This window comes from Paraburkholderia sp. BR10141, assembly GCF_056155635.1.
Window position 1 is genome coordinate 1 of record NZ_JBMIQH010000005.1, and the last position, 111,263, is coordinate 111,263.

The following is a 111,263-nucleotide window of genomic DNA, read 5'->3' on the forward strand; positions in this document are numbered from 1 at the left end:
GCAACCCGGGAGGCTCGGTGCTAAAAACCCCCTCCAGATAGATATAAAGGACTGCGAAACAACCACACCCAGAACCAACCTCAACCCCGACATCTGTATTTAGCCTTCTGGCTCATTAGTGATGTCCGATTCCTGCCCTGGTTGAGGCGCACGCTCGCGTGAGGCGTCGACCAGGGGCAAACCATGAACGGACGTGAGCTGATCACGGCAAGCATGCACGAACTCGAGCGGGTCAAGGTCATCGAGGCGGTCGTTGAAGGCCGCCTGCGGTGTTTTCAGGCGGCTGAGCGGCTGCAGCTCGGTGAACGGCAGATCAGCCGGCTGTGCCGGCGCTATGAGGCTTGTGGCCCGGCGGGCCTGGTGTCGGCCAGACGTGGGCGGCCCGGCAACCGGGAGCTGCCTGTTGACCTGCGTGCCCGGGCCGTGGCGCTGGTACGTGAGTATTACGCCGATTTCGGGCCGACGCTGGCGTGCGAGAAGCTGCGCGAGTGTCACGGCATCCGGCTGGCGAAGGAGACGGTACGTCGATGGATGCGCGACGCGGGGCTATGGATACCGCGCGCGCAGCGTCCGCCGAAGGTCTACCAGCCGCGCGCACGGCGGGCGTGCCTGGGTGAGCTCATCCAGATCGACGGCAGCGACCACCGCTGGTTCGAGGAACGCGCCGCGGCCTGCACGCTGCTGGTGTACGTGGACGATGCGACCAGCCGCCTGATGCACCTGCACTTTACGGCCACGGAGTCGACCTTCAGCTACTTCGAGGCGACGCGGACGTATCTGGAGCGTCATGGCAAGCCGGTGGCGCTGTACAGCGACAAGGCCAGCGTGTTCCGCAGCCTGGGCGCGGGCAAGACCGGGCGCAGCGTGACGCACTTTGGACGGGCGATGTACGAGCTGAACATCGACACGTTCTGCGCCAACAGCAGCCCGGCCAGGGGGCGCGTGGAGCGCGCGCACCTGACCCTGCAGGATCGCCTGGTGAAGGAGTTGCGGCTGCGCGGCATCAGTACCGTCGCGGGCGCCAACGCGTATGCGCCGGCCTTCATGGCGGCCTACAACGCACGCTTCGCGAAGCCGCCGGGGAGCCCGTACGACGCACACCGGCCACTGCGCGCCGACGAGGATCTGGACGCCCTGCTCACCTGGCGCGAAGCGCGACGCGTGACGAAGTCGCTGACGGTGCAGTACGACCGCGTGATGTACCTGCTGGACGACACGCCGCAGAACCGCAAGCTGGTGCACCGCTACATCGAGGTGTGGGAGTACCCGGACGGGCGTATCGAGCTGCGGGCCGACGCTCGTGTGCTGCCATACCGCGAGTATGACCGGCTCAGCGAGGTGGATCAGGGCGCGGTCATTGAGCACAAGCGGCTGACCCACGCGCTGCAGGTGGCGCAGGCGCTGCAGGCGCAGCGCGATGGCCGGCGGGCCTCGGGCTCGCCCTCACGCACGAACCGCGGCATCGAGGTACGCAGGGCCGAACGTGTTCCGGGCACGAAGAAGTCGCGCGAGTTCACGCAAGCGGACATGAACGCAGCAATCGTGGCCGTGACGCAACGTAAAACGCCAACCATCCAGTCCGGTAAACCAGGCAAGCGGTCTGCAACAGTTCGCTGAACGAACTTAAGTGCCCTGCTGCTTCACACCTGCCCCTTCAACACGCTGGAGGCTTGACACCAGAAAGACAGAAAACCCTTTAAAAACCGGACATTTCTTATATGGTCGCCTCCCGCCTTAACGGGCCGTCCGGCGCGCGCACGCCGACTCACTGCCCCTGTTGTTGAGCCGCCTGTTCGATCAACGCGGCCACTTCCTTCGGATGCGACTCATAAACCGAATGGCTGGCGCCATCGATTTCCACCGTCTGTGCATGAGCGCGCTTCGCGTACATGCGTTCGAGGTCCGGGTTGATGATCCTGTCCGCCTTCGCAACCAGGTAGAACGTAGGCTTGATCTTCCATGCCGGATCCGGGATTTCCGACGCGAATACACCTGCCGCGGTCGGCATTTGCTCATGCGCCTCGAATTCAGCCTGCGCAATCGGAAGATCGGCTGCGAAATCGCGCGGATAGTCGGCGGGATTCAGGTACAGATAGTCGTCGGCTGTCTTCACGATGTCCTCATGGGGCGTCGCATTCGGATAACGCTTGCCATTCGAGACTTCAGTCTCGCCGACATCGAGCGCATGCGCGGCAATGTAGACGAGCGACTTCACATGTTCGTCGTTGCCCGCCTCCGTGATGATCGCGCCGCCGTAGCTATGGCCGACGAGCACGCACGGTCCATCCAGGCTATCGATGACGCGCTTCGTCGCCGTCATGTCGTCCTTGAATGACGTCAGCGGCTCTTGCACGAGCGTCACGTTGTAGCCGTCCTTCGTGAGAATGTCGTACACCGGACGCCATCCGGCGCCACCCACAAACGCGCCATGCACGAGGACGACGTTCTTGATGGGCGCGGCCTGCGCTGTCGTCGCGGCACCGGCAACCAGGCAAAGCGCCGCTGCAGCATGAGCAACGGCAGAACGGAAGGAAGGGAAAGACATGGCAGCTCCTTGGAATGACGCGGTGTGAACGAATCGATTGACAACACGGCCAGTCTAAAAAGCTGCCTCGAACGAGAGGGTTACCCGGTCATTACGAAATAATGACGTGCCCGCGCCGGGCCATCCAATCAAAGGGACGGATGATTCGTTATTTTCTTGTAATCACCGGGTAACCTTGGCGACCGAAGCGCCTACCTACACTGCAACCACGCAGTAACGCCTTGCCCCGCTTAGCCATGTTTCAAGTCGCTCGGTCCTAAGCCTGTCTTCGCGTCTATGCACAGTCGATGCTGCGGCTTTCCTTCCCGACTCATCCGCTCTGCGGATATATAGGAGTATTGATCATGTCCAGGCTTCTTCTCAGCATTCTCGTCGCGGCTTCTGCGGTCGCCGTCCCGGCATATAGCTTCGCGCAGTCCACTCAACCGCTGACCCGCGCTGAAGTGCGTGCGGATCTCGTACGTGTCGAGCAGGCCGGATACAGCCCGGGCCGCGGCGACGACATCGACTATCCGGCCGACATTCAGGCAGCCGAGGCCAAGATCGCAGCGGCACAATACGCGCAAGCTTCGGTGCAACGCGATATGGGTGGGGTATCGATGGCGGGCAGCTCGGCCGCGGGTTCTCGTTCGCATACGCCCGCACCGACCACCTGTGTGGGCCCGGCCAGCTTCTGCATGACGTATTTCGGCAGCTGAACCCCGGCGCAGCGTATTTAGTGGCCCTACCTACTGAGACGGCTCTCCTACCATGGACGGCGAGCCGATCTCGCCCGTTGCCAGCGCAAGCGTCGCAGCGGCAGAAAGCGCGGCGCTGTAGCTGTCGGCATACGCGTTCTGCGCGGCGAGCAGCTGATTCTGCGTGAGGAGCGCGTCGGTGATGGTGCCGACGCCGTGCCGGTACGCGGTGAACGCCGCGTCGTAAGTCGTCTGCGCGGCCTCGACCAGTGCCTTCGCGGCGTCGTTCGACGCGAGGCTCGTCGAAAGCCCGTTCTGCGCGGCAACGATCTGCCGGACGGCTTCTTGCCTCGTATGGGTCAACTGCGCGGACGCACTGTCTGCATCGTTGCGCGCCTGCATCAGCACGGCGGAGCGCAAGCCGCCGTCGTATAGCGGAATCGTCACGCCGAGGAATATGCTGCCGCTGCGGCGGCTGCCGTTCAGGTTCACCGTCGCCGCCTGATCGCCGACCGGGGGAATCGCCGTGATCGACGTCGTGCCGGTGCCATACGCGGCCGCGGCGGAGAGAAATATCCTCGGCATGAAGGCGGATTCGGCCGCGCGGATCTTCGCCTGGTTGGCCTGTTCCAGCGCATAGGCGCCCTGCACGTCCGGCCGCCGCGCAATCGCATCGGTCACGATTTCATCGACGCTCTGGTGCAGCGCCGGCGTGAGCATACGCGCCGGCAATGGGGCGATCAGCGGTTTCGACAACGGCGAGATGCCGAGCGCCGAGACGAGGCTCAGATAGCTGTCACTCAACGCGCCGTCCGCCTGCACCTTAAGGAGATTGGCCTGGGCGCGGTTCTGCGTGGCCTGTGCAACCTCGACGACTGTGCCCACGCCCTGCTTTCGCCGTGCGCGCGCGGCGCTGAGAATGCCGTCCGCGTTGTCGAGCGCCTGCTGCGCGGTATGCTCCCGCGCGCTCGCGGCTGCGTACGCGTAGTACGCGATGCTCACGTCGTGGATCACGTGCTGGTGAACGGACGTGAAGGCGACGTTCGCCGCCACGGAAAGCTGTTTGGCCGCATCGACGCGCGCACGACGGCCGCCGAAGTCGAATAGTAGCCATTGCAGCGAGAGTACCGAAACCGTGCCGTGAATATTCGAGTTGGTCGATGTGGTGCCGAGCAGCGGCGTCGATGCGGCGCCGCTCGCCGCCTGGTATCCGCCCATGGCGGTCGCGGTGAGCTGCGGCAAGTAGGTGGTCTTCGCGATGCCCGCCGCGAGCGCCGCATTGCGCGCGTCGTTCCAGGCGATGCGCGTGAGCGGGTTCGTCGACTCCGCTAGATCGATCAGCTCGGGCAGCGTGTACGCGTGGTTCGCATCGAGCGCCGCCGCGGGTTCGATCGAAGCGAGCGCGGCGCTGCGCGGCAACGTGTAGCCCGCCTGCGTCGCCTCGCTGGCGCTGCGCGGCGGCCCGGGCACGATGTTGCCGCCGGCGTCCGTCTGCGGCTGCCAGGGGCGGTCCGGCGCCGCAGGTGCGAGATCGATCGACGACGTCGCACAACCCTCGAGTCCCGATATAGCCAATGCGGCAGCCAGCGTGGCGGCCAATACCATGAGCCGGGGCGTCGGTTCAGGGGCGCGCATCGGTCGTCGTCTCCGTGGCCGAAGCTGGGCGCGTGATCTCGGCGATCTGTCCGAACCGCCTGGCGATGACGCTTTGGAGCGCATCGAGTGCGGGGTCGGCCGTGCGGTCCTCCGTGGCCCCGATGTCTCGCGTCTGCATGTCGGCGGCAGGCTGTGCGGCTTGCCCGTGCGTGTCGTCGCCGGCAGCGAGGCGCTCGGCGATCTCACCCAGCCGCGACGCGCCCGCGCGCCCTGCCGCCAGGACCAGCGGCGCCTCCAGCGCCTCGATTTCCGCAAGCGCACGCCGCCGGCTCGCCACCCACTCCGGCTCGGGACGCACCCACGAAGGCTCGTAATGGATCAGCCCGATATCCTGGCGCAGTCCGCCGTACTGGGCGAGCGCGCCTGCCGCGAGCGCGCTGCGCGTGCGGGCGTCCGCCGCACGCGCGATGCGGCTCCATTGCGCCACGAGCGCCTTGAACGTCGCGTCGATCCGGCTGGCGATGCTCACCGGCCAGACGCGCGTGAAGACCAGATAGATCACGACGTTGCCGATCAGGATGCCGATCACGCGGTCGCGCGCGAGCGTCAGGTCGAACGCGGGCGCCGCGCCCTGGATCACGCACAGGAAGAAGGCGAACGCGATCTGCATGCCCGCGTAGGCGATCCGGGCGGAACCCATCGCCACCCACGCGGCCAGCCAGGCGCCCGCGAACACCAGCGCCATCAGTTCGCCCACCGAGGTCAAACGCGGCGTGACGAACACGATCGCCGCCGTGCCGAGCAACGCGCCGACGAGACAGCCCGCAATGCGCAAGGTCAGCTTCTCCACGGTTTCGGCCGTGGTGCTGAGCGACACCATATAGCAGGTGATGAAGCACGTATGAATGCCCTGCCAGTCGAGTTGCTGGTACAGCACGTAGCAGAACATCGCCGCCGCGGTAGTCTTCAGCGCGTAACGGACGTGATCGGGGTTCGAGAAGGCATCGGCGTCGAAAAAGCCGCTGCGTGCAGGAGGGTCGGCGGTTTTTTCGGAAGCCGGAACAGGCGCGGCGGCGCCTTCCGCAGGCGGCACCGCGAAGCCCTCCAGCGCAGCGCGCAGGTCGGCAAGCACGAGCGCCGGTAGCGCGGCTCCCTCGGGCAGGTGAGGCATATCGAGCTTGACATCCACGGGATAGCCGCCCGCCTCCAGCATCGCGGCCATCTGCGTCATCGTTGCGGCAAGCTGTGCCGCACACGCGTCGGGCAGGCGCGCGCCGGACTCGCTCGCCGCAAAATCCGTCGCGACCAGGATCGCCGTGGTGGACGCCGCCGCCTGGCGCAGCGCCGCGCCGTCGGCCGGCGTCAACGTGCCTTCGAGCATCGAGAGCTTCAGCCACGTGAGGATCTGGTGATCGCCCTCGCGCATGCACGCTTCGAACGCGGCGCGCTCCTCGTCGCTCGCCGTGCCCGTGAGGCGGTGCGCAGCGAGCCTCAGGCGCCGCGCAAGCTGCGCGGTAGCAAGCCGGCGCGGCGACGGTGCGATCACGAGATTCACGACGATCGCCACGCCGATCGGAATCGCAACCATCAGCCATGCGTACATCAGGCCGCGCGTTGCCGCTTCGCCAAGCGGCGCGAGGCCGAGTTCGTCGAGCCCGAAGCCGACGATCATCGCCAAGATCGCGCCGATCGGACGAAGCTTGCTTGCCGACGTGGCGAATAGCAGTCCGAACGACAAGAGCGCCATGCTCGCCACGCGCAGCGGCGGCTGGTCGATCGTGAAGATCGCGAAGATCATTACGATCCCGATGATCACGGTCACGAGCAGCATCAAGGCGAACGACATGACCACGCTCGTCATGCGGTCGGGCCGGTTCAGGAAGAACACGATATAGACGGCAGTCGCGGCACCGGGCGTGCCGTAGCCGACCGTCACGAGCGCCGTGAGCGCGCAGATCATCGCGATGCGTGTGACGATCGCGGCGCGGCCCGGAAACGGCGCGAGCAGCCTGGCGATTTCCCGCGGACCGGGCCGCCTGATGTCACCGGCAAGACTGGCCATGCCGGACCTCGACGATCGCACTGGCGCCGATGCGCACCAGTCTGTTGACCGGCGCGTCGATGCGCACGCGAACCGGGAAGCGTTGCGCCACGCGCACCCAGTTCACCGACTGCTGCACGTAAGGCAGGCTGCGCGGCAGGTTCACGCGGTCCGTGTCCATGATGCCCGCGCCGATGCCGATCACCTTGCCGCTCATTGGCTGTCTGCGGTCGATCATCGAGTACACGGTGGCGCAATCGCCCACCTCGATGGCGCCGAGCGCCGTCTCGCGGAAGTTCGCCACGGCAAACCATTCGCCCGAGTGAACCAGCGTGAAGATGGACTGGTTCGGCGCGACGGTCTCGCCCGCGAGGATCGTCAGTCCCGTCACGTAGCCGTCGAACGGCGCGCGTACGACCGTATCGTCGAGGCCGCGCTGCGCGATCGCCAGCGCGGCCTCGCGCGCATGCAGCGCCGCGATCGCGTCGGTGTCGTCGCCTATCGTCTGCGCAGAGGAACGCTGCTGCACCTTCGCCTGCGCGAGCGAGACGCTCGCGTCGCGCTGCGCCACGACCGCCTGGTCGAGTTGCTGCGCGGACACATAACCTTGCGCCTCGAGCGGCCGCAGGCGCTCGACGCTGCGCGTCGCGAGGTCGTAGTTGTGCGTCGCACGACGAGTCTGGTCGGCCGCGATCGTCGCGTTCGACGTCTCGCCGATCAACGTGCGGCGGCGCGTGGCGAGCGAGGCGCGCGCCAGCTCGACTTCGGCCTGCGCCTGCGCGACCGCGAGCCGGTACGGCACCGGATCGATTTCGAACAGCACGTCGCCTTTGGCGACATGCTGGTTCTCCTCCACGGGAACACGTATGATGCGGCCGCCCACCGGGGACGCGACGTGGACGACGTCAGCGTCGATGGACGCGTCGTCGGTGGACGGATAGCGCGACGAGCGGTCGTATGCGTACCAAAGCGCCGCGGCGCCGAGCAGCACGATCACGACGGCGATCGCGCGGCCCTTCCATGCATGTCGAGGATTCTGGCCGGCCATTTTCATGTCAGAGCTGCCCCGTTCCCCACAGCCAGACGAGCACCCCGGCGACGATGCCGATCGCGGTGCAGACGGAAAGCTGGTACGGCACCACGCGAATCCAGCCAGTCGAGATGAACACGCGATGCGCGACGAGCGCGCCCACGATGCCGATCATGGCGCTCACGAGCCAGTACGGAAAGTACGCACCGAAGAGCGACCAGGACGGCGCACCGCGGGCCACGCAACCCGCAAGCGGCATGAAAGCCACGAATGAACAAACGAGAGCGAGTCTGGGCCATGTACGTTGTTTCATCGTTTCTTTTACGCTTCATGACTGGGCTTCATGACTGGAACAGATGCTGAATTCCACTCGTACCAGCAACCCACGCGCGCATCGATGGGTTGCGTCCCGCATTCCCCAATTCACGGCAGCCCATCATAGCGCGGTTTGTCGCACCGCCGCCCCTGGGGCGCCTACTGGCTGCGCCGCTCGCGCTGCCGCGGGAACACGAGCGTAAAGCGCGTCACGCCGTTGCTGCTGGATGCTTGCCACGTGCCGCCGTGCAGCAACATGATGCTGCGCACGATCGAAAGCCCTAGCCCGCTGGACTCCGACGAGCGGTGCCGTGACGGATCGGCCCGATAGAAGCGGTCGAAGATCCGTTCGAGATGATGCGGCTCGATCGTCGGTCCGCGGTTTTCGACATGGAGCGTCGTGGTTTCCGGGCCTTGCTGCGCCACGGTCGAGATGGCCGTACCCGGCTCCGCATACCGCAAGGCATTCGCAAGCAGATTGCCCAGCGCACGGCGCAGCAGATCCGGATCCGCGCATACGTGGCCTTCGCCGCGCCATTCGAGGCTCACGTTGCGGTCCTCCGCGAGACCTTCGAAGTACTCCTGCATGCGCTCGAATTCCACCGCGAGCGGCACGTCCTTGCGCTCGATGGCGTTATCGGCCTGCTCGGTGCGCGCGAGGAACAGCATGTTGTCGATCATCTTCGACAGGCGTTGCAGCTCCTCGTAATTCGAACCGAGTAGCCGTTGGTAATACGCGATGTCGCGCGTCTGGCTCAAGCCGACTTCGGTCTGCCCGAGCAGATTGCCGATGGGCGTGCGCAGGTCGTGCGCCATGTCGGCCGATACCTGTTTCAACTGGGTGAACCCGCGCTCGAGCCGGTCGAGCATGCCGTTGAATGCGGCGATCAGTGCGTCGAGTTCGGGCGGCGTGGCGCGCTGCTCGATGCGCGTCGAAAGCGTGCTGACGCCGATCGCCCCGGTTTGCGCCGCGAGAACACGCAACGGCTGCATGTTGCGGCGCGCGAGGACGAACGCGAGCAACGCGACGATAGTTGCGCCAGCGGAGGCGAATAGCAGTATCTGGTTCCGATATGCCCGCAGCAATTGCGTACGCTCGGTCAGCAAGCGGCCGGAGATGATCTGCAGGTCCTGTTTCCCGGCTACGTCGTGCGCCGCAGCGGCGACGTAGATGAACGGCGTCCCATCGGCCGCAACCGTATGCTGCACGGCGCCGAGTGTGAGCGGCATGTCGACCGGCACCGGCTTCATGTCCGGCACCGCCCTGTGACCGGGATTCACCGTAATGAGCGGCGCTTCACCCGGAAAGCCCACGATCAGCAGCGATTCCGTATTGCCGAGCATGTTCGCGAAAAGATGGGGCTTGTCGCGTATCAGCTCGCGCACGTCGACATCGTTCATCAGCGTGCGAAGCTGGTCCACACGCGTCACCAGCGCCGCGTCGTCGCGCACGATCAACTGCCGCTCCAGCCCGCGATACAGCAAGGTGCCGAGCAACGCCATCGCGGTAAAAACGATGAGCGCGTATAACACCGCAAGGCGCGTGGTGAGCGAAAGCCGCTTCATGCTTCGTACTCGAAACGGTATCCCACGCCGTGAATCGTATGAATCAGACGAACCGGGAACGGGTCGTCGATCTTCTGCCGCAGCCGGCGCACCGCAACATCGACCACGTTGCTGTCGCTGTCGAAGTTCATGTCCCAGACGCGCGAAGCGATCAGGGCGCGCGACAGTACCTGACCTTGATGCTCCAGAAAGAACGCCAGCAGGTTGAATTCCTTGTTGGTGAGCGTGAGGCGCGCGCCGCCCCGGTCGACTCGCCGCTTCGGCACATCGACCCGCAGATCCCCGACTTCGAAGACCTGCTCCTCCTGCTTTTGTGGCTGGCCGCGCCGCAGTATGATGCGGATACGCGCCAGCAACTCGGCAAACGAGAAAGGCTTGACGAGATAGTCGTCGGCGCCGAGATCGAGGCCCTTGAGCCGGTCTTCCAGCGTGCCCCGTGCGCTCAGGAACAACACTGGAGTCTTGATGCGGGCACCGAGCTTCTTCATGACGGTCCAGCCGTCCATCTCCGGCATCATCACGTCGAGCAGGATCAGGTCGTAAGCCATCTCCTGTGCGAGGTGCAGCCCGTCGATGCCGTTCGTGGCCACGTCCACCACGTAGCCGGCTTCCGTCAAGCCGTTCTGGATGTACTCGCTGGTCTTGGCTTCGTCTTCGATGACGAGGATTTTCATGGCGTCGATCCCTGCACTCTCATGCGCGTGTCACTGATTCTGTGCTCGTTTTGCGCCCCTATGCCAGCCAAGCGTGATAGCAGTCTAGGCAGTGCGTTCCAACAGGGCCGTTACTCAATCATTACAGAGAAATGACGAAGTGCAGCGTGTTCTCTCCCTGATATTTTTTTGTAATGACCCGGTCACGCTGCTGTTTTTGCCCAGCGCCTAGACTGCGAATCCGTTGTACCGCAGACCGACTTGCGCGGCACCGTTTCCGCGGAGTGCGATGGATCACCGGTACCGCACATTCCTCCAATGACCCACTAAGGAGTCCTCCATGGAAGCCACGCAGAACACGGCAAAACTCACCCAACGCATGACGATTGGCGACTTCCTGTTGCGCCGCCTCGAGGAAGCCGGCATTCTTCATTTGTTTGGTGTCCCGGGCGACTACAACCTCACGCTGTTGCAGCAGCTCCACGATAGCGGTGCGCTGGAATGGGTCGGCACCACGGGCGAGTTGACCTCCTCTTATGCCGCGGACGGTTATGCGCGGCTCAACGGCCTGGGCGCGCTGCTCGTCACGAACGGGGTCGGCGCGTTGAGCGCACTGAACGGCGTGGCCGGCGCCTACGCCGAGCACGTCCCCGTCATCTGCATCAGCGGTTCGATCCCGCTGCGCTCCATCGATCGAGGCCTCGGCATGCATCACACCATGGCCGACGGCAACTTCGACCACTTCCTGCGCGCCTATGCGCCGGTGACGGTCGCCCAGGCGAGGATCACGCCGCGCAACGCCGTCGTCGAGATCGACCGGCTGATCCTCACCGCCTGGCGGGAAAAGCTCCCGGTCTATATGGAGCTGCCTTCCGACATCGCCTACCTCGAGATCGAGGTGCCGGCCGCGCCGCTCGTTCTTGCCCACGTTCCGAGCGATCCGGAACGGTTGCAAACGTGCATCGCCGCGCTCGCCCAACAGTTTTCCGCAGCAACGGCACCGGCGATCCTCGTGGATACGGACGCCGACCGGTTCGGCGTCGCCCCCGAGCTCGTGGCGCTCGCGGAAAAGCTGCAGGCCCCGGTCGCGGTGATCAACGCCGCCAAGGGCGTGATCGACGAATCGCACCCGCAGTATGTCGGCATCTACGCCGGCAACGGCAGCGAGCCTGGGGTACAAGAGACGATCGAGAGCAGCGACTGCCTGCTCGCCGTGGGCTACCGGCCGATCGAAGTGACGACGGGCGATTTCTCGGCAACGCTTCCGGCCCGCACGATCCACGCGCGTGCGCACGCCGTTGACATCGGCGAAGACAACTATCAGGCGGTGACGCTCAAGGAGGTGCTACGGGGCGTAATCGATGCCATCCCGCAGGTTGCGACGCGCGTGCAAGGCCCGGTCGACGCGCCGGCCGCCCGCATGCACGTCGAGGCTGCCGCGAAGCTGACGCAAGCCGCCTACTGGCAGGCTGTCCAAGATTATCTGCGACCCGGAGACGTCCTGTATGTCGACAACGGCACGTCGTTTTCCCTGCTCGGCCTGAAGTTGCCGCCGGGTTGCACATTCATCGGATCGATCAACTGGGGATCGATTGGCTATTCGGTCGGCGCCCTGCTCGGCGCGCTGACTGCGGCGCCCGAACGCCGCCACGTGTTGCTCATCGGCGATGGTTCGTTCCAGGTCACGGCCCAGGAGTTGTCGACCATTCTGCACCACGACCACAAGCCGGCAATCCTGCTGATCAACAATGGCGGCTATACCATCGAACGCGGCTACCTCGGCAAGACCGAGCCCTACAACGACATCGCGAACTGGGCCTACGCGGAGCTGCCGAAAGTGCTCCATCCGGGCGCCGCCGTGCAGTCGTTCGTGGCCAGGACTTGCGGGGATCTGCAAAACGCCCTCGCCGCGCCGAACGACAAACCGGTTTTCGTCGAATCGATCATGGACGCCTGCGATGCACCCGCGCCGATCACGCGAAGCAGCAATCTGGGCGCCGAACTCGACTACGGTCCGCGCGGCCCGCAGCACCGCGAAGGTCTCCAGCTGCGGTAAAACGAGAACGCCGCCTCGCAAAGACTCAGGTCTGCGATGGCGGCGCGTGTTGTTTCTCGCGCAAGAAGCCGGGCACGCAATCAATGCTGCGCAAGCTTCCCGCCGAGTTCATCGTCGACGAACGCGCGCACGATATCCTTGAACGACGCGTCGCCTTGCAGGCCAAGCTGGGTCGCGCGTGCAATGTCCCACTGCGCGGGCCAGCTGCCGACGATCTTCGCCACACGCTCATCCGCCTTCCATTCGATCCGTGCCGCGACGGCATCGCCCGCCACGTCGCGCAGCGCGACGATCATCTCGTCGACCGTCACCGAGACGCCCGGCAGATTCACCGTGCGCCGGTTGCCGAGCGCGGCGCCGTCGACCTCGCATCCGGCAACGAGGCATTCGATGGCCTTGCGTGGCGAGAGCAGCCACAGCCGCGTCGAACCGCTCACCGGGCACACCGTCGGCTCACCGTTGAGTGGCTCGCGAATGATGCCGCTGGCAAACGAGGACGCCGCCGCGTTCGGCTTGCCTGGCCGCACGCTGATAGTCGGCAGCCGCAGCACGCGGCCATCGACGAAACCGCGCCGCGAGAAGTCATTGAGCAGCAACTCGGCGACGGCCTTTTGCGCGCCGTACGACGACTGCGGATTCAAGGCGGTGTCGTCGTGGACGACCTCGGGCAGATCGCCGCCATAGACGGCAACCGAACTCGTGAACACGACGCGCGGCCGATGCCCGCGCTCGCGGCACACGTCGAGCAGCAGCCTCGAGGCGTCGAGATTGATCCGCATGCCGAGATCGAAGTCCGCTTCCGCCTGGCCGCTGACGATCGCCGCGAGATGAAAAATCGCCGCCGTCTTCTCGTCGATGATGCGTTCAAGCACGCTGCGCTCGGCAATGTCGCCGACTTCCACACGCACGCGTTCGTCAGCCGGTCCCGGCGCCGCGACGACGTCGAGCAGCACCAGTTCGGTGATCGGCTCGCGCTGCCCGTCCGCGCCCTTCAGTTCGCCGCGTGCGAGCAGCTCGCGCGCGAGACGCTGGCCCAGAAATCCCGCACCGCCCGTGATCAGTACTTTCATGTCGCTGTGGTTCCTCCAGTGTGTCCGTCGAATGCGCTCAGGTCTGTGCGCTCAGCTGCGCGCCTTCAGGTACGGCCTGATCCATCCAAGCCCTTCCGATGTGCCGGCGCGCGGCCGATATTCGCAACCGACCCAGCCGTCGTAGCCAAGTGCGTCGATCAGCGAGAACAGATACGGGTAGTTCACTTCGCCAAGATCCGGCTCGTGCCGCTCGGGCACGCCCGCAATCTGGATATGCCCGATGCCCTTGATGTCACGCTTGAGCTTGACGGCGAGATCGCCTTCGACAATCTGGCAGTGGTAGAGATCGAACTGCACTTTCAGGTTCGGCGCACCGACTTCCGCGCAGATCGCCTGCGCGTCGTCTTGCCGGTTCAGAAAGAAGCCGGGAATATCGCGTGTGTTGATCGGCTCGATGACGACGGTAATGCCGTCCGCCTGGGCGGCCTGCGCCGCATAGGCAAGGTTCTTCAGATACACCTCGCGATGCGCGGCGCGCGATTGCTCCGGTTTGATCAACCCGGCCATCACGTGCAACTTGTCGTTGCCGAGTACACGCGCGTATTCGAGTGCGGTCTCGATACTGCGACGAAACTCGTCCTCGCGGCCCGGCAGCGACGCGGTCCCGCGCTCGCCCGCCGCCCAGTCACCCGGCGGCGCATTGAACAGCGCTTGCGCGAGGCCATTGTCGTCTAGACGCTGCTTGATGTCGGCGGCCGGAAACTCATAAGGGAACAGAAACTCCACGGCCTCGAAACCGTCGCGCGCGGCAGCAGCGAAGCGGTCGAGAAACGCGTGTTCGTTGTACATCATCGAAAGATTGGCGGCGAAGCGTGGCATCGAAGCGACTCCTTGAATACGGTAAGCGTTACCAGCGCGCGCCGAACACCGTGCGCAACTCCTCGAGCGCGGTGTCGTCGAGCGGCGCGGGGCGCGGGTTCGTCATCAGCCACAAACGCGCCGTCTCTTCCAGTTCTTCGATCACGTACGAAGCCTGCGAAACGGAACGCTCCCACACGACCGGCCCGAGCCGCTCGAGCAGCACGCCGCGCACGCCATCGGCGAGCGAGGCGATCTGTTGCGCGACTTGCGGATCGCCAGGACGCCGGTAGCGGATCAGCGGAACGTGCCCGACCTTCATGACGTAGTACGGCGTGATGGGCGGCAACACGTCGGCGTCGCTCCAGACGCCCGCGAGCGTCAGCGCGACAAGGTGTGTCGAATGCGTGTGCACGATGCCGCGCGCTTCACGGTTGCGCTCGTAGACGCCGCGATGCAGCGCCAGCGTTTTCGACGGCTTGCCGCCCGAAACCGCGTTGCCGTCGAGGTCGACCTTCGCGATCTCCGCGGGATCGAGTCGGCCGAGGCACGCATCCGTCGGCGTGATGAGCCAGCCGTCGTCGAGCCGCGCGCTGATGTTGCCCGCGCTGCCGACGGTGTAGCCGCGCTCGTAGAGGCTCGCACCCGTCACGCAGATTTCTTCGCGGACTTTCGCTTCGCTGCTCGTGTGAATGGCCGCCGTCATTTCGCACCTCCGTCGAGCATATGCAGCGCCTTCGCGAAGAAGTCGACTGCGCCGAAGTTGCCGGACTTGAGCGCGAGCGCAAGCGGTTCGGCCGCGATCGTGGCGGTCGCGGGCACGCCCGGATCGATCTGCTTGCCGATGCGCAGCATGTCGACGCCCAGCGCCTGCACCACCGCGCCCGAGGTCTCGCCGCCCGCGACAACGAACTTGCGTACGCCGAAATCGCGCAGCCCGCGCGCAATCGACGCGAGCGTGCGCTCGACCAGTTCGCCGGCTTGCGCCACACCGAGTTCGCGCTGTGTCGCCTTCACCTCGTCGGGCGATGCCGTCGCGTAGATCAGCACGGGTTGCTGTGCCGCGCGCATGTGCTCGCGCGCGAAGGCCAACGCTTGCTCGACGACGGGCTCGCCGCGCGCCGCCGCAAGCGGGTCGATGCGGAACGCGGGACGCGTTTCGCGCCATGCGGCCACCTGGGCATTCGTCGCCTTCGACGCACTGCCCGCCAGCACCGCCGACGCGCCGTCGATACGCGGCAACTCGCCTGCATCGGCGGCATCGGCGAGCAAACCGGCGCGGCGGAAATTCGCGGGCAACCCGAGCGCGACGCCCGAGCCGCCCGTGATCAGCGGCAGGGCCGCGCACGCCTCGCCGAGCGTGTAGAGATCGGCATCCGAGACGGCATCGGCGATTGCCATGCGCACGCCGTCGGCCCGCAGCGCGCCGATCGAGGCGCGCACGGCTTGCGCGCCTCGCGCCACGGCGTCGTATCTCACGAGACCGACTTTCGAGCGCGTCTGACGTTGCAGCACGCGCACGAGGTTCGCGTCCGTCATCGGCGTGAGCGGATGATGCTCCATGCCCGACTCGTTCAGCAGCACGTCACCAACGAACAGATGCCCGCGATATATCGTGCGGCCGTTTTCCGGAAACGCGGGACAGGCGATGGTGAACGGCACGTCGCCTTCGATGGTCGACAGCGCGTCGAGCAGCGCGTCGGCCACGGGCCCGATGTTGCCTTGATCGGTCGAATCGAAGGTCGAGCAGTACTTGAAGAAGAACTGGCGGCAACCTTGCGCGCGCAGCCATTCGAGTGCGGCAAGCGACTGCGCCACGGCGTCGGCAGCAGCGATCGTGCGCGACTTCAGCGCGACCACGAGCGCGTCGGCTTCGATGCGCGTGTCGGCGGCGGGCACGCCGATCGTCTGCACGGTGCGCATCCCGCCGCGCACCAGCATGTTCGCGAGATCGGTCGCGCCCGTGAAATCGTCGGCGATGCAGCCGAGCAGCGGCTTTGCGGCAGAGGCGTTCGTGTTTGTCATGTTGTTGCACCCTTCCCCGCTCAGCGCTTCGCGGGCACATCGATGCCCGGGAAAATCTTGATCACGGCCGAATCGTCTTCGCCGCCGTGACCTGCCGTCGAGGCCATCATGAACATCTGATGCGCAGCCGCCGACAACGGCAGCGGAAACTTCGAGCGTCGCGCGGTATCGAGCACGAGGCCGAGATCCTTGACGAAGATGTCGACGGCCGACAGCGGCGTGTAGTCGCCGTTGAGAATGTGCGGCACGCGGTTTTCGAACATCCACGAGTTGCCGGCGCTGTGCGTAATCACGTCGTAGAGCGCATCGGGATCGACGCCTTCGCGAAGACCGAGCGCCATCGCCTCGGCGGCGGCGGCGATGTGCACACCCGCGAGCAACTGGTTGATGATCTTCACCTTCGAGCCCGCGCCATGCTGCTCGCCCAGCCGGTACACCTTGCCCGCCATCGCGGCGAGCACGTCCTCGCACGCGGCATATGCGGCGGCGGGCCCGGACGTCATCATCGTCATTTCGCCGATGCCGCGCGCGCCGCGCCGCCCGATACGGGTGCATCGAGCAGTTGCAGGCCGGCCGCTTCCACACGGCGGCCGAGGTCGATCGCGAAGTCGGGCGCAACCGTCGCGCACGCAATCACGACGCCGCCCGGCTTCATCGAATGCACCGCACCCTGCTCGCCGAACAGCACCGTTTCCGTTTGCGCGGCATTGACGACGAGCGTGACGACCACGTCGCACCGCGCGCCAAGCTCGGCGGGACTCGCGCAGGCCGTGCCGCCGGCGGCCACGAACTGGTCGAGCGCTTCGCGGCGCACGTCGCATGCATGGACGTTGAAACCGCCGCGCAGCAGCGAACGCGCGACACCCATGCCCATCGCGCCCAGACCGATCACTCCGACATTTCTCGACATACCTTTTCCTCTACGAACAGGGCCGCAGACAGTGCGCCGCGGATTGCGCGAGCGAATGCATCTGCGAACTCAGCCGATACCGGCTTCGGCCAGACGGCGCGCCGCGTTGTACATGTGGGTTTGCGCGGCATTGCGCGCGGCCATCGGGTCGCCTGCGCGGATCGCGGCGGCGATCGCGGCGTGTTCGTCGCGCACCTGGCGCGAGAAGTCCTCGCGCAGCGCCTCGTTGCGGCGCGTGATGACCGTTCCCGCTTCGAGGTATTGATTGAGAAACGTCAGCGTCTTCAGAAAGTACGGATTGCCCGTCACGCTGGCGATCGCGCGGTGAAACGCGACGTCTTCGGCAACGCCGTCGCGGCCTTCGGCGACGGCCTCATCGATCTTCTTGAGTGCGGCGTCGATCGCCATCATGTCGGCGTCGGTGCGGCGCATGGCGGCTTCCGCCGCGACTTCGGCTTCGATCGCGCGGCGCACCGCGAGGATCTGCAGCACCGAGCCGCCTTCCATCGCTTCCGCGTAGTCGATGCGCAGCGGCCGGATCGCGCCATGCGCGGCCACGTACACGCCGCTGCCCTGACGCGGCTCGACCACGCCTTCGTTCTTCAGACGCGAAATGGCCTCGCGGATCACCGTGCGGCTGACGCCGAACTCCAGGGCGAGCACGGCTTCCGTCGGCAGCTTGCCGCCGCGCGCGAACGTGCCCTTGTCGATCTGGGCGAGCAGCTGTTGGGCGACCGTGTCGCTCAGCGCCCGGTTGGGAATCTTCTCGAACATATCAGCAGATTTGCCATGTCATAGGGTCATCATACAAATTTTAGAACATGGGTCTGCATTGGGGAGAACCCTTAAAGCTAACCCTGGGTGTCACACGGCGCCTTTCGGAAAGCGCGCCGTCATGCGGTCATTCAGGAAGGTCGTCAATTTCGAGATCGAGGAGCGCCATGCTCATCGACTTGCCGTGCGCATCCAGCGCCAGCGAACGCGTCACGCCCCCACCCAGCGCGTTGCCGAGCACGAAATTGAACGCACCGAGAAGCGGCAGTTCGTAGCGCACGACCTCGCCTTTGACGACGTCGGCGAGATGCGCCTTGACGCGCTCCGGCGTCAAGACGTTGCGCAGATGGGCGTAGTGCTTCGCGTCGTAGCAAATCACCGAGATGTTCAGCGTATTGCCTTTGTCGCCAGTGCGGCCATGGGCCAGTTCACGCAGTTTCATCGCTTGCCTCGACAACCTGGAATGCCGGATTTACCTGTTCGCGTGGCAGCAAGACAGACTGCACGGCGAGCACCTCACGAGTCGATTTCGTGACGCCCCCGCCGCCCGCAGGCCCGTTGGTGTAGAGCGTTTCGACCTCGTTGCCGATGCGCGCCGCTTCCTTTGCGTTCGCCGCGCGCCCTGCCACGCGAACGCGCACTTCGTACGGCGCGTCGTGACGTGCCGCGAGGGCGTCGCCATAGAGCGCATTCACGCCGATCAGGTCAAAACGCAGTTCGCTCGTGTCGACGCCCGTGGTCGCGAGGCGCTCCCGCACGATGTCGAGCGCAAGTCGCGCACGTTCAACCGCGCCCGGTCCGCCGTAGGAAATCTGCCCCTCTCCGATATAGCCATCGACATACGCGACCGATACCTTCAGTGTTTCCGTACGTGTACTGCCGCGCCCGCCGGTCACGCGCACGCGGTCTTGCGCCTCTTCCTCGACGCGCACCCCGCTGAAGTCAGCGACGACATCGGGCTGAAAGTAGCGTTGCGGATCGTGAATCTCGTAGAGCAATTGTTCCTTGCATGTCGCCTCGGTCACGCGGCCGCCCGCATGCGACACCTTCGTCACGACGACGCTGCCATCGGCGCCGACTTCGCCGATCGGAAACCCTAGCCGCGCGAGATCCGCTACGTCCTTGTAACCGGGATCGGCGAAATAGCCGCCTGTCACCTGTCCCGCGCACTCGAGCAAATGGCCGACGACGGTCGCCTGCCCGAGCGTGTTCCAGTCGTCCATGCGCCAGCCGAACTCGTGAATGAGCGGCGCGGCGAACAACGACGGGTCCGCGACGCGACCCGTGAGCACGATATCCGCGCCCGCCGCGAGCGCCTCCACAATCGGCGCTGCGCCGAGATACGCATTTGCCGAAACGATGCGGTCCGTGTAGGCGCCGACATCGTCGCCGGACTCTTCGAAGCGCAGTTGGGAACGCAGGACGACATCGAGCACATCGTCACCGGTAACTGCGGCAATCTTCAGTCCGCTGAGTCCAAGTTCCTGCGCAATCCGCGCCGTCTTGATCGCCGCCGCGCGTGCATTGGCCGCGCCCATGTTCGAAATGATCCGTACGCGGTTGCGCACGGCGACCGGCAGTACGGCGCGCATGCGGGCTTCGAGCAGCGGATCGTAGCCGAGAGCGGCATCGTGACGGCGCGTTTGTTGGGCGATCGCGACCGTGCGTTCCGCGAGGCATTCGAACACGAGGTAGTCCAGCGCGCCATGCTCGGCGAGTTCGACAGCGGGTTCGATGCGGTCGCCCGAGTAGCCTGCACCCGCGCCTATCCGTACGCGCCTTGGTGATTCGGTCCGGTTCATGACTTCTGCCACTCCTCTTTACAGCGGAAACACGCCCAGCACGACGCACGCGATCGTCATGACGATCGACGCGCCGAACAGCAGCGGAAACGTGAACTTCTGATGATCCGCGAGATCGATTCCACACAGGCCGACGACGAGAAACGTCGCGGGCGTGAGCGGGCTCACGGGAAAACCGGTGGTCATCTGGCCGAGCAGCGCGGCCTGCCCGATGTGCACCGCCGGCACGCCAAGCTGCGACGCCACTTCGGCAATCACCGGCAGCACGCCGAAATAAAACGAATCGGGGTCGAAGAGCATCGAGAGCGGCATCGACAGCACGCCGAGCACGACCGGAATGTGCCCGGCAAACGCAGGCGGCACGAAACCGACCGCGGCCTGCGCCATCGCCTTGAGCATGCCGCTGCCCTGCATGATGCCGGTGAACACGCCCGCTGCGAGCAGAATGCCCGCCATCATCAGCGCGGCGCGCGCGTGGGCGTCGATGCGCTTGCGCTGCATGTCGACGTTCGGGTAATTCACCATCAGCGCGACGCACAAGCCCACCATGAACATGATCGCGGGCGGAATTTTCTCGCCCATCACGACCATCGTGCCGAGCACGACGATCGTCAGCACGATGTTGAACCAGAAGTGCTTCGGGCGGCGCAGCGCCTGTTCCTCGGGTGTGAGCTCGCGTTTGGGTAGCGGAACTGTGCCGCTGGCGGAAGAATAGCCGAGGCGCTTTTCCTCGCGCCGGCCGAGCCACCAGGCCATGCTGAACACGAACACGAGGCCGATCGCCTGGACCGGAATCAACGGATTGAAAAGCGCCGAAATCGGCAGATGCAGCGACGCCGATGCGCGGATCATCGGCCCCGTCCACGGCAGGAAGTTGATGCCGGCCGCCATCGAAACGGCCGCCGCGAGCACGCGCTTGTCCATGTTCAGGCGCTCGTATAGCGGCAGCATGGCGGGGATGGTGACGAGAAAGCAGACCGCGCCCGAGCCGTCGAGGTGAATGAGCAGCGCGAGCAGCGTCGTGCCCATCACGATGCGCGTCGGCTTGGTGCCGACCGTGCGCAGGATGCGGTCGATGATCGGATCGAGCGTGCCCGCATCCGTGATCGTGCCGAAATAGAGAATCGCGAACACGAACATGCCGACGACCGGCGCGAGGCCTTTCAATCCGTCGATGACGAACTTGCTCGTCTGAAAGCCGAATCCGCCGATCAGCGACGCGACGATCGGCACGATGATGAGCGCGACGAGCGGCGACATACGTTTTGAAAGAATCGCGGCCAGCAGCACCACGATCGTCACGAGCCCCAGCAAAGGCAGCATGTTGTGTCTCCAGTCTTGTCTTTTAGTGCGGACCAGCGTAAGTTCGGCGCTTCAATAACGCAATTGAAATGAATTGATCGTAGCAATCACAGTTCGTTATGGATCTCAATCTACGCGACATTCGTGCTTTCGTGACCGTGGCGCACGCGGGCAACTTCACGCGCGCGGCGGCGCGGCTGCATTTGTCGCAGCCCGCGCTGACCGTGCAGATTCGACGCCTCGAGGAAACGGTGGGTGCGCGTTTGTTCGATCGCAACAGCCGCAGCGTTGCGCTGACCCAGACGGGCCGCGAATTGCTGCCTATCCTGACGCGATCGCTAAGCGATATGGAGCAGGCTCTTAGAGATGCGCGCGCGCTCGGCGACGGGTCGAGCGGCACGGTGCGACTCGCGTGCCTGCCGACCTTCGCCGCCAGCGCGCTGCCCGAGTTGATCCGGGCGTTTCGCCCGCGCGTGCCACAGGCGCGGTTTCAGGTTCGCGATGTCGTCGCGAGCGCTGTCAACGCGCTCGTGCGCAATGAAGAGGTGGATATCGGTCTGACGGGCGGGCACAGCGTCGATGCGACGCTCGATGTCCTGCAGACGGGCGAAGACCGGCTGGTGATCGTGTGCCCGAAGACCCACCCGCTAGCCCGCAAGCGCAAGGTGACGGTCGACGACTTCGCTTCGATGCCGCTCGTGCTGACCGCGCCGGGAACGAGTGTGCGCGCTGTCGTAGACGCCGCGCTGGCGAACGCCCGTTGCACGCCCGATATCGCGTGCGAGCCGATGTACATGATGACCGCCGTTGCGATGGTGCGCGGCGGCCTCGGGATCTCGGTTCTTCCGGAGTCCGCGCGCGAAGTGCACGCGGAGCGAGGTCTCGTTATGCGGCCGATCGATGATCCGGCATTCGTGCGCCCGATTGCGCTTGTCAAGAAACGTGGACGGACGCTGCCTCGTGTGACGGAGGATTTTGTCGATACGGTCGATCTTGGGGGCAAGGCGGCGGGGTAACGCGGCCTACACGTAGCGGTGGGCCCTCTGCACTGTCGTTCCGAAAATGGTGAGCAGTCGTTCGCGCTTGTCTGGTATGGGTGTGCCGTCCCAATCGGTGCGGCTCAACGACCGCCGCCGTGCCCCGTTCGTACCGTTAAACGATTCGAAACCGCTCTGACGCCGCGAACTGATCTTGCCGCGATACTGGCCCGCTCGATCTGCGAGCGCTGTGGTACCCACCCAGTCAGCGTAACGATGCCACCGCGCACCTGTACGTGAATATTCATCGAGTTCACCCCAGGATTGCGCACGAGGGCCCGACGGACGTCGCCAGCCAGCATGGCATCGGACCTCCGTCGCGGCGCGGACGTCGCAACCGCCGCCGTTTGCGCGGACGTGTCGACAGCTGGACTTACGCCTGTTTGTGCGCTGGCACGGGGCACGCCGCCCGCGATGGCAAATGCCAGCGTGACACAAACGACTTGTCCTCCAAGGCGACTTCCCATGCTCCCCCCAGTGTCGACTTACGAACTGCACCTCGCGACGAATGTTCTCGCGCGAGCCCAACAGCGTGCGCAACGCCAGGACGGACACCCGGCGTGCTCATACGTGAATGTCGTCACTGCTCAATATAGCTTCTCGTCGCACACACGAGCGGCCGTTCGCCAGCATGGATACTGCAGGGAAGATTACCTGCGACGTAATTGCTCGAAATCGTCGCGAATCGATCATTTCCGCTGTCCGGTCGAGCGCGATTGCACATCGATCGCAACGGACCGTTTGTTCTCATACATACGGAAAGACCATGAGGGGTGGATTGCTCCGCGGTTGGCGAGAGGTGCGAGGCACGCGTCCCGTGACTGATTCGCTTCGCTGATTACCAGCGATGTAATTGGCGAGGCTCGTTTCTCTCACTAATCTGTGCTTGTCGCCTGATCGATATCAGCGATACCTTCGACTTTCAAGGAAATACCGTGGCTCACTTCCCCATCTATACGCTCGAATCCGCACCTGAACAATCGAAGCCCGCGCTGAACGGGCTTGCCCAGGCCTTCGGCATGGTGCCAAATATCGCTGGCGCAATTGCCGGCTCGCCGAAGCTGATCAATGGCCTCGTCGGCCTGTTTCAGCAGGCGCATGGCGGCAACTTTTCCGAAGCACACGTCCAGACGCTGCTGCTCACCAATGCGGTGACCAATGGCGCCACCTGGCCGGTCGCATTCCATTCATGCCTCAGTCTCAAGGAAGGCCTGAGCGAGGCCGACGTGCAGGCGATCCGCGAACGCCGCCTTCCGCAAGACCCGAAACTCGCGGCGCTCTCGCGTCTGGCACGCACGCTGATCGAAAAGCGCGGCCACGTCGACGATCACGACATCGCTGCGTTCACCGAAGCTGGCTTCGATCAGGCACTCGTGCTCGACGTCATCCTCGTGGTCGCCGCCTCGACGATCACGAACTACACCGCGAGCGTCACCCAGCCGCCCCTCGAAGAAATGTTCCAGCCCTACGCGTGGAAGGCGTGAAGCGAGTTTGAGCGGGGGGGCACCACCCAAACCCGCCGCCGCAGAATACCTCGTTCAAGCCCTTTCCCCGTCGGGAAAGGGTCTTCGATCCGGTTCCTCTAAACCGGGGTATCGACCGCCCAACCAGCTGCGCAGGTTCCTGGCACGTTGGTTGAAGACTGCGTGCGAATCGCAGGTGCGCACCCTATGCTTACACCCAGGTCACAAAGCGTTTTATTCGCACTCTTAATCATATATGTTTTTCCAGGGAGTTCGGCATCAAAACGCGCGCAGTTTGAGTCGCGGTCTCTTTCGCGATCCTGCAGCGGCGATCGTTGAAGGGCAGGAGCCAGTCATGAAGGACGTGAGCGCACCCACGGCAGCTTCGTTTCCCTACACACTCCTCGTTTCGTGCAATCGTGGCTGACTGAAAAAACCGTAGCGCGCGCCCGCCTCATCGAAGCGCCTCGATTACCCGTGAGGTAATTGAATTGCAGTCGTGCGATCAATATGATTCGCTTACGTTCTCGGGAAGAGGAAAAGGAACGGTGCACCAGCCAGACAGGACGATCGGTCGATCATGGAAGGGCGAAATCAGGTATGCGAAACATTTCAGCGAATCAGCGACAAAGTCGCCTTCGACATCAAGTGGGAAGGCGTTGCGCGGGTTGTCCGGCCGTGGTCTATACGTTGGAGAATTCAAATGGATGAACTTCGTGATAAGGGGCTCTCTCATCCCCTGGTAGCAGGAGCCGCGATCTATCTCACCGAGGTCATGACGAGTGTCGACTCGAGTATCGGTCGCGCATTGATCGTTGTGGCCGGCGGACTAGCGCTTCAGCTCTATCGCAAGTTCACGCGATGCAATTGCCGCGTCGAGTAACTCCGCACCGGCTCAGCGCGGCGAGACGACAATTGCGACCCGGCGGTTTTGTGCTCGCGCGATCGATCGTCGGTGTTAGGTGGATTGGATGGGTCCTGTCGTCGGCAAATGCGTCAAGCGGCGAGTGATGGTTTGTATGCCTGCACACGGATTCCAGGAAAATCGCTTAAAACGCCTTGTGGATCCAGCCGAATGGATCTGCAATCTTGCCGCGCTGAATACCGGTGAGCGTAGTGCGAATTCGTTGTGTGACAGGTCCTTCGCCACCCTCACCGATCTTGAATTCGCCCGCAGCGTGACGAACCTCTCCGATGGCCGTCACGACCGCTGCCGTACCGCAGGCGAAGGCCTCCTTGACCCGACCGCTGATCGCATCGGCTTGCCACGATGCAAATGCATAAGGCTCTTCGGAAACTGTGATGCCCTCCCGTTTGGCCAGCTCAATAATGGAAGCACGCGTAATACCGGGCAAGATGGTGCCCGAGAGCGGAGGTGTACGCAGGGTGCCGTCGTCCATCACGAAGAACACGTTCATGCCGCCCAGCTCTTCGATCCATTTGTGTTCCGCAGCGTCAAGGAACACGACCTGGTCGCAGCCTTTCGCGGCCGCCTCGGTTTGCGCAATCAGGCTGGCGGCATAATTTCCGCCGCACTTGGCCGCGCCTGTTCCACCTGGTGCCGCGCGGGTATATTGGTCGGAGACCCAAACAGTGACCGCCGTCTTGCCCGCCTTGAAATACGGCCCAACGGGCGAAGCGATAACACAGAACAGATACTCGTTGGCGGCGCGCACCCCGAGAAAACTCTCCGTTGCAAACATGAAAGGCCGCAGGTACAAACTGCCATCGCCGCCAGGAACCCAGTCCCGATCGATCTTCACGAGTGCATCCACTGCGCCGACAAAGAGTGCTTCGGGGAGTTCTGCCATGGACATGCGCGCTGCCGACGCGCGAAACCGCCTGGCATTCTCGTAAGGCCTGAAAAGCGAGATCGAGCCGTCGTCGCCGCGATAGGCTTTCATGCCTTCAAAAATCTCCTGCGCGTAGTGCAGGACAGCGCAGGCGGGGTCAATCTGAAACGGCCGACGCGGCTCAATCTTCGCGTCGTGCCAACCAAGGGCACTTGTCCATCGGACAGTCGCCATGTGATCGGTGAACACGCGACCAAATACCGGGTTGGCAATGCTCGCGGTGATCTCATCGTGTGGGGTCGGTGCCGTGCTGGGCGCAATAACAAACTGGGCAATCGTTTCAGTATTCATGGTTTCTTCGAGCTATGACGAAAATAACGCGGTCGCAGGGTTCCTGCTGTCCGGCGGTTTGCGATGTGAAAGCCTTGGTCGCTGACCGTTATGAATGCGCGCTGCCGCAATTCACGCCCTCGCCCTGACGTGCCAGGGCAACCAGCGCGCCATCGGAAACGACGGCCTCACGATCGGCGAGAGCCTTGAAGCGCGCGAACGCTGCATTCAATTCTGCATCGCTATCCATCATGACACCAAGCTCACGCAGGCGCTGTTTGAAGGCAGTTCGACCAGAAAGTTTCCCGAGCACGATCCTGTTTGCGCTCCAGCCTACATCTTCCGCGCGCATGATTTCGTAAGTATCGCGCGCTTTGAGCACACCGTCCTGGTGGATGCCTGACGCATGAGCGAACGCGTTAGCGCCGACTAGCGCCTTGTTGGGCTGCACCGCAAATCCGGTAATCTCCGATACTAACTGTGAAGCCGTGACAATCTGGCTTGCATCGACGCGCACGTCGAGGTCGAAGTGATCTCTCCGGGTCTTGACCGCCATGACGACTTCCTCGAGCGCCGTATTCCCTGCCCGTTCGCGTGCACTCGATCTGCCTTGCGCCGCCCGATTTGACCGCGGCCAGTGAGTTCGCCACCGCGAGGCCAAGATCATCGTGACAGTGCACCGAAAAAACCGCCCGGTCTGAATTTGGAATGCGCTCGCGTAGTTCGCGGATCAGTGCCGCATAACCTTCCGGCATGGCATGGCCAACGGTATCAGGTACGTTGATCGTAGTCGCGCCCTCGGCAATCACACCCTCCAGCACCCGGCACAGAAAGTCCATATCTGAGCGACTGGCGTCTTCCGGCGAGAACTCGACGTCATCGGTGAAACTGCGCGGCGCGCCTGCTCGTACACCTGGTCGGGCGACATACGGAGTTTTTTCTCCACATGCAGCGGCGATGTCGCGAGAAAGGTATGGATGCGAAAACGTTTGGCTGGCCGCAGCGCTTCGGCCGCACGTGAAATGTCACGCGCGTTCGCGCGTGCGAGAGAACAGATTTATGCTATCTTTCACTTCGCTTGCGATTGCGCGCACTGCCTCGAAATCGCCATCAGAACTCGCTGCGAAGCCCGCCTCGATCCTTGCGGGATGGAGAGCAGTCGCCGGGTGCGTCGATGACAAAAGAAGAAAAACTCCGCATCGCGAGGCAACTCGAGCGTATGCGGGTCGACGTGTTGTACGTCCTCGGTCGTCATGCCCCTGACCACCGCTGGCTGGGAAGTGAAGCACTAACCCGAAGACGAACTCAGGTTGACTGCAGTCTCCGCGTCCACTCACAAAACGAATCCAACCGTTTTCGAGCGATCGTGCTTTTTAGGTTAGATGTCTGGGGAGCACCTTGACCGCCGGCACGCACATCGCGAACTCTGGCATTTGATCGAGGGGGCATGGTCCATCCGCCTGCAATCGGACATCGGGCTCATCGCGTCGACTGGCCAAACAGCCGCGGATCCAGCGTAAAGGGTTCCGTGCTGATCACCTTTACGCTTGCCATCTCCGGATGCATCGGGTTCAGCAGCAGATTGAAGTCGGTAGGACAAACGACCGACGGGACCCGCATCGCCAGTTGCTCGCCCGCCTCAAGCCATTGCCGGCCAAGCGCCCTCGTCGCCGCTGGATCGCTCGTCAGGTCTGTCCAGCCGTCCGGCAGGCCAGGTGCGAATGCGGCATCGTAGACGGCGTCCGGCACCTCCAGCGTCACGAGGAAATAGCCACCGGCCGGCAGCAAGGCCGCCATGTGCACCAGCGCTTCAAGCAGCGCCGTTGACGCGTGGCAGCAGGTGTAAAGCACTCGCATGCCACGCGGGTTCCAGCGGCCTCCGGCGATCGCCGCACCATTGCCGCTCAGGTCATCGGCACGGTAATACCCGCGCCGCTCTTTCGCCAGGCGGTAAAGCCTCATGCAGACACGCCGTGAAGGACTCGCAGCAGGATCTCACGCACGCGGTCGTAGCCCGGTTGCGAGTCGAGCACCTCGAGCGGGCTGAGTCCACCCAATTCCGCATTCGATCGCTGCATCCACTCGGCGGCCAGCGCCGGGTCCTCAAACACCTCCACAGCAAGCTGACGCACATACAGCACGCGCGCAACGCGATCCGACTCGGCTGGCGACAGTCGCTCCGCGCGCGCCATCTTGCGCAGGATCGTCGAACTCGGCAGATTGAGACTCGCCAGCAGCGTCTGCACCGGCACGTGCAGCAGGTCCTTCGCTACGCGCTCGATGATCGCCGCTTCCATGCCTTCCCGGATCTGCCGGCGTTGCTCTAGCGGATCGAACCTGACGAGAAACGTTTCGATATCGTCAGCGTGGGCGCCGGGTCTGCCAGAGCCGGCCAGGGCTTTGCCGGCATGTGCTGCGCCCGGACGCGCCGCCGAATGACGGCCGGACGGTTGATTCAGGGACATGTTGCGCGCCTCCCAGATGGGAATTTCATGTTTCCCATTCTAGATCACTCTCAAACGGGAGTCAAGATTATCCCAGTTGATCATTTATTATGCTGACCGGTCCTGGCGGCGGAGACTGAAAAGCCGCAGCAGTTCGTCCCGCAATTCCGAGACATCCAGGACATGCTGCGCCCGGGTCACAGCCACATAGAGGAGGCGGAGCTTATCCTCGTCCGGCATCGGGCTGCCGTCGGCCCCGCGCAGGCGGAAATCGTTCGCAACCTTGACCCGCTTCCACTCGAGACCCTTGGCACGGTGGACGGTTGAGATCACATAGTGGGCGGCACCTTCCACCACCGAGCGCTGCGCCAGGGCCCGCAGATAGCCGGTCCCCAGCTCGTCGACGATGCGCACAACCGGCAGCAGGTCCTGACCAAATGCACTGCGCGCAAACGCCTGTGCGTCGCTCCACGTCCCGAACAGCGAGAACGCCGCCGGACGGAACGCGCGCTGGCCGGCCAGCAACCGGTCAGCGCCATCAGCGTAGGCGAGAATCTCGGCGGGGCTCATCCGGATCGCCAGTCGGTGTCCTGCCTCGAGTCCCACGGCGAACTGCCAGATCGCCGTGACGTTCCTCCGGCACAGGATCGCGTCAACCGGCGGCGCGAGCGCAGGATCCTCCACCATGATCGAGCCGATGGCTTCCTGTCCCCGGATGGGCTTGCGCTCACCGAGCAGTGCGAGCAGGCGGCTCGCCAGCGCCGCGAACGTGGCACCAAAGCGGAACGGCTCCGTGAGCACACACTCGGGCGTGTCGATCTGCGCCATCGCATTGATCGCGCCGCGCCACTCGTAGATCTGCTGGTAAGGCTGGAAATTGAACTGGTGAGTGTCCCCCTCGCAGTCAATCAGCTGGATGGGGTCAAGCCGAACGTTCTCGAAATCGGTGAATCCGGCGGACTCGGCAATCCTGGCATTGAAGCACGAAGTGCAGAGTAACTCATAGTGGCCATCGCCAGAACCGCAGTGGACGGTGTCCCAGGGCGGCGTCTGGTTGCCGCATCGTTCGCATCACTTGTGTGCCATATCGTGCCCGCTGTAACGTTTTCCCTGCGATCGCCAGGATCTTGATTTCCGGTTGCCGTTTTCGACACTATTGATCCGACGTTGGCGGCAACATACGGCCCGCGAAGGCGTATTGGGGTGCGCAGTAGCTGGCGAACGGATGCCGCTATTTTGACAGACACGACGAGCAGCCCTGACTGGTGCCAGGTGTCTGGCGCCACTTGATCAGCAAGGTCAAACGCCATCCATGATCGGCGCGTTCGATGAGGTCATGCCGCACGGTGGCTTCCATGCGGTCGCGCTACGGGACTGATATGCCGGAAGCTTCAGAACTGGCACTGCATCGATGCAAAATATATAGGAATACAAATCAAAGCCAACCAAACTTCGATCATTTCTTTTATGTAAAATTCGATAGACCGAACAAAGCCGGCCACAAGCGCAAACCCGCCCGCCCGAAACATCCTCCTTCCCAGCCCCGACGTCCGTCAGGTGTGCACACAGCATTTGCGGCACCCCCAACGGAAATTCACGACCCCTCAGGCGCGCTTGCCACTTGTAGTTCGATGTGCAGATCCTTCGCGGCAACACGATCGCCTGCCTGGACATGCACGGTGGCGATCACGCAATCGCGGTCAGCCGCGAAATGCGTCTCCATTTTCATCGCCTCGAGGGCGATCAGCGTGCAACCCGCGGACCCGCGTTGCCCGGTTTGGACCGTCATGGCCACCACCGAGTGGTATCGGCGCGGCGACATGCAGCGGATTTTCCGGATCGGTCACCGCGCGGCCCCTGCGCACCGCCTATGCCAGCGCGGTGCTGCGCTGCTCGACAGTGGCCGTGCGCGATTGGCCGCCGGACACGATCTGATCTACGTCGCGCTAACCGGGAAACAACGCCATAAATCGGCCGGAATCCTTCGGCGTCGCGAACCCTCACGCATCAAATGAGCCGCTCACCACGTCGCCAACGTTTATCGCACCGTATTTCGCAACCAGTATGGGTCACTACCCTTCGACGGGTTCAAGCTAGCATCTTCGACCGGAAACAGATCAGCACGGACCTGCCCATCGGTGACGGCTTGGTTCTCCTGTGAGAACACAGCCACTAGAGCAGTTGCAAACACAACTGCCGCAACAATGGCTGGTATCACAACTCTCATGGTAGCCGTCTCCAGATATGGCACTGTTGCTTTACGAACAGACCTGTCCGAAATCAGCGCCTCAAGTTTATGTATGCATGGAGGTTACGACTAAGGAGAGTTTCAAGAAGTGTCCGTTGCGAAAATGGCAAGCCGTCGTGCAGCATAGCGTCGCCAGAATGGCAGAGCCGCTTCGCAAGCGCTCGCACGTGAATCAGCTGCACTGAAGTTCGACATCCACGCCTGCCAAGACCTTCACATGCGCGGCAGCGCTTCGCGCTAGAGACGACAGTTCATATCCGCCTTCGAGGCACGAAACGACTCGCCCGGCGGCGTGTTGCCGGGCAACTTCGACAATACGTTGCGTGACCCACGCGTAGTCGCGTTCCGTAAGGCACAGGTTTCCCATCTCGTCCTCGCGGTGCCCGTCGAACCCTGCCGAAATGAAGATCATCTCCGGCTTGAACGCGTTCAGCGCGGGCAGCCACTTGTCGACGACGGCCGCCTGAAGCGCTTCACCGCCGGAGCGTGGCGGCAGCGGCACGTTCACCATGTTGCTGCCCCGAGCGACGTGCCCCGAATACGGATAAAGCTGATCCCCGAAGATCGAGCACATGAGGACGCGCTCGTCGGCATAAAAAATCTCTTCGCTGCCGTTCGCGTGGTGGACGTCGAAATCGATCAACGCTACGCGCGAGAGTCCGTGCACATTCAACGCATGGCGTATACCCACAGCAACATTGTTGAAGAAGCAGAACCCTCCGGCCGCGGCGCTCTCAGCGTGGTGCCCCGGGGGCCGCACGTTGCAGAATGCCGAGTCGCACTTACCGCCGATCACCAGATCGGCTGCGAGCACTGCGGCCCCGGCTGCACGCAATGCAGCGATATAGGTGCAGGGATTCATGCTGGTGTCGGGGTCCACGTGCACATACCCTTCGATCGGCGTCATGCCTACCAGGTTACGGATTTACGCGATGGAATGCACCTGGGCGAGTTGCTGCTCGGTGGCGAGCGGCGCATCGTAGCTCCACATGCAGCCCAGGAGCCCTTTCATCAGCAGCATGTCGTGGATGGCGCTAATGCGGTCCGGCGACTCGGGATGCATGGATCCCATTTCGTGCCGCTCGCAATCGGGGTGGGAGATGTAGGCTGCAAACATAACGCTGCTCCGAACGAGAACTTGCTGCGAGACGAATGCGAGACGGTAGACTGACCGGAAGTCTCGGGCTTACCCCAGTGCCTCGAAGATGCGCGCGCGAATGTCTTCGACGGCGCCGAGGCCAGAGACGCGCCGGTACTGCGGCGCCTTCAGACCGTGCTGTGCGTCGCGTCGCGCCCATGCGTTGTAGTAGTCGACCAGCATCTGACATCTCCCGCCTGTCAAGGCAATGCATTGATTGCCATTGAATTTGCAACGCCTCCGCAAGCGCACGCTTGATGTGTATCAATCGAGGTCGGCGCGAAGGCGAATGCGGGGCTTCGAATGGGACTGTCTTGCGTTGCGGCAGCGCCGGATCTTCTGCGCTTTCCGTCGCTTCAGCGCGGCGGCGTGTAGGGGAATCCCTACAGCCTCGCTCGTACGACTACGGCACTTTCAGTCCGCGCTGATTTCACTTCCCTGGCTCGCAAACAATAATGGGTTCACGGACTTGAGGTGTGGCTCTTCGACGCAGTCCGTCCGGAACCAGGAGCAAGCGATGAACGGCAACGAGGTTACCCTTCGATCACTCGTCGACAAGTGGCTTGCACCCACCTTTTCGGCGCCCGCACGTGTCGCGCAGGTGGGACGCCTTTTTGCCACCCATTGCCGTTTTGTGCGGATCGAAGGCGGCACTTCGAGCGGCCCGCTCTCGATAGTCTTCTTCCGGCACGACGACGGCTCCTGGTGTGTGTTTCCGCCCGCACGGACAGCGCCCGCAATGTGCCATCGGCTCATTGCTCATTAACCCGCCGTCGCGAGCGCGAACGCCTGGTTGCCTGGACCACAGCGTCAACATCTCGTCTCGAAGCCCCCCTTCGACGCCGCATCCGTCCCGGACGTAGCGCTGGATTTTGACATTGATCAACAGTTTCAGCGCGCATCCGACGTAGCTTCCGAGTTACTGGCTTGAGAGCCCGCGGTACACCTTGCCAACGGCTCGGAAGCGGAGGTGAACATGTCATCAGACCCCAATCGCTTCGACGCGATCGTGATTGGCTCGGGCATCGGCGGCCTGGCTTGTGCCGCCGCTCTCGCGAAATACGGCAAAGCCGTGCTCGTGCTCGAGCGGCAGCATGTCGCCGGCGGTCTCACGCAGTCGTTCAGCCGCGACGGCTTCCGCTGGGACGTAGGTCTCCACTATCTCGGGGAGATGGGGCCGCAAGGCGAGGCCCGCGGCGTCATCGACTGGCTGACTGGCCGTGCCATCGAGTTCGCGCCGCTGGGCGATGCCTACGATATCGTCCACTTCCCCGGGAACTTCACCGTCCCCTTCAGACGCCCGCGCGCGGCGCTCGAGCAGGAGCTGAAATCGCGCTTCCCCGATTCCGCAGCGCAGATCGATGCGTTTTTCGACGCACTCGGCGAGGCCGTCCACGCAGGCAAGGCGCTGTTCACGCGCAGAGCATTATCGGGATTTCTAGGCGATGTTTATGGCCTTTGGCACAAGCGCGATATTCTCAAGTGGTGGGGCCGCACCACCGTCGACGTACTCGACGCTCTCGTTAGCGACGCGCGACTTCGTGCGGTGCTCCTTGCGCAACAGGGTGACTACGGTGGCATGGAGCCGTCCGTTACGAGCTTCGGATTGCATGCAGTGGTCATGAACCATTACCTGAATGGCGCCTGGTACCCCGTGGGCGGAGCAAAAGTTTTCGCCGAGACCCTCATCCCCGCTATCGAAGAGGCCGGCGGCGCAGTCCGGGTCGATACCCGAGTCCAAGCGTTGGAGATCGAAGACGGAGCGGCAACGGGCGTGCGGATCGAAGATGGAACGGTGCTACAGGCACCGACGATCTTCTCTGATATCGGCGCCCGCAATACCGTCGGCTTACTGCCGGAAGAACTTCGGCGCAGCGCATGGGCGCAAGAAATACTGTCCTTCGAGCCCTCGGTCTGCCACGTAACGCTGTACCTTGGACTCGACGGCGACATCGGCGTGCATGGGGCATCGGCGTCGAACCACTGGTTTCACGAAAGTTGGGAGATCAATCATGGCACGTGGCGCGCGCCGAATGAGCTGACGCCTGCTCCCGCTCTGTTCGTCTCTTTTCCCTCGATGAAGGATCCCGCGCAGGCTCGCAATGACTCCCGCCGGCACACCGCCGAAGTCGTGGTGATAATCGATTGGGAGCCGTTCATGCGCTGGTCTCACTCCACGCTGAAAGAGAGGCCGGAGGAATACACGGCATTCAAGTCAGCCATCGGGCAGCGACTGCTCGCACAGTTCGCACGCCATTTCCCGGAACTGGCGCCGATGGTGGTGTTTCACGAAGTCTCCACACCGTTGACGATGGCGGCATATTCGGGAGCGCACCGTGGCGCGAGCTACGGGCTCGAAGTCAGTCCGCGCAGATTTCTTTCGGAGAGCCTGAATGTCCGGACACCCGTTCCGCGCCTCTTCCTCACAGGTCAAGACGTCACGAGCCCCGGCGTGACAGGAGCGATGATGGGAGGTGTGCTTGCGGCTGCCTCGATTGCACACCAGATCTATACACACCTCCGATAAACACGCCTTCACCAGGAGGAAGGGGCGTCGATTTCTTCATCGCGGACTACAGCATCGCATCGTCGCGGTGCAGCCTCGCCCTATTTCGCCTCGATCAAGACTTCCTTGCATGCCGGCGATCCCACGCGCCTAGGGGACGGAAAGCGCCATTCGCCCAGGCTGCGGCTCAATTGCCGAATTCCCTTGCAACCATTCATTCACCTGTGCCGCCCTGTGTTCTGCTTGCTGAATGCGGGCTTTCAGGGCGACGCAGAGGTTCCCTGTCTGCGCGAGGGGGGAATCCAGAAGGAGCCGCGCCAAGGCCACCTCCTCTGAAAGATCACCCAACAACGCGCCAAGCTTGCTCTCCCTCGATTCCAGTTGTGCGCAAAGAAGCGACTGCGCCGAAAATGCATGCCCTGCCCGACATCTGAAACGAATCACACGCCGGTCACGCAGCATGAAGAGCGCGCTCTGGCAATCGGGACAGTTCAGGCCACCCGGCATAGCCATGGTTTCGAACTTCGACCAGACATCCGGGGCGAGGTTACCCTCCGCCAGGCTGACCTCGGCACCGACAAGCTCATCACGAGAACCCGCAGCGACCATGGCGGGATCATCATTGGCAAGCATGATGAGAAGTGCTCCCATTTCGGCCAGGTTGCAGCGGTGATCAACGGACACACTGGCCAGCGCGCTGTTGGGCATCGACGGTGCAATCGCTTCCAGTGGGTTCTGCACGACAGCAGTCCCGTGCTGGTCCTTAATGGCCATCAACCCCGCTGTGCCGTCATCGAGGTACCCAGTCAATACCACACCGACCACAGCAGGCCCATAGGCCAGAGCTGCAGAGCGAAACAGGGGATCGACAGCCGGACGAAACCGGTTTTCACGAGGGCCGTTGCACAGCGCGACATAGCCTCGATGGACCAGCATATGTCGGTCTGGAGGTGCGACGTAGATCCTGCCTGGCTGAATCAGCTCGCAGTGCTGGGGATGAGCAACCGGCAACGAACTGGCCCGAGCGAGGATGCGCGGCAGAACTCCCGTACTTCCGGCACCGAGATGCTGGACGATAAACACAGGCGCCGGAAAGGTGGGGGGCAGCTGCCCGATCAGCAATGAGAGCGCCTCGATGCCACCATACGATGCACCAATGACAATGATTCGCCCGTTCATGATTGGCTCGTTTCCCTGATGACCCCCAGACAATGGCCTTGGAACTCGCGCTTATATTTGACTTGGGTCAGTTGTTCGTGGTGGCAACGACGACTAATAACCTTGCGGCAATTGAGCCACATCAATTGTCGGGATATCTACAGTGGGAAAATTCGGCGCGTAACCACCCTTCGCTCGAAGTGAGCCGACATGAAAACCGACCGAGATATTCAGCACAGGATCGAACAGGAATTACTCTGGGATACATCCGTCGATGGAAGGTACATAGAGGTAACTGTTAACCAGAACGTTGCGACGCTGCATGGATCGGTCAAAAGCTGCGCGCAAAGGCTTGCTGCGCAGCGAGTGGCGCAGCGTTTGCTGGGCGGTGGGTCGGTAGTCGTGCAGCTTGTCGTTCGGTCGCCTGCGCCGATGCCTGACAACGACGAGGAACTCGCGAGTGCAGTGTCGTTAGCGCTGAACTGGCAGGCTGATCTGCCGCGCGATGCAGTGCGTGCAGTGGTCGAACGCAGCTGCGTAACGCTCGACGGTGAAGTGGAGTGCGCGAGTCAACGCGATGCTGCCGAAGCAACCGTAAGCCAAATGCGCGGCGTGGCTGACGTGATTAACCGTGTGACGGTGCGCAATCATCCGCTGGAGAGCAATGTGCACGCACAGATCGCAGCCGCCCTTTCAAGCCGTGGAGAGTCGACGGCAGCCGCAATCCGCGTCCAGGATCGAGATGGTGTCGTGCGCCTGACTGGCACGGTCAGCGGCATCGCGGAAAAGGAGGAAGCTTGCAACGCCGCGTGGACGACTAGTGGGGTGAGATGGGTGGTCGAACAGCTCGACGTTGCGTGATTGCGGGCGTGGGATTTCGGCTCAGAAGACCGGCAGCATTGACCTGCATCAACTGAAGGGACACAGGTTGGCAGTGTCATACGGGCAAGGGTCAACGTTCATCAAGCGGTAAACCTGCCCGCTTTCGCTACCGAGGTTGCACAGATGACGCTCTTCGCCGCATTCGTCGCGCTCGTCTTCATCTACAGTCTCGCGTCCCGGCGATTCGAGCGCACCGTAATCACCGCACCTATCCTGTTCACGGCGCTTGGCGCGCTCATGTCGTTCTCGCATGAAGCACTGGCCGAACTTGCACTGGACCGGAAAGATCTGCTCCTGATCGCCGAAGTGGGCCTCGTGATGACGTTGTTCACGGACGCTTCCCGCGTGCGGCCGCAAATGCTCAAAGGTGAGGCCAATCTGCCGGTTCGCCTGCTAAGCGGTGGCATGCTCCTGACCATTGCGCTTGGCATTCTGGGCGCGATGGTGGTGGTGCGGTCGCTGACCTGGTGGGAAGCGGGCATTCTCGCCGCCATTTTGGCGCCGACCGACGCCGGGCTCGGTCAGGCCGTCGTCAGCAGCCCGCGCGTGCCGCGGCGCATTCGTCAGGCGCTGAACGTGGAGGCAGGCCTGAACGACGGCCTCTCGGTTCCTTTCCTCATGTTCTTCATCGCGTTGGCCGAGGCTCGCGAGCGTGGCGCGGGCGGGTCGGTGCTGGCGCGTTTCCTGATGGAGCAGCTCGGTTATGGAGCGCTCGTGGGGCTGGGCGTCGGCCTGATTGGCGGCTGGCTGCTCGGTCTTGCACGCCGCAAGGAATGGATGGCCATACCGCTCACGCAGCTTGGTGTCGTCGCTCTTCCCTTCGCCTGCGTTCTCATCTCCGAGGCCACCGGCGCGAGCATGTTCATTGCCGCCTTCGTCGCCGGGCTGGCGACCCAGGCAGGCTTCAGCGAAATCGGCAAACACAGCATCGAATTCACGGAGGATTGGGGGCAACTGTTCAACTACTTCGTCTTCTTCCTCTTCGGACTGCTCATCACGCGCGTCTGGAGGCAGTTCGATTTCGCTATCGCCGCGTATGCGGTTCTGAGTCTCACGCTGATCCGCATGATTCCCGTGGCGCTCGCGTTGAAGGGTACGCACCTCAGTTCGCCCACGGTGTGGTTCATGGGCTGGTTCGGCCCACGGGGGCTCGCGTCGATCGTTCTTGGACTCGTCTATCTGGAGGGCGAAACTACCCTGCCGGGAGAGCAGACCATCAAGCTGGTCGTCATGGCAACGGTGCTGCTGAGCATCTTCGCTCACGGACTCACCGCACTGCCCGCCATCAACCGGTACAGTCGTGCTGTAGCCGCTCTGGGCGAAGATGCGCCCGAACGCGAGACGGTCGGCGCCGAGCGCGCGAGCGCCGCGAATATCGAATAGGCGATGGCCTGGTTCGCCGCGTCAACGCGACAAAGCTAGCCACGCACGAGCAGCACCGGACAGGTCGAGATTCGAAGGAACTCTTCGGCCACGCTGCCCAGCACTGCCCTGCTCACGCCGCGCCTGCCGTGTGTGCCCATCGCCACCAGATCGGCTTCCTGCATTTTTGCGCAGCGTTCCAGACACTGCGCGATCGAGTCGGATTTTCCAGACGTCTCGCAGATTTCGACTGAGCATGGGACTTGCCCGGCGGTCATCGCCCGCCGTACCTCGTCGAGCGCGAGACGACCGTCCTCATGCAGTACCTTGCCTAGCGCTTCCGGGTCGTAATAGCCGGCGTATGGCGCAAGCCCCCATTTGTGCACGACGTACACGGCATGCACGCGTGCGTGAGCAAGCGCCGCAAGCGCCACGGCTTCCCGTGTGGCGCGCCGGGCGCAATCGCTACCGTCCACGGCCAGCAGAATCTTCCGACAAACAGGCTTTGTCATTTGGCGATCTCCCTGCGTCCTTCATGTCATGACGACTCAGTCAACATACGCAGCGGTCCTCAATATCGACTGATCTTCATCAATTGGTTGCGCAGACAAAGCGAGGCAATGCCCGCTTTCGCGTACCCCATATTTTGGTTGATCTGAGTCAATCGTCATCCGATGCCTGGGCATGAGACTGAAGCCGCACGAGACGTGACGTTACGTCGTGACGGCAATCGATTTGCGCATGCGAGGAGACTATGACCCAACCCGAAGCAACGCCCACTGGCACCGCCCCATCTCAGATCCCGCTGTTAAAGGGCGCCGCCATCGACGGCATGGCCGCCTATCGCGCGCTCGTCGAAGAAGCGCGACGCGACCCCGATTCGTACTGGGCCCGTCTCGCGCGCGAGTACCTGGACTGGAAGCGCCCGTTCACACGCGCGCTCGACGCGTCGAACGCACCGTTCTTCAAGTGGTTCGACGACGGACTGATCAACGCCTCGTACAACTGCCTCGACCGCCATCTCGCGAACGGTGGCGGCGAGCGCACCGCGCTGATTTTCGAGGCGGACGACGGCCAGGTCACGACGCTCACGTATGCGCAACTGCATGCGCGCGTGTGCCGCGTCGCGAACGCGCTACGCGCTCGCGGCGTACGGCGTGGCGACCGCGTGATGATCTATCTGCCCATGTCGATTGAGGGCGTGGTCGCCATGCAGGCGTGCGCGCGCATCGGTGCGCCGCATTCGGTCGTGTTCGGCGGGTTCTCCGCCAAGTCGCTGCATGAACGCATGGCCGACGTCGGCGCGTGTGTGCTCATCACCGCCGACGAGCAGGTGCGCGGCGGCCGCCATCTGCCGCTCAAGAGCATTGCGGACGAAGCCCTCGCAATGGGCGGTGCCGAAAACGTCCATACCGTGATCGTCTATCGCCGCACAGGCGGCTCGATTCTGTGGAATTCGCTGCGTGACGTCTGGCTCCATGAACTGGAAGAAGCGCAGCCCGCCGAGTGCGAGCCCGAGTGGGTCGACGCGGAGCATCCGCTCTTCATCCTTTACACATCCGGCTCGACGGGCACTCCCAAGGGCGTGCAGCACAGCACGGGCGGGTATCTGCTGTGGGCGGCCCTCACCATGAAGTGGACGTTCGATATCCGGGCGTCCGACGTATTCTGGTGCACGGCCGACATCGGCTGGATCACGGGGCATAGCTACATCTGCTATGGCCCAACGGCCGCCGGCGCGACGCAGGTGATTTTCGAGGGCATACCGACCTGGCCGGACGCCGGCCGCTTCTGGCAGATGATCGAGCGCCACAAGGTTTCGATCTTCTACACCGCGCCGACTGCCATTCGCTCGCTTATCAAGGCCGCGGACAACGAGCCCGCCGTCCACCCGTCACGGTATGACTTGAGTTCGTTGCGCCTGCTCGGCACCGTGGGCGAGCCGATCAACCCTGAGGCCTGGCGCTGGTTCGCGGCGCAAGTGGGCGGCGGCCACTGCCCCGTTCTCGACACGTTCTGGCAAACCGAAACGGGCGGTCACATGATCGCACCACTTCCGGGCGTCACGCCGCTCGTCGCCGGTTCATGCACGCTGCCGCTACCGGGCATCGAAGCGGCCATCGTCGACGAGTCCGGGCATGACGTGCCGAACGGCAATGGCGGCCTGCTCGTCATCAAGCGGCCCTGGCCCTCCATGCTGCGCACGATCTGGGGCAACCCCGCGCGCTATCGCGCCGGTTACTTCCCGGAAGAACTCGGCGGCAAGCTCTATCTCGCCGGCGACGGCGCGATTCGCGACGCGCAAACTGGTTATTTCACGATCACGGGCCGCGTGGACGATGTGCTCAATGTCTCCGGCCACCGCATGGGCACGATGGAAATCGAATCCGCGCTCGCTGCTCACCCGCAGGTTGCCGAAGCTGCCGTGGTTGGCCGTCCCGACGCAACCACGGGCGAGGCGATTGTTGCCTTCGTTGTGCTCAAAGGCGAACGCCCCATCGGCGAAGAGGCTAAACACATTGCCGAAGCACTGCGCACGTGGATCGGTCACGAAATCGGCCCGATCGCCAAGCCGCGGGAAATCCGCTTCGGCGACGCCATGCCGAAGACGCGTTCCGGCAAGGTCGTGCGCCGCCTGCTGCGCTCGGTCGCAAAGGGCGAGGAGATCACGCAGGATACCTCGACTGTCGAAAACCCCGGCGTCATCACACAGTTCAGCAAGGCTGCTTGATCAGGAGACGTTCATCATGAAAACTTCCGCACCCAACCCCGCATCGCTCGGCCTTGCCGGATTCGCCCTCACCACGTGGCTGCTCAGCATGATCAACGCCGGATGGTTCGGCGGCGACGCGCTAGGGCTCGTGCTCGCCTGCGCCCTGGCGTTCGGCGGCAGCGCGCAGGCGATAGCCGGACTCATCGAAATTCCGCGCGGCAACACATTCGGTGCCACGGCATTCATCGCTTATGGCGCCTTCTGGTGGTCGCTGGCGCTCTATCTCATGTACCTGCACGAGCATGTCGTGCCCGCTTTCGTCGGCTGGTATCTGCTGCTCTGGGGCGTTTTCACGTTTTACATGTGGATCGCCACCTGGCGCGCCTCGCGGGCCCTGCAACTCTTGTTCGTCGCTCTGTGGATCACATTCTTCCTGCTGGCTGCGAGCGAATGGACCGGATCGGCTCTGATCCACCACGCGGGCGGCTACGCCGGGCTGTTCACAGCGCTCGTCGCGTTCTACCTCTCTGCGGCGGAAATCATCAACGAAACCCACGGCCGCAGCGTGCTGCCGACCGGCGCGCCCACCAGCGCGAATGCCGACGATCTTGCCGGTGCCCGCACCGCCTGACCTTGAGTGTCTGGAGAACATCATGACAGAGCTTCAACGTATCGACTACGAACCGGCACCGTTGCTGCCGCTCGCCCCGGCGAGCGCCGAGTCGGCCGAATTCATCGCCCTGCCGCGCGCTCGCTCCGACGCGGGCGCGCCGCTGATGACGGCTCTCGCGCGACGCAAGAGCACACGCATCTATGCGGATACGCCGATCGCGCTCGATACGCTCGGCGAACTGCTCTGGGCTGCCAACGGCGTCAACCGCCCCGAGACCGGCGGCCACACCGCGCCGTCCGCGCATGGCTTTCACGACATCGACATTTACGTCGCGCTTGCCCACGGTGTCTATCGCTACGAGCCGGCGCTTCACCATCTCGTGCTCAAGCATCGCGCCGATGCACGCAACATGACCGGCTACCAGGACTTCGTGAGCAAGGCGCCGCTCGACCTCGTGTACGTGCTGCGCGGATCGCAGGTGCTCGATACACCGCCGCAACAGCGCGAGCTTTTCGCTGCCATTGCCGCCGGGGCGATTTGCCAGAACGTTTCGCTCTACTGCGCATCCGAAGGACTCGCTACCGTCGTGCGAGGCTGGATCAACCACAGGCTGCTCGCCGACGCGCTGCGCCTGAACGAGGACGAGACGCCCCTGCTCGCACAGACAGTCGGCATGCCAGCAGCGCATTGATCCGCCGTCTGGACCAGGTGGTAGCGGCGCAAGCCGGTAAAGGAAGCAACGATGTTCACACGCGTCGATTTGAGCGCCGTGCAAAGCGCTTACCGGCTTTGTTACGTCCGCAAGCCATGGGCGTGGTTCACGCGCATCCCGCTCGATCACCAATGGGGCGAGCACTGGGAACGCGCGCCCTATATGCGCGAGTCCGGCTTGCCCTACTCAGATGAACCCGACCAGATTCTCAAGGTCGGATTCGACGGTCCGCTCCTTGGCCCTGAAGAGGGAGAGCACGGCCATCCGTACAGCGTGCAGGAGATCAATTCGAAGCTGGCGTCGTGGCTACGTACCGAGAGCTACCTTGGCGGCCCCACTATTCACATCATGGCCGGCGTAACGCTGCAGCGGTTCACGGAGCTAGTCGAGCTATCAGGGGGAATGGTCTACGCGCCGCTTGGATGGGGCGAACTGCCCACGCTCCAGCTCGTCTCCAGCGCCGGGCGTTGAACGACTGGCGACGCAAAAAACCCTTGCGTGGCCGGTTGAATCGCAGGCGTTCGCCCCAAGATCGCCATCGCAAGGCGGTCCGTAGCGAAAGGTATTCGTGCAATGAAGCCCGCCGGAATGCGCGGGCAGCCGGTGCTCGCGTTTCACCCATGCGGATGGACCCGCCAGCGCCATGAAGACGAAACGCCATCAGTCACCACCCCGCGCCCGCAAGGGGCGGGGCGAGCCTATGCTCGAAATCGATGCGGGCCCGCAGGATATTCGCGTGGCCGACGACACGCTCGGCCTCTTCCGTGCGCGGATGACGGCGGTGCCGCTATTGTCGCGAGAACAGGAAATCGACCTCGCGCGTGAAATCGAATCAAGCCGCCAGGACTTGCTGCACGTGCTCGAATCCTGCCCTGAGGCTATTGGCGTTCTCGCAACCGGCGAGCGCGCAGAGGCAGCGGCGCTGCAGGAGATCCATGAATGGCCCGCGGGCGCCATCGAGGCTGCCTGCGATGCGTTCGTCGCACACGCCGGCAAGGCAACGGTGGATGTCGAAGCGAGCGAACGCCTTTGCGAAATGAGCGCAGACTTGCGCCGGTTACGGTCGGCAACGCGCAAGATGTTCGAGGCCAATATGCGGCTCGTGTATTCCATCGCGCGCCGCTACGAGAATCGCGGCATGGACCTTGCCGATCTCGTTCAGGAAGGCAGTCTCGGCTTGATGCGCGCAATCGAGAAGTTCGAGTACCGGCGCGGATTCAAATTTTCCACTTATGCGACGTGGTGGATGCGTCAGGCCGTGGCGCGCGCCATAGCCGAGCGCTCGCGCACGATCCGCCTGCCCGTCCACGTGAGCGACGAGTTCGTGCGCGTCTGGCGTACGCGCGAGCGTATCCGCGAACAGACAGGGCGCGACGCCTCCCCAGAAGAAGTGGCTGCCACCCTCGGTATGGCCGAGCCTAAGGTGCGCAGCCTGCTGGCGCTTCCCGTCGAGCCAGCTTCGCTGGATATCGTGCTGCCGGACGGGGAAACCGGACTGATCGATCTCATTCCCGACAACGCGCCGACGCTGATGGAAGCGCTCGCACGCGCGCGTATGTGTGAGTTCGTGAAGACGCTCATCGAAGCGATGCCTCCCGCTGAGGCAAACATCGTGCGTCTGCGTTTCGGCATCGGCGATGGCGAGCCGCAAACGTACGAGGAAATCGCCCAAAGCACAGGCATCTCGCGCGAGCAGGTGCGACGTATTGAAAAGCGGGCGCTAGACGCATTGCGCGCGTCAGAGCGCATGCGCGCCGCGCACGACTATCTCGAAGCCGAACACTGACTCGGATGCGCTTCTCGTGACGGCTTCGCAGCGAGTTCGGTCGCGGCCGATGTGCTGCTGGGTTCAAGCTGCAATTGCGCTGTCGCCGCGGGCTGTACAACCGTCCGCCTCGTGTCCGCAGACTCGGAGTCCGCGATCAGCGCAAGCAGTTCGTCGTGCTCGATCACTTCCCGCTCGAGCAGGCGCTTCGCGATCCGGTCGAGCGCGGCGCGCTGGTCGGCTAGCGTGCGCGTCACGCGCTCATGGGATTGCGCCAGCAGCCTACGCACTTCATCGTCGATGAGCTGAGCCGTGCGCGCGCCCGGATGCGGCCCTTCGGCTGCCAGCCGTGAAGGCGGCATCGAGCCGTCGTCGGCGCAGTTGACGAGGCCGACGCGTTCACTCATGCCATAGCGGGCCACCATGTGCCACGCCATCGTCGTTGCCCGTTCCAGGTCGTTTTCCGCGCCGGTGGAAACGTCACCGAACACGAGTTCCTCCGACACCCTGCCGCCGATCAGCACGTCAAGCCGATCCAGCAGTTCGCTGCGCCTGAGCACATAGCGGTCCTCGGTGGGTACCTGCTGCGTGTAGCCGAGCGCCGCCACCCCACGCGGGATCATCGAGACCTTCTTCACCGGGTCACAATGCGTTCGGCTCTGGGCGACGAGGGCGTGGCCTGCCTCGTGGTACGCAATGGTCACTTTCTCCTGCGCGTTCATGACGCGGCTCTTGCGCTCGGAGCCCGCCAGCGCACGGTCGATGGCTTCCTCAAAGTCCGCCATACCCACGTTCGCACGATCCGCTTCCGCGGCATGGAGCGCCGCTTCGTTCACGATGTTGGTGAGATCGGCGCCCACGCAACCGGGTGTGCGCGCGGCGAGTTCTTCTAGATCGACGTCGGGCGCCAGTGGCACGCCGCGAGCATGGACCGAAAGAATCTGTCGCCGGCCGTTCAGGTCTGGCCGATCGATGGCGATATGGCGATCGAACCGCCCCGGCCGCAGCAACGCGGGATCGAGCGTCTCAGGCCGGTTGGTCGCGGCAAGCAGGATGACGCCCGCATTGGGCTGGAAGCCGTCCATCTCCACGAGCAGTTGATTGAGCGTCTGTTCGCGCTCGTCGTTGCCCGAAACGGGATTCGCACCGCGCACCTTGCCGAGCGCGTCGAGTTCGTCGATGAAGACGATGCACGGCGCCTGCTGCTGCGCCTGCTCGAACAGATCGCGCACGCGCGCCGCGCCCACGCCCACGAACATTTCCACGAACGACGAACCGCTGATCGAAAAGAACGGCACTCCGGCCTCGCCTGCGAGCGCCTTGGCAAGCAAGGTCTTGCCCGTTCCCGGCGCGCCGACGATCAGGATGCCTTTGGGAATCTTTCCCCCCAGGCGGCGATAACGCTCCGGGTGACAAAGGAACGAAACGATCTGCTGAAGTTCCTTCTTGGCTTCGTCGATACCCGCAATGTCGTTGAAGGTCGCGCCAGTTGCCTGCTGCACGTATATCCGCGCGCGGCTTCTGCCGATTCCCATGAAATCCCGCGCGCCGCCGCCGCGCCGCATGAGAAATTGCCACGCGAATACACAGACCACCAGCGGTGCAATCCAGGCGAGCAGCAGGTCACTCCAGTTGCTGTCGAGCGCGCCGCGAAAACGTACGCCCGAGGCAACGAGAAGCGCGGGCAGCGACTCGTCGGCAACGCGTATCGTCGCGAACGGCCAGGGAGGCTTGTCGGCGGTGAAAGCCGCGGCGTCGGAGGCGGGAAGGCTCGCCTTCGCGTGCTCCGAGCGCAATTCGCCGCTAATGCGCGTGGGGGTGACCACGAGGTTGTCGATCTCGTGCGCGGCGAGCAGGCGCTGAAAATCGCTATAGGCGATGGCCGGCGCCGCCGGCGCAAACCAAAGCACTTGCGCGGCGAGCAGCACCAGTACGCCGATGAATATTGCGATGCTGGCAATGTCCGACTTCTTCTCCATGCGCCGGTCGCTCCCGTTTGCTATACGTCGCGCGTCATTCGCCCGTACCCCGAACGAGGAGCACCGGGCATGGCGCCACGCGCACGAACTGCTCCGCCACGCTGCCGAGCAATGCGCGTTTGAAACCGCGCCTGCCGTGCGTGCCGAGCACCACCAACTGCGCGCCGTGGCTCGACGCGCAGCGCTGCAGGCATTGCGCCACGGTGTCGTTGATGTCCCGCACTTCGATCAACTCTGTCTCGCAGCGCACTCCAGCCGCGACCGCTTCGGCGCCGGCCTCGTCGAGCTGCTGGATGGCGGCCTCGCGGTACGTTTCCATGATGTCAGCCGGCACGTAGGCCATGCCCATGCCAATGCCGACGGGCGCCAGGATATCGAGCGCATGCACGATGTGCAGTTGCGCGCCGGCCAGGGCCGCGAGCTTCAACGCCTCGGCGAGCGCCAGTCTGGATGTTTCGCTGCCGTCGTACGCGACCAGGATCTTTTCGTACATAGGGATCTCCTTTTGAGCCAATGCCCTGCGGATCTGATTTGTGCGCCTCTATCTTCGAATCGATCAGCGCTATGCGCTTGATTTGCATCAAGTAACGCGGGCGCGGCGTGCGTCGCCGTCAGTTCGCGGCCGCAGCGTCCTCGCCGCGGGCTGGCTCGTCGTGCCAGCCGCCGCCCAATGCCGCATACAACGCCACGGTGTCCTGCAAACGCTGTGCAGCTGCTTCGAGCCATGCGATCTGCGCCTGATGCAATTGGCCGTCGGCGACCAGAATCTGCAGATAGTCCACCGTCCCGGCGCGATAGTCGGCTCGCAGCAGGCGTAGCGCCTCCTGCGCCGCCGTGAGCGCGCGCGACTGCGCGTCGAGTGCGCCCGCGTCGTATTCGAGCGCGTAGAGGACGTCCGCGACCTGGGCGAAGGCCGACAGCACCGTTTGGCGATACTGCGCGCGCGAGGCGGCATAGGCTTCCTGCGCGGCCTTGCGGCCGTACCACAGCGTCCCTCCCTGAAAAAGCGGTGCCGCGACATCCGCCGCGAGACTCCACGTTTGCCCTGCACGCTCCGCAATCGCCGCGGGCGACGCGCCCGTGAGCCCGCCAGTGGCTGAAAGCGTGATGTTCGGCAACATCGCCGCCGTCGCCACGCCAATCTGCGCGCTGGCCGCATGCAGCAGCGCTTCGGCCTGTAGCACATCGGGCCGCTGACGCACGAGATGCGACGGCACGGTTTGCGGCAGATCCGCGGGTAGCGTGACGTCGCTCAGCGAAAGATCGGGCGCAGTCCATTGGGCCGGCAACGCACCCGTGAGCGAAGCCAGCAGGTCGCCGGCCTGTGCGCGCTTTTGCTCCAGTACCGGCAATGTGGCCTCTAGCGTGGCCTGCTCGTTTTGCAGTGTGAGCACCGCCGCGTAAGCAGCGGTACCGGCTCGCGCGCGTACCTCGGCAATGTGGACCTGCTCGTGGACGAGGCCGATCATTTCCTGCGTGGCGTCGATCTCGTCGCGCCACGCCGCACGCGCGATCATGGCGTTGACCACGTTCGACTCGATGGTCAGCCACGCCGCCTCCAGCGCGTAGCGCTGCGCATCGCGCTCGGCCGCGAGCCCCTCGACGTAGCGGCGGTTGCCGCCCCACAGGTCGATGGCATAGCTGATCGACGCGGAAAACGTGAACAGATTGAAGATGGAGGGCGCCGCCTGCGAACCCATGTGCAGCGGGGAATAGCGCTCGCGTGACGCGCCCGCCTCGGCATTGACCTGAGGATAGAAAACGCCCGCCCCCGCGCGCACCTGATCCTCGGCGCGGCGCAGCGAGGCTTGCGCCTGCACGAGCGTGGCGTTGTCGGTGAGCGCGTCATCCACTGCGCTGTCGATGGCGACACTGCCGAATTGCGTCCACCAGTCGTCGCGCACGCTGACATTCGCGCGAAGCGTCTGCGAGGCTCCAGCAGCGGTGAACGCAGCCGGGCTGCCGCTGGGGAGGAAGGCATCGACTTTCGGCAGAGGCGGCCGGGAGAAGTCCGGCCCCACCGCGCAGCCCGCGAGCAACGCTACGCAAAGCAAGCCGCAGCGGCCGGCCGCGAGGCGCGGGCGGCCACGCAGCTGCGCAGTCGCCGTATCAGCGGGCGGATATGTAGACATCGACGATCTGCCCGGGATAGAGATGGAGCCCCGCGTTCGGTTTGACGCGAAAGATGACCGGCAGCACACGCAGGTCCACGCGCTCGGTGCGCTGGTCGGAGAGTTCGATCTTCGGCGTGACGTACGGCTGAATGCGCTCGAATTCGAGATCGGCATCGATGCTCGCCCCGCGCACCGACATGCGCGCCTTGAGCCGCGCCGGCTCCGGCAGCCGTGCAATCAGGATTTCGTCCACGTAGCAGCGCACCGCCAGGCGCTCCGGCGCGGTGCCGAGCACAATCGCCGGGACCATGCCCTGGGTGTAGGTGTCGTAGACGCCCTGTTGTGAAAGGTACGAGCCCTGCGCCGTGTTCACCGCGAGCACCACGCCGTCGGCCGGCGCGCGCAGCGTATAGTGAGCGAGCAGCGCTTCGGCGGAGACGGCGGCCTTGCGCAGCGCCTCAACCTGCCCCTCCTGGTTGCGCACGTCATAGACCCACGCGCCCGCGCGCGTGAGGCGGTCCTGGCGCGTGACGACACCCAGGTTCGCGCTCGCCACCCGCACGCCGTTTTCCGCGTTGTCGAGCACATCGCGGCTCACGGCCTTCGGGTCGATGTCCCATGCCCGTTTCTGCTTTTCGTAGGTGTCCTCGGCCATCTTCAGGTTCGCCTGCGCCGCGCTCACCTGGGCATCGGCGACGTCGCGCATTTCCGGCCGCGGCTGCGCCTTCAGTTCTTCGAGCAACGCCTGCGCGGCGTCAGCCTGGGCAGCAAGCTGTTGGGCATTGGCGCGCTGCACCGAATCATCGATGGTCAGCAGTACGTCGCCGGCTTTGACACGGTCGCCGTCGTGCACGTCGAGGCGCGTGACAGCCCCTCCCACGTCGGGATAGATATTGACGTTCGCGCCGGCCGGCTGGTCGCTCTCCACGATGCCCGTTGCGTACACGCCGTGCTCGTAAGGGTTGGCCGCCGGCTGGAAAACCGGCGGCTGCGGCGGCTGCTGGATGCCGAACACCCACGCGGCAATCGCGCTGGCAACGAAGCCCGCAATCGCGGCGGCGAACAAAATGCGATGCTTCATCGCGCACCTCCCGCGTCGATGCCTTTGAGCTTGCCGTCCTCCATGTGCAGGATGCGGTCGGCGTATTCGAAGATGCGGGCGTCGTGCGTGACGATCACGATGCAGCGGCGCTCATTGAGCACCTGATGCTTGACGAATTCGATGATGTTGCGCCCCGTGTCGCCGTCGAGCGACGCAGTAGGCTCGTCGAGCACGAGAATGTCGGGCTGACTCACGATCGCGCGCGCGATTGCCACGCGCTGCTGCTCGCCACCGGAGAGCTTCACGGGCGGCAGCGCCGCACGGCCGGCCAGACCCACCACCTCGAGATAGCGTGCGGCTTCGGCCAGCGCGTCTTCCCACGGCCGGCGCTTGAGGATCAGGGGAATCGCCACATTCTCCGCCGTGGTGAGGCGCGGGAACAGGTGATAGTCCTGAAACACGAAGCCGATGCGGTTGAGCCGGAAATCGGCAAGGCTATCGTCCGGTTGCGCCCACAGATCCACGCCGTCGATCGAAACCGTTCCGGCATCGGGCCGCAGAATGCCCGAGATGACGCTGAGCAGCGTGGTCTTGCCGCTGCCCGACGGCCCGACGATCAGAACCATTTCGCCGAAGTGCGCCTGCATCGAAACGCCTTGCAGCGCCTGCGTGCGTGCGGCGCCTTCGCCGAACCATTTGTCGAGTGCGCGTGCTTCGATAGCGATCGAATCCGTCATCGCTTCAGCCCCGGAAGATGTCGAACGGCTCGATGCGCAGCACGCGGCGCACACCGAGATAACTCGAAAGCGCGGCGATCACCACGACCATCGCGAAAGCCAGCGCGAGATTGCCGTACGTGATCATCGCCGCGTAATCGCGGATGCGCAGCCGCGCGAGCGAGATGGAAGCGGCACACAGCCCCACGCCCAGACCATAGCCCGTGAGCGCCGTAAAGGCGGCCTGGAAAAGGATCATCGCCACGAGCTCCCGGCGTTTCGCGCCGATCGCCTTGAGTGCGCCGAATTTTTCGAGGTTTTCGAGAATGAAGGTGTAGAACGTCTGCCCTGAAATCGACAGCCCGACGACGAAGCTGATCGCCGTCATCAGGAGAATGTTGGTGCCGAGACTCGTCTCGTACTTGTAGAAGTTGGCGATCCGGCGCATGAACTCATCTTTCGTGTAGGCGATGTAGCCAAGCGACGCCACCACGGCCTTGATGTGCGGGATGTCGCGCTCCGACTTCGGCTCGACGAGGATGTACGACGTGGTGTAGCGCGTGGACGGGATGTACTGGATGGCGCGGCTGTACGTCGTGTAAAGCGTAGGGGTGCCAAAGAGTCCGCTGCTCGCCACCGTCGCGGTTCCGACAATGACGGCGCGGTGGTCGTTCAGTTCGAAGTCGGTACCGGGCGCGGGGTTGCCGAGCTTGTAGAACTCGGCGTCCTGTACGGCGATGAAGCCGTTCTCCGCGTAGATGTCCTCGATGCGCCCGCGCTTCATGCGCGGCCAGCCATAGAGCGTGGTGTCGTCCAGTCCGATGACCGTCGTAGCCTGGTATGTGCCGTCGCGCAGCTTGACGAGCGCGACGCCTGAGTAAAGCGGCACAGCGTACTTCACGCCGTCGATGCTGCGCACGGCGTCGAGCACGTAGTCGGGCATGCCGATGCTGCTGGCAATCGTCTGCACCGCGGGATCCATGACCCAGATCTTCGCGCCCACGTTGATGACGGTAGACGACGAGCGATTCAGAATGCCGGCGAACATCGACATCATCTCGACCATCAGGAACACGGCGAACGTAGTGCCGATCAGCAGCGCCGTGAATTTGGCGCTGTCGTTCACAAGCAGCTTGAATGCGAGGCGCAGGATACCCGGCAAGACGAGCCGTTTAGCCATGATTGAGCGGTCCTGGGTCGAGAAGGAGGTCAAACCTGCCACGCCGAATGTCAGCATGAGCGTGAGCCGATTCTCGGGCAGCCGGCCCGCATCCTGTTGACGTGCGTCAAATGAACGAGGCCTGCCGGGGGGACTAATAGCCGTATTCGACGGGTTCAAGCCACTCGGAGGAGACGTTGCCATGCCATACAAGACCGTACTCACCAATCTCGACCCGAGCGACCGCGCCCAGCAGCGGCTACGCTTTTCGCTGGACCTCGCAAAGGCGTTCGACGCGCATCTCATCGGGCTCTACACGACCTTCATGCCCGAGGCGCGGGAATACTTTTCGATCGCGGGCTGCGCGCACTATTACGGCGACTGGATCGATGTGCGGCGCGGCCAGCGCGATGCGGCCGAGGAAGCTTTTCGTCAAGCGCTGCGCGGCGCCGGGCTTGGCGGCGAGTGGGTTTCGTTCGACGACTATGCCGAGCAGCCCATGATCCGGCACAGCCGCCGCGCGGACCTCGTGATCGCTGGTCAGACCGGCCCCGACGACGATTCGCGGCCGTTGCGCAAGTGCTTTCTGGAATCCGTGGTGCTCACTTCGGGCAGGCCGGTGCTGGTTCTGCCATACGCCGGTGCTTTGAGGCCAGCAGGCCAATCGGTAGCGATCGCGTGGGACGGCAGCCGCGAGGCGGCCCGCGCCGTGCACGACGCCATGCCTTTTCTGAAGCGCGCCGGGCGTGTGACGGTGCTGCGCATCCGCACCTCCGGCTCGCTGCGGCCCGCTGCACTGGGCGCCCAAGGCAAGGAAATCGACATCATGCTGGCAAGACACGCGGTGAACGTCGATTTTGCGGAAGCTGTGAGCGATTCTGACGAGTCCGCCGGCGACGCCCTGCTCTCGTGGGTTGCCACGAGCGGCTGCGACCTCGTCGTGGCCGGCGCCTACAGTCATCCGCAATGGAAGGAGCAATGGCTCGGCGGCGTGACACGCGCACTGCTCGAGTCGGCGACGGTCCCTGTGCTGTTCTCACATTGACACGCAGCCGCGCCTTCGCAAAAGGCGGCTGATCGCAGCGCTCACGCGGCGCTGCAACGTTGCCGCGTCACGCCACCTCTTGCGTGCCGACGTAGAGCCGCGTCACCTCGTCCGCGTCACACAGCGCCGTGCCGCTCGACAGCAAGGTCGCGGAGGCCGCCGCCTGTGCGAGGCGCGCGGCGTCCCGCAAAGTCTCGCCGCGGCGCAGCGCGACGAGCAGCCCTGCAAGAAAGCTGTCGCCGGCGCCGGTTGCGCTCGATACGGTCACGGACAGCGCTGGCACGCGAATCGTTTCGTCCGATGTGACGAGCAGCGCGCCGCGTTTCCCTAGCGTCAACGCAACGATCTGCGCGCGATGCGCCTCGACGAGTTGCCGCGCAGCGGACAGCCACGCCGCCTCATCGGCCAGCGGTTGCCCCGCCAGTGCTGCCAGTTCGGCAAGGCTAGGCTTCACGAGATAGACGCCCGCTTCGAGTGCGAGCCTGAGCGGCAGGCCCGATGTGTCGAGCACCACGCGCGTGCCGCGCAGCTGCGCCCAGCGAGTCAGGTCGGCGTAGGCTTTGGCGGGCAATCCGGGCGGCAAGCTGCCGCTCAGCACGAGATAGCGCGGCGCGGGCATGAGCGCTTCGAGCACGGCGAGCGTGGCCGACCACTCATCGGCGCTGACTTGCGGCCCGGGGAGGACGAACCGGAATTCGTGGCCGGTCGAGCGCTCTGTGACCGAGAAGTTTTCGCGCGTCTCGCCCGCAATGCGCAGCCGGCGGCCAGGCACGCGCTCGGCCGTGAGCATCTGTTCGAGCAGATTCCCCGACGCGCCACCCGCCAGGTAGAGCGCCAGGCAATTCGCCTCCCGGCCGTCGAGCCGCTGAATCACGCGAGCCACATTGAGGCCGCCGCCGCCCGGATAGCGGCGCGCGGCGTCGCAACGCAGCTTGTGCGTATCGACAACCCGCTCCACTGCCGTCGAGACGTCGACGGCAGGGTTCAGCGTAAGCGTCACGATTTCGACCACCTTCGCCCCCTTTTCGTAGGCATTGGCCTACACGCCAAGAAAAATGCTTACGCCAATTTCAGCGCACGCTCATTGGAACGCGGCCGGCGGCGTCACATACTGAAGACCTACCACCGCACCGCTGTACCCCATCCGATGCAAGGAGCGCTGAGATGTCCACCGTCGAAATCCGCTCGCTGACCGACGCTTCGCTCCTGAACGGCAGCGTCGCCGACGATCCCGAAACCCTGCTCGCGCTCGCCCGTACCGCCGGCTTGCTCGTCACCCTCGACGGTCAGATAGGCCGCGAAAAATATCAGAGCGTGGCGGGCTCGCTGCATGCGTTCCAGCGCTTCGCTGCCGCACTGCGCGACGCCCTTGTCGCAGCCGGCGCGCCCTGAGCGAAGCGGGCACAGCGCGCCGCCTCGCGATTCAGGGAGCGCAGATGGCGCGCGCCTACTCCATGTGCATGCCACCGTTGACGGCAAAATTGGCCCCGGTCACGAATGCGCCATCGTCTGAGCACAGGTACGCAACCAGCGAAGCCACCTCCTCCGGCCGCCCAAGACGCCCAACGGGAATCTGCGGCAGGATGCGCGTATCCATGATGTCCTGCGGCACGGATTCCACCATCGCAGTGGCAAGGTAGCCCGGCGATACCGTATTCACCGTCACGCCACGTTTCGCAACTTCGAGCGCGAGCGACATCGTAAAACCATGAATGCCGGCCTTTGCGGCCGCGTAGTTCGTCTGCCCGAAGGCCCCACGCGAACCGTTCACGGAACCAATGTTGACGATGCGGCCAAACCGACGTTCGTACATGCCCGGCAAGAATGGCTTCGTGAGATTGAACATGCTGTCGAGATCCGTGTGCATCACCGCATCCCACTCGGGCTTCGAGAGCTTCATGAAGCTCGCATCGCGCGTGATGCCGGCATTGTTGACGAGCACATCGACGCCGCCGAACTCCGCGATCACGCTTCGCGCGCACTCCTCACACGAGTCGTAGCTGGCCACGTCGAGTTCGAACGCATGAAACGTGCGCCCCGCTTCGCGTTCGCCGTGCAGCCATGTCGCCACGTGATCGTTCTGCTCCGAATGGGAAACCACCACAGTCATGCCCGCGTCGTACAGCTTCCGGCTGATGGCGGCGCCGAGCCCCCCCATTCCGCCGCTCACAAAGGCAATCCGTTCCTTGCGCATCATGCTTCTCCTCGCAGATGGGTGATCGGCCGCGGATCGGCGCGATCGAACTGTCGCACCACTATAAAAACGCCCGTTCACCCGCGATTGATATGCATCAATCGGATGCTTTCCCGCCGGAGACCATCGCTATCCGCGAAGGGTTGACTCAAATCAATTGTGACCACTCGCCGGGACGTAGACTCAACGCACGCCACCCTTGTTTTCGCGGTTTTCTCAATCGTGGAGCGCCGATCATGGAGTACCGCAGCATTCTTGTTCATCTGGACGGCAGCGAGCGCGCAAGCGCCTGCCTCGATCTCGCGTTGCTTGTCGCGCGCCAGCATGGCGCCCATCTCAACGCACTATTTGCGCCGGTCACGACAGACCACGAAAGCGCGTGGTCTGTCAGTTTCGACACGGGGTATCGCGAGCGGACCCGGGAAGACACACGCCGCGCGCTCGAGCACCAGTTCCTTAACGGGCTCTCCCAGACGAACCTCAAAGGCACCTGGCGTACTGCCATGAAACATGCCCAGCAAGAGTTGCTTGCCCTCTCGCCGTTTGCGGATCTCATCGTGGTTGGCCAAAGCGATCCACACGATCCGGACGCTTCGCTGAGCAACCGGCTGCAGGTTCAGGTGACGCTGGCGGCGGGACGACCGGTCCTGTGGACACCCTATGTCGGGACGTTTCCCACTGTGGGCGAACGGATCGTCGTTGCGTGGGACGCAGGCCAGTCCGCCACGCGGGCACTGTACGACGCTCTGCCCTTCATGCAGCTTGCCGGGCATACCACGATCGTCACGCTCAATGCCGAGCGGGAAGGCCGCATACCAGGCGCCGACATCGCCCTCGTCCTCGCGCGCCACGGCGTCGACGCGGAAATCACCCAGTTGCACACGCCCCCCACGGTGTCGGTTGCCGATGCGCTGCTCTCGCGCGTGGACAAACTGGGCAGCGACCTGCTTGTGATGGGGGCGTACGGTCACGCGCGCTGGAAAGAACTCGTCCTCGGCGGCGTCACGCAAACCGTTCTCGGGTCGATGCCTGTTCCGGTGTTGATGTCGCATTGAGCGCGCATTTGTCGTACCGTGCGCCTGCGTTGCCCGGCGCGCATGCTCAGGCTTAAGGAAAATCGCCATGTGCTACAAAAGCCTCCTCGTCCACCTCGACGACTCGGAACGATGCGCGGTGCGCCTCGCGCTCGCGCTCGATCTGGCGGAACGCTTCGATGCGCATCTGACCGGACTGTATTGGTCGCATGCGTACCGGGACACTTCCGACGGCGCGCCAACACCGGAGGCGCGCCTCGCGCGGACGCACGAACACTTTCTCCTCGCTGCGGAGCGGGCAGGCCGCTCTGTCGAGTGGCGCGCCCCGCAGCCTTGCGATAGCGCGATCGCGACAATGCACGCGCGCCATGCCGACCTGCTCATACTGGGCCAGCCAGAAGACGAGGTTTGGGTCGCGCAGAGCGCCGGCGGCTTCGTGACGGATCTGTTGATGACAGCCGGGCGGCCTGCCGTCGTGGTGCCGCATTCCGGCGCCTTGACGGAATTCGCGCAGAACATTCTGGTCGCGTGGAACGGCGGCCGCGAAGCAGCGCGCGCCGTCTCCGACGCGCTTCCCTTATTGCAGCGCGCCCAGTCTGTCTCGATCGAAGTGATCGCCTCGCACCGTGGCGCGCAGCGCACACGCGCCGAAAACGAAACTATCGACGCTGCCGCGTGGCTCGATCTGCACGGCGTGCAGGCATCGTTCCACGAAAGCGCACGCGATCCCGCGGTCCTGACCGGAGCGGCGCTGCTCAGCCGCGCCAGTGACCTGCACGCCGACCTGATCGTGGCAGGCGCTTACGCGCACTCGCGTGTCCATGAATCCGTTCTCGGCGGTGTGACGCGCACGCTGCTGCAAGCGATGACGGTTCCGGTCCTCATGTCGCACTGATTCCACCTGGCGCACCGCGCCTTCGAAGAGGCGGGAAACCACCATGCTCGACAAGCCCCACGACTCTGCCGCCAGCGCCACCCCGCTCGACAAGCTCGACGACTACGCGTTGCGTTACGCCGTGCGCCACGCCACGCTTGCCCCGTCGAGCCACAACAGCCAGCCGTGGCGCTTCGTGCCCGCCCACGACCGGATCCTGCTGTGCGCCGACCGTCTGCGGGCGCTGCCCGTCGTCGATCCGTTCGATCGGGAACTGATCATCAGTTGCGGCGCGGCGCTCTTCAATCTGCGCGTGGCGCTCGCGAGCCTCGGCATCGGCTACGCCATCACGCTCTTTCCAACGAGCCTCGATCCCGATCTGCTCGCCGATGTGCGTCTGCTTCGCGACCGGCCCGTCGGCGCGGAACTGGTGCCGCTGCTCAATGCCATTTCGCTCCGGGTCACCACACGCCACCCGTTCTCTCCGGCGCCGGTCGCAGCGGCCGTCGAACACGAACTGATCGAAGCGGCCCGCACCGAGGGGGTTGACGTTGCATGTGCAACCGAAGCCGGAAAGCGCGAGGCGATCGCCAACGTCATCGCCGAAGCCGACCGGCGGCAGTTCGCCGATCCCAGGTTCCGCCGCGAACTCGCGAAATGGATCCATCCGCGCCGCACCGGCGACGGCATGCCGGCCTATGCGGCCGGACTCCATTCTCTGCTCGACTTCGCAACGCCGCTCGTTGCCTCCGCGATCCGCACATTCGACGTGGGGGGCGGCGTGGCGGCGACCCACCGGGAGCTCGCGGCAGGATCGCCTCTGCTGCTGTGCATCGCGACGAGCGTCGACGATGCGCAGGCGTGGCTTGCCGCGGGCGAGGCGCTCGAACGGGTGCTGCTCGTGCTGACCTTGCACGGACTGTGCGCCTCCTATCTGAACCAGCCCATCGAGGTGGCCGAACTACGCGCGCAGCTGGGTACGCTGCTCGGCATGCCGAAATCCGCTTGCCCGCAGCTCTTGCTGCGCATCGGACACGGCACGCCGGACGCGCCGTCGCCGCGCCGCCCGCTAAGCGATGTCGTAGCATAAGTACTCGTCGCAAGCCAATCATCAAGATCCTTCGGCCTGCAATAGATCTGAACGCGGCGAGGAATTTGCCCTACCATGCGGCATATCGGTGCGACATGCCTGGTGCGCCAGGCCGCGTCCGATACCCGCTGACTCGGCAAATCATCCGGAGCGTTTCATGCAAACGGCTGGGCCTACGAACTGGGTCGGACGCAACGACAGCAATATTGCAATCGCAGACCCGTATCGTCTTCTCATTGACGCGGTGCGCGACTACGCCATTTTCATGATCGAACCTGGCGGGCGCGTTTCGAACTGGAATGCCGGCGCGCAGCGCAACAAAGGCTATTCTTCGGATGAAATCGTCGGCCGGCATTTCTCCGTGCTCTATACGCCGGACGATATCGCCTCAGGCAAGCCCACGTACCTGCTGGAGACTGCCGCGCTGCACGGGCACATCGAAGACGAGGGCTGGCGCGTGCGCGAGGACGGCAGCCGCTTCTGGGCGAACGTTGTCATCACCGCCGTGCGCGACGACCAAGGCGCGCGCTTTGGCTTCGCAAAGATCACGCGCGATTTGACCGAGCGGCGCAGGCTCGAAGAACTCGAGCGCGCTAATGCCGCGTCGGCGCTCGACCAGCAGGCGCGCGAAAACGAGCAAAAGCGCATTGCCCGGGAGTTGCACGACAATCTCGGGCAACGCATCGCTGCACTGAAAATGGCGCTCAGCATCCACTGGTCCGAACTCGAGATTGCATTGCCGACGCAATTGCATGCCGAACTGGAAGCCATCGCGCAAATCGGCGCACAGATCGACGCGCTTGCTGTGGCAGTACGGCGCATTGCCGCCGATCTGCGTCCCACCATGCTTGACGATCTCGGACTGCAGGCTGCGCTGGAATGGCTGGCAGAGGACTTTCAGAGCCGCTACGGCGTGACTGTCCAGTGCAGGCTGAAGGTTTCGGAACCTGACCTCGGCGACTTCGCTACGCCCCCCCTCTTTCGCGTCGTCCAGGAAGCGCTGACCAATGTGGCACGCCATGCTCACGCGCACCGTGTGACTATCGAGCTCGAGAACGACGCGAAACATCGCCGGCTTCGCATCAGCGACGACGGCGTGGGCTTCGACCCGCGCTCGGCGTCGCGTCCCGAAGCGTTCGGGCTCATCGGCATGCGCGAGCGCATTTTGCAGCTCGGCGGCTTGCTAACGGTCGAGGGGCGTCCCGGCGCGGGCGTCACGATTTCGGCGGACATTCGTTTACCGGTGGACATTCATCCGGCGCTCGCGCGCACTAGACGGTAGCAAACATCCACGCCACATTATCTGACGCTACCCATTTCGCGCACGAATGCGAGCTGTGCCTGCAGGAGCTGCTCTGCGCAACGCGCATAGAGCCAGCCAGGTCCGTTGTCAGTGCTATACATGCCGCGGCACAAGCCCTTGAGCCGTATCGTCGTCGTTCCATCTTCGGCCAGCTGGCGCACCGCCCAGAAGTAGGCGATGCCGAATTCATGCGGCATGCGTGTCTCGATCGTGTCGTCAGTCGCACGTTCGACAGGCGTGGGCGAGTGCCGTTGGACGAAGGCTCTGGCGCGAGCCCAGGCTTGCGCGCAGTCGTCGGGCGTTGCGCATTTGATCGCACTCTGCTCGCGTCGCGCTTCCAGCTCGATTTCGGACCGACGGAAGGCGACGTTTTCGTCGCGGCCGGTATCGCGGTATGTCGTACACGCCAAAAGCGATGCAATCAACAGCATCAGCCCCAGCGCCGCGCCGAAGGACAACCTGCTCGACATCTCCGCCCCCCCGCCCGTGTTTCGGCCCGCGACCGCGGCCCACCGATTCCAATGTATGAATCGAATGACGCATTTCGATTGATCTACCTCAAGTCGAGACGGGTCCGGGTCAATGCCCCTTCGTCTGATTCAAGTCAAAGCCGACGCGCAGGCGCGCGCTCCAATCGATGTCGGACGCGCACGTCGCGCGTGACGCGAGGAGAGCATCATGAAGCTGACGTTTCTGGGCGCGGCGCAAACGGTCACCGGGTCGCGCTACCTGCTGGAGGCTGGGAGCAAGCGGGTACTGATCGACTGCGGGCTGTTCCAGGGCACCAAGAACTTGCGCCTGCGCAACTGGGAGCCGTTGCCCTTTCCCGCCGACTCGCTCGATGCCGTCATCCTCACGCACGCCCATATCGACCACTGCGGCTATCTGCCAGTCCTTGCGCGCAACGGTTTTCGCGGTCCGGTTTATTGCACGCCGGGAACTGCGGATCTGTGCGGCATCATGCTGCGCGACAGCGCCCGGTTGCAGGAGGAGGACGCGGCGTTTGCGAACCGTCACGACTTCTCCAAACACCATCCCGCGCTGCCGCTTTACACGCTGGAAGACGCCGAACAGGCACTGCGGCTCGTCGCGCCGCGTCCGTTCTATGAGCCCGTCACGCTCGGCGAACACCTGACTTTACGGCTGCTGCCGGCCGGCCATATCCTTGGGGCGGCTAGCGTTGTGCTGTCTAACGGGCATACGGTCGTTGCGTTTTCGGGCGACCTCGGGCGCCCCGACGATCCGATCGTGCGTGCGCCAACCCCGCCGGTGCATGCGGACTACCTGGTGGTCGAATCGACCTACGGCGACCGGCTGCACGACGCATCCAACCCCGAGGACGAGCTCGCGGAGATGTTCTCGCGCACGTTTGCGCGTGGCGGGATCGTGGTGATGCCCTGCTTCGCCGTGGGACGCGCACAGGAGGTCCTTTACTACATCGCGCGATTGAAACAGTCGGGCCGTATGGCGAATGTTCCGGTCTACCTGGACAGTCCGATGGCGATCAGCGTGACCGACCTCTACCGGCGTCACATGAGCGATCATCGGCTAACGCTCTCGCAGGTCCACGCCATCGATCATGCGGCGTTCATGGCCCGAACGGTGGACGAGTCGAAGGCCATTGCCGGACGCAACGGCCCCATGGTCATCATCGCCGGCAGCGGCATGGCCACCGGCGGCCGGATTTTGCATCACCTGAGCCTGTATGCTTCAGACCCGCGTAACACGATTGCGCTCGTCGGCTACCAGGCGCCCGGCACGCGCGGCGCAGCGCTCGAGGCTCACGCGCCAGCCATCAAGCTGCACGGCGACTATGTGCGCGTGCGCGCCGAGGTGTCCTCGATCACGTCTCTGTCTGCGCATAGCGATTACCGGGAAACCCTGCGCTGGCTCGCCGGCATGACGTGCCCGCCTGTTCATACGTTCGTCACACACGGCGAGCCCGCAGCGGCGGATGCCTTGCGGCGGCGCATTGTGGAGACGCTGCACTGGGATTGCTGCGTGCCGGAATACGGGCAGTCCTTCGAACTCGCCGAGGAAGCCGTGCGGCCCGATCCCTGCGCACCGTGCGCTGCGGATGAGCTGGCGCCCGCGCCGTCGGCAGGCGCGGAGCCCTGAAAGGCTGCCTGAACGCGAAACGGGAGGCGGCGCCTCCCGCGCGAGCCTGGCGGACGCGCGCCAAATTTTTTTGGGACACCGTTTCGAGTGGCTCATAAAATGGGCATGCATCCCTCACACGGGATAACGTCGTCCCTCCCATTGAAGTCGACACTTCATATGCGAACGGCCTACGCATCGATCTCGCGCAAGTATTGCGCCCCGGATAAACGTCATGAGCGCGGGCGCTGACCGGCACATGCGCGCTGGACAAGGCGCGGGGCCCGCAATTGTCGCGCGCCTGCGCGATCCCGTCGTCTCGGCCGTGCTGGCATTCGTCGTGGCCTTCGCGCTGGCCGGCGTCGTTGCAACGTTTGTTACGCGACAGTGGCAAGCGGCGGCGGAACAGCGGTTCACACGGCGCGCGGCGGCGCTACACGAAACACTGACGCAGGCGCTGGTCGCCAACGAGGCTATCTTGCGCGGCGCACGCGCCGTGCTCGAGCAATCGCCTGGCCCCGATCCGGCAGCCTGGAAGCACTTCGTGTCAGCGATCGATCTGAACAACTCCCGTTCGGCGATCACCGCGCTCGGTTATGTGACTCCCCACGCCGGCCCGTTGGCGGGCGCAGCCGAAAGCGGCGACGTCACGACGCAGTGGGCAGGGCTGAGCGCCACTGTCCCCGCAAACGCATTCGCGGAGACCGTCGCGACACGTGCCGCGCGCCGCTACGCTGCCGAAACCGGCAACGCAGCGCTCGCGGCGGTGCCGGAAATTGCCAATGCGCCACCGCTTCTCACGCTCTGGCTGCCCGTGTACGAGACGGCACCCGATACACAAGGCAATGCGCAGAAGGTCATCGGCTTTGCGGTTGCCGTGCTGGACGCACAGCGGCTCTTCGCACCGCTCGTTGCCGCCGATCCTGGGCTTGCGATCAGCGCACGGATCGGTACTCCTGCCTTGCACCTCTACACGAGTGGGCGCGGCGAAGAAGACGAGGTGTTGCCCGGTCAGCGGTTCCGGCGTAGCGATTCGCTCGTGTTTGGCGGGGCAACGCTCGCGCTCGACGTCAGTGCCGACGCAAGTCCGCTGCTTACGGGCGCAGCCGCCTGCGCCACGGCCATTCTGCTCGCGGGGCTGCTCGGGGCCGCCGTGATCGCGTTTCTCGCGCAACGCCTCATGCGCGCAAACCTGGCGCCACCGAAGGTCGCAGGCGACGCGCGGCTCAACGAAGCCCGCATGATGGGGATCATCCGCTCGTCGATGGAAGCGATCGTCACCGTCGACGAGACCCAGCGCGTGGTGATCTTCAATCCAGCCGCCGAACAAGTGTTCGGCCTGTCCGCCATGGAGGCGATCGGCTCGCCGCTCTCGCGTTTCATTCCCGAGCGATTCCGGGCCGCACACGCGCAACATGTCGAACAGTTTGGCGAGACCGGCGTCACCGAGCGCCAGATGGGACGCCCGCAACGGGTGCTCCACGGGTTGCGAACCAATGGCGAGGAGTTTCCCATCGAGGCATCGATTTCGCAGATCCGTGACGACTCGGGCAAGCTTTTCACGGTCATGCTACGCGACATCACTGAACGCGTCCGCGCGGAAGAGGCGCTCAAGCGTTCGCGCGAAGAACTGCGGGAACTGTCGGCCAATTTGCAGAATGTGCGTGAGGCCGAAAAAACACGCATCGCGCGCGAGCTTCACGACGACCTCGGCCAGCAGCTCACCGCGCTCAAGATCGATCTTTCCGCCCTCGAGCACCGGCTCGGTGAGGACGATGCCGCCGACGTCCCAGCGCGCCTCGCAGGCATGCGCAACCTGATCGATTCGACGGTCGGGTCCTTGCGGCGCATCGCGGCTGACCTGCGGCCGGTCATGCTGGACGACCTCGGCCTCGTGCCGGCCATCGAGTGGCTGGCGAACGACTTCACGAACCGCTACGGTATCGCCGTCGAGAGTGATCTGGACGCGGACGCCACGAACTTCTCGAACGACGCCTCCTCTGCACTCTTTCGCATCGTTCAGGAAGCGCTGACCAATGTCGCCCGTCATGCCGACGCGAATCTCGTCGAGATTACGCTGAAGGTGGACGGGCCACTCTGTGTCCTGCGCATTGCCGACGACGGCCTCGGCGCGACCGGCGACCCTGCCGACAGACAGCGCGACGCCTTGCGGGACAAATCGTTTGGCCTCATCGGCATTCGCGAGCGCGCCCGCATGCTGGACGGCACCGTTTCAATCGATACCGCGCCTGGCAAGGGTTTTGCCATGACGATCACGTTCGCACTTCATGCTCTCCTCCCCGAAGAGGCCGCATCATGACCAAAGTGATCATTGCCGACGACCATGCGCTCATGCGTGACGGACTGCGCCGCATTCTCGAAAGTGCGCGCGATATCCACTTCGAAATCGTCGGCGAAGGCTGTGACAGCACGACCACGCTCGCGCTCGTGCGTGAACACCCCGCCCAGGTCCTGGTGCTGGACCTCTCGATGCCAGGGCGCAGCGGCGTGGACCTCGTCAAGCAGATCAAGGACGAGAAGCCCGAGTTGCGAATTCTTGTGCTGACCATGCACGCCGAGCAGCAATACGCGGTGCGTGCCTTCAAGGCGGGCGCTTCGGGTTACCTCACCAAGGAGTGTGCGAGCACGGAACTGGTCAGCGCCGTGACGAAAGTCGCCGCCGGCGGCGTCTACGTCAGCATGGCGATGGCCGAGCGCTTCGCCCAGAGCCTGAACGAGCCCGCCGACACGCTCCCCCACCAAAGACTGTCAGATCGGGAGTTTGAGGTATTCCGGCGTATCGCGGCCGGTCAGACCATTACCGAAATCGCGCAGGAACTCTGCGTGAGCGCGAAGACTATCAGCACCTACAAGGTGCGCATTCTCGAAAAGATGCAGATGCCGCACGAAGCCGCGCTCGTGCGCTACGCGATGCGGCACAAGCTCATCGACGATCCAGACGAGGCGTGAGCCTCGAGTGTCGCGGCCGATTGCCGCATGACTGTAGGAATCGCCCTACACGTCTTCCGTTCCGCGTACGTCACTTTCCATCGCCGCCGATATTTTTTTGAGACGGCGTTGCCGATACTGGCTACATGAAAGCTAGTCCTGTCCACCAGCGCCTGCACGTCTTCCTCGTCGAGGACGCGACCGCGGTGCGTAGGAAAATCGCCGAAGCGCTGTCGGCCATTCCTGATGTGACCGTGATTGGCGAAGCCGAGGATGCGGCTAGCGCCCTGACCGGCATCGCGCAAAGCGGTGCGGACGTCGCGGTGGTCGACCTAAGGCTCGCGAGCGGCAGCGGCATCGAATTACTCACCCTGCTTGGACGCGAGCAACCCTTGGTCGTGACGGTGGTGCTGACGAATCACTCCGGCGCACCGTTTCGCGCAGCATGCCAAAGAGCGGGAGCCGATTACTTCTTCGACAAGACGTCCGAGTTCGAAGCCGCCTGCGAAGCCATTGAAGCGTTAGCGAGACAGCGCGTCACCCCCGCGCGCTGAACTGGAGACGATCATGTATGCCGAGCCTGTCTGCGATCCCTCACTGTCCAAGCCGCCGGCCCCTCGCTGGCCCGTCGTGCCGCTGCAGCCACCTACGCGCTGCTCCACCTGTTCGCTGCGGGCGGTTTGCATGCCGCCAGACCTAACATCGAGCGAACTTCAGCAGCTCGACAACGTGGTCCTCACGACGCGCAACGTCCACAAAGGCGAAACGCTGTTTCGTGCGCGCGATGCATTTCAGAGTCTTTACGCCGTTCGCACGGGCTCGTTCAAGACAGTGGTCCTGCATCGCGACGGGCGCGAACAGGTCACGGGCTTCCAGATTCCGGGCGAGCCACTCGGTCTCGACGGCGTCTGCTCGGGCACGCACAGCTGCGACGCCATTGCGCTTGAAGACAGCACGGTTTGCATCATGCCGTTCGGTCAGCTCGAAATGTTCTGCCGCGAGAGCCGGCGCATGCAACGGCATCTCTATCAGCTCATGAGCGGTGAAATCGTGCGCGAATCCAGCCTGATGATGCTGCTCGGTACGATGACCGCCGAACAGCGCCTCGCTGCGTTCCTGATCGATCTAGCGGCGCGCTTCCAGAGGCGCGGCTACTCGGGCGCGCAATTCAACCTGAAGATGAGCCGCGAAGAAATTGGCTGCTTTCTTGGCATGAAACTCGAAACCGTCAGCCGGATGTTTTCGCGCTTTCAGCGTGACGGCCTCGTCGAGGCGAACGGCAAGCAGATCCGGATCGTCGATCTGGAGGGGCTGGAGCGTGTGTGACGCGACAGATGCACGCGCCGGAGTCGCTTGATTCATATCAACGGGACGGCGAGCGCCGATGACATCATGAATCTGGCCAGCCGCCTTCCGTGTGCCGGCCGCATTCGAGGAGACTATCGATGCCACGTATAGCCAATCTGCTCGCTCGTTTCCCGAGAGGTCCGGTCTTCCACGGGGGCTCAGCCAAAGTCGCGTTTCGCGCGCTAGCCGTAAGCGCTGTCGCGTTGCACGCCTTGGCTGCCCACGCACAGCTTGCCGAGCCCACCGAACTCGTCGATCAGCAGCACTGCATGTTCTGTCATACGTCGGACGCACCTTTTCTCGCCCCCTCGTTTCACCAGATCGCCGAGCGCTATCGCGACAAGCCCAACGCCAACATCCTGCTCGAAGACAAGCTCAGGCACGGCGGCAAGGCGCACTGGGGCGATATGTCGATGCCTCTGCCAGAAGATCGCGGCGGACCGTTATCGGCCCAGGATGCGCAGACGCTCGTTCAGTGGGTCCTGCGCCAGTAATCGCAACATCGTTCTCCGTAACCTAGCGAAGGGGCATCGCCATGCGCGTCACCGTTCATCTCGACAATTTCGACCGGCTCGATCCCAGTGCATACGCGATCGTCTGGATCGACACCGAATCGCAGAAATGGTCGCGCGAGGGGCACGCAGGCGTGAGCGTGCCGGAGTGGGGGCGATACCGCTGCACGCCGGGCGGCACCGTCCTGCTCGCGGGCGAAAATCTGCGCGACGTTTGCCTGCTCGAAGGGCTTTACCTGGCGGCGGCGGACGGCCCATTCGAAGGCGAAGGCGCGCGTGCGCAATGGCTGTCCTCGGTCAACGCCGAACCACTCGAAGGGCGTTGGCAGGTGCAATGCATCGATGAGAGCTTGCCGCACCCTGAGGATGGACTCTTCGCCGACGAGGCTTGACGGGCTTTGCCCGTCGTCGCTCGAACTAGTGATCGCGCTGCGTGGCGGCGCGCTGGTAGTGGGCGTTCGAGGCCGCGTCGGAACCCAGACGGCGTTCTGCCGCGTCGAATGCCGCACGCATGGCCGCTATGGGATCGTCGCCCTCGCAGTGCCCAAGCGGCGCCAGCTCCCGCGAGGTCGAAACGAGATCGAGACGAACGTCGTAGGCCGGCGGCCGATTGCCGGGCGGCAAAGGGTGCAGTTGCTCGATCGCGAGATGACAGCCCGACAGCACGCTGCTGAACCGTTCGAGGCGTAACAACTGGACTCCGGCTTCCGCCTCGAGGGCGGACGAACCGGGGAAGCCCAGATAGACAATTTGCATCCCGAGTCCCATCACTATGCCCCTTCAAAAAACGGCATCGTTGCGGGCCGAAGGCACGTTATCGCCGTCGACCACGCTTGACTACTACACTTCGAACGCGTTCTGGATTTTCAGGTTGATCCACACCATGCCTTCTCGCAGCCCATCCAGCACCGCCTCCCTTTCGCTCTCGAAGACGCGGTGATGCGCGAAGGCGTGGCTGAAACCCTTCGCTTGCGAGCCGTGCGAAACGCTAACCTCGCAACTGAACCCACCGTGCGGCGCCGGCCACGTGACAGCCTGGACGCTCCAGGCGTCCGAATCGATATGGCCATTGAGTGGCATGAGTCCAATCTCCTTGAAGCGTCGTGGACGCAGGCGTAACCGTGAGTGGTGCAGCGAGCGGTCTGCAGTTCAATTCAGCATAAGGTCCGGCGCCCGGTGCCAATTGATACACATCAACCTAGCTTGTGCCGCTCACCGTGGCGCGAACTGATGGTGCTGTCGCGGCTGCCTTGTCCGTCAAAGACTTCGATGGTACGGCAACGAGAACAGGACAGAGGGCGTCGCGCAGGACGTGCGACGCAACGCTGCCGGGCAGCGTCGCTTGGGCGCGGCGGCGCCGTCCCCACAAGCCGATAACGAGGAGATCGGCGGCCCAGCCACGCGCTTCGCGCAGCATCGCACTGGCAACGTCGTCGAGTTGCTCGTGCGTCGCGATTGCCTCCAGCGAGACCCGCGCGCTGGCGGCCCCGATGAGCGCCTCGGCGCGTTCCAGCGCAGCGGCGCAGTCGGCGTCGAGCAGCTGCCGCAGCCGCGGCTCTCGCACAGGCATCGCACGGTCGACGACGTAAATCACCTTCAACTCCACTTCCTCCGGCAGGCAGCCAATCGCGAGTTCCAGCGCAGCGTACGCGCCCGCGCTTCCATCGACAGCAATCAGCGCGCGGGCAAGCGGGGGATCGTCCACAGCGAGCAGCTGCGTGGGCACATAGAGCAACGTGCGGTGCGTCGCGCATGCGATCTCCTCCGGGTCGAGCCGGCAAGCCCAGTGTTGCCCCGGATGGTGCGCAGCGAGTGCCACGAGATCGGCGCCGAAAGATTCGGTTGCGCGCGCAAGAGCGGACGGCGCGCGCGTGTGCAAAGCCGCGAGATCGAGCAGTTGCAGGTCCGGTTCGCGCCTCGCGGCCGCCAATGTGCTCGCGGCGACGCGTAAATTGAGTTCCGCCCGGCGGCGCATCGCCGCGTGCGTGTCCGCGCGCTCAGGCAACCCAAACTTGAGCGCAGGGAACAGAGTGCCAGGATCTGGGATGAGTTCGACGAGCCGCATCGGCGCATTGCGGCTTGCGAAGCGCGAGGCGAACGCCGCCAGCGAAACGAGGCCGCTTCCGCCTTCGGCAGTGACAACGACTCGCCGGAATGGTTTGGACGGGAGTTTCATGTGCGTATCCGGTTCATCTGCGCGAAGGCCACTTGGGCGCAACGCAATTAGCTCAGCATCGCCGCTCTGGACGACTGCGGCACGAGGAGCAGCGGCAGCACCGTATGCCGCGCGACATCGGCGGCAACGCTTGCGTAGCGCCATCTGCCTCCTTCATGGCCGCCGCGCGTGCCGACCACCAGCAAATCGGCCCGCCAGAGCAACGCCGCCTGGATGATCGCGCGAGCAGTCGATTCACCATCGTGCTGGGGCTCGAGGATGGCCGCATCGAAATCTTCGGGATGCTGAGCATCCGCGGGATCACATGCGAGATACCCCACTCTCACCGCCGTGGCCGCCGTTGCCAGCCTTGCCGCTTCCCTTACGGCGCAAGCCGAGGCCGCGCTCGCGTCGCTCGCTACGAAAATACGCCGCGGCGGCGCGGTGCAGTAGCGCGCGGTCGGCGTGGGCAGCAAAAGCACCGGGCAGTCCGTTTTCCCGACTAGCTCGACCGGGTTCGCCGGCGCACCGATCGCGAGGTCTGGCTTCCAGTCGCGTACGGCGCGCACAAGTGCCTCGCTGCGCGCCGTGCTGTCCGGGCCGGCGGCGAGAAATTCACAGTGCGCTTCGATGCCGCGCAGCGCCAGTATTTCTCGGGACGCATCTAGTGTTGCGGCCAGCGTGATCCGGTTGGAAAAGTGCTGCGCGGCCCGCAGGTCCGTATCGGCAAGCGCAGCCGCCGGAGCAAGCCCGGCGAGCCGCACCTGTGCGCCACGTGCGGCCCAGCCCGCCACGTAGTCGAGTAGCGCAGCCACGCGCTCCATCCCGGTAAAGACGACGAAGAGACGCGAATAAGGCGCAACGTGCTGCATCGCGGCGGCAGCGGCAGTCAGTCGTATCATTTTTCGGCTCCCTCCGTTGCTGCGTCTGCGCTGTCGCGCGCCTGGCGCACCAAAAAAGACGGCGCGGAGCCAATGCCCCTGCGCCGAAACGGCGCGCGCCGGGTTTTCGCACGCGGTTCCGACGCGCCATCTCCCCCTCCTGAAGACTCAGGCGCTCACTCGATCTGCAGCCGCTTCTGTTCGGCGGGCGCCTTTTTCGGCAGCGTGAGCGAAAGCACGCCGTCCTGATACTGCGCATTGGCGCTGCTCTCGTCGATATCGCTCGTGAGCGAGAACGTGCGCGCGAAAGAGCCGCTATAACGTTCGCGACGAATCACGCGCTCGCCGTCTTTCTGCTCTGTCTTGCGGTCGACCTTCGCGTGAATCGAAACCACATTCCCGTCGATTTTTACGTCGATGTCCTTCTTGTCCACGCCCGGCAACTCAGCCTTCACCGTGTAGGCCTTCTCGGTCTCCGTGACGTCGAGCTTCATGCTCGAAAGTTCGGTTTCCTCGGCGGCGAGCATGCCGCGCATCGGCCGGAACAGCCCCTGGAAGAGGTCCGAAACAGGCTCCATGGAAAACGGGTCATAACGTGTCAGATTGCTCATTGCATTGCCTCCTTTAGGCCATCGCGGCGCACGAACCCTGCGTTGAGTCGCGCCATATCCAATCTAGGCAGCGACGGCGTTTTCCGGTTGATCTGCCTCAATACCTCCTCGTTCCGACAGCCGCGCGCGCCCTGTTCGCCTCAATAAAATGATTGATTCAAATCAAGCGCGAGAAGTCCTGCGTTCTTAGACTCGAATCACTTTCTCCGCCCCGCAGGGCGGTGTGACCAACCCGTTCGCTGGAGAACGCGATGAGCTACAAGACTGTCATGGTGCACATGGATACGAGCGCGCGCGCCAGTGCGCGACTCTCGCTGGCGCTGAGGCTGGCGCGCACCTTTGGTGCGCATGTGGATGGACTGTTCGCGATGTTCGAGCCGCGCCCGCGCGAGTTTTACGTGATGGCCGGCACCGCCGACTACTACGACACACACCGCAGACTGCGCCATGAACAGCGCGGCGCGATCGAACGGCTCTTTCGCGCGGAACTGGCGCGCGCGCAGGTCGAAGGCGCCTGGATTGCGCCGGAAGGCGACCCGGTCGCAGCGGTCATGCAGCGCAGCCGGACCGCCGACCTGACGATACTCGGGCAAACCAGTCTGGACGATCCGGAATCCTATATTGCGGAACATTTCCCGGAAACTGTCGTGCTGGGAGCGGGCGGCCCCGTGCTGATTTTGCCGTACACCGGCACTTTCGAGTCCATCGGCGAGCGCGTGCTCGTGGCCTGGAACGGCAGCCGCGAGGCCACGCGCGCGGTTCACGACGCGATGCCGTTCATCACGCGAGCGGCCCGCGTGACTATCGTCGCCGCCTCCACGAGCTTTACGCCGGCCGAATCACAGGCGGCGTGCGCCGACCTCGCGGCCATGCTCGCGCGCCACGGCGCGACGACAGTCGACATCACCCGCTTTGACCGTCTTGCGGCTGAATCCACAGGCGACGCGCTGCTCAGTTACGCGGCCGACGGTGACTACGACCTGCTCGTCATGGGCGCGTACGGCCACGCACGGCTCCAGGAGCTGGTCCTCGGCGGCGCCACGCGTTCGGTCCTTGCCACGATGACGCTGCCGGTGCTCATGTCTCACTGACGAACGCAGTCTGCAACCGTGCCGCCACGTCTTTCCCACGTCAGCTTCAACACAGGAGATCCGCCATGTACTCGCGCATTATGATCGCCCTTGACGGCAGCACGACTGCCTCGCACGCCTTCGACGCCGCGATCAGACTCGCGCACGATACGGGTGCCGAGTTGCAGGCGGTTTATGTGATCGACCTGCCGGTCATCGCCTACGACGTGCCGGGCTACGACCCCTCGATCGTGCGAGACGCGTACCTGGAGGAAGGCCGCGTGATTTGCGCGGAAGCCGGGACGCGTATGGCGCATCAAGGCGTGAAAGGCACGACACGTACAGTCGAAGTCGAACTGCCTGCGGAAGACGTCGCGGATTGCATTGAACACGCCGCCGCCGACTGGCATGCCGATCTCATCGTCATGGGCACGCACGGGCGCCGCGGCGTGCGCCGCCTCGTGCTAGGCAGCGTTGCGGAGCGCGTGCTCCGATGCGCGCGCTGCCCTGTGTTACTCGTGCCTGCACGTGCGGTTTCGTCTGGACAGAAAACACCGGCGCAGCACGAGGCACACGTACCCGCGTGACGGAGAACACGAGGGCGAACACAAGAGCAAACCAAATAGCAAACAAGAGGCTGGGCTCCTTTTCCGAACCCAGCCTTCGCCAGCATCGACCACACTTCCACTTCTTACATCGGCGTGAAGACCACCGGGTAGCCGAGATGGTCTTCAATACCTCTCACGCCAGGCACGCGCTGCGCCGAAACGAGAATCGCCTTGCGCTCCTCCTCTGAGTTCACCGTGCCCCAGAAGTGAACGATCCCTTCCTTGACCACGACGCTCTCCGCTTCCATCGCCCAGCGATGGCCGTCCAGCGCGCGCAGCACGTTGCGATGGATGGCCTCGTCCGAAGCAACCGCGGCCGGATCGTGTTCAATGGAGCTCGCCAGCGCACGCACCAGATTCGCTCGACTCACGATGCCTACGAGTTTGCCTTGTGTCAGTACCGGAACCCGTTTGATATGGTGGCGTTCGAGCAGGTCGGCAACCTCGCCCAGGGTCGCCGATGGTGCAACCGAAACGACATTGCACGTCATGACGTCGCTGACCTCGGCGGCGTTTTCCTTGAGGTACTCGCCCGCGAGCTTGCGCGTCGAATGAAGGAACTCACTCAACCAGCTACGCTGCGGCTTGCCGGTTCCCGTTTCCACGCGATGCAGAAGATCGTTTTCGCTGAGAATGCCGACCAAGGCTCCGTTATCGTCGACGACCGGGATGCCGCTAATATGGTGCTCGGCGAGCAGCGTCGCCGCCTCGAGAATTGACGCGTTGGGCCGCACAGTGATGACGTCCCTCGTCATGATGTCCGATGCTTGCATGTGTTCCTCCGTTAAGGGCTAATGCCCCGATGTGAATCAATCTAGAGCTTGCAGCGACGCACGCAGTGACTTGTGTCACACGCGCGTTCACCGTGCACGGCCCGTCCCTACTTCGTTTGAATCTGCGTACATGCGGAAATAGCCGCTGTGAAGCATGACCGCCTCGGAGTGGGTCGCTTCGATCAGGCGAGCGGCGGCCTTTTCGATCGCGGCCCGATGTGCAAGGAACGCGCCGCGCAAATCCGTTTCGCGCAGGGAGGCCGCGCCGAAGTGATCTTCGAGCGCCTCGGCCGTAATCGCGCATTGGATGGGCGTGTCCCCCGCGGTGGCCGGAAAGGTCAGCGCGAGCCGGTTTGCGTCATAGTCAGGCGACCGGTCAGAAAAGGTGATGTTCACGCTGTTCGACTCCTTCGCAGGACCTTTAGTGAATGAGCTAGATCGTCACGTAGCCCTGGAAGGACCAGGGCAACGCCATGTGCAAGACATCCGAGGTAGCGGGCGTGTGGGCTATGCTGCTGCCGTAAAAGCCAGGCGCCCCATCGGCCGAAAAAACCGGCACGAACGAGAGCGAATCGTTGATCGTGATAAGGAAGTCGGGGTTGTAGCATGACGGCGCAAAAATCCTCACCGATTCGAAGAAGTCAGCGCCATCCGCATTGCGCGCCCCTCCTATCGTTTGCGAAGACGTAGGAATGCGCATCTCGTAGTACGCCGGCAACTCGACGGTCTGCTCGCCGCGGGTAATCCGGCTTGCCGGCCGGAAAATCAATGTCGCCCCCGGATACGGCAGGCAGCGCGGCAATTGCGGTATCGGCCCCTCGGGCCCGAGCCGCAGAGGCGGCCACGCCGCGAGCGAAAGGTACAGCTCGGGCGTGTGTTGAGCGAAGTAATCAGCGAGCCAGTTCATTGCTATCTCCTTGCGTCGGACTGTTTGACGTGTCGCCTCAGTCCCCATCTCCATACCAGTTGCGAATTGCGGCCCAGACTTCCTCGGCCGATTCGCAGAAGCGAAAGAGCGCGAGATCGTCAGGGTCGATCATGCCGGCCTCGGCCATTGCGTCGAAGTCGATTATGCTGCGCCACCACGTTTCACCTACGAGGAGCACGGGAAATGGCGCGATCTTGCCCGTTTGCAGAAGTGTGAGGACTTCGAATAATTCGTCGCAGGTACCGTATCCGCCGGGAAAGAACACCGCCGCCTTGGCGCGCTCCAGCAGGTGAAGTTTGCGGATGGCGAAGTAGTGAAAGCGGAAGCACAGGTCCGGTGTCAAATACGGGTTTGGATACTGCTCTCTCGGCAACGTGATGTTCATGCCCACCGTGGGCGCGCCCGCATCGAATGCGCCACGGTTGGCCGCCTCCATGATGCCCGGACCGCCACCCGTCACGACCGTGAGCCTGGGGAGCTTGCCTGTGCCTCGCGCGTGGCCGATCAGCGCGCCCAGCTTGCGCGCCACGTCATAGTAGATGCTGCGCTGAAGCAGTGCTTGCGCCACAAGCAGTTCGCGCTGCGCTTGAGCGCCGGTGTCGACCTGCGCGAGACGGCGCGTGGCTGCGAGACGCCTGCGCGCCCGCGCCGGGCTCGTGACGCGCGTGCTTCCGTAGACGACCACCGTATGAGCGATGCCGAGGTGCTGCAAGCGCTCTTCGGTTTTCCAGTAGTCGAGCTGAAGCCGCACGCCGCACATTTCGGGCCGCCGCAGAAACGCCGCGTCCTCGTCGGCCTGGACGTAACTCTGGCTTTCGATCAGTTGCCGCACACGCGGCGCTAGCCGCAACGCTTGCTCGCCTGCCTGGTGCCGCTCGCGTTGCGACGGCCGCGCTCCGGCATGGTCGACGCGCACGGTGGTGGAAAGCCCCCGGATGTCCATGGCCCGTTACATCTCGATGATGACTTTCAGCGCTTGCGTACTCGCCGCGTGCGAAAACGTCTCGTAGGCCTTGAGCACATCGTCGAACACAAAACGATGCGTAATCAGCCGGCTCGGATCGATCCGCCCGGCGCACACGGTCTTGAGCAGCATGGGTGTGCTGACGGTATCGACGAGACGCGTCGTGATCGCCACGTTGCGGTCCCACAACTTGTCGAGAAAGATCGACGCCGGCACGCCATGCACGCCGATGTTCGCAATCACGCCGCCCGGTGCGACGAGTTGCTCGCACAGTTCGAACGTCGCGGGCACGCCGACGGCCTCCACGGCGCAGTCCACGCCGACACCGTCAGTGAGCTTCATCACTGCTTCGACAGCGTCGGTGGCGCGCGAGTCGATGCACGCCGTAGCGCCGAATTTCTTCGCACATTCCAGGCGGTTGGCGTCCAGGTCGATCATGATGATCTGCGCGGGCGAATAGAACTGGGCGGTCAGCAGCGCCGCGAGTCCGATCGGTCCCGAGCCGACGATGGCGACCGTGCTGCCGGGCTCGACCTTGCCGTTGAGCACTCCGCATTCGAAGCCGGTGGGCAGGATGTCCGAGAGCATCACGAGCGCGGCCTCGTCGAGGCCGGCGGGAATCTTGTAGAGGCTCGTCTGCGCGTGCGGAGTCCGCACATATTCGGCCTGGGTGCCGTCGATGCGGTTGCCGAGGATCCAGCCGCCCGTCTTGCAGTGCGAGTACATGCCGCGGCGGCAGTATGCGCACTGCCCGCAGCTCGAAATGCACGACACGAGCACGTGATCGCCAGCTTTTAGATCCGATACGCCGCTACCCGTTTCGTGCACGATGCCCACGCCTTCGTGGCCGAGAATACGGCCCGGCTCGCAGCTCGGCACGTCGCCCTTGAGAATATGCAGATCGGTCCCGCAGATCGTGGTTTTCGACATCTTGACGATGGCGTCGCCGGGACCCTGCAATGCGGGCATCGGCCGCGTTTCCACCGCAAACTTGCCCGGACCGTTGTAGACCAGTGCTTTCATGTTCTCTCCATAAAGGTTCAGAAACACGCGTGCGCCGTCGCGACCGCCTGCACTTGCAGCGCGAACGCGGCACCGGTTTCATGATGAGCGGCGCCAAGCGTGCGCATTTGACATCGATCAAGCACTTGCCAGCCCCGCAGGCTCAATCGCCAAACGTGCGCGTGTGGTCGTCGTAACTGAACAATCCCGCGTACCGGCCCCAGTCGATCGCGGTCCGCAAGGTCGTTTCGGCGTCGGCGCGATGCAGGTGGTCCTCCAGTTCGAGCTCGAAGCGCGCACGCGGCGCGCGGTGCCCTTCCCGTTCGTCGAGGACCTCGCGAATATGGGCAATGAACGGCACGAACTGCACCACATGCTCGCGAAAAAGCCGTTTGCGCTCGGCGTCGTCTGCGTGCACGAACATGCGCCCCGCCGCCGTGAGCTTGATCGTGTGCTCCTTCAACTCGGCGAACGCCAGCAGATGCAGCGCCGCTGCTACGGGAAAGAGTTCGTCGGGCTTGAGCATCAGCGCCGCGCCCAGCGCCGCCAGCTCCGCGTGGCCATCTTGCGCCGCCGCCGCGAGCGTGTCGACGATACCGACGAGGCGGTGGCTCGAGACAGCCGGCAGCCGCAGCCCAAATGCACCATGAACGGCGCCCTCGCCATTGGCGGATTCGGCAAGGCGAGCCGTCAGGATTCCATACAGCGCGTCCAGGATGGCGCGAAAGGCCGGGTCGAGGCGGTTGCGCGGACGCGGCAACGACACGTTCAGCGTCGCCACGACATGTCCCGGATGGCCGCCCAGCACGTGAATGCGATCGCACATCAGCACCGCCTCCTCGATGTTGTGCGTGACCATGAGCACCGCCTCGATCGGCGTTTGCCGCTGCGTCCAAAGGTCGAGAAAGTCGCTGCGCAGCGTTTCGGCGGTCAGTACGTCGAGCGCAGAAAACGGTTCATCCATGAGCAGTAGCTTCGGCTCGCTCACCAGCGCGCGTGCAAATCCCACACGCTGACGCATGCCGCCCGAGAGTTCGCGCGGAAAAGCGGATTCGAAGCCATCGAGCCCGATCATCTCGATAGCGGACATCGCGCGCTCTCGCACCACGGCGGGCGTGAGCGCCGATGCGTCGAGCCCCAACTCGACGTTGGCGAGCACCGTGAGCCACGGATACAGCGCGAAGGTCTGGAACACGACGGCGATGCCTTCGGCTGGACCCTCGAGCGTCGCGCCCCGGTACAGCACACGGCCGGCCGACGGTCGCGCGAGGCCGGCGGCCACGCGCAAGAGCGTTGACTTGCCCGATCCCGAGCGCCCGAGGAGGCCGAGGATTTCGCCTTCGCGCAGCGTGACGTCGATATCCACGAGTACCGGCAACGGTTCGCCGGAGGGCCGCGCGAACGACATACCCATCTGGGCGAGTTCCAGCACCGGTGCAGCGAGGTCTCGCTGAGACTTGCCGTCGAGCGTCGTTTCGGGGTGTGCGAGAGCGGGCATTGGTGCGTTTTCCATGGCGATGCGTTCAGGCGAGCCGCGTGCGGCGTTCGGCGAAGGCGTAGAGGGGGCGCCATACGAGTCGGTTGGCGGCGACGACCATGATCGACATGACGGCAATGCCGAGGGCGATGCGCGGGTAGTCGCCCCTTGCCGTCATTTCGGCGATATAGGCGCCGAGGCCGCCCGCACTCAGGTTGGTTGTTCCCCAACTGATCGTTTCCGAGACGATGCTGGCGTTCCACGCACCGCCGCTCGCCGTGATGGCTCCGGTCACGTAATACGGAAAGATGCCGGGCAGCAGCACCTGCAACCACCGCGCTCGCCGCCGCAGGCGCAGGCTCGTGGCCGCCTCGCGTAGATCGGTGGGCAAGGCCGTGGCGCCCGCTATCACGTTGAAGAGGATGTACCACTGCGTGCCGAGGATCATCAGCGGGCACAGCCAGATGTCCGGGGCGAGCCTGAAGCGCACGATGCAGAACGCGACCACGGGAAACAGCAAATTCGCTGGGAAGGCGGCGAGAAATTGCGCGGTCGGCTGTATCCAGGCGGCCAGCCGCGGGCGCAACCCCACCGCCACGCCCACCGGCACCCAGATCACGGAGGCAAGTGCAATCAGCACCGCGACTCGCAGCAGCGTGAGCAAACCGTTGCGCGTCGCGTCCACCACGTCGGCCCATGCAAGAGCCGGCGCGGCGAAGCGCAGCACGGACACGGCTGCGGCGGCAACCGCCGCGGCGCACAGCGCGAACCAGAGCACGTCGCCCGCACGCCGCGAAAGCCGTCCGTTTGCCCACGCGAAGCCGCGCCAATGCGCGTCCGGCGACAGCCGCAGGTGTGCGGCGCGCCCGAGCGCTGCGCCCGCCGGCCGGCATGCGTGCTGCATCCACGGCGAACGATGAAACAGGTCGAGCAGCCAGCTGCGCGGGCACGCCTGAGCCGCGGTGTCACCATAGCGAAAGCGGTCGGACCAGGCCACCAGCGGGCGAAACAGCAACTGGTCGTAAAGCACGATCGCGAGGCTCATGGCGAGTATTGCCCAGCCCACCGCAGCCAGATCGCGCTTCATGATTGCCAGCCCCACCCACGACCCTACGCCTGGCAGCGCCACCTGCACGTCGCCAACCGAGATGGCCTCCGAGGCGACCACGAAGAACCAGCCGCCCGACATCGACATCATCGCGTTCCAGATGAGTCCCGGCATCGCGAACGGCACTTCCAGACGCCAGAAGCGCTGCCAGCCCGAGAGGCGAAAGCTGCGGCTCGCTTCGTCCAGATCGGTCGGCACGGTGCGCAGCGCCTGATAGAAGCTGAACGCCATGTTCCACGCCTGGCTCGTGAAGATCGCGAAGATCGAGGCAAGCTCGGCGCCCAGTACGTTGCCCGGAAAGAGTGACATGAAGAACACCACGGTGAACGACAGATAGCCGAGGATGGGCACCGACTGCAGCACGTCGAGCAGCGGAATGAGAATGCGCTCTGCCCGGCGGCTCCGCGCCGCGAGCGTCGCATACGTGAACGTGAAGACGAACGAGGCGACGAGCGCGATCAGCATGCGCATGACGGTGCGCAGCGTGTAACCGGGCAGTGCCGCAGGCGAAAGCGAGATGGCCGGACCATGGCCGCCCGCGAGTGGCCCCGTCATCTGGCGCGCGCCCTCGCCCAGTACGACAATCGTGCCGAGCACCAGAACCACGGCCGCAACGTCGCGCCAGCCCGGCATGCGCGGATACCAGCGTAGTCCTCTCAGTACTTCGGCATGGTGTTCCACTTCGTTCCTCTGTTCACTTGAGCGCGCTTGATCTCGATCCGTTGGTTCGGCGGCACGTCCCGCCCGCTCATGTTTCGAGCACGTATTCGCCCGGAGCCTGGCCGAGCCCGGCCTGCGGCATGCGCGCCGGCACTTCGCCCGTGGAGTGCTCGCGCAGCCAGTCGCGCCAGCAGGTCCACCACGACCCTTCGGTCACGGGCGTATCGCTCATGTACTCATGGCGGCTGCGGTACGGCGCGTCGGGCTCGCGCGTGGCGCACCGGAAGTGACGCCCTGGATGACCCGGCTCGGACACGATGCCGGCGTTGTGCCCGCCCGCCGTGAGCACGAACGTCAGCGCGTTATGCGTGAGCAGATGCAGCTTGTAGACCGAGCGCCACGGCGATACGTGATCGCGCTCGGTACCGACGACGAACATCGGCGCTTCGACGTCCGACAGCGCGATCGGTCGGCCGTCGACGCAATAGCGGCCGGCAGCGAGATCGTTGTCGAGAAAGAGGTGTGTCAGGTATTCGATATGCATGCGGTACGGCATGCGCGTCGTGTCGGCGTTCCACGACATCAGATCGGTGGGCTTCGTGCGCTGGCCAAGCAGGTACTCGCTCATCATGCGCGACCAGATCAGGTCGCGCGCATTCAGCAACTGGAACGCTGCGGACATTTGCGCGCCATCTAGATACCCCTGCCGCCACATCAGCGCATCGAGCGCGGAGAGTTCGCTTGCGTCGATGAACAGTCCGAGTTCGCCGGGCTCGCTGAAGTCGGTGAGCGCGGCAAACAACGTGACGGAGCGCAGCAGGTCCTGCCGGCCGTCGCGCGCCAGCGCGGCCGCACCGATTGCGAGCAGTGTTCCGCCGAGACAATATCCGGCCGCGTGGACCGCCTCGCCGCACCGCGAGCGAACGGCGTCGAGCGCGGCGAAGAAGCCGTCGCGCAGGTAGTCCTCAAGGCCGAGATCGCGCGCCTCGGGGCCGGGGTTGCGCCACGATATCGTGAAAACCGTGTAGCCCTGCTCCACCAGAAAGCGGATGAGCGAGTCGTGCGGTTGCAGGTCCAGGATGTAGTACTTCATGATCCACGACGGCACGACCAGGATCGGCTCGCGAGCGACGTCGGGCGTCATGGGCGCGTACTGCAGCAGCTCGCACAGAGCGTTGCGCCAGACGACCCGGCCCGGCGTCACCGCAACGTCGCGCCCAGGGAGCCAGGACTGTGCCACGTGCTCACGCGTGCCACGCATCGTGTCGGCCATTGCGGTCGCGTCGTCGAGCCAGTTGCGCATGCCCGCAACAAGGTTGGCACCGCAGTTGCGCAACGTGGCCTGCTGCACGACCGGATTGGTCGCGATGAAGTTGCCGGGCGAACACGCGTCGAGCCACTGGCGCGCCGCGAAGGCGGCGAGTTCCGCGTGGTGCCGCTCGACGCCCGGAACGCCGCTGGTAGCGTCGCGCCACCAGCGCTCGACCGCCAGAAACGCGTCGCGATACATCCGGAATGGCCAGTTCGACCACGCGGCGGCCGTAAAACGAGGGTCGGCATGCCCCGCGTACACCGACGTCTCACCCTCATCCGCATCGTCGCCGGCGCAGCGCGACGCGGCAGGAAACACACCCGCCGCATGCCATGCACGCGTCGCAAGCTCGAAGCATTTTCCGGGCGAGACCGCGAGGTGCCCGGCCCAATCGAGTGTCGCTAGCGCGAGCGCCATCGGCGAAAGGCCGAATGTCGCGGCGGCCAAAGCGGCATGGGCTGCCCGGTTCCACTGATCGGCGGGCGTGAGGTCGGGTCGCCTGTGCTCCGCGGCGCGTTCAGGCGCTTCACGGACTGTGAGGCTCGCATGCAGAGGTTCAGCATCGCTAACGACGGAATCGGTCATGATGAGGGAGCCCTTCGTTCGATACGCCCGCCGTGTGCGGTATGGCCGGCGGCGCAGTCAACCGCATCACTGTGCGTTGGCGGCCCAGGGTGACCATTGATCTGAATCAAGTACACGGAGCGCTGCCCGCCCGTTCAACGAGTCCTCAGTTGCTGCGTTGTGTCGTTGCTTGCGCCTTGCGAACCGCCGTGCCGGGGAGCGAACGCATCACGAAGCCCCTCGAGTTCGCGATGGAGCGCGATGATTTCCGCATGCAGCGCCTTGATATCCCGATGCATCTCGCGCCTGAGCCGCCGCTCTTCCTTGCCGATGAGCCACGCGGCAATGCCGGCGAACGCCAGCGAGAACATGCCGTAGCCGAGCAGCACGACGAACACCGCAAAGATGCGCGACGCGGGTGTGGTCGGCGCGAAATCGCCGTAGCCGACCGTGGCACTGCTTTCGAATGCGAGCCACAACCCTTCGGCGTAGCTATGCACTCGCGGCTCCAGAGCGTAGAACCCGGCGCCGCCAAGCAGCAGAACGATCAAGCCCGCGAGCGGGAGCAGCGCGAGCCGGTTCAGCTCGAAATACGCACTCAGCGCAACGACGATGCGCAGCGCGATCATCGCCATGAATGCGAGCCTGAGCACCCATTCGAGCACAGACCATGGATTCGCTCCGCCGGTCATGCTGACGAGCGCGCCACAGGCAAGCGCCACGTCAAACGCATTGCGATCCAGAAATCGCGCGGGTTTGTGAGTCGACATGGCGGTCCGCGCGATAGCGCCCGCGCAAGCCACGGCCATGCCGCCGTACAGGACCCGCGCGGTCAGCAGCATCCAGCTCGATGTCGAGAGCAGTTCGAGATAGAACGCCGGAATCGCAATCAGGCAGCCCGCAAGCAAAAACCAGCGGGCACGTGACCATGCATGCAGTGCAGCGGCTCCGTCATGTGTATCGACCCCGCCGAGTCCTGCCATGTGCCAGCCGATGCTCAAAACCGCTCCTCAACGAAGCGAAATGGACGATCCGGCTCTTTATAGTCACGCGCTTTATCCCGTTTGGGCAGCTTGACCGGATCACGCGACACCGGTTTGTACGGAATCCTGTGCAGCAGATCGCTGATGATGTTGAGCCGCGCACGCTTCTTGTTGTTCGAGTTCACGACAAACCACGGTGAGAACTCGGTGTCGGTGGCGGCAAACATGTCATCGCGCGCTTTCGAGTAGTCGTACCAGCGCCGGTAGGACTCCAGATCCATCGGCGAAAGCTTCCATATCTTGCGTTCGTCGTGGATGCGCGACTCCAGACGCCGCGTCTGCTCCTCCTGACTCACTTCGAGCCAGTACTTAAGCAGGATCACGCCAGAGTCGATGATGGCCTTTTCGACGAGCGGCACGTCTTTCAGGAACGCACTGACCTGCTCCTGCGTGCAAAATCCCATGACCCGCTCGACGCCGGCGCGGTTGTACCAGCTGCGATCGAATATCACCACCTCGCCCGCGGCCGGCAGGTGTGGCAGATAACGCTGCACGTACATCTGCGATTTTTCGCGCTCCGTAGGCGCCGGCAATGCGACCACGCGGAAGATTCGCGGACTCACACGTTCGGTGATCGCCTTGATGGCACCGCCCTTGCCCGCTCCGTCCCGGCCCTCGAAGACAATACAGATCTTCGCGCCCTCATGCACGACCCACTCCTGCAGCTTCACCAGTTCCACATGCAGTCGCGCGAGCTCCTTCAGGTAGGTACTGTTGCTCAGCTTGCCGCTGTCCTCGTGTTGCTGGCCGGCGGCATGGTCTGCTTTGCGTGAATCTCTCATGACATTTCCCTCCCTTTCGGCTTGAGCGCTATTCTCGATACTCGGGCGTTGCTCCCATGAAGCTCAAATGAGCGGGCGCCTTGCCTCATCGATCATGCTCGGCATGGACAGCAGGTCACGGCGCGCAAACCGGACGAGATCGAAGGCCCGCAGTTGCCCAGGCAGGGCGGGAACGCGCGCCACGCGCAGGTCGAGCGCTTGCGCCCGCGCCGACGACGTTGCGTCGACCACGACGTTCATGGCGTCGAGCCGCACATGCCTGAGCGTCACGTCCATGTGCGCTGCCGGATCGTCCAGCACCTCGCAGACCTGTTCGAGGTCCTGTTGCAGTGCGTCGCTACGCAGGCCCAGCTTCGCGAGATTCTGTGCGTTCTCCACGATCTGCGCCTGCAGCCTGGCCAGCTCCCCGGGATCGGCCGACGCCGCGCCACCCACCACCTGCCCCATACCGACGCCCTGCCGCTCGAGCAGTTGCAGACGGGTTTTCAGAAGCGCGCGTTCCTGCTCGAGCACGTCGCGCTGCGCGACGGTGGCCGCGACGCGCGCAAGGCCCGCCATCGCAAGCTGTTCGAGCATGCGCAGCACGATTTCACGCCTGAGTTCAAGGTCCGTTCGCCCGCATATGCGCACCTGATGATCAGTAAAGCTAATCGTGGTGCGTACAGCGTCCGTGCGCACGATTTCGCCCTCCTGCTTCGCGCCCAGCGTGCGGCGCTCGATCATCTCCATGCCCAGCACCGCGAAGGCTTCGTCGGCGCCAGGCTGGTCATCGAAGAAACGCCGCAATTCCTCCGATCGGCTCAATATCTGGGCCACATCGGCGGGTGCGGCGAAGTACGCGTGAATACAGGCATCCGTCGGCCAGACCGCGCCGCTTGCGTGGCGCGCCGGGGGCAGCGTGCCGATCAGTCCATCGAGATGACACAGCGATATGCGCACGGCGCGCGTAAGCCGCCGCTCGTAACCGGACGCAAGGCGCAACTGCGGATTGAGCTTGACGACACGGTCGAACCCTTCGCGCACGAGCGTGTCGTCGAGCGCGTCGTCCGCAACGCGCGCTTCCTTGCGGCGTGTCAGCCAGCTCAGTATGCCCATGACTATGGCCCCTCAAGTTCCGGTGCGTGACTTTGCGTGTCGTTCCCGGCTCAGTCCTCCATCATCGCCTCGATCCGGCCTTCACGGATTGCGTGGATGTACTCTCGATAATCGCGCCGGTTCTGCGCGCTGTATTCCGTTGCGAACTCGGTGATGGCGTCGTCGAAAGCCCCGCCCGAACCCATGTACCCGGCAATCATCGCGGCGTCACCGGAGCGCGCATGGGCCCGGGCAAGCGCGTGCGCGCACATGCGTCCGTATTGCCGGAGCATTCCCGCATCGAGTGCTTCGATCACGACAGACATTTTCATGTCGCGCAGTTGCCTGATATAGAAGTCGCGCCCGTTCTTTCCCCGAGTCCAGCCGAGAAACACATCACTTGCGGACTGCATGATGCGCTGGCCCGCAATCACCCGCTGACCATGGTTGGCATGCAGACTCTTTCCCGCATACGGCTCCAGGACCGAAGCTCTCGCCTCCTTGACCTGTAGAAATAACGGGTCGTTGTCGGAAGCCAGGAAGAGTGCCACACAGCACATCGTGCCGACGCTGCCGACGCCCACGACCTTGGCCGCAAGATCGACCATCTGGAACCGGTCGAACAGTGTGCGCACGTGTTCGGCAAGGCTCTCGCGGTACGACGCGATCGCCTCTGCATATCCCGACTCGAGGCCGGGTGCGAGCTCTGCGTCAGGATGAAAGATGAGCGGCGGCTCGTCCTTGATACGCGGGCGGCCACCCTCTTCGGTCACGAACTTCGGATAGAGAAAATCGGGGGCAGTCTTCTGGCGCTCTGTTTCGATACGCTGCGCAATGCGCTTGCGCGCAGCGTCGATGACCTCGGGGTCGCCTGACTTGTCCTGATACTTTTGCAGATCGATGCGGTCGTACCAGACATCCAGCACGCGCATATAGGCGTAGTCGTGCATGCGCTCGCGATATTGGCGCACGAGATCGGTCGTGAGACGCACAGTATCGCTATAAGGCAGTTCGAGATGCTGCGCCGCAATCACGACGCTCGCGGCAAGCCGTTTCAGGTCCCACTCGAAGGGAGCCGGCAGTGTCTCGTCGAGATCGTTGATATCGAAGATCACGTTGCGCTCGGGAGTCGCAAACCCGCCGAAGTTCATCAGATGCGCGTCGCCGCACGCCTGTACGCGCAATCCGCTCGTCGGCGTCGTGGCAAGGTCCGCAGCCATGATGGCGGCCGCGCCTCGATAGAACGCAAACGGCGAGGCGGACATTCGACCGAAGCGGATGGGGATCAGGCGCGGCAAACGGCCGGCGTTGGACTCCTCGAGCAGTTCGATCACATTGCGGCGCTGGTCTGGCAGCTTCCATCCCGCCTGGGACGACCGGGGTACCTCGTCGCGAACGACCCGGCCCTGGGCCGCCCGCTCGTCCGGCGTACGGTAGGGCAGCGGCACTCCCTCTGTAGCGGGCGCCGCCTTGCGCGAAACAGCTTTATCCATGACGTCTGCTCCTTTCGTGCTTCAGATTTGTGCGTTCATGCTTTCGGCCTGCGCCGGAAGGTCGACATGGAAAGTCATGCCCCGATCGGGATTGCGCTCGGCCCACAGTTGACCACCGTGCGCCACGACGATGGTGCGGCTGATCGAAAGACCGAGCCCGAGCCCGCCGGGCTTCGATGTCACGAATGGCTTGAACAGCGTGGCGAACTGGCTGACGTCGACACCGCACCCGTGATCGCGGATGGCAATGCACACCTTGTCCCGATTCGCGGTGGTCGTCACGCAAACGCAAATCCGGCGGTCTTCACAGGCACTGTCGTGCACGGCGTCCAACGCATTCAGCAAAAGATTCACGAGGACCTGCTGCAGTTGCAAGGCATCCCCGCGCAATCGGGGAAGGGCGGCCTCGATGCGAGTGGCCATGGCCGCGTCGAGCGCCTGCGTCTCGCGGCGCAGCAGGCGCGTTACTTCGCGCACGAGGCTGCCCACATCGATCACGCTTGTTTCGGGTGGCTCGCATCGCGCCGCTTGACGCATCTTCCGGATGATTGCGTGCGCGCGCGCTATCTGCAACGACCTCGGCGAGCAACTCCTGCAGGTCGCCCAGTGCGGGCGGAGTCTGGGCGAGAAAGCGCTGCGCGGCCTGGGCGTTGCTGAAAATGGCCGTGAGCGGCTGGTCGACTTCGTGGGCCAGCGCGGCGGCCATGTCGCCGAGTTCCGATGCCCTTTCCCTATGCAATCGCCGCGGCTCGTTCTCAGCTACCGCCGGCACGACTTCGGGAATCCTCGCGTTGCCGTCGATGATGTTCTCCTGAACATCGCGGCATTGCGGCGGCGTGAGTGCATCAGCGAACCGCGCTTCATGCGCCGTCATCCTCCTGAACCACGAGAAAGCGCTAGCCAATGCCTGCGTTGCCATGGAGCGGTCGAGATTTAGCTTGCCGTTGCCCTCGTTTGCCTTGATCACCGTTTCTTCCTCCACTTCGGTTGCCCCGCACCAGCCTGAGCCTGTTCCGAGCTCTCCCTCACGCAGGCGAGCCTCCCGTTGCGTTGACAGTAACGAAGGAAAATCGTTAGTGATTGACCTGGATCACACCCACCCCATTACGCGATTTCTGTGTGCGCTTCACGAATCGACTCTGAACGGTTGAGTATTCGGGCGACCTGTCGGCTGGGCCCGATTGACTTATGTCAATCTGATCTTCGCCACCCAACCTAGCCTTCACACAGGCCCAGCGCGTTTAGCGCTGGATACAACGCGCGCCACTTCGGCGGCGAGGCATGGCACGGTGGTGCGAGCAGGAGAATCACCATGGCGGATCAGCCCAAAAAGATGAACGTCACGCAACTGACATTCATCGTCACCGTGAACATGATGGGATCGGGCATCATCATGTTGCCCGCCAACATGGCGCAAGTCGGCGCAATTGCGCTGCTGTCCTGGCTCGTCACGGCAATCGGCTCGCTCGCGATTGCCTACGGTTTTGCTCAAGCCGGCCTGCTCAACCAGCGTGCCGGCGGCATGGCCGCCTACGCCGAGGATGCCTACGGCAAGGACGGGTATTTCCAGGTCTTCTTTCTGTACTTCTTGTCCATCGCCATCGCGAACGTGGCGGTCGCGAGTTCGGCGCTCGGCTATCTCGCGGCATTCTTTCCCATGCTGACCTCTTCTCCACTGGCGACCTGTCTAGGTGTGATCACTCTTCTCTGGCTGACCACAGTGGCGAATTTCGGCGGACCGAAAATAACAGGTCGGATTGGCGCGGTCACGGTTTGGGGCGTCATCCTGCCCGTGGGTTTCATCTCGATTGCAGGCTGGTTCTGGTTTCACGCCGGTACGTTTGCGGCGGCGTGGAACCCCAAGGGCCTGCGCCTCGTGGAGGGCATGGGTTCCAGCATCTCGCTCACGCTTTGGGCATTCCTCGGCATGGAATCGGCGGTGCAGAATTCGTCCGCTGTCGAGAACCCCAAGCGCGACGTGCCTTTGGCCTGCATGTTCGGCACCCTGGGCGCAGCGGTCATCTATATTCTCTCCACGGCCGTGATCCAGGGCATCGTGCCGAATGCCGAACTCGCCAGATCGACCGGACCGTTCGGCCTCGCCTTTGCGCAGATGTTCAGCCCCGCCGTTGGTTCCATCGTCATGGGCCTCGCCGCAATGGCGTGCGTCGGTTCCTTGCTGGGATGGCAGTTCACCCTGGCGCAAACGGCCAGCGACGCCTCCGCGAGCCAGATGTTCCCCGCTGTATTCGGCAAGACGAACCGCCTGGGTGCGCCAATTGCCGGCATGGTGATCATGGGCATCGTCCAGTCGCTGATGGCCTTGTCCACGATCTCTCCGAATCTGAGCGCGCAGTTCGCAGCCCTCGTCAATCTTGCAGTCGTCACCAACGTGATTCCGTACGTCATTTCGCTCTCGGCGCTCTTTGTGATGATGCGCAACGGGGGCACGCAGGAAGCAAAGTACCGGGTCAATGCTGCGGTTGCCATCGTGGCGCTCGCGCACTCCGTCTATGCGATCTACGCCTCGGGCAAGGATGCGGTAATGGGCGGCATGCTGGTCATGGCGATCGGTTACGCGATTTATGGCTTTGCGCTCAATCGCACCGGCTCGCCGGCTTCCGCGCGGCGCGCCGCTGCGGACTCGGCGGCCACGGCAATGATGATCGGCATACTCGCGCTTTCGACGCTGATGCCGCACCCGGTGCGCGCGCAGGAACAGACGACGAGCGAGACGCTCCAGCGAATCAATCGGTCCGGCAACATTCGCATGGGCTATCTCAGCGAGGCGCGTCCTTATGCGTATAAGGACGCTGCCGGGCAAGTGACCGGTTACACAGTGGCGTTGTGCCAGAAGATCGCGGAACAGATCAAAAGCGACTCGGGACTGGCCGCGCTAAATATCCAGTGGGTTCCGCTCTCAGCCGGCGACGACGCCCGCGCGCTGCGCGAACGGCGGGTCGATCTCGTATGCGGAGCGCTCGATACGCTCGCGAACAGGCAGGGCATGGCGCTCTCCATCCCCGTGTATCCGGCGGGCATCGGAGCGCTGCTCCGCACGGATGCAGCCCCCGGACTCCGCGAGATATTGTCTGGCGAGCGTGCGTCTCACCCGATCTGGCGCGCGTCGCCTGCGGAACTGCTGTCCCGGCAGACGGTTTCGGTCATCGCCGATTCGCCTGCGCAGCGTTGGCTTGCCGGCAAGCTCGACGAATTCGCGATCTCGGCGACGGTGGTACCCGTCACGTCGATACAGGCCGGTGTGCAGAAAGTCGTTGGCCGCCAGTCGAACGTCTTCTTCGCCGACCGCGCGCTGCTCGTGCCATGGCGCGCGAGAGTCCCGCCGCGAGCGATCTGATCGTTCTTGACCGCCGTTTCACGAGAGTTTCGGTGGCGATTGGCATGGCGCGCGGCGACGATGACCTGCGCCTGCTGGTAGACCGCGCGCTCAGCCGTTTGTACAGATCGCCGGAGTTCGCCGCCGTCTACGGAAAATGGTTTGGGAACCTCGATGCGGATTCCAGTGCGTTCTTCCGCTGGGCAGCGTTACCGGAATGAATCTTCCGCATGGAGATCCACAATGACCTACAAGACCGTCATGGTCCATCTCGACACGAGCACAGGCGCGCATGCACGCCTGTCGCTCGCGCTGAAGCTCGCCAGTAAATTCGACGCGCACCTGGACGGCGTGTTCGCAATGAGTGACCCGCATCCGGTCGGGTTCTATGCGATGACAGGCGCCCCGGACATTTACGACGCCCATCGCAGATTCCTTGCGGAAAAGCGTGAGGCAGTCGAACGGCTGTTCCGTGCGGAACTGTCCCGCACACAGGTGCCTGGCGCGTGGGCAGCGCCGGATGGATATCCCGTCGCTACGGTCATGCAATGCGGCCGGTCCGCCGACCTCGTGATCCTCGGGCAATCGAGGCCGAAGGACCCGCAGTCGTACGTGGCTGACGATTTTCTGGAGACCGTTGTACTGGGCGCCGGTAGCCCCGTGTTGCTGGTGCCGGAAACAGGCGATTCAGGAACCGTTGGCGAACGCGTACTGGTCGCATGGAACGGCAGCCGCGAGGCCGCTCGTGCCATTCATGACGCGCTTCCCTTTATCGCACGCGCGGCGCATGTCACCATCGCGGCCGTTTCTACAGCGCTTGCGCCTCGCCCGGCAGACGCATCGTGCGCCGACGTCGTGGCGATGCTCAAGCGTCACGTGACAATCCCGGTGGACATTTCCCGCCTCGACCATCCGGCGAGCGTGTCGACGGGCGACACGCTTCTCAAACATGCGGCCGACGGCAACTATGACCTGCTCGTCGCGGGTGCTTACGGCCACGCCAGGTTCCACGAGTTCGTGCTGGGCGGAGTTACGCGCAAGATTCTCTCTTCGATGACACTGCCCGTCTTGATGTCGCATTGAGCGGCGGGGCGCGACGCCACAGAAGAAACAGCTGCAAAGCCTTTGATGCAGGTCAAGCGCGCCAACACTGCCGGGAGGTCGAATGAGACCAGCCGATGCAAAGAACCGACGCCTCGGCAAGCCTGCACTCACCGGAGCCACCATCGTGCGAGAGCGTTCCACCATGCCGAAGACCGTCGCAGCCAACCGCCGTGACGAGCCCGCAAAGTTCTGCTTTCGCTACCGCGGCGTCCGAGGCCATCGGCGGCTCTATGACGTGCTCATGACGCTGAACGAACCAGGCGGCGGCTGCCATATAGAGGTTTGGCACGCAATGCCGAAGGGCGCCGATCTCCCGCTCTTCGCGTCTGGACGTCTCAATGCCGCACACCTGACTCGCGCGAGTGAACTGATCGGACTCTTGAAGCAGGTCACTTCGCGCGACCACACGAGGTTGAGCCCGGGTCATCTCGTGTTCGACGCCCACATGCAGTTGCCCTGGCGGCCCGTAACCATCCCGGCAACCACGCGAACGCAGCGAACCGCACGCTCAAGCGCTGGACGTCATGCACTCTCGGCTTTCGGCGGCCTGCAAGTGCCCGTACCGTCTACGGTAGGGCCTCCTGCGCAGCCGCTTGCGCATCTTCGGATTCGCTACCCGCTGCATGGGTTGGGGCGCGGCGGCCGATTGAAGCGACTTGCCAGGGCCGGCTGACGCCAACTGAATTCGTCTTGCGATCACGATCGAGAGGATTGAACATGGGAATCGATTTCACCGGGCACGGCCGCTCTGGAGACTTGCAGCGCGGATGGGAAGAAGGCGACTCCGGCCTCAGGCGCCATATGCTGCGCGTCTATAACTATATGGCCGGGGGCCTCTTGCTGACCGGCGTCATTAGCTATGGCGGGGCAGCGAGCGGCATCTATGCGTCGATAGCCACGACGCCCCTCTTCTGGGTCGTCCTGCTGGCTCCATTCGCGTTGGTCGTATTGCTGACCTGGCACATCGAGCGCATGAGCCCAGCCGCGGCGCAGTTGTGTTTCTGGGCCTATGCCGCTCTGGTTGGGCTTTCGCTTTCCGGCATCTTTCTCGTCTACACCGGCGAGAGCATCGCGCCGTGTTCGTGATCAGCGCCGGCACCTACGGGGCAACGAGCGTCTACGGTTACACAACGCGGGCCGACCTCTCGCGCTTGGGCTCCTTTCTGTTCATGGGGCTCGCCGGCATCGTGATAGCGGGGCTCGTGAATCTCTTCGTGGATTCCAGTACCTTGCAGCTCGCCGTTTCTGTGATTGGCGCATTGGTATTCACGGGTCTCACCGCATACGACACGCAGCGAATCAGGAACCTCTATATCGCGGATGAAGACGATGTCGTTGCCGGCAAGAAAGCCATCGTCGGCGCACTCGCGCTCTATCTCGACTTTCTCAACATCTTCGTGATGCTGCTGCGTCTATTGGGACATCGGCGCCGCTGAACTGACCGGGTACCGCTTCGCTCCACTGCCGGCACATCGCGCGCCAATGATCATCAAATTACGGATTGCCAAACAATCAGGAGAGCAGTTCAATGTCAACCGCAACCCCAACTCCCTCCTCGCCAGCCACCCGTGAGCGTGGCAGCCTCTTCGAACCCATACAGTTGGGCCCCGTCGTCCTCGCGAACCGCATTGTGATGGCGCCCCTCACACGTTGCCGCGCGCTTGCCGATGGCGTCCCTGGTCCGCTGACGGTCGAACACTATGCGCAACGCGCGAGCGCCGGGCTCATCATCACCGAGGGCGTGAACATCTCGCCGTCCGCGCGCGGTTACGACCTCACGCCGGGCCTCTACACGGACGAGCAAGCCGAAGGCTGGCGCCGCGTCACACAGGCCGTGCATGCGCGCGGAGGCCGCATCTTCCCGCAACTCTGGCATGTTGGCCGCATCTCGCACCAGGAGTTGCAGCCCGGCGGCGCGCTGCCGGTTGCGCCATCGGCCGTCCGCGCCGAAGGCACGACGTCCTATACGCCCTCCGGCTTCAAGCCGTGCCCGACGCCGCGCGCGCTGGACACAGACGAGATTCGCGCCATCGTCACGGACTACGCGCGTGCCGCGCAGTGCGCGCTCGACGCCGGATTCGACGGGGTCGAGATTCACGCGGCCAACGGCTATCTGCTCGAACAATTCCTGCGCGAGCAAACCAACCGGCGCACGGACTGCTACGGCGGCAGCCTCGAAGACCGCGCGCGGCTCGTGCTCGAAGTGGCCGTGGCGGTGGCGTCGGTGTGCGGCCCTGGTCGCACCGGCATTCGGCTTTCGCCGGTCAGTACGGTCAATGACTCCGTGCCCGATCGCAACCCGATGAGAACGTATCGCCATGTCGTCGAGCGGCTCGATGCGGTCGGCCTCGCGTATATCCATATCATCGAAGGCATCACGCAAGGTCCGCGCGAGGTGCCGGGTGGCTTCGATTACGCTACACTGCGCAAGGCGTTCCGCGGCCGCTATATCGCGAACAATGGCTATGACCGGCGCCTCGCCATCGAAGCCTGTGGAGAGGGCCGCGCCGACCTGGTCGCCTTTGGGCGGCTCTACATCGCGAACCCCGATCTGGTCGAACGGCTGCGGATCGACGCGCCGTTGAACGAACCCGATCCCGCCACGTATTTCGGCGGCGAAGCGGCGGGCTACAACGACTATCCCCTTCTGGCCGTGCACCACGCGCTCGAACGAGTCTGGGCGAAATGATTGACATAGGTCAGCCAGCGCGGCGCGCCGTGATCCATCCTGTTATCAAGCGCCACGTTTCTGCGCTTCAAGCGGTCCCGGCAGCGGCACGTTACGGGAGCGCACGTTGGCTGGCCGCACGAGGCCGGTTACGCCTGGGCATCAGAGGATGCACCCGTCACACCCGTGCTCGAAGCGCGGTTGTGAGGTGGCCCTCCCGTCCCGGCGGGCGGCCCGGCCATGCGACGCGCGTACCGATCGGGCCTGCAACCGTGTCGCGGAGACCTACCTGACGGTAGTCCGATCGTGAAACGTGGCGCCCCCCCTTCTTTCCGGAGCAAGCCGAGTGTGTGTCCGGCGCAGCCGCTCGTGACGAAAAAACCTGAATACGATGCAACCGCACAGCGAATCGCTTATCCACCGGGAACTGGAACGCGCCGCAACTGGGGCCAAGCCAGCCGCCACAAAGCGCCTGCGCCCTGCGGTCGTGGCCGTCATCTTTTTCCTCCTCGTGGCTTGCGCAACCCGCACATCGAACACCCCCTCCGATGCGGTCTCCAGTGAAGCGTCTCTGCCCGCATTGCAGCCGGTGCCAGTCGATCTGACGCGCTACATGGGCCGTTGGTACACGATCGCCACCGTGCCCTACCTGAACGAACGCGAATACGTTGGCAGCTACGCGGACTGGGAGCTGCGCGAGGACGGCAGGATCGATGACAACTACTTCGGAAGACGCTACGGTTTCGATCAGCCGGTAACGGGAGGTACGCTGGTTGCGGCCATCGTGCCTGGCAGCGGCGGTGGAAGATGGCGAGTCACGATTTTGTGGCCGTTCAACGTGGTGGTCCTCACAGTCTACGTGGACCCCGATTACCGCTACACCGTGCGCTGCGAGGAGGACGGCAGCCCCATCTGGATTTTGTCCCGTACGCCGGCCATTGATGACAACGTGTACGCCGGCTTGGTACGCCGGCTCGCGGCAATGGGTATCCACACCGAAGGGCTCCGGCGGGTTCCTCAACACCCCGAACAGATCGGCCAGCCGGGTTACATGGCACCCCGTTGAGGGCGCGCCTTAAAGCGCCCGTCCCCTCCACTGGTTGACCAAAGTCCATTGACGAGCCGATGAGCCACCCTCCGCATCGAGAGTGGCCATCGAAGCACGAGCGAATAACGAGCGGTTTCCTGCCTTTGCTTTCATCTCATGCGAGATCATATTCTCGCATCATTTCGGCAATCACTGCCTTCAAAGGCGCCTTGCACTCCTGCGCAACCCCTCGAAAGTCGTCGACTGCCCAATTGCAGCCGCCGTTGTCCGCGGGATCAACCTTGCGCGGAATCGTGATGTCGCAATCGCGATATCTGTCGCCAAGGTCAGCGCTCTCTTGCACCCGGCGCAGAATTTCCGCCCTGATCTTCTCAGCACTCCCAACGTTCTTGATCATGTCTGTCTCCATCTCTTTGCCTGGATATTTTCCTGGCTCATTGCTTCCCTGACCAGGACAACGCTGCAGGCCCCGGGTCCATCGGGACGGTCGAAGTTCAGCGCCCTTAGAAACAATCATTTGGCGAAGGGGCGGTGCAGCAGTTGATGCAGGTCAAGCGTTTCGAGGCTTACTGACGGTCGAATGAGATCAATCGCCGAAGCGCCGGAAACCCCGACGACTTCGCGCTTGCCGTACAAACGGAGAATTCACCATGAGAAGCAGATGGCGATGCGGCGTCCTTCTCGCCGCGGCGGCCCTCGCAGTTGGCGCTGCGCCGACACGTGCGACACCCTCCGACGAATCCGTTGAGAGCGCTGTGCCCGCGGGCCAGTTTTCTGGCACCAGCATCAAGCATGCGAATGCGGTCGTTATCGCCATCGATACAGGCCGCAACAGCATCACGCTGCTCGGAGACAATGGCGAACCGTTCGACGTGCTGGTCGACCGAAATGTCGGCGATGTCAGCAAACTGCAGCTCGGCGACACCGTCGCCGCAACGTTCAGCCGGGCGCTCCTGCTGCGCGCCGACAAGTCCGCTTCGAGCGGCATTCGCGAACGCGTCGAAAAAGGCTTCGCGACGGGGCCGTCCTTGCGTTCGTCACTGTCGATGTACCGCGTCGAAGCGGTGACGACGGTCGTCGAGATCGACCGCGACAAGCGCCTGATCACCTTGCGCGGCCCAACGCGCACGGTGGTATTGCAGGCGTCATCGGACAGTCAGCTCGACGGACTCCAGGCAGGCGACAGCGTGCGTGTCGACTACGTCGAGGCAACCGCCGTGCAGATCCTGCGCGACGGCGAGCCGTTGCACTGATTCCGTACTTACAGCAACTCCCGACCAGCGAGATCCATCGTGACCGGTAAAACTCTCGTATTCCACCATGCGGCGCGACAGCGCCTTCTCGACGGTGTCAACGCGCTTGCCGAGGCTGTGAAGGTGACGCTCGGCCCAGGCGGGCGCAACGTGATCGTCGAACGCAGCGGCGACACGCCGCTCATCGCGAACTCGGGCGTCGTCGTGGCCGGCTCGGTGGCCGTGCCCGATTCTTTCGAGGAGATGGGTGTACGTCTTCCGCGTGAAGTCGCCACGCGCACGAGCGAACTCGCGGGCGACGGCACGACCACCGCGACCACGCTCGCGCAGGCCATCATGGTGGAGGGCAACAAGTATGTCGCGGCGGGCTTCGACCCGATGGCGCTGCGCCGCGCGATCGAGTCCGCCGGCCAGCGTGTCGTCGCGCGCTTGCGCGAGCTGGCGCGCCCCTGCGCCGGCACAGACGAGGTGCGCCACATCGCCACGATTTCGGCAAGCGGCGACGCGAGTATCGGCGGCATCGTCGCGCAGGCCGTCGAGCGCGTAGGCCGGGATGGCGCGATCAGCATCGAGGACGGCTCGAAGCTCGAAGACGAGCTGGAGACCGTGGAAGGTTCATTGATCGAGCACGGTTACGCTTCGCCCCTTTTTGTCGGCGACGACGCACGCGAAGTCGTGCTCGAAGAGCCGCGCATCCTGCTGTGCGACGCGGCCATCAGCTCGATCGCGCAGATGCTGCCTTTGCTCGAAGCGCTCAGCGCCACGGGCAAGCCGCTGCTCGTCGTAGCGAACGAGATCGAGGGCGAAGCGCTGGCGACGCTCGTCGTCAACCATCTGCGCGGTGCGCTCAAGTCGTGCGCGGTTCGCTCCCCCGAATTCGGCGAACGGCGCAGCGAAACGCTGACCGATCTCGCCACGCTGACTGGCGCCACCGTCATCTCGCCACAAACCGGCCGCACGTTGGAGCATGCAACGCTGGACGACCTGGGAAGCGCGCGGCGCGTCGAGATCGCCCGCGACACCACGACGATCGTCGAAGCGCGCGGCGACCGGCACCGCATCGAGGAGCGCGTTGGCGCGCTGCGCGCGCGCATCGAACAGGTCGGCCCCGGCAACGAACGCGACGCGCTCACGCGCCGCCTCACACGCCTCGCGGGCGGCGTGGCTGTCATTCGCGTCGGCGCCGCCACGGAAACGGCGCTGCACGAGCGCAAGAACCGCTTCGAAGATGCACTCCATGCCACACGCGCGGCGGTCGAGGAAGGCATCGTGCCGGGCGGCGGGGTCGCGCTGCTACGCGCGAGGTCGGCTCTAGAAGGCGTGGGCGCCGACCAAACCGAGCGGGCCGGTGCGAAGATTGTCTACGACGCGCTGGCCGCGCCGCTCGGTCAAATTGCCGAGAACGCGGGCGCCGACGCCCAGGTGGTCGTGCATGCCGTGAGTGCCGCGCAGGACGCATGGGGTTATGACGCCGCGCGCGGCACGTATGGCGACATGATGACGGCTGGCATCGTGGACCCGCTGAAGGTCACCCGCACGGCGCTGCAGAACGCCGTGTCCATTGCTTCCCTGCTGCTCACCACGGACTGCATGATCGCCCGTCAACCCGCTTCGAGCTACGAACAAACTGAGTGAGCCGGGGTATCCGAGATCCGGTCTGCGCAACGCAACTCATGGACACAACCCGCCCTGACCGGGCGGATCACGAGATACCGACATGAAAGACGCCAATACGGCCCGGCCGCGGCGCCAGCGGGTAGGCGTTTATGGTCTCGACCTCTACAGCCTCCACCGGTCCGCCGACGCGGTGATCCGCTATCTCGAGGGCGTGGACCCGGCCGAAGCCGCCATGGCGCGCGAGCGCTACGCGGCGCTGGACCATGTGCGCGAACCACAGGTGTATGGCTATGCGGTAGCGCTTGGTGCGCGGCCCGGGGCCCAGGCCGGTGCGGTGCGACAGCTTTTGCAGCTGCGCGCCGACGAGTTCGACTACCTTTCGCGCGACGGCACCGAGGCGCTCGACGCGCAGTTCTTCGCCGAGCAGAACGCGCAGGTTGTGGTCAACGCCGAAGCGTACTACCGTGGCATGTTCACGAGCCGGCTGAACACGTGGGATCTGCGCGATGCGCACATGGCCAACACGCTGTTTGCCCTCGCTCGCTACCGCGTGCGCCGCGGCAGCAGCGGCAAGGTGGTCGTCTGGGCGCACAACTCGCATCTTGGCGACGCCCACGCAACGGAGTCGCGGCGGCGCGGCGAGTGGAACCTCGGCCAGATCGTGCGCGAGAGCGCGCAACACAGGGCGTTGCTGGTCGGATTCACGACGTACACCGGACACGTGTCCGCAGCATCGCAATGGGATGGCGAGGTCGAGCAAAATGGGTGCGACCCGCGCTTCACGGAAGCTGGGAGCACTTGTTCCACACCACGGGCTACGACCGATTCTTCTTGCCGATGCGGGACGAGACCGCTCGCACACTAGATGAACCCCTGCTCGAGCGTGCGATCGGGGTGTTGTATCTTCCCCAGACGGAACGGCAGAGTCATTATTTCGAAGCCAAGCCGGCCTTGCAGTTCGACGCGCTTTTTCACCTCGACGAAACCACCGCGATCGAGCCGATAGAACCGGCGGCCGGCTGGCACAGGCGCGAGGGGAGTGCCGAGGAGCCTCTGGTATAGGCGGGGCGGGACAGGAGTGCGACCATCCCAGAAAATCCGGATTCCTGTTGATGGGCAACTGCTCGACGGTGAGCTGACGTCGTCGGGCGGTGCGACAGGACTTGTCGTGTGTGCGTATGGCAGTGGGACCGGCCGCCTGCACCTTCGCGACGCGCACGTCACGGATCGACTTCAGGCGGTAGGGTTAGACATCCTGACGATCGATCTCCTTGGCGAAGCGGAGCGCTGGCATGACCTGGGCACGGCGGCATACCGGTTCGATGTTCCGCTGCTCACGCGGCGTCTGTTGCAGGTCCTCGGTTGGCTCGCGGCGCGTCGAGAGACGCGGGCGCTGCCCGTTGGCCTCATCGGCGCGGGCACTTGCGACGCGGCCGCGCTGGTTGCTGCGTCCCGGTCGCCATACGTGCGCGCGGTCGTGTCGCTTGGAGGCAGACCCGATCTAGCCGGTGAAGCACTCCTGCGCGTGAGCGCGCCAACCCTGTTCATCGCCGGAGAGCATGACGAGGACCTGATCGAACTAAGCCAGCGTGCGAGCGCGGAGCTCAGCTGCGAGCGACGGCTTGTGATTCTGCCTGGCGATACGCATTTGTCCGAGAACCAGGCCAACTGAAATTTGAGGCACGGCTAGCAGCTGACTGGTTCGCATCACACCTGTCCGTTGTCCGCTGCCAGCCTTGTTGAACTGATCCCGGTCCTTACTCGAATTCGGGAAGGGACTGCTCGTTTGTGCGCTCGGCACCGTTGGATGGCGAGAGTCCCTCGACACTCTCCGAAGTCCGTTCCGTCTTGTCTTTGTCACGCTCGATGTCCCGAGGCGCTGTAGCGTCGGCTTGCGGGCCGGATACATCGGTGCGGCGTCGCGTGGGCGTTGTTGTCCGCGCGGCTTCGCGACGCCGCACGCCTCGCCGCCCGGCCGGTTCCAGGCCAAAGCAGGCGACCTCAGCGCGCAGGCCGGTGGTACAGCTATGCCAGCCGGGCAGGTTCATACCGAACAAGGCGTCGCGTACCGATACGGCCAATGCGTCGTGGTCGAGCTTCTCGTCGAGCAATGCCTGCGGCCATGCGCAGAAAGCCCGCAGTGTGCGTGCGATGAAGTCTTCGACGTTCAGGAAAGCCGAAACATGTCCGAGCAGGACGCCATCCTCGAGTATCGGATTCAGCTCGATAAGCTCCCCGATGGTGGTGGCGCTCGTGGTATCCGGGCGCACTTCGAGAATGCGGGCCAGCAATTGCAGCGTACGCCCAAGATGAAGCAGCAGGGCGCGCCGTTCGAGGGTGATTTCTCGCAGCGCCGCGATGAAATCGCGCACTTCCCGATTGCGCCACATCCATTCGGGAAAGCGCTCGAAGTCATCGAGAGCGGATGTCGCATTGTCGGTCCCCTCGCCCTGCACGAAACGGTTGATGCGCCACGCGCCGGGCCAGTCGCCTTCAATGGCGACGGTGTCGAAGCCGCATTCGGCGATGAGGCGCAGCGTGATTTCCGCGCGCATACGGTAGAACTCGGCGGTGCCATGGGTCGCTTCGCCAAGCAGGACCAGATCGCGGCCGTGCACCATTTCCAGAAGTTCGTCGTAATCCGTAGTATCGCCGTCCAGACGCTGACCAAGCGCGCGAACGGCAAGGAATGGGGTCATCGATGGCTGCATGACGAATTCTCCTCCATGCGAGATCCAAAATTAGTGCTGCCAGGAAGTTTCCGTGCGCACGGGCTCAGTCTGGCGCAACGCGTTGGCAGGTTTACCTGTCAAGCCGGCCCGCCCTCGGCCGGAGCCGAGCGCAAGGTGTCGCCAACGTCACGTGTGGCGTGCGGTTGCCAGCCCTGCGCGGCGTTGAGACAGGTTCGTACTTCTTCGTCGCTCGTCTGCGTGAAGTCGGCGTAGAACTGCCCGATGCCCATGAACCAGTCAGGCTGCATCACGTAGACAAAATCGTCCGCTACTGGGTCGAAGCGGGCTTCGACGCCTTCCGGGCACACTGGCAGGGCGACGACGATCTGCTTCGGGCGCCGCGTGCGCAGCGCATTGATGGCAGCGTGCATCGTCGAACCCGTCGCCATGCCGTCGTCCACGACGATGACGGTTTTGCCCTCTATGCCGAGAGGTGGCTGCTGACCCCGGTAGGCCAGCTCGCGACGCCGAAGCTCGACGCGCTCTCGCCCAATGGCATCCATGACATCCTCCTCGCTCACGCGGAGCGCGCGCAGCACCGACTCGTTGAGGTAGATCGCGTCGCCGGTTGCGATGGCTCCCATCGCAAGCTCAGGGTTGTGCGGCGCGCCGAGCTTGCGCACAAGCAGCACGTCCAGGGGGCAATGCAACGCCTTCGCGACCTCGTACCCAACGGGCACGCCGCCGCGAGGCAGCGCCAGCACGACGACGTCGGTGCGCCCGGCGTAACGATCCAGGGCCGCCGCGAGCTGTTGGCCGGCGTCAACGCGATTGCGAAAAACGTTACTCATGGTCGATGTCCTGTATGCGATGTGTCGCCTGTGACGAAGCTGCCGGGGTCAGGATGTCACGGTGACCAGCCAGCGCTCGAACCAGTCGGCGGCGAGGCGCGTGACTTCGTCGAGCGCGCCGTTCTCCTCGAAGAGATGGGTCGCGCCGGGCACGATCTCGATGTGATGCTCGCAAACGAGTTGCCCGGCAGCCTTGCGGTTCAGGCGAATGACTTCCGTGTCGAGTTCGCCGACGATCAGCAGCGTCGGAGCGCGGACCGCGGCGAGCGCTGTCCCTGCATGGATCATCGTGTTCGTCGCGCGCCGCCCATTGACCTCGATCAATTGCCTGCTCTCCTTCTCGAAAACAAAGACGCTGACCTGGATCAACGCTCAAGCCACGCTGCCGTCCATGCTTTGACCAAACAGGGGCTGTGCGCTCACGCACTCAGCCACACCATGCTTCGCGCGCAGCGAGTTGAACCCATGCCCATTCACAACGCCGACGTCGCCGAGGTTTTTGGCGAAATCGCCGATCTGCTCGAAATTCAGGGTGGCAATCCATTTCGGGTACGCGCGTACCGCAACGCGGCGCGGTCGGTTGGCGAGTATGCGCAAAACCTGCGGACGATGGTGGCCCAAGGCGCCGACCTGAAGGCGATCCCGGCGATCGGCAACGACCTTGCGCTCAAGATCCGGGAGATCGTCAGTACCGGCTCATGCTCGCTGCTTGAGAGTTTGCACGGCCAGGTGCCTTCGGCGGTCACGGCGCTGCTGCACGTGCCCGGTCTCGGGCCAAAGCGTGTGCGCAAGCTATACGAGCAATTGCACGTGCAGTCGCTGGAAGATCTGACACAGGCAGCCACCGAGGGCCGGATCCACGAATTGCCCGGCTTCGGCACGCTGACTGAGGCGCATATTCTCGCGAACATCCAGACGCGTCTCGACAAGTCGCGGCGCTTTCTGTTTGCGCAGGCCAGCCAGCGCGCGGAACCGCTGCTGGCCTGGCTCGCCGCATCGCCCGACGTGGAGCGCACCGAAGCGGCGGGCAGCCTGCGGCGCCTGCGCGACACTGCCGGCGACATCGACATCCTCGCCACCGCGCGCGACCCGGCCGCGGTGACGCGCCTGTTCGTCGGTTACGAAGATGTCACCGAGGTGCTGTCGCACGGCCCGACCCGCGCAAGTGTCGTGCTTCGCGGCGGCCTGCAGGTCGACCTCCGCGTGGTCGAACCCGATAGCTTCGGCGCTGCGCTCATCTACTTGACCGGCTCGAAAGCGCACAACGTGGCATTGCGCCGCCTTGGCCAGGAGCGCGGTCTCAAGATCAACGAGTACGGCGTTTTTTGCGGACAGACGCGCATTGCGGGCGAGACCGAAGAATCCGTGTATGCGAGTGTCGGCCTTCCATGGATTCCACCGGAATTGCGCGAAGACCGGGGCGAGATAGAAGCCGCACGTGACGCCGCGCTGCCTGCGCTTATCGCACGCAACGACCTGCGCGGAGATTTGCACGCCCACTCCAGCGCGAGCGACGGTCATGCAACGCTTCGCGAAATGGCGCTCGCCGCCCGAGAGCGTGGCCTGTCGTACCTCGCCATCACGGACCATTCGAAGCACGTCGCAATGGCGCATGGACTGGACGCGGCCAGGCTCGCCGCGCAGATCGAAGAGATCGAGCGGCTAAACGCGAAGTTGACGGGCATCACGCTGCTCAAAGGCATCGAGGTCGACATACTCGAAGACGGCCGGCTCGATCTCGACGATTGCATTCTTGCGCGTCTCGATCTCGTGGTCGGTGCGATTCACAGCCATTTCGACCTGCCACGAGAGCGCCAGACCGAACGCCTCCTGCGCGCGATGGAACACCCCTGCTTCACCGTGCTCGCGCATCCGACCGGCCGACTGATTGGCAATCGGGAACCTTGCGATATCGATATGCTGCGCGTAATGCGCAAGGCAAAAGAGCGCGGCTGCTTTCTCGAGCTCAATGCCCAACCCGAGCGTCTCGATCTGATCGATACGGCCTGCCGCATGGCAAAAGATCATGGCGTACTCGTTTCGATCAATTCCGACGCGCACAGGACGGCCGAATTCGACAATTTGCATTACGGCGTTAATCAGGCTCGCCGCGGGTGGCTCGAAAAAGCGGACGTACTGAACACTCGCACGCTCGCGAAGTTGCGCACGCTGCTTGCACGCACGATGCGTGCGCCCGCTCGCGAAACGTCGGAAAGCCAATAGAGCGGTACCGCGGCGTTCGGCGCACCTCGGTCCAATTGATATGCGTCAAACCCATGCCGCCGTTCGCATCCACGATGGGAGTCGACGCGTATGCATGGGTGTCGCGCGAGGCCCGAACGTTCGCGCGAACCATCGAGGTCAACGATGTGGTATTCCATTGTCGAACAACAGCGTGAATGGCTACGCGCGTGGCGCGCGGCGACACAGTACGCGCGCCGCACATACGATACATGGCCCACCACCTTCGCGCTGGCCCGTGTCGCCTCGTCCTGCTATGCGGATCTGTTTGAGCCCCTTCTCGGCCTTGCGGCTGGTCCGCCGCCATTTGCAATCCGCTCCGTCCCGCTCGATGGCGGCCCTTGCGAAGTTGACGAGCGTATCGTCGCGCGCACGCCGTTCTGCGAGCTACGCCGCTTTACGCGCGCCGGGGCGGCGCGAGCCGTGCTGCTGTGCGCGCCACTGGCCGGACACGCGGCCGTCATGATGCGGGAGACCGTCGAGACGCTGCTCGGCGACGGCGACGTCTTCATCACCAACTGGGTCAATGCACGCGATGTGGCGCTCGCCGCGGGTCGCTTCGGACTCTGCGAATACGTGGCGATGCTCGACGGTTTCATCGACAGCCTCGCGCGGGACAAGCGGCCATTGCACGTCGTCGCCGTCTGCCAGTCCACATTTCCCCTGCTAGGTGCGCTGGCGCTGCGCGCGCAGCGCGGCTGCGCACCGCCCGCGAGTATTACGCTGATCGGCGGCCCACTCGACGCGCGCGTCAATCCGAGCACGCTCGGCCTCGCGGCGGCATCGCATTCGCTGGACTGGTGCCGGCGCCACCTGATCGATGTCGTGCCAGCCGGGTTCGCCGGTCACGGCCGGCATGTGTTCCCGACTTACCTCCAGCAGGCCGAGATCGCGATTGTCTACCCGCATCGGTACATGTCGCTGATCGACCACTATGCGCAAGCCACCTCGCGCGGCGAGCCCGGCGCGCTCGCCGATGCACGCCGCGCGTTGATCGAGTACACCGCGTTGCTCGACATGCCGGCAGAATATTTTCTCGATACCGTGGATATCGTGTTCCAGCGCGCCATGTTGGCAAACCGTGCATGGCGTGTGAACGGCACGCTCGTCGAGCCCGCTGCACTGCGAGACGTCGAAGTGCTGACCGTTGAGGGTACGCGCGATGCCGTGACCGGCGCCGGACAGACGCACGCGGCACTGAACATGTGCAGCGGCATCGCGATGGCCGCCCGGCGGCGCCTCGATGTCGAGGGCTGCGACCACTACGGGCTATTTACAGGCGATCGTTGGCGTGACGACGTGCACCCGGCGCTACAGGCGGTGTTTGCTCGAGCGGATTCGGCCTGGCTGCGGCAGCGCACCGTGCCGCAAGACGCGCGTTGTCCCGGGGTGAAACCATGCGCATGCGTCCTGCCAAGCGGCTCGTAGTTGAGCCAGATCAACCGACACTGGCTGACGGCTGCCACCATGCGAGCACCGTACCCATCACCGCCCGGCGCGCCAACCAGCCATGTCCACTCCCGTCATCGAAACGCATGCGCTTTGCCGACGCTTCGGCGAGGTGACGGCGGTCGATGCGCTGACGCTTTCAGTCGACGCCGGCGAAACGTTCGGGCTGCTCGGCCGCAATGGCGCCGGCAAATCGACCGTCATCAAGATGCTCACAACCTTGCTGCCGCCAACCTCTGGTTCGGCCACGGTGTGCGGTTTTGACGTCGTGCGCGAGTCCGCCCGGGTGCGGCAGATGATTGGATACGTTCCGCAAGCCCTTTCGGCGGACGGCGACCTCACCGGCTATTAAAACCTGCTTGTGTTCGCCCAACTCTACGACATTCCGCGCGCCGAACGTGCCGAGCGCATTGGCCGCGCGCTCGCGTTCATGGGATTGAAGGAAGCCACGCACCGGCTCGTCAAGACCTACTCGGGCGGCATGATCCGCCGGCTTGAAATCGCGCAGTCCACACTGCACCGCCCGCGCGTGCTCTTTCTCGACGAACCCACGGTCGGGCTCGACCCTGTTGCGCGGCAGTCGGTCTGGGAACAGGTCGAGCGGCTGCAATCGCGCTTTGGCGCCGCGATCCTCCTCACCACGCATTACCTGGAGGAAGCCGAGCACTTGTGCCGGCGCGTCGCCATCATGAGCCGCGGGCGTGTGGCGGCCATCGGCACCCCTGCCGCGCTGCGCGCAGCACTCGGTCCGGACGCGAGTTTCGAGGACGTGTTCGAGCACTACACAAGCGACGAGACGGCACTCGCCGGAGCCTACGATGAAGTCTCCCAGACCCGCAGAACCAGTCAACGCCTCGGCTAACGCCGCGCCGGTCAACGCGTCCGGTTCGCGCCGCTCACCGCTTGTCTCGTTCGTGGCCAAAACCCTGGCGATCGGCGCGATGGAAGTGCGCAAGCTGCGTCACGATCCGACCGAACTCGCGACGCGCGCCGTGCAGCCCGTCCTGTGGCTTCTCGTGTTCGGGCAGGTCATGAGCCGGGGCCGCGTGATCGACACGGGCGGCGCGCCTTATCTCGACTTCCTCACACCCGGCATCCTCGCGCAAAGCGTACTGTTCATCGCGATCTTCAACGGCATATCGGTGATCTGGGAGCGTGATCTCGGCATCGTTCACAAGCTGCTCGCCAGCCCCACACCGCGCTCGGCACTCGTGCTCGGCAAGTCGCTCGGCGGCGGCGTTCGCGCGCTCGTGCAGGCCGCGGTCGTCATGCTGCTCGCGCTCGCGATCGGCGTGCATCTGCGCATCGACCCGCTTTCGATCGCAGGAGTGGGGTTCTTCGTCGTGCTGGGGGCTGCCGTCTTTTCGAGCTTCTCGCTCATCATTGCCTGCATCGTGAAGACGCGCGAGCGCTTCATGGGCGTCGGGCAGGTCCTCACGATGCCGCTCTTTTTCGCGAGCAACGCGATCTATCCCACTTCGCTGATGCCGCGTGCGCTGCAGGTCGTCTCCGAGGCCAATCCGTTGACCTATCAGGTCGACGCGTTGCGGCGGCTACTGTTGCCGGGCTTCGCGAGCGTTGCCGGCCCGGGCCTCGTGCTGGATGCCGGTGTGCTCGCGGCGACGCTCGTCGTGCTCGTCACCGTGTGCGCGCGGCTCTATCCCGATCTCGCGCGCTGAACGCGCAGGCCGTCGCCGCCTGATTCATGCGGAAATTTCGTATGCCTCACGAAACGCAGCAACGAATGCATCGAAAGCCTCGCACGGCAAGCGGCCGATGCCTGCGGCCCCGGCCCGCCCCGCTCCGCTGAAACGGCGGCAAACACTGTCCGCGCCAAATGGTGACGCAAGCGGCGCACGCACGCTCACGGTCCAGAAGCCATCGGCTGCAGGTGTCAGCACCGCATGCGCGCGGTCGGGCGCCGTCAGCGCAAGGCGGTTAGCGAAAGCGCCACGCACCCGCCGCGCCCAGCGTTCGCCCGGCAGCGTGTAGACCTCGGTACCTGCCGAAGCCGCCGCTGGGTGCTGCGCACACGCGAGTTCAAGGTCCTCGTGACGCGCCCGCCCGATTATCGCGAGCACCGGGCAAGCGCCGGCAAAGTCGAGCGGGTCCGTACAGGGTTCGAGCAGCGCGTAGATCGCCGCAGGATCGATCAGCAGATCGGCGGCCGAGTCTCCATAGGCCGCGTAGTTCACGTTTTCGCCGAGTTCGCGCAGCGTCGCCTCGTCGTCGGAATCGATACCTTCGAGTTGGGCGAGCCGGTGAGCCGCGCCTGGCAGGTTGTCGCCGAACGCCGCAGCGACCGCCCACGCGCGATAGCAGCCGCCTAGCCGCCGGTCGACCAGAATGCTCGTGCAAACGTCGGGCGCCGTATCGATATCCGCATGCAGCAGCGGGTGCCGCGGCAACGCGCCGGCTACGTGATGGTCGATATAGTCGATCGTCACGCCATGCTCGAGCAATGCGAGTACGGCGGCGCGATTCACGTCGAAGGAGAGGTCGAGCGCAGTCACGTGGTCGCCGCGGCTCGCGGCGACACGCGCAAGCAGCGCGTTGTCGCGCTTCGCTCCTGTGATCAGCGTTGCGTCGCGCGGCGTCGCGAGGCGCAGTTGGTGCAGCGCGAACAGGCCGTCCGCGTCGCCGTTGCACACGTCGAAGTATTGCATCGAGGCGTCCCGTAGCGTCGCGCGCGTAAGCGCGCTATTTGCACACCTCGTCCTCGTAGTCCGAGGCCGTCTCGGCGCCGCGCAGTTTCGCTTCGCCCGGTTCGAGCACCGCCAGCGCGGCCGCCCGGCCTAGCTCCTGCATCGCCGCGATCGACTCTGCCGAAAAATCGAAGTCGCGCGCAAACGGCACCCTGCTCAGGCTTGCGCCATCGAGCGCAATGCGGTGAATCTGCACGGGCGCATGGTTGCCCATCAGGCGGATGTACTCCGGCGACTGCCGTACGCGCGCAGCCGCATCGGCGTCGAGCTGAGAGGTGATGCGCTCGACGAGATCGCGGAAATCATTGGCGTTCTCCTCGAAGCGCAGATCGTTGCGCACCCGGTCCGCGTAGACGATCTCGTCCCGCCGCAGCATGACCTCGATCAGATTCGACGGCAACGGCCGAAGCCCGGAAAAGAGGTCGACGACGAATACGCGTCCTGCCACCTGGCCGCAGCGCTCGATCACGAGGTCGAGCGGCGAGTTACTGACGATACCGCCGTCCCAGTATGCGCGGCCCTCCACCGTCGTCCACGGCATCGCGGGCGGCAGGCTGCCGCTTGCGAGCAGATGCTCGGGCGTCAGACGGTCGACGTAACTGTCGAAAATGCGCCGTTCGCCGCTTGCCACATCCACCGCGCCGAGCAGCAGGCGCGTCGGGCTTGCAGTCAGCGCGTCGAAATCGACGTAGCGGCGCAAGAGCGCGAGCATGGCCTGCGTGTCGTAGTAGCTCGTCCACCATGGCGCAAAGCTGCCGGTTCCCGGTGCGCCCATCCACCAGCGCGGGCGCATGAAATTCGGCACGCCAAAGAGCGCGAGATGCCAGGCCAGCTCGGTCTGCCGCATATGCGCATATGCCTGCGGCGCAGCAAGCCCCTCGATCGACAGTTCGCGCCAGAAAGCACGAAGCGCCTCAATCGCGTGACCGGGATGGCTCGCAGCGATCGCTCCGTTGAACGCGCCGATCGACACGGCCGAGACGATGTCGGGACGCACGCCATGCGACTCCAGCGCGGCGATCGCTCCGCTCTCGAACGCCCCGAGCGCGCCGCCCCCTTGCAGGATGAGCACAGTCTGCGAAGGCAGCGCGCCCAGGCGAGAACCCGCTAGCGCAAGCGCCGCGCAACTGTTCGCGAGATTGCGCCGGTGGCGTATCATTTCTTCCGCTGCCACCGCTTCGTCGGCAGGTGCGCCGATCGAGAACATCGCCCGTAGCACATCGTGCTTCAGGAAGAGCAGCGAGTACGGTCGCTGCGGAAACTCGCCGCGCTCGACGACGTCCTGCGCATCCGATGGATCGCCCTGGAAGTTGTAGGGCACGTCGAAGACGTCCCCATAGAAGATCGAGACGTCGCGGTACGGCATGCGTGCGCCACGCATGTTGCGAGCGGCGAGGCGTCCCTGGCGCACCGCGTTGTCCCAGTGCTCGACACGCCGCCTCGCGCCCAGCACAGGGTCATGGAAATTCGCCACGTCACCTGCCGCGTAGATGTCCGGGTCCGACGATTGCAAGCACTCGTCTACAAGCACGCCATCAGCCAACGTCACGCCGCTGCCGGCAAGCCATGTGCAGTTCGGCTCCACGCCGGCCGCGACGACGGCAAGCTCGCACGCGAGCGCGCGGCCATCGCTGAGCACCGCGCCTGCGAGCGCGTCGTGCCCCGTGAAACGTTCAACCGTGGCTCCGGTCAACACCTCGACGCCGCGCGCCGCTACAAGGCGCCTGAAATGCTCCGAGAGCAACGCGGAATGCAACTGCGGCAGCAATTTCGCACTGCGTTCGACGAGCGTGACTTCGAGGCCCAGTTCGCGCAACGCCGCTGCGGTCTCGACACCGACGAAGCCTGCACCGATCACCAGCGCCCGTTGCTTGCTCGCCGTATCCGCTCGCAACGTGACCGCATCGCCGATATCGTGGAGAAGGTGCACGCCCGCAAGCGCGGCGCCGGGAATATCGAGCATGCGCGGGGCCGCACCCGTTGCGATCAGCAGCTTGCCGTAGTGAACCGCGCTACCGTCGTCGAGCCGCACGAAATGCGCGGCGCGATCGAGCGCTACGGCTCTCGCATGCAGGAGCAACGCAATGTTCTGCTTCGCGTAGAAGTCCGCCGGATGGATCGTGACTCGCGCCGCGCCGACCTTACCCGTGAGGAATCCCTTCGTGAGCGGTGGCCGCCGGTATGGCAGAACGGGTTCGCCGCAGAGAATCGCGATGCTCGCACACGGCTCTTCGTGGCGCAGCGAGCGCGCAGCCGACACGCTCGCAATCCCGCCGCCTGCCAGTACATAGTCGAAGCGCCGCTCGCATATGCCCCGCTCCGGCGCCGGTTTCATCTCGTTGCCGCCTCGTGCTCGCGCACGGCAAGCGCGTCCTTGATCGTCAGCACGAAGCGCGAAACCTTTTCGACGGCCGCATCTGCCCGCATGTCTTGCGCGGAGATCGCGCAGGTGGCGATCGGCACACGCTGGGCGAGCCGCTGCATCTGCTCGAACGCGTCTTCGCTACCGCGGACGCCCATCGTGCAGAAAAACGCCACCGTGCTCATCTGGTGCCAGTGCAGCGAAAGCCAGGTCGAAACCGGCGTCGAGGCGCGCGCCGCCCACACCGGCGTACCGATCAGGACGACGTCGTAATCGGCAAGTCTGTGCGTCATGGGCTGCAAGTGCGCGGGGCGCTTGCGGACCACGTCGAGAATCGACAGCAGGAATCCCAAGGGGCCCCTGCGCCGCCGGGGTTCGACCTCTTGCAGCCGTTCGTAATCGCCTTCGAGTTCGGCGGCGAGTCGCCCGGCAAACTCCGCCGTCGTCTCGCTGCGTGAATAAAAGACCACGAGAATTCGTAATGGTGCGTTCAAGGCCACCTCCATCATGTTCGGCCGAAGCAAACCTCGCGACGCTACGCTCGGCGCTTGCCCTCTGTATGCGCCTGGCGTGCCGCGATGAGGCGCAACTCGTCGAGCAGGTTCGCGGCCGCATGCAGCAGATCGTCGAGCGATACGATGCCGATCAGTCCGCCGTCTTCCCCGACCACCGGCATGCGGCGCACACCGTGCAGACGCATTCGCTTTGCGAGCAGCCAGATATCGTCGGCCCCGTTTGCGATCACCGCTGGCGTCGACATCACGTCGCCGGCGTACAGCTTGTTTGCCGCCGCGTCCGGGCTCACCACGGCCAGCACGATGTCCCGATCGGTCAGCACGCCAAGTGGCACGCGTACACCGCCATCGTCACGCACCACCACCAGATCTCCGGCATGCAGCGCGCGCATCCTCTTCGCGGCTTCCACGATGGACGTTTGCGCGTCGCAGGTGGCTACCTCGCGTGTACAAAGCGCAGCAGCGTTCATATCGCCCCCTTCCAGCCGGCGAGCAACGCTTCGCACGAGCCAGTCTCGCTCGCTTCCTTGCAAATCTGTGCGAACGGCACGCCGGCATCGACGGCGTGCCCGGAGACAAAATCGGGCACCAGCGCGTCACCGAACCGGTGGACGACGAGAACGCCCGTGCACAGGATGGCCGACGCCGTCACGATTCCGAACGCCAGGCGTTCGAATCGGCGAAAGAAGCGATACATGGCTGTGCCCTCCTGTTTCATTCGACGTTCAGCAGATTCACGATCGTGTGCACGCCCGGCGTCGCTTTGGCCGCTCCGTAGACGAGTTGCCGCTCGGCGTGCGAAGCCACCTTGCCGGTCAATGTGACCGTGCCGCCTTCGATCTTGATCTCGACGTGTTTCGCTTCCCGCTCGCCGTGCCGCCCAATCGCGGCGCGAATGCCGCGTGCGATGTCTTCTGCCGAGGTCGTGCCGCGTATGCGGATCTTGTTGTCCACGCCCGTCACGCCGCGCAGATGCGCGATCGCGTTCTGCGCGGCATGGCTCTGGTAGCCCCAGTCGCACTCGCCGAGCAGCCTGACGCAGCCTTTCTCGACTTCTACCTGGACATCCTCATGATTGATTCCCACGGTCCATTCGAGGATCGAGCGCGCCGTATTTGCGATCTCTTCGTCGCTGCGCTCATCGTGCCGCGGCACGCGCACCTCCATCTGCACGACGATGCCGCGCACGCCGGCAACCCGTGCCGTCGCCCTCTGCGCGGCGAGCTTGGCCGCGTAGCTCGCCGGATGGCCTGACAGCGTCACCACGCCGCTCGACACCTCGACGCCGACACTCGCAGGCTGGATCGACCGGTCGCACGCCAATTCAGCCTCTACGTCATGCTTCAATTCCAGATCCGATTTCATTGCGGTCCACTCCTGATTTCGCCAGGCCGAAGGTTGGTTTCAGCCAGGATTCACGCCGCCGGCACAGAGGCGAAATGCCCGCGCACAAATTCACGCACTTGAGCGAGGTCGTCGGAAGCCGTGGCGGGAGACATTCCCGGGCCGACTTCGTCGAAATGCAGGTGCCCGATCAGGTCGAAACCGGACGCGCGAAAAACGTGGGTGTCCTGCAAAAGCTGCATCGCCTGCCACCGGCCGTCTTTCATGAACGAGGCGCGCGGTGCGGCCGAGATGGTCACCACGACGGCGCGGCGACCCGCCAGCAAGCCGTGCACGCCGTCCGGTTGCGTCGCGTACGCGAAGCCGCGACTGAACACGCGGTCGATATAGCCTTTCATCATCGCGGGCATCGCCATCCACCAGAGCGGATAGATGACTGTCACGACGTCGGCCGCAAGCACATCCTTTTGCGCGATCACGACGTCGGCCATGCGAACGTGCACGTCGCTTCCCTCGGTCAATTCCTCTGCGGACAGCACGGGATCGAACCCCATGCGGTAGAGGTCATGAACACGCACGTCATGGCCCATGCGGACCAACTCGCCGAGGTAGGCACGCGTCACGCTCATGGTGAAGCTGTCTTCCACCGGATGCGCGACCACGATCAGGTGTTTCTGCATGGCGGTGGCTCCTTTCAAAAATAGCGCTGCACACGGACAAATCCATCGTGCGCGTCCTCGCGGCCATTCAATTGACACACGTCAATCATGCGAAGACTTCGACGTCTTGACTCCGGGTCACTCCACGACCAGTTCGTCCACCACGCGCCGCACGCCGCGCGTCGCCCACGCGGCGCCACATGCAGCGCGCCGGTCGCGCAGCGACGACACCTTGCCGCTCAGCGTCGCCACGCCATCCTCGACCTTGATCTGGATGCCCGCGAACTCACGCTGGGCGCGGCGCGCAAGCGCCGCCGAAATATGCTCGGCGACATGAGTGACGGCGTCGCTGTTGCGCACGGCGATCCGGTTGGCCACGCCCATCACGCCACGCATGCGGCTCACCACCTTCTCGGCCAGATTGCGCTGATAGCCCCAGTCCACCTCGCCGCTGAGCGTCACACAGCCGCGCTCCACTTCGACGTGAACCTGGTTCCCGGCAAGACCCGCCTGCCAGCGCAACGCGAGCACGATGGCTTCGGCGAGATCGAAATCCGGATGCTGGAGCACCGGCGGCGCGTCGATCTTGAGCTCGATGACGATTGCCCGGCAGCCGGCCACACGCTCGACCGCTCGCTGGGCGGCCACTTTTTGCGCGTAGCCCGGTACCGAGCCCAACAGCGTCACGATGCCGTCCTGCACACCGATCTCGAGGCGCGAGACATCCACCTCGGGGTCCCACGCGAGTTCGCAAGCCACCTGTTCGCTCAACGTCTCGTCGGATTTCATTGCCGCCTCCTTGCCGGGCTTTTGCCCGAGTGCGCCGGTTCAAGCATCGCGCAGGGCGACGCTGCCCGGCTGATGTCGATCAAATCATTGCGCGCTGCGTCGCCTCGCGCCCCGTGGACAACTCGACGATTTCCGAGGTGATCTCGTCCTGGCGCATCGCCCGGTACTGTTGCGAAAGACCTGCCAGCCGCTCTCGCACGTTCGAGCGCGCGGCCAGCATGGCGCGCACGCGCGCTTCGTTCTCGGCGGCGAACGAGAGCATCAGCGCCTCGCACAGTTCCAGCGAAACATATAGCTCGACGAGCCCGCCGAGGAGGCGCGCGGGCGCCACGTTGACGAGCGGCGGCAGCGCACGCGGCGTTACGTGAAAACGTGCGAAATCGAATGGAATGAGCGTGCGCTGAACGATACGCATCCGCGACTCGCCTGGCAGCGCGTGGGTGACCGTGACGCGTGTGGCGCGCTCGCCATCGGCAAGACGCGCGTAGAGCGCATCGGACACGCGGGCCGCCAGATGCGGAACCCCTGCCGGATGCGCGGCCATCGGCGCCGACCACGTCCCGGTCAGCCCACGCTCGGCGCACGCGTTCACGAGCCGCGTGCCGACCAGCAGCCAATGGCGGACGCGCTCTCGAGCACCGCCCAACACTTCCTCCGCGATCCGGTCGTTGAGGCCGCCGACGAAGCCCTGCTCCGCGCCGATGACAACGCACGCCTCGGGGCCGTCGTCGGCGTTCGCCGCGCGTGCCGGCACGCCCGAAGGGTCAAACGCAAGGACGTCCCCGATCGCGGCCCCGGCCGCCGCCGCACAAGCGCGGATACCGGCGAGCTTTGCATGCGCGTCGTGCGAACGCGCCGCGGCAATCCCGCGCATAGCCCCGACCACGGCTTCGAGTTGATGGGTGGCTGCGATCCTCGCTTCGATCTCGCCGAGCTTGCCGCTCATTGCGCCCCCTCGCCAGGCTTTGCAGCGGCCGCCTCGTCCGAGCCGCCGGCAAAGGCCGCGATGCATTCGCGCACGCGCTCGCGCAAGGCCTGTGCGTTCGATGATGATTCGTCATGCGAAGCGTAGGTCTTCGCCTGGGCGCTTCCCTGTGCGAGTCGCTCGCGAATCTGCGCCACAGCGTGCGCGGGCAACGCATCGAACTCGCCGTCGGCGAGCGCACCGAGCAGCGCCACCTGACCGGCAGCGCCAAGGGGGCTGAAGCGCGGCTGCGCGAGCAACGCGCGAATCCGCTCGCCGCGCGTGATCTGCGCACTCACGCGCGTATCCGTGAGGCCGCCAAAGCGCGCGAACATCTCCAGCTCGAGGAACTGTGCGTAGTCGATTCTCAGCCGCCCCGC

106 protein-coding genes and 10 pseudogenes (1 of these 116 running past the window's edge) are annotated in these 111,263 nt (G+C 64.3%); 46 read left to right on the forward strand and 70 right to left on the reverse strand.

Annotation, left to right across the window (positions count from 1 at the left end; all coding sequences use genetic code 11):
• The first annotated feature begins 183 nt into the window (after positions 1–183).
• Positions 184–1,617 carry an ISNCY family transposase gene (locus tag ACOJB8_RS08420; protein ID WP_475012088.1) on the forward strand — a complete coding sequence of 478 codons (1,434 nt, stop codon included), beginning with the start codon at positions 184–186 and terminating at the stop codon, positions 1,615–1,617.
• Positions 1,618–1,765: 148 nt separating this feature from the next.
• On the opposite strand, the gene ACOJB8_RS08425 is transcribed toward ACOJB8_RS08420, so the two are convergent.
• Positions 1,766–2,545, reverse strand: a complete 780-nt coding sequence (locus ACOJB8_RS08425; protein WP_475012090.1) for an alpha/beta hydrolase — start codon at positions 2,543–2,545, stop codon at positions 1,766–1,768.
• A 344-nt stretch (positions 2,546–2,889) separates the two neighbouring features.
• Here ACOJB8_RS08425 and ACOJB8_RS08430 point away from each other — a divergent pair, with 344 nt between their 5' ends.
• Positions 2,890–3,243, forward strand: coding sequence for a DUF4148 domain-containing protein (locus ACOJB8_RS08430; RefSeq protein ID WP_475012091.1), 354 nt, complete (start codon positions 2,890–2,892; stop codon positions 3,241–3,243).
• 30 nt (positions 3,244–3,273) lie between these two features.
• Here the strand turns inward: ACOJB8_RS08430 and ACOJB8_RS08435 are convergent, their stop codons facing one another.
• The 6 genes from ACOJB8_RS08435 to ACOJB8_RS08460 all read right to left on the reverse strand — a co-directional run bounded on the left by ACOJB8_RS08435 (position 3,274) and on the right by ACOJB8_RS08460 (position 10,444).
• Complete coding sequence (locus ACOJB8_RS08435; RefSeq protein WP_069269326.1) at positions 3,274–4,857, reverse strand: TolC family protein; 1,584 nt, start codon at positions 4,855–4,857, stop codon at positions 3,274–3,276.
• Positions 4,844–6,880: an FUSC family protein gene (locus ACOJB8_RS08440; RefSeq protein ID WP_475012092.1), complete on the reverse strand. Its 2,037-nt coding sequence runs from the start codon at positions 6,878–6,880 to the stop codon at positions 4,844–4,846. The genes ACOJB8_RS08435 and ACOJB8_RS08440 overlap by 14 nt, the downstream gene beginning before the upstream one ends.
• On the reverse strand, positions 6,861–7,913 hold the full coding sequence (gene mdtN, locus ACOJB8_RS08445) for a multidrug transporter subunit MdtN (RefSeq protein WP_342947523.1): 1,053 nt from the start codon (positions 7,911–7,913) through the stop codon (positions 6,861–6,863). The genes ACOJB8_RS08440 and mdtN overlap by 20 nt, the downstream gene beginning before the upstream one ends.
• Position 7,914: 1 nt before the next feature.
• Positions 7,915–8,202, reverse strand: a complete 288-nt coding sequence (locus ACOJB8_RS08450; RefSeq protein ID WP_069269323.1) for a hypothetical protein — start codon at positions 8,200–8,202, stop codon at positions 7,915–7,917.
• Between the two features lie 161 nt (positions 8,203–8,363).
• Positions 8,364–9,770, reverse strand: coding sequence for a heavy metal sensor histidine kinase (locus ACOJB8_RS08455; RefSeq protein ID WP_368685253.1), 1,407 nt, complete (start codon positions 9,768–9,770; stop codon positions 8,364–8,366).
• Positions 9,767–10,444 carry a heavy metal response regulator transcription factor gene (locus ACOJB8_RS08460; protein ID WP_069269321.1) on the reverse strand — a complete coding sequence of 226 codons (678 nt, stop codon included), beginning with the start codon at positions 10,442–10,444 and terminating at the stop codon, positions 9,767–9,769. The genes ACOJB8_RS08455 and ACOJB8_RS08460 overlap by 4 nt, the downstream gene beginning before the upstream one ends.
• Positions 10,445–10,802: 358 nt before the next feature.
• On the opposite strand from ACOJB8_RS08460, the gene ACOJB8_RS08465 reads away from it, so the two are divergent.
• Entirely contained in the window at positions 10,803–12,479 is a 1,677-nt protein-coding gene (locus tag ACOJB8_RS08465; RefSeq protein ID WP_475012391.1) for an alpha-keto acid decarboxylase family protein, read from the forward strand.
• 80 nt (positions 12,480–12,559) lie between these two features.
• Here ACOJB8_RS08465 and denD read toward each other — a convergent pair whose 3' ends face one another.
• The 9 genes and pseudogenes from denD to ACOJB8_RS08510 all read right to left on the reverse strand — a co-directional run bounded on the left by denD (position 12,560) and on the right by ACOJB8_RS08510 (position 21,202).
• On the reverse strand, positions 12,560–13,549 hold the full coding sequence (denD, locus tag ACOJB8_RS08470; protein ID WP_368619937.1) for a D-erythronate dehydrogenase: 990 nt from the start codon (positions 13,547–13,549) through the stop codon (positions 12,560–12,562).
• A 51-nt stretch (positions 13,550–13,600) separates the two neighbouring features.
• On the reverse strand, positions 13,601–14,389 hold the full coding sequence (gene otnI, locus ACOJB8_RS08475) for a 2-oxo-tetronate isomerase (protein WP_406951789.1): 789 nt from the start codon (positions 14,387–14,389) through the stop codon (positions 13,601–13,603).
• Between the two features lie 28 nt (positions 14,390–14,417).
• Entirely contained in the window at positions 14,418–15,074 is a 657-nt protein-coding gene (otnC, locus tag ACOJB8_RS08480; RefSeq protein ID WP_069269318.1) for a 3-oxo-tetronate 4-phosphate decarboxylase, read from the reverse strand.
• Positions 15,071–16,393 (reverse strand): 3-oxo-tetronate kinase, encoded by a 1,323-nt coding sequence (otnK, locus tag ACOJB8_RS08485; RefSeq protein WP_475012094.1) that lies wholly within the window; start codon positions 16,391–16,393, stop codon positions 15,071–15,073. The genes otnC and otnK overlap by 4 nt, the downstream gene beginning before the upstream one ends.
• Positions 16,394–16,413: 20 nt before the next feature.
• Positions 16,414–17,303: pseudogene (gene ltnD, locus ACOJB8_RS08490) on the reverse strand (L-threonate dehydrogenase).
• A gap of 69 nt (positions 17,304–17,372) precedes the next feature.
• Positions 17,373–18,077, reverse strand: coding sequence for a FadR/GntR family transcriptional regulator (locus ACOJB8_RS08495; RefSeq protein ID WP_368605279.1), 705 nt, complete (start codon positions 18,075–18,077; stop codon positions 17,373–17,375).
• Between the two features lie 127 nt (positions 18,078–18,204).
• Entirely contained in the window at positions 18,205–18,519 is a 315-nt protein-coding gene (locus ACOJB8_RS08500; protein ID WP_475012095.1) for an AtuA-related protein, read from the reverse strand.
• Positions 18,506–19,879 carry an acyclic terpene utilization AtuA family protein gene (locus ACOJB8_RS08505; protein ID WP_475012096.1) on the reverse strand — a complete coding sequence of 458 codons (1,374 nt, stop codon included), beginning with the start codon at positions 19,877–19,879 and terminating at the stop codon, positions 18,506–18,508. Before ACOJB8_RS08505 ends, ACOJB8_RS08500 begins: the two co-directional genes overlap by 14 nt.
• 18 nt (positions 19,880–19,897) lie before the next feature.
• Positions 19,898–21,202 carry a CitMHS family transporter gene (locus tag ACOJB8_RS08510; protein ID WP_368605277.1) on the reverse strand — a complete coding sequence of 435 codons (1,305 nt, stop codon included), beginning with the start codon at positions 21,200–21,202 and terminating at the stop codon, positions 19,898–19,900.
• 98 nt (positions 21,203–21,300) lie between these two features.
• Between ACOJB8_RS08510 and ACOJB8_RS08515 the strand changes: the two genes are divergently transcribed.
• Positions 21,301–22,197 carry a LysR family transcriptional regulator gene (locus tag ACOJB8_RS08515; protein WP_475012097.1) on the forward strand — a complete coding sequence of 299 codons (897 nt, stop codon included), beginning with the start codon at positions 21,301–21,303 and terminating at the stop codon, positions 22,195–22,197.
• A 104-nt stretch (positions 22,198–22,301) separates the two neighbouring features.
• Here the strand turns inward: ACOJB8_RS08515 and ACOJB8_RS08520 are convergent, their stop codons facing one another.
• Positions 22,302–22,685 carry a BON domain-containing protein gene (locus ACOJB8_RS08520; protein WP_083245729.1) on the reverse strand — a complete coding sequence of 128 codons (384 nt, stop codon included), beginning with the start codon at positions 22,683–22,685 and terminating at the stop codon, positions 22,302–22,304.
• 468 nt (positions 22,686–23,153) lie between these two features.
• Here ACOJB8_RS08520 and ACOJB8_RS08525 point away from each other — a divergent pair, with 468 nt between their 5' ends.
• Positions 23,154–23,702: a carboxymuconolactone decarboxylase family protein gene (locus tag ACOJB8_RS08525; protein WP_069269221.1), complete on the forward strand. Its 549-nt coding sequence runs from the start codon at positions 23,154–23,156 to the stop codon at positions 23,700–23,702.
• Between the two features lie 1,028 nt (positions 23,703–24,730).
• On the opposite strand, the gene ACOJB8_RS08530 is transcribed toward ACOJB8_RS08525, so the two are convergent.
• From ACOJB8_RS08530 to ACOJB8_RS08540, 3 genes and pseudogenes are all read right to left on the reverse strand, one after another.
• Entirely contained in the window at positions 24,731–25,825 is a 1,095-nt protein-coding gene (locus tag ACOJB8_RS08530) for a branched-chain amino acid aminotransferase (RefSeq protein WP_475012098.1), read from the reverse strand.
• Positions 25,826–25,913: 88 nt separating this feature from the next.
• Complete coding sequence (locus tag ACOJB8_RS08535) at positions 25,914–26,360, reverse strand: homocitrate synthase/isopropylmalate synthase family protein (RefSeq protein WP_475012100.1); 447 nt, start codon at positions 26,358–26,360, stop codon at positions 25,914–25,916.
• Positions 26,361–26,448: 88 nt separating this feature from the next.
• Positions 26,449–26,861: pseudogene (locus ACOJB8_RS08540) on the reverse strand (2-isopropylmalate synthase); the annotation flags it as partial.
• Between the two features lie 63 nt (positions 26,862–26,924).
• On the opposite strand from ACOJB8_RS08540, the gene ACOJB8_RS08545 reads away from it, so the two are divergent.
• On the forward strand, positions 26,925–27,206 hold the full coding sequence (locus ACOJB8_RS08545) for a hypothetical protein (protein WP_475012392.1): 282 nt from the start codon (positions 26,925–26,927) through the stop codon (positions 27,204–27,206).
• Positions 27,207–27,283: 77 nt separating this feature from the next.
• Here the strand turns inward: ACOJB8_RS08545 and ACOJB8_RS08550 are convergent, their stop codons facing one another.
• The 7 genes and pseudogenes from ACOJB8_RS08550 to ACOJB8_RS08580 form a co-directional block, all read right to left on the reverse strand.
• On the reverse strand, positions 27,284–27,766 hold the full coding sequence (locus ACOJB8_RS08550; RefSeq protein WP_475012102.1) for an RES family NAD+ phosphorylase: 483 nt from the start codon (positions 27,764–27,766) through the stop codon (positions 27,284–27,286).
• Positions 27,763–28,269 carry an antitoxin Xre/MbcA/ParS toxin-binding domain-containing protein gene (locus ACOJB8_RS08555; protein ID WP_475012104.1) on the reverse strand — a complete coding sequence of 169 codons (507 nt, stop codon included), beginning with the start codon at positions 28,267–28,269 and terminating at the stop codon, positions 27,763–27,765. The genes ACOJB8_RS08550 and ACOJB8_RS08555 overlap by 4 nt, the downstream gene beginning before the upstream one ends.
• A gap of 87 nt (positions 28,270–28,356) precedes the next feature.
• Positions 28,357–29,076, reverse strand: a complete 720-nt coding sequence (locus ACOJB8_RS08560) for an ATP-binding domain-containing protein (protein WP_475012105.1) — start codon at positions 29,074–29,076, stop codon at positions 28,357–28,359.
• 132 nt (positions 29,077–29,208) lie between these two features.
• Positions 29,209–29,307: pseudogene (locus tag ACOJB8_RS08565) on the reverse strand (DUF7685 domain-containing protein); the annotation flags it as partial.
• A gap of 535 nt (positions 29,308–29,842) precedes the next feature.
• Positions 29,843–30,182 (reverse strand): annotated as a pseudogene (locus ACOJB8_RS08570) (biotin/lipoyl-containing protein); the annotation flags it as partial.
• 486 nt (positions 30,183–30,668) lie between these two features.
• Positions 30,669–31,613: pseudogene (locus ACOJB8_RS08575) on the reverse strand (histone deacetylase family protein).
• Positions 31,614–31,682: 69 nt separating this feature from the next.
• Positions 31,683–31,814, reverse strand: a pseudogene (locus ACOJB8_RS08580) (adenylate kinase); the annotation flags it as partial.
• Between the two features lie 337 nt (positions 31,815–32,151).
• Here ACOJB8_RS08580 and ACOJB8_RS08585 point away from each other — a divergent pair.
• Positions 32,152–32,400, forward strand: coding sequence for a hypothetical protein (locus ACOJB8_RS08585; RefSeq protein ID WP_368727515.1), 249 nt, complete (start codon positions 32,152–32,154; stop codon positions 32,398–32,400).
• 210 nt (positions 32,401–32,610) lie between these two features.
• Positions 32,611–34,161 (forward strand): phytoene desaturase family protein, encoded by a 1,551-nt coding sequence (locus ACOJB8_RS08590; RefSeq protein WP_368727516.1) that lies wholly within the window; start codon positions 32,611–32,613, stop codon positions 34,159–34,161.
• Positions 34,162–34,290: 129 nt separating this feature from the next.
• On the opposite strand, the gene ACOJB8_RS08595 is transcribed toward ACOJB8_RS08590, so the two are convergent.
• Positions 34,291–35,319: a chemotaxis protein CheB gene (locus ACOJB8_RS08595; RefSeq protein ID WP_475012107.1), complete on the reverse strand. Its 1,029-nt coding sequence runs from the start codon at positions 35,317–35,319 to the stop codon at positions 34,291–34,293.
• Positions 35,320–35,508: 189 nt separating this feature from the next.
• Here ACOJB8_RS08595 and ACOJB8_RS08600 point away from each other — a divergent pair, with 189 nt between their 5' ends.
• Both ACOJB8_RS08600 and ACOJB8_RS08605 read left to right on the forward strand, forming a co-directional pair.
• On the forward strand, positions 35,509–36,159 hold the full coding sequence (locus tag ACOJB8_RS08600) for a BON domain-containing protein (RefSeq protein WP_368727518.1): 651 nt from the start codon (positions 35,509–35,511) through the stop codon (positions 36,157–36,159).
• A gap of 144 nt (positions 36,160–36,303) precedes the next feature.
• Positions 36,304–37,563 carry a cation:proton antiporter gene (locus ACOJB8_RS08605; protein ID WP_368727519.1) on the forward strand — a complete coding sequence of 420 codons (1,260 nt, stop codon included), beginning with the start codon at positions 36,304–36,306 and terminating at the stop codon, positions 37,561–37,563.
• A gap of 35 nt (positions 37,564–37,598) precedes the next feature.
• Here ACOJB8_RS08605 and ACOJB8_RS08610 read toward each other — a convergent pair whose 3' ends face one another.
• Entirely contained in the window at positions 37,599–38,054 is a 456-nt protein-coding gene (locus ACOJB8_RS08610) for a universal stress protein (RefSeq protein ID WP_368727520.1), read from the reverse strand.
• A 242-nt stretch (positions 38,055–38,296) separates the two neighbouring features.
• Here ACOJB8_RS08610 and acs point away from each other — a divergent pair, with 242 nt between their 5' ends.
• The 5 genes from acs (at position 38,297) to ACOJB8_RS08635 (ending at position 43,366) form a co-directional block, all read left to right on the forward strand.
• Complete coding sequence (gene acs, locus ACOJB8_RS08615) at positions 38,297–40,273, forward strand: acetate--CoA ligase (protein ID WP_368727521.1); 1,977 nt, start codon at positions 38,297–38,299, stop codon at positions 40,271–40,273.
• Positions 40,274–40,289: 16 nt separating this feature from the next.
• On the forward strand, positions 40,290–40,886 hold the full coding sequence (locus ACOJB8_RS08620; RefSeq protein WP_368727522.1) for an acetate uptake transporter: 597 nt from the start codon (positions 40,290–40,292) through the stop codon (positions 40,884–40,886).
• Between the two features lie 22 nt (positions 40,887–40,908).
• On the forward strand, positions 40,909–41,559 hold the full coding sequence (locus ACOJB8_RS08625; protein ID WP_368727523.1) for a nitroreductase family protein: 651 nt from the start codon (positions 40,909–40,911) through the stop codon (positions 41,557–41,559).
• Positions 41,560–41,610: 51 nt separating this feature from the next.
• A complete protein-coding gene (locus ACOJB8_RS08630; protein WP_368727524.1) occupies positions 41,611–42,051 on the forward strand; it encodes a hypothetical protein in 441 nt (146 codons plus the stop codon).
• A 172-nt stretch (positions 42,052–42,223) separates the two neighbouring features.
• On the forward strand, positions 42,224–43,366 hold the full coding sequence (locus ACOJB8_RS08635; RefSeq protein WP_475012110.1) for a sigma-70 family RNA polymerase sigma factor: 1,143 nt from the start codon (positions 42,224–42,226) through the stop codon (positions 43,364–43,366).
• Here ACOJB8_RS08635 and ftsH read toward each other — a convergent pair.
• The 6 genes from ftsH to ACOJB8_RS08665 form a co-directional block, all read right to left on the reverse strand.
• Positions 43,345–45,324 carry an ATP-dependent zinc metalloprotease FtsH gene (gene ftsH, locus ACOJB8_RS08640; RefSeq protein ID WP_368727526.1) on the reverse strand — a complete coding sequence of 660 codons (1,980 nt, stop codon included), beginning with the start codon at positions 45,322–45,324 and terminating at the stop codon, positions 43,345–43,347. The genes ACOJB8_RS08635 and ftsH overlap by 22 nt on opposite strands.
• A 34-nt stretch (positions 45,325–45,358) precedes the next feature.
• Complete coding sequence (locus tag ACOJB8_RS08645) at positions 45,359–45,817, reverse strand: universal stress protein (RefSeq protein WP_321924725.1); 459 nt, start codon at positions 45,815–45,817, stop codon at positions 45,359–45,361.
• Positions 45,818–45,935: 118 nt separating this feature from the next.
• Positions 45,936–47,456 carry an efflux transporter outer membrane subunit gene (locus ACOJB8_RS08650; RefSeq protein ID WP_368727527.1) on the reverse strand — a complete coding sequence of 507 codons (1,521 nt, stop codon included), beginning with the start codon at positions 47,454–47,456 and terminating at the stop codon, positions 45,936–45,938.
• Positions 47,434–48,519, reverse strand: a complete 1,086-nt coding sequence (locus ACOJB8_RS08655) for an HlyD family secretion protein (protein ID WP_368727528.1) — start codon at positions 48,517–48,519, stop codon at positions 47,434–47,436. Before ACOJB8_RS08655 ends, ACOJB8_RS08650 begins: the two co-directional genes overlap by 23 nt.
• On the reverse strand, positions 48,516–49,217 hold the full coding sequence (locus ACOJB8_RS08660; protein WP_321924723.1) for an ABC transporter ATP-binding protein: 702 nt from the start codon (positions 49,215–49,217) through the stop codon (positions 48,516–48,518). The genes ACOJB8_RS08655 and ACOJB8_RS08660 overlap by 4 nt, the downstream gene beginning before the upstream one ends.
• A 4-nt stretch (positions 49,218–49,221) precedes the next feature.
• Positions 49,222–50,358: an ABC transporter permease gene (locus ACOJB8_RS08665; RefSeq protein WP_368727688.1), complete on the reverse strand. Its 1,137-nt coding sequence runs from the start codon at positions 50,356–50,358 to the stop codon at positions 49,222–49,224.
• Positions 50,359–50,557: 199 nt separating this feature from the next.
• Between ACOJB8_RS08665 and ACOJB8_RS08670 the strand changes: the two genes are divergently transcribed.
• Complete coding sequence (locus tag ACOJB8_RS08670) at positions 50,558–51,400, forward strand: universal stress protein (protein WP_368727529.1); 843 nt, start codon at positions 50,558–50,560, stop codon at positions 51,398–51,400.
• Positions 51,401–51,467: 67 nt separating this feature from the next.
• On the opposite strand, the gene ACOJB8_RS08675 is transcribed toward ACOJB8_RS08670, so the two are convergent.
• Complete coding sequence (locus ACOJB8_RS08675) at positions 51,468–52,412, reverse strand: 1-phosphofructokinase family hexose kinase (protein WP_368727530.1); 945 nt, start codon at positions 52,410–52,412, stop codon at positions 51,468–51,470.
• 152 nt (positions 52,413–52,564) lie between these two features.
• On the opposite strand from ACOJB8_RS08675, the gene ACOJB8_RS08680 reads away from it, so the two are divergent.
• A complete protein-coding gene (locus ACOJB8_RS08680) occupies positions 52,565–52,792 on the forward strand; it encodes a hypothetical protein (RefSeq protein WP_475012112.1) in 228 nt (75 codons plus the stop codon).
• Positions 52,793–52,847: 55 nt separating this feature from the next.
• On the opposite strand, the gene ACOJB8_RS08685 is transcribed toward ACOJB8_RS08680, so the two are convergent.
• Positions 52,848–53,594, reverse strand: a complete 747-nt coding sequence (locus ACOJB8_RS08685; RefSeq protein WP_368727689.1) for a beta-ketoacyl-ACP reductase — start codon at positions 53,592–53,594, stop codon at positions 52,848–52,850.
• A 17-nt stretch (positions 53,595–53,611) separates the two neighbouring features.
• Between ACOJB8_RS08685 and ACOJB8_RS08690 the strand changes: the two genes are divergently transcribed.
• From ACOJB8_RS08690 to ACOJB8_RS08705, 4 genes are all read left to right on the forward strand, one after another.
• Complete coding sequence (locus ACOJB8_RS08690; protein ID WP_368727532.1) at positions 53,612–54,649, forward strand: universal stress protein; 1,038 nt, start codon at positions 53,612–53,614, stop codon at positions 54,647–54,649.
• A 67-nt stretch (positions 54,650–54,716) separates the two neighbouring features.
• A complete protein-coding gene (locus ACOJB8_RS08695; RefSeq protein ID WP_475012114.1) occupies positions 54,717–55,523 on the forward strand; it encodes a universal stress protein in 807 nt (268 codons plus the stop codon).
• 43 nt (positions 55,524–55,566) lie between these two features.
• Positions 55,567–56,592, forward strand: a complete 1,026-nt coding sequence (locus tag ACOJB8_RS08700) for an Acg family FMN-binding oxidoreductase (RefSeq protein ID WP_368727534.1) — start codon at positions 55,567–55,569, stop codon at positions 56,590–56,592.
• Between the two features lie 157 nt (positions 56,593–56,749).
• Entirely contained in the window at positions 56,750–57,874 is a 1,125-nt protein-coding gene (locus ACOJB8_RS08705; RefSeq protein ID WP_368727535.1) for a PAS domain S-box protein, read from the forward strand.
• Positions 57,875–57,891: 17 nt separating this feature from the next.
• On the opposite strand, the gene ACOJB8_RS08710 is transcribed toward ACOJB8_RS08705, so the two are convergent.
• Entirely contained in the window at positions 57,892–58,092 is a 201-nt protein-coding gene (locus ACOJB8_RS08710) for a hypothetical protein (protein ID WP_368727536.1), read from the reverse strand.
• Positions 58,093–58,573: 481 nt separating this feature from the next.
• Between ACOJB8_RS08710 and ACOJB8_RS08715 the strand changes: the two genes are divergently transcribed.
• The 7 genes from ACOJB8_RS08715 to ACOJB8_RS08745 all read left to right on the forward strand — a co-directional run bounded on the left by ACOJB8_RS08715 (position 58,574) and on the right by ACOJB8_RS08745 (position 65,192).
• Positions 58,574–60,013 (forward strand): MBL fold metallo-hydrolase RNA specificity domain-containing protein, encoded by a 1,440-nt coding sequence (locus ACOJB8_RS08715; RefSeq protein WP_368727537.1) that lies wholly within the window; start codon positions 58,574–58,576, stop codon positions 60,011–60,013.
• Positions 60,014–60,227: 214 nt separating this feature from the next.
• Positions 60,228–62,312, forward strand: a complete 2,085-nt coding sequence (locus tag ACOJB8_RS08720) for a PAS domain S-box protein (protein ID WP_475012116.1) — start codon at positions 60,228–60,230, stop codon at positions 62,310–62,312.
• Positions 62,309–62,962, forward strand: a complete 654-nt coding sequence (locus tag ACOJB8_RS08725; protein ID WP_368727539.1) for a response regulator — start codon at positions 62,309–62,311, stop codon at positions 62,960–62,962. The genes ACOJB8_RS08720 and ACOJB8_RS08725 overlap by 4 nt, the downstream gene beginning before the upstream one ends.
• Positions 62,963–63,087: 125 nt before the next feature.
• Entirely contained in the window at positions 63,088–63,495 is a 408-nt protein-coding gene (locus ACOJB8_RS08730) for a response regulator transcription factor (protein ID WP_368727540.1), read from the forward strand.
• Between the two features lie 13 nt (positions 63,496–63,508).
• Positions 63,509–64,267: a helix-turn-helix domain-containing protein gene (locus tag ACOJB8_RS08735; protein ID WP_368727541.1), complete on the forward strand. Its 759-nt coding sequence runs from the start codon at positions 63,509–63,511 to the stop codon at positions 64,265–64,267.
• A 119-nt stretch (positions 64,268–64,386) separates the two neighbouring features.
• Positions 64,387–64,782, forward strand: coding sequence for a c-type cytochrome (locus tag ACOJB8_RS08740; protein ID WP_368727542.1), 396 nt, complete (start codon positions 64,387–64,389; stop codon positions 64,780–64,782).
• A 41-nt stretch (positions 64,783–64,823) separates the two neighbouring features.
• Positions 64,824–65,192 carry a DUF3564 family protein gene (locus tag ACOJB8_RS08745; RefSeq protein ID WP_368727543.1) on the forward strand — a complete coding sequence of 123 codons (369 nt, stop codon included), beginning with the start codon at positions 64,824–64,826 and terminating at the stop codon, positions 65,190–65,192.
• Between the two features lie 25 nt (positions 65,193–65,217).
• On the opposite strand, the gene ACOJB8_RS08750 is transcribed toward ACOJB8_RS08745, so the two are convergent.
• The 5 genes from ACOJB8_RS08750 to ACOJB8_RS08770 form a co-directional block, all read right to left on the reverse strand.
• Positions 65,218–65,568 carry a hypothetical protein gene (locus ACOJB8_RS08750; RefSeq protein WP_368727544.1) on the reverse strand — a complete coding sequence of 117 codons (351 nt, stop codon included), beginning with the start codon at positions 65,566–65,568 and terminating at the stop codon, positions 65,218–65,220.
• A gap of 72 nt (positions 65,569–65,640) precedes the next feature.
• Positions 65,641–65,880, reverse strand: a complete 240-nt coding sequence (locus tag ACOJB8_RS08755) for a UDP-glucose 4-epimerase (RefSeq protein ID WP_475012118.1) — start codon at positions 65,878–65,880, stop codon at positions 65,641–65,643.
• A 118-nt stretch (positions 65,881–65,998) separates the two neighbouring features.
• Positions 65,999–66,976: a universal stress protein gene (locus tag ACOJB8_RS08760; RefSeq protein WP_368727546.1), complete on the reverse strand. Its 978-nt coding sequence runs from the start codon at positions 66,974–66,976 to the stop codon at positions 65,999–66,001.
• A gap of 47 nt (positions 66,977–67,023) precedes the next feature.
• On the reverse strand, positions 67,024–67,857 hold the full coding sequence (locus ACOJB8_RS08765; protein ID WP_368727547.1) for a universal stress protein: 834 nt from the start codon (positions 67,855–67,857) through the stop codon (positions 67,024–67,026).
• Between the two features lie 155 nt (positions 67,858–68,012).
• Positions 68,013–68,447 carry an Hsp20/alpha crystallin family protein gene (locus ACOJB8_RS08770; RefSeq protein ID WP_368727548.1) on the reverse strand — a complete coding sequence of 145 codons (435 nt, stop codon included), beginning with the start codon at positions 68,445–68,447 and terminating at the stop codon, positions 68,013–68,015.
• Positions 68,448–68,698: 251 nt separating this feature from the next.
• Here ACOJB8_RS08770 and ACOJB8_RS08775 point away from each other — a divergent pair, with 251 nt between their 5' ends.
• Positions 68,699–69,538, forward strand: coding sequence for a universal stress protein (locus tag ACOJB8_RS08775; RefSeq protein WP_368727549.1), 840 nt, complete (start codon positions 68,699–68,701; stop codon positions 69,536–69,538).
• 65 nt (positions 69,539–69,603) lie between these two features.
• Positions 69,604–70,104: a universal stress protein gene (locus tag ACOJB8_RS08780; RefSeq protein ID WP_368727550.1), complete on the forward strand. Its 501-nt coding sequence runs from the start codon at positions 69,604–69,606 to the stop codon at positions 70,102–70,104.
• 104 nt (positions 70,105–70,208) lie between these two features.
• Here ACOJB8_RS08780 and ACOJB8_RS08785 read toward each other — a convergent pair whose 3' ends face one another.
• From ACOJB8_RS08785 to ACOJB8_RS08845, 13 genes are all read right to left on the reverse strand, one after another.
• A complete protein-coding gene (locus tag ACOJB8_RS08785; RefSeq protein WP_368727551.1) occupies positions 70,209–70,898 on the reverse strand; it encodes a CBS domain-containing protein in 690 nt (229 codons plus the stop codon).
• 87 nt (positions 70,899–70,985) lie between these two features.
• Positions 70,986–71,294, reverse strand: coding sequence for a DUF1488 domain-containing protein (locus ACOJB8_RS08790; RefSeq protein ID WP_368727552.1), 309 nt, complete (start codon positions 71,292–71,294; stop codon positions 70,986–70,988).
• 37 nt (positions 71,295–71,331) lie between these two features.
• On the reverse strand, positions 71,332–71,805 hold the full coding sequence (locus ACOJB8_RS08795) for a hypothetical protein (protein ID WP_475012121.1): 474 nt from the start codon (positions 71,803–71,805) through the stop codon (positions 71,332–71,334).
• Between the two features lie 37 nt (positions 71,806–71,842).
• Positions 71,843–72,769, reverse strand: coding sequence for an LOG family protein (locus ACOJB8_RS08800; protein WP_475012123.1), 927 nt, complete (start codon positions 72,767–72,769; stop codon positions 71,843–71,845).
• A 6-nt stretch (positions 72,770–72,775) separates the two neighbouring features.
• Positions 72,776–73,813: a zinc-dependent alcohol dehydrogenase family protein gene (locus ACOJB8_RS08805; RefSeq protein WP_368727555.1), complete on the reverse strand. Its 1,038-nt coding sequence runs from the start codon at positions 73,811–73,813 to the stop codon at positions 72,776–72,778.
• 142 nt (positions 73,814–73,955) lie between these two features.
• The gene (locus ACOJB8_RS08810) at positions 73,956–75,290 is read right to left on the reverse strand and encodes a nitrate/sulfonate/bicarbonate ABC transporter ATP-binding protein (protein WP_368727556.1); all 1,335 of its coding nucleotides are present in this window, start codon (positions 75,288–75,290) and stop codon (positions 73,956–73,958) included.
• A gap of 25 nt (positions 75,291–75,315) precedes the next feature.
• Positions 75,316–77,058 (reverse strand): ABC transporter permease, encoded by a 1,743-nt coding sequence (locus tag ACOJB8_RS08815; RefSeq protein ID WP_368727557.1) that lies wholly within the window; start codon positions 77,056–77,058, stop codon positions 75,316–75,318.
• A 67-nt stretch (positions 77,059–77,125) separates the two neighbouring features.
• Positions 77,126–78,934 (reverse strand): PHA/PHB synthase family protein, encoded by a 1,809-nt coding sequence (locus tag ACOJB8_RS08820; protein ID WP_475012126.1) that lies wholly within the window; start codon positions 78,932–78,934, stop codon positions 77,126–77,128.
• Between the two features lie 134 nt (positions 78,935–79,068).
• A complete protein-coding gene (locus ACOJB8_RS08825) occupies positions 79,069–79,914 on the reverse strand; it encodes a potassium channel family protein (RefSeq protein WP_368727559.1) in 846 nt (281 codons plus the stop codon).
• Positions 79,911–80,738: a polyphosphate kinase 2 gene (gene ppk2 / locus ACOJB8_RS08830; RefSeq protein ID WP_368727560.1), complete on the reverse strand. Its 828-nt coding sequence runs from the start codon at positions 80,736–80,738 to the stop codon at positions 79,911–79,913. The genes ACOJB8_RS08825 and ppk2 overlap by 4 nt, the downstream gene beginning before the upstream one ends.
• A gap of 63 nt (positions 80,739–80,801) precedes the next feature.
• Positions 80,802–81,833, reverse strand: a complete 1,032-nt coding sequence (locus tag ACOJB8_RS08835) for a hypothetical protein (RefSeq protein WP_368727561.1) — start codon at positions 81,831–81,833, stop codon at positions 80,802–80,804.
• 50 nt (positions 81,834–81,883) lie between these two features.
• Positions 81,884–83,305: a DUF2252 domain-containing protein gene (locus tag ACOJB8_RS08840; protein WP_368727562.1), complete on the reverse strand. Its 1,422-nt coding sequence runs from the start codon at positions 83,303–83,305 to the stop codon at positions 81,884–81,886.
• A 21-nt stretch (positions 83,306–83,326) separates the two neighbouring features.
• Positions 83,327–83,803 (reverse strand): sensor histidine kinase, encoded by a 477-nt coding sequence (locus ACOJB8_RS08845; protein WP_368727563.1) that lies wholly within the window; start codon positions 83,801–83,803, stop codon positions 83,327–83,329.
• A gap of 46 nt (positions 83,804–83,849) precedes the next feature.
• Between ACOJB8_RS08845 and ACOJB8_RS08850 the strand changes: the two genes are divergently transcribed.
• The 8 genes from ACOJB8_RS08850 to ACOJB8_RS08885 all read left to right on the forward strand — a co-directional run bounded on the left by ACOJB8_RS08850 (position 83,850) and on the right by ACOJB8_RS08885 (position 91,480).
• Positions 83,850–84,242 (forward strand): hypothetical protein, encoded by a 393-nt coding sequence (locus tag ACOJB8_RS08850; RefSeq protein ID WP_368727564.1) that lies wholly within the window; start codon positions 83,850–83,852, stop codon positions 84,240–84,242.
• Between the two features lie 375 nt (positions 84,243–84,617).
• Positions 84,618–86,663: a putrescine-ornithine antiporter gene (gene potE, locus ACOJB8_RS08855; protein ID WP_368727565.1), complete on the forward strand. Its 2,046-nt coding sequence runs from the start codon at positions 84,618–84,620 to the stop codon at positions 86,661–86,663.
• A 32-nt stretch (positions 86,664–86,695) separates the two neighbouring features.
• Positions 86,696–86,863: a hypothetical protein gene (locus tag ACOJB8_RS08860; protein WP_368727566.1), complete on the forward strand. Its 168-nt coding sequence runs from the start codon at positions 86,696–86,698 to the stop codon at positions 86,861–86,863.
• A gap of 22 nt (positions 86,864–86,885) precedes the next feature.
• A complete protein-coding gene (locus tag ACOJB8_RS08865; RefSeq protein WP_368727567.1) occupies positions 86,886–87,725 on the forward strand; it encodes a universal stress protein in 840 nt (279 codons plus the stop codon).
• A gap of 738 nt (positions 87,726–88,463) precedes the next feature.
• A complete protein-coding gene (locus ACOJB8_RS08870) occupies positions 88,464–88,832 on the forward strand; it encodes a Bax inhibitor-1 family protein (protein ID WP_368727568.1) in 369 nt (122 codons plus the stop codon).
• Entirely contained in the window at positions 88,823–89,182 is a 360-nt protein-coding gene (locus ACOJB8_RS08875; protein WP_368727569.1) for a Bax inhibitor-1/YccA family protein, read from the forward strand. The genes ACOJB8_RS08870 and ACOJB8_RS08875 overlap by 10 nt, the downstream gene beginning before the upstream one ends.
• 92 nt (positions 89,183–89,274) lie before the next feature.
• Positions 89,275–90,435: an alkene reductase gene (locus ACOJB8_RS08880; RefSeq protein WP_475012133.1), complete on the forward strand. Its 1,161-nt coding sequence runs from the start codon at positions 89,275–89,277 to the stop codon at positions 90,433–90,435.
• A 370-nt stretch (positions 90,436–90,805) separates the two neighbouring features.
• On the forward strand, positions 90,806–91,480 hold the full coding sequence (locus ACOJB8_RS08885; RefSeq protein ID WP_368727571.1) for a lipocalin family protein: 675 nt from the start codon (positions 90,806–90,808) through the stop codon (positions 91,478–91,480).
• 136 nt (positions 91,481–91,616) lie between these two features.
• Here the strand turns inward: ACOJB8_RS08885 and ACOJB8_RS08890 are convergent, their stop codons facing one another.
• On the reverse strand, positions 91,617–91,859 hold the full coding sequence (locus ACOJB8_RS08890; protein WP_368727572.1) for a hypothetical protein: 243 nt from the start codon (positions 91,857–91,859) through the stop codon (positions 91,617–91,619).
• Between the two features lie 253 nt (positions 91,860–92,112).
• Between ACOJB8_RS08890 and ACOJB8_RS08895 the strand changes: the two genes are divergently transcribed.
• From ACOJB8_RS08895 to ACOJB8_RS08910, 4 genes and pseudogenes are all read left to right on the forward strand, one after another.
• Positions 92,113–92,715 (forward strand): hypothetical protein, encoded by a 603-nt coding sequence (locus tag ACOJB8_RS08895; RefSeq protein WP_368727573.1) that lies wholly within the window; start codon positions 92,113–92,115, stop codon positions 92,713–92,715.
• Between the two features lie 39 nt (positions 92,716–92,754).
• Positions 92,755–94,350, forward strand: coding sequence for a chaperonin GroEL (gene groL, locus ACOJB8_RS08900; RefSeq protein ID WP_475012136.1), 1,596 nt, complete (start codon positions 92,755–92,757; stop codon positions 94,348–94,350).
• Positions 94,351–94,432: 82 nt separating this feature from the next.
• Positions 94,433–95,394 (forward strand): annotated as a pseudogene (locus ACOJB8_RS08905) (erythromycin esterase family protein); the annotation flags it as partial.
• 16 nt (positions 95,395–95,410) lie between these two features.
• Complete coding sequence (locus ACOJB8_RS08910) at positions 95,411–96,004, forward strand: dienelactone hydrolase family protein (protein WP_368727575.1); 594 nt, start codon at positions 95,411–95,413, stop codon at positions 96,002–96,004.
• Between the two features lie 670 nt (positions 96,005–96,674).
• Here ACOJB8_RS08910 and ACOJB8_RS08915 read toward each other — a convergent pair.
• From ACOJB8_RS08915 to ACOJB8_RS08925, 3 genes and pseudogenes are all read right to left on the reverse strand, one after another.
• A pseudogene (locus ACOJB8_RS08915) lies at positions 96,675–97,043 on the reverse strand (erythromycin esterase family protein); the annotation flags it as partial.
• 98 nt (positions 97,044–97,141) lie between these two features.
• Positions 97,142–97,855 (reverse strand): phosphoribosyltransferase, encoded by a 714-nt coding sequence (locus ACOJB8_RS08920; protein ID WP_368727576.1) that lies wholly within the window; start codon positions 97,853–97,855, stop codon positions 97,142–97,144.
• Between the two features lie 48 nt (positions 97,856–97,903).
• Positions 97,904–98,134, reverse strand: a pseudogene (locus ACOJB8_RS08925) (alpha/beta hydrolase); the annotation flags it as partial.
• A 186-nt stretch (positions 98,135–98,320) separates the two neighbouring features.
• Between ACOJB8_RS08925 and polX the strand changes: the two are divergent.
• From polX to ACOJB8_RS08945, 4 genes and pseudogenes are all read left to right on the forward strand, one after another.
• The gene (gene polX, locus ACOJB8_RS08930; protein ID WP_368727577.1) at positions 98,321–100,078 is read left to right on the forward strand and encodes a DNA polymerase/3'-5' exonuclease PolX; all 1,758 of its coding nucleotides are present in this window, start codon (positions 98,321–98,323) and stop codon (positions 100,076–100,078) included.
• A 144-nt stretch (positions 100,079–100,222) separates the two neighbouring features.
• Positions 100,223–101,524 carry a polyhydroxyalkanoate depolymerase gene (phaZ, locus tag ACOJB8_RS08935; protein ID WP_368727578.1) on the forward strand — a complete coding sequence of 434 codons (1,302 nt, stop codon included), beginning with the start codon at positions 100,223–100,225 and terminating at the stop codon, positions 101,522–101,524.
• Positions 101,525–101,606: 82 nt separating this feature from the next.
• Positions 101,607–102,407 (forward strand): annotated as a pseudogene (locus ACOJB8_RS08940) (ATP-binding cassette domain-containing protein).
• On the forward strand, positions 102,364–103,224 hold the full coding sequence (locus tag ACOJB8_RS08945) for an ABC transporter permease (protein WP_321924638.1): 861 nt from the start codon (positions 102,364–102,366) through the stop codon (positions 103,222–103,224). The pseudogene ACOJB8_RS08940 and the gene ACOJB8_RS08945 overlap by 44 nt, the downstream one beginning before the upstream one ends.
• 24 nt (positions 103,225–103,248) lie before the next feature.
• Here the strand turns inward: ACOJB8_RS08945 and ACOJB8_RS08950 are convergent, their stop codons facing one another.
• The 10 genes from ACOJB8_RS08950 to ACOJB8_RS08995 form a co-directional block, all read right to left on the reverse strand.
• Positions 103,249–104,211, reverse strand: coding sequence for an acetyltransferase (locus ACOJB8_RS08950; protein ID WP_368727579.1), 963 nt, complete (start codon positions 104,209–104,211; stop codon positions 103,249–103,251).
• A gap of 34 nt (positions 104,212–104,245) precedes the next feature.
• Positions 104,246–106,585 (reverse strand): FAD-dependent oxidoreductase, encoded by a 2,340-nt coding sequence (locus tag ACOJB8_RS08955; RefSeq protein WP_368727580.1) that lies wholly within the window; start codon positions 106,583–106,585, stop codon positions 104,246–104,248.
• On the reverse strand, positions 106,582–107,106 hold the full coding sequence (locus ACOJB8_RS08960) for a flavodoxin family protein (protein ID WP_368727581.1): 525 nt from the start codon (positions 107,104–107,106) through the stop codon (positions 106,582–106,584). Before ACOJB8_RS08960 ends, ACOJB8_RS08955 begins: the two co-directional genes overlap by 4 nt.
• Positions 107,107–107,147: 41 nt before the next feature.
• Positions 107,148–107,597, reverse strand: coding sequence for a CBS domain-containing protein (locus ACOJB8_RS08965; protein WP_475012139.1), 450 nt, complete (start codon positions 107,595–107,597; stop codon positions 107,148–107,150).
• Positions 107,594–107,824, reverse strand: coding sequence for a hypothetical protein (locus ACOJB8_RS08970; RefSeq protein WP_321924630.1), 231 nt, complete (start codon positions 107,822–107,824; stop codon positions 107,594–107,596). Before ACOJB8_RS08970 ends, ACOJB8_RS08965 begins: the two co-directional genes overlap by 4 nt.
• A gap of 17 nt (positions 107,825–107,841) precedes the next feature.
• Positions 107,842–108,492 (reverse strand): BON domain-containing protein, encoded by a 651-nt coding sequence (locus ACOJB8_RS08975; RefSeq protein ID WP_368727584.1) that lies wholly within the window; start codon positions 108,490–108,492, stop codon positions 107,842–107,844.
• Between the two features lie 50 nt (positions 108,493–108,542).
• Positions 108,543–109,133 carry an NAD(P)H-dependent oxidoreductase gene (locus tag ACOJB8_RS08980; protein WP_368727585.1) on the reverse strand — a complete coding sequence of 197 codons (591 nt, stop codon included), beginning with the start codon at positions 109,131–109,133 and terminating at the stop codon, positions 108,543–108,545.
• Between the two features lie 135 nt (positions 109,134–109,268).
• On the reverse strand, positions 109,269–109,919 hold the full coding sequence (locus ACOJB8_RS08985) for a BON domain-containing protein (protein WP_368727586.1): 651 nt from the start codon (positions 109,917–109,919) through the stop codon (positions 109,269–109,271).
• A 79-nt stretch (positions 109,920–109,998) separates the two neighbouring features.
• Entirely contained in the window at positions 109,999–110,865 is an 867-nt protein-coding gene (locus ACOJB8_RS08990; protein WP_368727587.1) for a F0F1 ATP synthase subunit gamma, read from the reverse strand.
• A protein-coding gene (locus ACOJB8_RS08995) for a F0F1 ATP synthase subunit alpha (RefSeq protein WP_475012142.1) crosses the window boundary here: on the reverse strand, positions 110,862–111,263 show its end. The gene runs 1,176 nt beyond the window's last position; 402 of the gene's 1,578 nt are visible here — the last part of the coding sequence; its start codon lies off the right edge, out of view; the stop codon is at positions 110,862–110,864. Before ACOJB8_RS08995 ends, ACOJB8_RS08990 begins: the two co-directional genes overlap by 4 nt.

What these genes read in the sequence shown, in the direction of transcription:
- ACOJB8_RS08420 (WP_475012088.1), top strand. Translation starts at nt 184, where the DNA reads ATGAACGGACGTGAGCTGATCACGGCAAGCATGCACGAACTCGAGCGG.
- ACOJB8_RS08425 (WP_475012090.1), bottom strand. Translation starts at nt 2,545, where the DNA reads ATGTCTTTCCCTTCCTTCCGTTCTGCCGTTGCTCATGCTGCAGCGGCG.
- ACOJB8_RS08430 (WP_475012091.1), top strand. Translation starts at nt 2,890, where the DNA reads ATGTCCAGGCTTCTTCTCAGCATTCTCGTCGCGGCTTCTGCGGTCGCC.
- ACOJB8_RS08435 (WP_069269326.1), bottom strand. Translation starts at nt 4,857, where the DNA reads ATGCGCGCCCCTGAACCGACGCCCCGGCTCATGGTATTGGCCGCCACG.
- ACOJB8_RS08440 (WP_475012092.1), bottom strand. Translation starts at nt 6,880, where the DNA reads ATGGCCAGTCTTGCCGGTGACATCAGGCGGCCCGGTCCGCGGGAAATC.
- mdtN (WP_342947523.1), bottom strand. Translation starts at nt 7,913, where the DNA reads ATGAAAATGGCCGGCCAGAATCCTCGACATGCATGGAAGGGCCGCGCG.
- ACOJB8_RS08450 (WP_069269323.1), bottom strand. Translation starts at nt 8,202, where the DNA reads ATGAAACAACGTACATGGCCCAGACTCGCTCTCGTTTGTTCATTCGTG.
- ACOJB8_RS08455 (WP_368685253.1), bottom strand. Translation starts at nt 9,770, where the DNA reads ATGAAGCGGCTTTCGCTCACCACGCGCCTTGCGGTGTTATACGCGCTC.
- ACOJB8_RS08460 (WP_069269321.1), bottom strand. Translation starts at nt 10,444, where the DNA reads ATGAAAATCCTCGTCATCGAAGACGAAGCCAAGACCAGCGAGTACATC.
- ACOJB8_RS08465 (WP_475012391.1), top strand. Translation starts at nt 10,803, where the DNA reads ATGACGATTGGCGACTTCCTGTTGCGCCGCCTCGAGGAAGCCGGCATT.
- denD (WP_368619937.1), bottom strand. Translation starts at nt 13,549, where the DNA reads ATGAAAGTACTGATCACGGGCGGTGCGGGATTTCTGGGCCAGCGTCTC.
- otnI (WP_406951789.1), bottom strand. Translation starts at nt 14,389, where the DNA reads ATGCCACGCTTCGCCGCCAATCTTTCGATGATGTACAACGAACACGCG.
- otnC (WP_069269318.1), bottom strand. Translation starts at nt 15,074, where the DNA reads ATGACGGCGGCCATTCACACGAGCAGCGAAGCGAAAGTCCGCGAAGAA.
- otnK (WP_475012094.1), bottom strand. Translation starts at nt 16,393, where the DNA reads ATGACAAACACGAACGCCTCTGCCGCAAAGCCGCTGCTCGGCTGCATC.
- ACOJB8_RS08495 (WP_368605279.1), bottom strand. Translation starts at nt 18,077, where the DNA reads ATGTTCGAGAAGATTCCCAACCGGGCGCTGAGCGACACGGTCGCCCAA.
- ACOJB8_RS08500 (WP_475012095.1), bottom strand. Translation starts at nt 18,519, where the DNA reads ATGAAACTGCGTGAACTGGCCCATGGCCGCACTGGCGACAAAGGCAAT.
- ACOJB8_RS08505 (WP_475012096.1), bottom strand. Translation starts at nt 19,879, where the DNA reads ATGAACCGGACCGAATCACCAAGGCGCGTACGGATAGGCGCGGGTGCA.
- ACOJB8_RS08510 (WP_368605277.1), bottom strand. Translation starts at nt 21,202, where the DNA reads ATGCTGCCTTTGCTGGGGCTCGTGACGATCGTGGTGCTGCTGGCCGCG.
- ACOJB8_RS08515 (WP_475012097.1), top strand. Translation starts at nt 21,301, where the DNA reads ATGGATCTCAATCTACGCGACATTCGTGCTTTCGTGACCGTGGCGCAC.
- ACOJB8_RS08520 (WP_083245729.1), bottom strand. Translation starts at nt 22,685, where the DNA reads ATGGGAAGTCGCCTTGGAGGACAAGTCGTTTGTGTCACGCTGGCATTT.
- ACOJB8_RS08530 (WP_475012098.1), bottom strand. Translation starts at nt 25,825, where the DNA reads ATGAATACTGAAACGATTGCCCAGTTTGTTATTGCGCCCAGCACGGCA.
- ACOJB8_RS08535 (WP_475012100.1), bottom strand. Translation starts at nt 26,360, where the DNA reads ATGGCGGTCAAGACCCGGAGAGATCACTTCGACCTCGACGTGCGCGTC.
- ACOJB8_RS08550 (WP_475012102.1), bottom strand. Translation starts at nt 27,766, where the DNA reads ATGAGGCTTTACCGCCTGGCGAAAGAGCGGCGCGGGTATTACCGTGCC.
- ACOJB8_RS08555 (WP_475012104.1), bottom strand. Translation starts at nt 28,269, where the DNA reads ATGTCCCTGAATCAACCGTCCGGCCGTCATTCGGCGGCGCGTCCGGGC.
- ACOJB8_RS08560 (WP_475012105.1), bottom strand. Translation starts at nt 29,076, where the DNA reads ATGGCGCAGATCGACACGCCCGAGTGTGTGCTCACGGAGCCGTTCCGC.
- ACOJB8_RS08585 (WP_368727515.1), top strand. Translation starts at nt 32,152, where the DNA reads ATGAACGGCAACGAGGTTACCCTTCGATCACTCGTCGACAAGTGGCTT.
- ACOJB8_RS08590 (WP_368727516.1), top strand. Translation starts at nt 32,611, where the DNA reads ATGTCATCAGACCCCAATCGCTTCGACGCGATCGTGATTGGCTCGGGC.
- ACOJB8_RS08595 (WP_475012107.1), bottom strand. Translation starts at nt 35,319, where the DNA reads ATGAACGGGCGAATCATTGTCATTGGTGCATCGTATGGTGGCATCGAG.
- ACOJB8_RS08600 (WP_368727518.1), top strand. Translation starts at nt 35,509, where the DNA reads ATGAAAACCGACCGAGATATTCAGCACAGGATCGAACAGGAATTACTC.
- ACOJB8_RS08605 (WP_368727519.1), top strand. Translation starts at nt 36,304, where the DNA reads ATGACGCTCTTCGCCGCATTCGTCGCGCTCGTCTTCATCTACAGTCTC.
- ACOJB8_RS08610 (WP_368727520.1), bottom strand. Translation starts at nt 38,054, where the DNA reads ATGACAAAGCCTGTTTGTCGGAAGATTCTGCTGGCCGTGGACGGTAGC.
- acs (WP_368727521.1), top strand. Translation starts at nt 38,297, where the DNA reads ATGACCCAACCCGAAGCAACGCCCACTGGCACCGCCCCATCTCAGATC.
- ACOJB8_RS08620 (WP_368727522.1), top strand. Translation starts at nt 40,290, where the DNA reads ATGAAAACTTCCGCACCCAACCCCGCATCGCTCGGCCTTGCCGGATTC.
- ACOJB8_RS08625 (WP_368727523.1), top strand. Translation starts at nt 40,909, where the DNA reads ATGACAGAGCTTCAACGTATCGACTACGAACCGGCACCGTTGCTGCCG.
- ACOJB8_RS08630 (WP_368727524.1), top strand. Translation starts at nt 41,611, where the DNA reads ATGTTCACACGCGTCGATTTGAGCGCCGTGCAAAGCGCTTACCGGCTT.
- ACOJB8_RS08635 (WP_475012110.1), top strand. Translation starts at nt 42,224, where the DNA reads ATGAAGACGAAACGCCATCAGTCACCACCCCGCGCCCGCAAGGGGCGG.
- ftsH (WP_368727526.1), bottom strand. Translation starts at nt 45,324, where the DNA reads ATGGAGAAGAAGTCGGACATTGCCAGCATCGCAATATTCATCGGCGTA.
- ACOJB8_RS08645 (WP_321924725.1), bottom strand. Translation starts at nt 45,817, where the DNA reads ATGTACGAAAAGATCCTGGTCGCGTACGACGGCAGCGAAACATCCAGA.
- ACOJB8_RS08650 (WP_368727527.1), bottom strand. Translation starts at nt 47,456, where the DNA reads ATGTCTACATATCCGCCCGCTGATACGGCGACTGCGCAGCTGCGTGGC.
- ACOJB8_RS08655 (WP_368727528.1), bottom strand. Translation starts at nt 48,519, where the DNA reads ATGAAGCATCGCATTTTGTTCGCCGCCGCGATTGCGGGCTTCGTTGCC.
- ACOJB8_RS08660 (WP_321924723.1), bottom strand. Translation starts at nt 49,217, where the DNA reads ATGACGGATTCGATCGCTATCGAAGCACGCGCACTCGACAAATGGTTC.
- ACOJB8_RS08670 (WP_368727529.1), top strand. Translation starts at nt 50,558, where the DNA reads ATGCCATACAAGACCGTACTCACCAATCTCGACCCGAGCGACCGCGCC.
- ACOJB8_RS08680 (WP_475012112.1), top strand. Translation starts at nt 52,565, where the DNA reads ATGTCCACCGTCGAAATCCGCTCGCTGACCGACGCTTCGCTCCTGAAC.
- ACOJB8_RS08685 (WP_368727689.1), bottom strand. Translation starts at nt 53,594, where the DNA reads ATGCGCAAGGAACGGATTGCCTTTGTGAGCGGCGGAATGGGGGGGCTC.
- ACOJB8_RS08690 (WP_368727532.1), top strand. Translation starts at nt 53,612, where the DNA reads ATGGGTGATCGGCCGCGGATCGGCGCGATCGAACTGTCGCACCACTAT.
- ACOJB8_RS08695 (WP_475012114.1), top strand. Translation starts at nt 54,717, where the DNA reads ATGTGCTACAAAAGCCTCCTCGTCCACCTCGACGACTCGGAACGATGC.
- ACOJB8_RS08700 (WP_368727534.1), top strand. Translation starts at nt 55,567, where the DNA reads ATGCTCGACAAGCCCCACGACTCTGCCGCCAGCGCCACCCCGCTCGAC.
- ACOJB8_RS08705 (WP_368727535.1), top strand. Translation starts at nt 56,750, where the DNA reads ATGCAAACGGCTGGGCCTACGAACTGGGTCGGACGCAACGACAGCAAT.
- ACOJB8_RS08710 (WP_368727536.1), bottom strand. Translation starts at nt 58,092, where the DNA reads ATGCCGCATGAATTCGGCATCGCCTACTTCTGGGCGGTGCGCCAGCTG.
- ACOJB8_RS08715 (WP_368727537.1), top strand. Translation starts at nt 58,574, where the DNA reads ATGAAGCTGACGTTTCTGGGCGCGGCGCAAACGGTCACCGGGTCGCGC.
- ACOJB8_RS08720 (WP_475012116.1), top strand. Translation starts at nt 60,228, where the DNA reads ATGAGCGCGGGCGCTGACCGGCACATGCGCGCTGGACAAGGCGCGGGG.
- ACOJB8_RS08725 (WP_368727539.1), top strand. Translation starts at nt 62,309, where the DNA reads ATGACCAAAGTGATCATTGCCGACGACCATGCGCTCATGCGTGACGGA.
- ACOJB8_RS08730 (WP_368727540.1), top strand. Translation starts at nt 63,088, where the DNA reads ATGAAAGCTAGTCCTGTCCACCAGCGCCTGCACGTCTTCCTCGTCGAG.
- ACOJB8_RS08735 (WP_368727541.1), top strand. Translation starts at nt 63,509, where the DNA reads ATGTATGCCGAGCCTGTCTGCGATCCCTCACTGTCCAAGCCGCCGGCC.
- ACOJB8_RS08740 (WP_368727542.1), top strand. Translation starts at nt 64,387, where the DNA reads ATGCCACGTATAGCCAATCTGCTCGCTCGTTTCCCGAGAGGTCCGGTC.
- ACOJB8_RS08745 (WP_368727543.1), top strand. Translation starts at nt 64,824, where the DNA reads ATGCGCGTCACCGTTCATCTCGACAATTTCGACCGGCTCGATCCCAGT.
- ACOJB8_RS08750 (WP_368727544.1), bottom strand. Translation starts at nt 65,568, where the DNA reads ATGGGACTCGGGATGCAAATTGTCTATCTGGGCTTCCCCGGTTCGTCC.
- ACOJB8_RS08755 (WP_475012118.1), bottom strand. Translation starts at nt 65,880, where the DNA reads ATGCCACTCAATGGCCATATCGATTCGGACGCCTGGAGCGTCCAGGCT.
- ACOJB8_RS08760 (WP_368727546.1), bottom strand. Translation starts at nt 66,976, where the DNA reads ATGAAACTCCCGTCCAAACCATTCCGGCGAGTCGTTGTCACTGCCGAA.
- ACOJB8_RS08765 (WP_368727547.1), bottom strand. Translation starts at nt 67,857, where the DNA reads ATGATACGACTGACTGCCGCTGCCGCCGCGATGCAGCACGTTGCGCCT.
- ACOJB8_RS08770 (WP_368727548.1), bottom strand. Translation starts at nt 68,447, where the DNA reads ATGAGCAATCTGACACGTTATGACCCGTTTTCCATGGAGCCTGTTTCG.
- ACOJB8_RS08775 (WP_368727549.1), top strand. Translation starts at nt 68,699, where the DNA reads ATGAGCTACAAGACTGTCATGGTGCACATGGATACGAGCGCGCGCGCC.
- ACOJB8_RS08780 (WP_368727550.1), top strand. Translation starts at nt 69,604, where the DNA reads ATGTACTCGCGCATTATGATCGCCCTTGACGGCAGCACGACTGCCTCG.
- ACOJB8_RS08785 (WP_368727551.1), bottom strand. Translation starts at nt 70,898, where the DNA reads ATGCAAGCATCGGACATCATGACGAGGGACGTCATCACTGTGCGGCCC.
- ACOJB8_RS08795 (WP_475012121.1), bottom strand. Translation starts at nt 71,805, where the DNA reads ATGAACTGGCTCGCTGATTACTTCGCTCAACACACGCCCGAGCTGTAC.
- ACOJB8_RS08800 (WP_475012123.1), bottom strand. Translation starts at nt 72,769, where the DNA reads ATGGACATCCGGGGGCTTTCCACCACCGTGCGCGTCGACCATGCCGGA.
- ACOJB8_RS08805 (WP_368727555.1), bottom strand. Translation starts at nt 73,813, where the DNA reads ATGAAAGCACTGGTCTACAACGGTCCGGGCAAGTTTGCGGTGGAAACG.
- ACOJB8_RS08810 (WP_368727556.1), bottom strand. Translation starts at nt 75,290, where the DNA reads ATGCCCGCTCTCGCACACCCCGAAACGACGCTCGACGGCAAGTCTCAG.
- ACOJB8_RS08820 (WP_475012126.1), bottom strand. Translation starts at nt 78,934, where the DNA reads ATGACCGATTCCGTCGTTAGCGATGCTGAACCTCTGCATGCGAGCCTC.
- ppk2 (WP_368727560.1), bottom strand. Translation starts at nt 80,738, where the DNA reads ATGAGAGATTCACGCAAAGCAGACCATGCCGCCGGCCAGCAACACGAG.
- ACOJB8_RS08835 (WP_368727561.1), bottom strand. Translation starts at nt 81,833, where the DNA reads ATGGGCATACTGAGCTGGCTGACACGCCGCAAGGAAGCGCGCGTTGCG.
- ACOJB8_RS08840 (WP_368727562.1), bottom strand. Translation starts at nt 83,305, where the DNA reads ATGGATAAAGCTGTTTCGCGCAAGGCGGCGCCCGCTACAGAGGGAGTG.
- ACOJB8_RS08850 (WP_368727564.1), top strand. Translation starts at nt 83,850, where the DNA reads ATGATTGCGTGCGCGCGCGCTATCTGCAACGACCTCGGCGAGCAACTC.
- potE (WP_368727565.1), top strand. Translation starts at nt 84,618, where the DNA reads ATGGCGGATCAGCCCAAAAAGATGAACGTCACGCAACTGACATTCATC.
- ACOJB8_RS08865 (WP_368727567.1), top strand. Translation starts at nt 86,886, where the DNA reads ATGACCTACAAGACCGTCATGGTCCATCTCGACACGAGCACAGGCGCG.
- ACOJB8_RS08870 (WP_368727568.1), top strand. Translation starts at nt 88,464, where the DNA reads ATGGGAATCGATTTCACCGGGCACGGCCGCTCTGGAGACTTGCAGCGC.
- ACOJB8_RS08880 (WP_475012133.1), top strand. Translation starts at nt 89,275, where the DNA reads ATGTCAACCGCAACCCCAACTCCCTCCTCGCCAGCCACCCGTGAGCGT.
- ACOJB8_RS08885 (WP_368727571.1), top strand. Translation starts at nt 90,806, where the DNA reads ATGCAACCGCACAGCGAATCGCTTATCCACCGGGAACTGGAACGCGCC.
- ACOJB8_RS08890 (WP_368727572.1), bottom strand. Translation starts at nt 91,859, where the DNA reads ATGATCAAGAACGTTGGGAGTGCTGAGAAGATCAGGGCGGAAATTCTG.
- ACOJB8_RS08895 (WP_368727573.1), top strand. Translation starts at nt 92,113, where the DNA reads ATGAGAAGCAGATGGCGATGCGGCGTCCTTCTCGCCGCGGCGGCCCTC.
- ACOJB8_RS08920 (WP_368727576.1), bottom strand. Translation starts at nt 97,855, where the DNA reads ATGAGTAACGTTTTTCGCAATCGCGTTGACGCCGGCCAACAGCTCGCG.
- polX (WP_368727577.1), top strand. Translation starts at nt 98,321, where the DNA reads ATGCCCATTCACAACGCCGACGTCGCCGAGGTTTTTGGCGAAATCGCC.
- phaZ (WP_368727578.1), top strand. Translation starts at nt 100,223, where the DNA reads ATGTGGTATTCCATTGTCGAACAACAGCGTGAATGGCTACGCGCGTGG.
- ACOJB8_RS08945 (WP_321924638.1), top strand. Translation starts at nt 102,364, where the DNA reads ATGAAGTCTCCCAGACCCGCAGAACCAGTCAACGCCTCGGCTAACGCC.
- ACOJB8_RS08950 (WP_368727579.1), bottom strand. Translation starts at nt 104,211, where the DNA reads ATGCAATACTTCGACGTGTGCAACGGCGACGCGGACGGCCTGTTCGCG.
- ACOJB8_RS08955 (WP_368727580.1), bottom strand. Translation starts at nt 106,585, where the DNA reads ATGAAACCGGCGCCGGAGCGGGGCATATGCGAGCGGCGCTTCGACTAT.
- ACOJB8_RS08965 (WP_475012139.1), bottom strand. Translation starts at nt 107,597, where the DNA reads ATGAACGCTGCTGCGCTTTGTACACGCGAGGTAGCCACCTGCGACGCG.
- ACOJB8_RS08970 (WP_321924630.1), bottom strand. Translation starts at nt 107,824, where the DNA reads ATGTATCGCTTCTTTCGCCGATTCGAACGCCTGGCGTTCGGAATCGTG.
- ACOJB8_RS08975 (WP_368727584.1), bottom strand. Translation starts at nt 108,492, where the DNA reads ATGAAATCGGATCTGGAATTGAAGCATGACGTAGAGGCTGAATTGGCG.
- ACOJB8_RS08985 (WP_368727586.1), bottom strand. Translation starts at nt 109,919, where the DNA reads ATGAAATCCGACGAGACGTTGAGCGAACAGGTGGCTTGCGAACTCGCG.
- ACOJB8_RS08990 (WP_368727587.1), bottom strand. Translation starts at nt 110,865, where the DNA reads ATGAGCGGCAAGCTCGGCGAGATCGAAGCGAGGATCGCAGCCACCCAT.